The sequence below is a fragment of the Acinetobacter sp. ACIN00229 genome (genome assembly GCF_016106645.1).
Classification (GTDB): domain Bacteria; phylum Pseudomonadota; class Gammaproteobacteria; order Pseudomonadales; family Moraxellaceae; genus Acinetobacter; species Acinetobacter oleivorans.
In genome coordinates this window covers 57,672-173,014 of the sequence record NZ_JADWOM010000003.1, presented here as the reverse complement: position 1 = coordinate 173,014, position 115,343 = coordinate 57,672, and the positions used below count along the sequence as shown (strand labels likewise).

At 39.4% G+C, this 115,343-nt stretch carries 109 protein-coding genes, 1 tRNA gene and 1 riboswitch (2 of these 111 cut by a window edge); of the genes, 60 read left to right on the top strand and 50 right to left on the bottom strand.

Going from position 1 to position 115,343, the window contains the following annotated elements; genetic code table 11:
- A protein-coding gene (locus tag I7H67_RS03695; RefSeq protein ID WP_198307105.1) for a proline--tRNA ligase crosses the window boundary here: on the top strand, nt 1-599 show its final stretch. Its footprint begins 1,117 nt before the window's first position; 599 of the gene's 1,716 nt are visible here — the last part of the coding sequence; its start codon lies beyond the left edge, outside the window; its stop codon occupies nt 597-599.
- 54 nt (nt 600-653) lie between these two features.
- Here the strand turns inward: I7H67_RS03695 and I7H67_RS03690 are convergent, their stop codons facing one another.
- From I7H67_RS03690 to I7H67_RS03680, 3 genes are all read right to left on the bottom strand, one after another.
- Nucleotides 654-995 carry a YegP family protein gene (locus tag I7H67_RS03690; protein ID WP_005309794.1) on the bottom strand — a complete coding sequence of 114 codons (342 nt, stop codon included), beginning with the start codon at nt 993-995 and terminating at the stop codon, nt 654-656.
- 211 nt (nt 996-1,206) lie between these two features.
- The gene (locus tag I7H67_RS03685; RefSeq protein WP_016137144.1) at nt 1,207-1,551 is read right to left on the bottom strand and encodes a zinc ribbon domain-containing protein YjdM; all 345 of its coding nucleotides are present in this window, start codon (nt 1,549-1,551) and stop codon (nt 1,207-1,209) included.
- A 91-nt stretch (nt 1,552-1,642) separates the two neighbouring features.
- Nucleotides 1,643-1,999, bottom strand: coding sequence for a DUF488 domain-containing protein (locus I7H67_RS03680; RefSeq protein WP_198307104.1), 357 nt, complete (start codon nt 1,997-1,999; stop codon nt 1,643-1,645).
- Between the two features lie 173 nt (nt 2,000-2,172).
- Here I7H67_RS03680 and rutD point away from each other — a divergent pair, with 173 nt between their 5' ends.
- From rutD to I7H67_RS03640, 8 genes are all read left to right on the top strand, one after another.
- Entirely contained in the window at nt 2,173-2,979 is an 807-nt protein-coding gene (gene rutD, locus I7H67_RS03675) for a pyrimidine utilization protein D (RefSeq protein ID WP_151826573.1), read from the top strand.
- On the top strand, nt 2,976-3,563 hold the full coding sequence (locus tag I7H67_RS03670) for a malonic semialdehyde reductase (protein ID WP_198307103.1): 588 nt from the start codon (nt 2,976-2,978) through the stop codon (nt 3,561-3,563). Before rutD ends, I7H67_RS03670 begins: the two co-directional genes overlap by 4 nt.
- Nucleotides 3,564-3,922: 359 nt before the next feature.
- A complete protein-coding gene (gene rutA, locus I7H67_RS03665) occupies nt 3,923-5,041 on the top strand; it encodes a pyrimidine utilization protein A (RefSeq protein WP_151826575.1) in 1,119 nt (372 codons plus the stop codon).
- The gene (rutB, locus tag I7H67_RS03660) at nt 5,038-5,790 is read left to right on the top strand and encodes a pyrimidine utilization protein B (RefSeq protein WP_151826576.1); all 753 of its coding nucleotides are present in this window, start codon (nt 5,038-5,040) and stop codon (nt 5,788-5,790) included. The genes rutA and rutB overlap by 4 nt, the downstream gene beginning before the upstream one ends.
- Before the next feature lie 46 nt (nt 5,791-5,836).
- A complete protein-coding gene (rutC, locus tag I7H67_RS03655) occupies nt 5,837-6,220 on the top strand; it encodes a pyrimidine utilization protein C (protein WP_002116077.1) in 384 nt (127 codons plus the stop codon).
- A gap of 66 nt (nt 6,221-6,286) precedes the next feature.
- Nucleotides 6,287-6,877 carry an NADH-dependent FMN reductase RutF gene (gene rutF / locus I7H67_RS03650; protein WP_198307102.1) on the top strand — a complete coding sequence of 197 codons (591 nt, stop codon included), beginning with the start codon at nt 6,287-6,289 and terminating at the stop codon, nt 6,875-6,877.
- Nucleotides 6,878-6,908: 31 nt separating this feature from the next.
- Entirely contained in the window at nt 6,909-8,261 is a 1,353-nt protein-coding gene (rutG, locus tag I7H67_RS03645) for a pyrimidine utilization transport protein G (RefSeq protein ID WP_068612099.1), read from the top strand.
- Nucleotides 8,262-8,276: 15 nt separating this feature from the next.
- Nucleotides 8,277-9,149 carry an NAD(P)-dependent oxidoreductase gene (locus I7H67_RS03640; protein ID WP_151826578.1) on the top strand — a complete coding sequence of 291 codons (873 nt, stop codon included), beginning with the start codon at nt 8,277-8,279 and terminating at the stop codon, nt 9,147-9,149.
- A 48-nt stretch (nt 9,150-9,197) separates the two neighbouring features.
- Here I7H67_RS03640 and I7H67_RS03635 read toward each other — a convergent pair whose 3' ends face one another.
- Nucleotides 9,198-9,650: an SRPBCC family protein gene (locus I7H67_RS03635; RefSeq protein WP_151826579.1), complete on the bottom strand. Its 453-nt coding sequence runs from the start codon at nt 9,648-9,650 to the stop codon at nt 9,198-9,200.
- A gap of 212 nt (nt 9,651-9,862) precedes the next feature.
- Between I7H67_RS03635 and I7H67_RS03630 the strand changes: the two genes are divergently transcribed.
- From I7H67_RS03630 to I7H67_RS03620, 3 genes are all read left to right on the top strand, one after another.
- Nucleotides 9,863-10,585 (top strand): YgfZ/GcvT domain-containing protein, encoded by a 723-nt coding sequence (locus I7H67_RS03630; RefSeq protein WP_198307101.1) that lies wholly within the window; start codon nt 9,863-9,865, stop codon nt 10,583-10,585.
- Nucleotides 10,586-10,731: 146 nt separating this feature from the next.
- Nucleotides 10,732-11,442, top strand: coding sequence for a DsbC family protein (locus tag I7H67_RS03625; protein WP_198307100.1), 711 nt, complete (start codon nt 10,732-10,734; stop codon nt 11,440-11,442).
- A gap of 183 nt (nt 11,443-11,625) precedes the next feature.
- On the top strand, nt 11,626-12,450 hold the full coding sequence (locus tag I7H67_RS03620) for a tetratricopeptide repeat protein (RefSeq protein WP_151822755.1): 825 nt from the start codon (nt 11,626-11,628) through the stop codon (nt 12,448-12,450).
- Between the two features lie 27 nt (nt 12,451-12,477).
- Here the strand turns inward: I7H67_RS03620 and I7H67_RS03615 are convergent, their stop codons facing one another.
- The 4 genes from I7H67_RS03615 to I7H67_RS03600 all read right to left on the bottom strand — a co-directional run bounded on the left by I7H67_RS03615 (nt 12,478) and on the right by I7H67_RS03600 (nt 17,406).
- Nucleotides 12,478-13,401, bottom strand: a complete 924-nt coding sequence (locus I7H67_RS03615; protein ID WP_198307099.1) for an AEC family transporter — start codon at nt 13,399-13,401, stop codon at nt 12,478-12,480.
- 56 nt (nt 13,402-13,457) lie between these two features.
- Nucleotides 13,458-14,567, bottom strand: coding sequence for an NADH:flavin oxidoreductase/NADH oxidase (locus tag I7H67_RS03610; RefSeq protein WP_198307098.1), 1,110 nt, complete (start codon nt 14,565-14,567; stop codon nt 13,458-13,460).
- 9 nt (nt 14,568-14,576) lie between these two features.
- Nucleotides 14,577-16,706 carry a TonB-dependent receptor family protein gene (locus I7H67_RS03605; protein WP_198307097.1) on the bottom strand — a complete coding sequence of 710 codons (2,130 nt, stop codon included), beginning with the start codon at nt 16,704-16,706 and terminating at the stop codon, nt 14,577-14,579.
- Nucleotides 16,707-16,839: 133 nt separating this feature from the next.
- Nucleotides 16,840-17,406: a DNA-3-methyladenine glycosylase gene (locus I7H67_RS03600; protein ID WP_198307096.1), complete on the bottom strand. Its 567-nt coding sequence runs from the start codon at nt 17,404-17,406 to the stop codon at nt 16,840-16,842.
- Nucleotides 17,407-17,481: 75 nt separating this feature from the next.
- On the opposite strand from I7H67_RS03600, the gene mutM reads away from it, so the two are divergent.
- Both mutM and I7H67_RS03590 read left to right on the top strand, forming a co-directional pair.
- On the top strand, nt 17,482-18,306 hold the full coding sequence (gene mutM / locus I7H67_RS03595; protein WP_198307095.1) for a bifunctional DNA-formamidopyrimidine glycosylase/DNA-(apurinic or apyrimidinic site) lyase: 825 nt from the start codon (nt 17,482-17,484) through the stop codon (nt 18,304-18,306).
- Between the two features lie 19 nt (nt 18,307-18,325).
- Nucleotides 18,326-18,616, top strand: a complete 291-nt coding sequence (locus tag I7H67_RS03590; RefSeq protein ID WP_005309756.1) for a peptidylprolyl isomerase — start codon at nt 18,326-18,328, stop codon at nt 18,614-18,616.
- Nucleotides 18,617-18,626: 10 nt separating this feature from the next.
- On the opposite strand, the gene I7H67_RS03585 is transcribed toward I7H67_RS03590, so the two are convergent.
- From I7H67_RS03585 to typA, 3 genes are all read right to left on the bottom strand, one after another.
- Complete coding sequence (locus I7H67_RS03585) at nt 18,627-18,980, bottom strand: gamma-glutamylcyclotransferase family protein (protein ID WP_198307094.1); 354 nt, start codon at nt 18,978-18,980, stop codon at nt 18,627-18,629.
- Between the two features lie 141 nt (nt 18,981-19,121).
- The gene (mscL, locus tag I7H67_RS03580) at nt 19,122-19,553 is read right to left on the bottom strand and encodes a large conductance mechanosensitive channel protein MscL (RefSeq protein WP_013196893.1); all 432 of its coding nucleotides are present in this window, start codon (nt 19,551-19,553) and stop codon (nt 19,122-19,124) included.
- A 256-nt stretch (nt 19,554-19,809) separates the two neighbouring features.
- Entirely contained in the window at nt 19,810-21,645 is a 1,836-nt protein-coding gene (gene typA / locus I7H67_RS03575) for a translational GTPase TypA (protein ID WP_151821357.1), read from the bottom strand.
- Between the two features lie 178 nt (nt 21,646-21,823).
- Here typA and I7H67_RS03570 point away from each other — a divergent pair, with 178 nt between their 5' ends.
- The 5 genes from I7H67_RS03570 to I7H67_RS03550 all read left to right on the top strand — a co-directional run bounded on the left by I7H67_RS03570 (nt 21,824) and on the right by I7H67_RS03550 (nt 27,371).
- Nucleotides 21,824-23,182: a uracil-xanthine permease family protein gene (locus tag I7H67_RS03570; protein ID WP_049838089.1), complete on the top strand. Its 1,359-nt coding sequence runs from the start codon at nt 21,824-21,826 to the stop codon at nt 23,180-23,182.
- A 59-nt stretch (nt 23,183-23,241) separates the two neighbouring features.
- Complete coding sequence (locus I7H67_RS03565) at nt 23,242-24,255, top strand: methyltransferase (protein ID WP_013196891.1); 1,014 nt, start codon at nt 23,242-23,244, stop codon at nt 24,253-24,255.
- A gap of 21 nt (nt 24,256-24,276) precedes the next feature.
- The gene (locus I7H67_RS03560; protein WP_004789223.1) at nt 24,277-25,737 is read left to right on the top strand and encodes an amino acid permease; all 1,461 of its coding nucleotides are present in this window, start codon (nt 24,277-24,279) and stop codon (nt 25,735-25,737) included.
- Nucleotides 25,738-26,003: 266 nt separating this feature from the next.
- On the top strand, nt 26,004-27,209 hold the full coding sequence (locus tag I7H67_RS03555; RefSeq protein ID WP_198307093.1) for an RtcB family protein: 1,206 nt from the start codon (nt 26,004-26,006) through the stop codon (nt 27,207-27,209).
- Nucleotides 27,210-27,212: 3 nt separating this feature from the next.
- Nucleotides 27,213-27,371 carry a hypothetical protein gene (locus tag I7H67_RS03550; protein ID WP_005309734.1) on the top strand — a complete coding sequence of 53 codons (159 nt, stop codon included), beginning with the start codon at nt 27,213-27,215 and terminating at the stop codon, nt 27,369-27,371.
- Between the two features lie 124 nt (nt 27,372-27,495).
- Here I7H67_RS03550 and omp38 read toward each other — a convergent pair whose 3' ends face one another.
- Nucleotides 27,496-28,539: an outer membrane protein Omp38 gene (omp38, locus tag I7H67_RS03545; RefSeq protein WP_009389439.1), complete on the bottom strand. Its 1,044-nt coding sequence runs from the start codon at nt 28,537-28,539 to the stop codon at nt 27,496-27,498.
- 379 nt (nt 28,540-28,918) lie between these two features.
- On the opposite strand from omp38, the gene I7H67_RS03540 reads away from it, so the two are divergent.
- The 3 genes from I7H67_RS03540 (at nt 28,919) to I7H67_RS03530 (ending at nt 31,292) form a co-directional block, all read left to right on the top strand.
- Nucleotides 28,919-29,434: a GspH/FimT family pseudopilin gene (locus I7H67_RS03540; RefSeq protein ID WP_198307092.1), complete on the top strand. Its 516-nt coding sequence runs from the start codon at nt 28,919-28,921 to the stop codon at nt 29,432-29,434.
- Between the two features lie 108 nt (nt 29,435-29,542).
- Nucleotides 29,543-30,718, top strand: coding sequence for a thiolase family protein (locus I7H67_RS03535; RefSeq protein ID WP_198307091.1), 1,176 nt, complete (start codon nt 29,543-29,545; stop codon nt 30,716-30,718).
- A 130-nt stretch (nt 30,719-30,848) separates the two neighbouring features.
- Nucleotides 30,849-31,292, top strand: a complete 444-nt coding sequence (locus tag I7H67_RS03530) for a VOC family protein (RefSeq protein WP_005309721.1) — start codon at nt 30,849-30,851, stop codon at nt 31,290-31,292.
- Between the two features lie 49 nt (nt 31,293-31,341).
- On the opposite strand, the gene I7H67_RS03525 is transcribed toward I7H67_RS03530, so the two are convergent.
- From I7H67_RS03525 to I7H67_RS03505, 5 genes are all read right to left on the bottom strand, one after another.
- Nucleotides 31,342-31,830: a DUF934 domain-containing protein gene (locus I7H67_RS03525; RefSeq protein ID WP_198307090.1), complete on the bottom strand. Its 489-nt coding sequence runs from the start codon at nt 31,828-31,830 to the stop codon at nt 31,342-31,344.
- Nucleotides 31,823-33,466 (bottom strand): nitrite/sulfite reductase, encoded by a 1,644-nt coding sequence (locus I7H67_RS03520; protein WP_004789205.1) that lies wholly within the window; start codon nt 33,464-33,466, stop codon nt 31,823-31,825. Before I7H67_RS03520 ends, I7H67_RS03525 begins: the two co-directional genes overlap by 8 nt.
- 165 nt (nt 33,467-33,631) lie before the next feature.
- The gene (locus tag I7H67_RS03515; protein WP_198307089.1) at nt 33,632-36,037 is read right to left on the bottom strand and encodes a glucose/quinate/shikimate family membrane-bound PQQ-dependent dehydrogenase; all 2,406 of its coding nucleotides are present in this window, start codon (nt 36,035-36,037) and stop codon (nt 33,632-33,634) included.
- 174 nt (nt 36,038-36,211) lie between these two features.
- Nucleotides 36,212-37,444: a carbohydrate porin gene (locus tag I7H67_RS03510; RefSeq protein WP_198307157.1), complete on the bottom strand. Its 1,233-nt coding sequence runs from the start codon at nt 37,442-37,444 to the stop codon at nt 36,212-36,214.
- A gap of 155 nt (nt 37,445-37,599) precedes the next feature.
- Entirely contained in the window at nt 37,600-38,718 is a 1,119-nt protein-coding gene (locus tag I7H67_RS03505) for a CaiB/BaiF CoA transferase family protein (RefSeq protein WP_198307088.1), read from the bottom strand.
- 210 nt (nt 38,719-38,928) lie between these two features.
- Between I7H67_RS03505 and I7H67_RS03500 the strand changes: the two genes are divergently transcribed.
- The 5 genes from I7H67_RS03500 (at nt 38,929) to I7H67_RS03480 (ending at nt 44,765) form a co-directional block, all read left to right on the top strand.
- A complete protein-coding gene (locus I7H67_RS03500) occupies nt 38,929-39,939 on the top strand; it encodes an AraC family transcriptional regulator (protein WP_004789200.1) in 1,011 nt (336 codons plus the stop codon).
- Between the two features lie 171 nt (nt 39,940-40,110).
- Nucleotides 40,111-41,316, top strand: a complete 1,206-nt coding sequence (locus I7H67_RS03495; RefSeq protein WP_198307087.1) for an acetyl-CoA C-acetyltransferase — start codon at nt 40,111-40,113, stop codon at nt 41,314-41,316.
- Between the two features lie 18 nt (nt 41,317-41,334).
- On the top strand, nt 41,335-43,470 hold the full coding sequence (locus I7H67_RS03490) for a 3-hydroxyacyl-CoA dehydrogenase NAD-binding domain-containing protein (RefSeq protein ID WP_198307086.1): 2,136 nt from the start codon (nt 41,335-41,337) through the stop codon (nt 43,468-43,470).
- Nucleotides 43,471-43,634: 164 nt separating this feature from the next.
- Nucleotides 43,635-43,889, top strand: a complete 255-nt coding sequence (locus tag I7H67_RS03485) for a hypothetical protein (protein WP_198307085.1) — start codon at nt 43,635-43,637, stop codon at nt 43,887-43,889.
- A gap of 15 nt (nt 43,890-43,904) precedes the next feature.
- Nucleotides 43,905-44,765, top strand: coding sequence for a patatin family protein (locus I7H67_RS03480; protein WP_198307084.1), 861 nt, complete (start codon nt 43,905-43,907; stop codon nt 44,763-44,765).
- Nucleotides 44,766-44,794: 29 nt separating this feature from the next.
- Here the strand turns inward: I7H67_RS03480 and I7H67_RS03475 are convergent, their stop codons facing one another.
- Together I7H67_RS03475 and I7H67_RS03470 are read right to left on the bottom strand one after the other, a co-directional pair.
- A complete protein-coding gene (locus I7H67_RS03475) occupies nt 44,795-45,214 on the bottom strand; it encodes a GNAT family N-acetyltransferase (protein WP_198307083.1) in 420 nt (139 codons plus the stop codon).
- Between the two features lie 12 nt (nt 45,215-45,226).
- The gene (locus I7H67_RS03470) at nt 45,227-46,438 is read right to left on the bottom strand and encodes a class I SAM-dependent methyltransferase (RefSeq protein ID WP_198307082.1); all 1,212 of its coding nucleotides are present in this window, start codon (nt 46,436-46,438) and stop codon (nt 45,227-45,229) included.
- A 127-nt stretch (nt 46,439-46,565) separates the two neighbouring features.
- Between I7H67_RS03470 and trhA the strand changes: the two genes are divergently transcribed.
- Both trhA and I7H67_RS03460 read left to right on the top strand, forming a co-directional pair.
- Nucleotides 46,566-47,207: a PAQR family membrane homeostasis protein TrhA gene (gene trhA, locus I7H67_RS03465; RefSeq protein WP_198307081.1), complete on the top strand. Its 642-nt coding sequence runs from the start codon at nt 46,566-46,568 to the stop codon at nt 47,205-47,207.
- 134 nt (nt 47,208-47,341) lie between these two features.
- Nucleotides 47,342-48,652, top strand: coding sequence for an MFS transporter (locus I7H67_RS03460; RefSeq protein ID WP_013196873.1), 1,311 nt, complete (start codon nt 47,342-47,344; stop codon nt 48,650-48,652).
- A 66-nt stretch (nt 48,653-48,718) separates the two neighbouring features.
- Here the strand turns inward: I7H67_RS03460 and I7H67_RS03455 are convergent, their stop codons facing one another.
- Together I7H67_RS03455 and secA are read right to left on the bottom strand one after the other, a co-directional pair.
- The gene (locus I7H67_RS03455; RefSeq protein ID WP_151821345.1) at nt 48,719-49,162 is read right to left on the bottom strand and encodes a hypothetical protein; all 444 of its coding nucleotides are present in this window, start codon (nt 49,160-49,162) and stop codon (nt 48,719-48,721) included.
- A gap of 131 nt (nt 49,163-49,293) precedes the next feature.
- The gene (gene secA, locus I7H67_RS03450; RefSeq protein ID WP_192455249.1) at nt 49,294-52,014 is read right to left on the bottom strand and encodes a preprotein translocase subunit SecA; all 2,721 of its coding nucleotides are present in this window, start codon (nt 52,012-52,014) and stop codon (nt 49,294-49,296) included.
- Between the two features lie 405 nt (nt 52,015-52,419).
- Between secA and I7H67_RS03445 the strand changes: the two genes are divergently transcribed.
- The 3 genes from I7H67_RS03445 (at nt 52,420) to I7H67_RS03435 (ending at nt 54,872) form a co-directional block, all read left to right on the top strand.
- Entirely contained in the window at nt 52,420-53,070 is a 651-nt protein-coding gene (locus I7H67_RS03445) for a peroxiredoxin (protein ID WP_013196871.1), read from the top strand.
- A gap of 414 nt (nt 53,071-53,484) precedes the next feature.
- Nucleotides 53,485-54,297 (top strand): MBL fold metallo-hydrolase, encoded by an 813-nt coding sequence (locus tag I7H67_RS03440; RefSeq protein ID WP_174739558.1) that lies wholly within the window; start codon nt 53,485-53,487, stop codon nt 54,295-54,297.
- Nucleotides 54,294-54,872, top strand: coding sequence for a dual specificity protein phosphatase family protein (locus tag I7H67_RS03435; RefSeq protein WP_013196869.1), 579 nt, complete (start codon nt 54,294-54,296; stop codon nt 54,870-54,872). The genes I7H67_RS03440 and I7H67_RS03435 overlap by 4 nt, the downstream gene beginning before the upstream one ends.
- 28 nt (nt 54,873-54,900) lie before the next feature.
- Here the strand turns inward: I7H67_RS03435 and I7H67_RS03430 are convergent, their stop codons facing one another.
- From I7H67_RS03430 to I7H67_RS03410, 5 genes are all read right to left on the bottom strand, one after another.
- On the bottom strand, nt 54,901-55,959 hold the full coding sequence (locus I7H67_RS03430; RefSeq protein ID WP_023274384.1) for an SPOR domain-containing protein: 1,059 nt from the start codon (nt 55,957-55,959) through the stop codon (nt 54,901-54,903).
- Nucleotides 55,950-57,236, bottom strand: coding sequence for a bifunctional tetrahydrofolate synthase/dihydrofolate synthase (gene folC / locus I7H67_RS03425; protein WP_198307080.1), 1,287 nt, complete (start codon nt 57,234-57,236; stop codon nt 55,950-55,952). Before folC ends, I7H67_RS03430 begins: the two co-directional genes overlap by 10 nt.
- Nucleotides 57,233-58,129 carry an acetyl-CoA carboxylase, carboxyltransferase subunit beta gene (accD, locus tag I7H67_RS03420; RefSeq protein ID WP_005309656.1) on the bottom strand — a complete coding sequence of 299 codons (897 nt, stop codon included), beginning with the start codon at nt 58,127-58,129 and terminating at the stop codon, nt 57,233-57,235. Before accD ends, folC begins: the two co-directional genes overlap by 4 nt.
- Nucleotides 58,126-58,929 carry a tryptophan synthase subunit alpha gene (gene trpA / locus I7H67_RS03415; protein ID WP_049838105.1) on the bottom strand — a complete coding sequence of 268 codons (804 nt, stop codon included), beginning with the start codon at nt 58,927-58,929 and terminating at the stop codon, nt 58,126-58,128. The genes accD and trpA overlap by 4 nt, the downstream gene beginning before the upstream one ends.
- Nucleotides 58,930-59,175: 246 nt before the next feature.
- Nucleotides 59,176-60,225 (bottom strand): AraC family transcriptional regulator, encoded by a 1,050-nt coding sequence (locus I7H67_RS03410; RefSeq protein WP_198307079.1) that lies wholly within the window; start codon nt 60,223-60,225, stop codon nt 59,176-59,178.
- A 119-nt stretch (nt 60,226-60,344) separates the two neighbouring features.
- Between I7H67_RS03410 and I7H67_RS03405 the strand changes: the two genes are divergently transcribed.
- Nucleotides 60,345-61,220 carry a metal-dependent hydrolase gene (locus I7H67_RS03405; RefSeq protein ID WP_198307078.1) on the top strand — a complete coding sequence of 292 codons (876 nt, stop codon included), beginning with the start codon at nt 60,345-60,347 and terminating at the stop codon, nt 61,218-61,220.
- A gap of 8 nt (nt 61,221-61,228) precedes the next feature.
- On the opposite strand, the gene I7H67_RS03400 is transcribed toward I7H67_RS03405, so the two are convergent.
- The 4 genes from I7H67_RS03400 to I7H67_RS03385 are packed head-to-tail and all read right to left on the bottom strand — an operon-like array spanning nt 61,229 to nt 64,656.
- Nucleotides 61,229-62,224 (bottom strand): DUF2804 domain-containing protein, encoded by a 996-nt coding sequence (locus I7H67_RS03400; protein WP_198307077.1) that lies wholly within the window; start codon nt 62,222-62,224, stop codon nt 61,229-61,231.
- A 37-nt stretch (nt 62,225-62,261) separates the two neighbouring features.
- A complete protein-coding gene (locus tag I7H67_RS03395; RefSeq protein ID WP_192455242.1) occupies nt 62,262-62,774 on the bottom strand; it encodes a DUF1543 domain-containing protein in 513 nt (170 codons plus the stop codon).
- A gap of 9 nt (nt 62,775-62,783) precedes the next feature.
- Nucleotides 62,784-64,013: a tryptophan synthase subunit beta gene (trpB, locus tag I7H67_RS03390; protein ID WP_002116129.1), complete on the bottom strand. Its 1,230-nt coding sequence runs from the start codon at nt 64,011-64,013 to the stop codon at nt 62,784-62,786.
- The gene (locus I7H67_RS03385) at nt 63,988-64,656 is read right to left on the bottom strand and encodes a phosphoribosylanthranilate isomerase (RefSeq protein WP_013196862.1); all 669 of its coding nucleotides are present in this window, start codon (nt 64,654-64,656) and stop codon (nt 63,988-63,990) included. Before I7H67_RS03385 ends, trpB begins: the two co-directional genes overlap by 26 nt.
- 126 nt (nt 64,657-64,782) lie before the next feature.
- Nucleotides 64,783-64,990: riboswitch (cobalamin riboswitch) on the top strand.
- Between the two features lie 35 nt (nt 64,991-65,025).
- On the opposite strand from I7H67_RS03385, the gene I7H67_RS03380 reads away from it, so the two are divergent.
- From I7H67_RS03380 to I7H67_RS03370, 3 genes are all read left to right on the top strand, one after another.
- Nucleotides 65,026-66,858, top strand: a complete 1,833-nt coding sequence (locus tag I7H67_RS03380) for a TonB-dependent receptor plug domain-containing protein (RefSeq protein WP_023274383.1) — start codon at nt 65,026-65,028, stop codon at nt 66,856-66,858.
- Between the two features lie 94 nt (nt 66,859-66,952).
- Nucleotides 66,953-67,531 (top strand): cob(I)yrinic acid a,c-diamide adenosyltransferase, encoded by a 579-nt coding sequence (locus I7H67_RS03375; protein WP_198307076.1) that lies wholly within the window; start codon nt 66,953-66,955, stop codon nt 67,529-67,531.
- Between the two features lie 74 nt (nt 67,532-67,605).
- Nucleotides 67,606-68,319, top strand: coding sequence for a glycerophosphodiester phosphodiesterase (locus tag I7H67_RS03370; RefSeq protein ID WP_198307075.1), 714 nt, complete (start codon nt 67,606-67,608; stop codon nt 68,317-68,319).
- Nucleotides 68,320-68,346: 27 nt separating this feature from the next.
- Here I7H67_RS03370 and I7H67_RS03365 read toward each other — a convergent pair whose 3' ends face one another.
- Nucleotides 68,347-68,880 carry an META domain-containing protein gene (locus I7H67_RS03365; RefSeq protein WP_198307074.1) on the bottom strand — a complete coding sequence of 178 codons (534 nt, stop codon included), beginning with the start codon at nt 68,878-68,880 and terminating at the stop codon, nt 68,347-68,349.
- 208 nt (nt 68,881-69,088) lie between these two features.
- Here I7H67_RS03365 and I7H67_RS03360 point away from each other — a divergent pair, with 208 nt between their 5' ends.
- The 3 genes from I7H67_RS03360 to I7H67_RS03350 all read left to right on the top strand — a co-directional run bounded on the left by I7H67_RS03360 (nt 69,089) and on the right by I7H67_RS03350 (nt 72,462).
- On the top strand, nt 69,089-70,261 hold the full coding sequence (locus I7H67_RS03360) for an acyl-CoA desaturase (RefSeq protein WP_004789144.1): 1,173 nt from the start codon (nt 69,089-69,091) through the stop codon (nt 70,259-70,261).
- A 99-nt stretch (nt 70,262-70,360) separates the two neighbouring features.
- The gene (locus I7H67_RS03355; RefSeq protein WP_198307073.1) at nt 70,361-71,803 is read left to right on the top strand and encodes a protein adenylyltransferase SelO; all 1,443 of its coding nucleotides are present in this window, start codon (nt 70,361-70,363) and stop codon (nt 71,801-71,803) included.
- 77 nt (nt 71,804-71,880) lie between these two features.
- Nucleotides 71,881-72,462, top strand: coding sequence for a L,D-transpeptidase family protein (locus I7H67_RS03350; RefSeq protein ID WP_198307072.1), 582 nt, complete (start codon nt 71,881-71,883; stop codon nt 72,460-72,462).
- A gap of 70 nt (nt 72,463-72,532) precedes the next feature.
- On the opposite strand, the gene I7H67_RS03345 is transcribed toward I7H67_RS03350, so the two are convergent.
- Both I7H67_RS03345 and baeS read right to left on the bottom strand, forming a co-directional pair.
- Complete coding sequence (locus tag I7H67_RS03345; protein ID WP_003655179.1) at nt 72,533-73,219, bottom strand: response regulator; 687 nt, start codon at nt 73,217-73,219, stop codon at nt 72,533-72,535.
- Nucleotides 73,220-73,240: 21 nt separating this feature from the next.
- A complete protein-coding gene (gene baeS, locus I7H67_RS03340; protein WP_044100323.1) occupies nt 73,241-74,899 on the bottom strand; it encodes a sensor histidine kinase efflux regulator BaeS in 1,659 nt (552 codons plus the stop codon).
- 132 nt (nt 74,900-75,031) lie between these two features.
- Between baeS and I7H67_RS03335 the strand changes: the two genes are divergently transcribed.
- The 4 genes from I7H67_RS03335 to I7H67_RS03320 all read left to right on the top strand — a co-directional run bounded on the left by I7H67_RS03335 (nt 75,032) and on the right by I7H67_RS03320 (nt 80,055).
- The gene (locus tag I7H67_RS03335; RefSeq protein ID WP_005309618.1) at nt 75,032-75,409 is read left to right on the top strand and encodes a hypothetical protein; all 378 of its coding nucleotides are present in this window, start codon (nt 75,032-75,034) and stop codon (nt 75,407-75,409) included.
- 289 nt (nt 75,410-75,698) lie between these two features.
- Nucleotides 75,699-77,501: an acyl-CoA dehydrogenase C-terminal domain-containing protein gene (locus tag I7H67_RS03330; protein WP_004789135.1), complete on the top strand. Its 1,803-nt coding sequence runs from the start codon at nt 75,699-75,701 to the stop codon at nt 77,499-77,501.
- Between the two features lie 167 nt (nt 77,502-77,668).
- Nucleotides 77,669-79,450, top strand: a complete 1,782-nt coding sequence (locus I7H67_RS03325; protein ID WP_151988960.1) for an acyl-CoA dehydrogenase C-terminal domain-containing protein — start codon at nt 77,669-77,671, stop codon at nt 79,448-79,450.
- Nucleotides 79,451-79,572: 122 nt separating this feature from the next.
- Complete coding sequence (locus tag I7H67_RS03320) at nt 79,573-80,055, top strand: phosphate-starvation-inducible protein PsiE (RefSeq protein ID WP_004789131.1); 483 nt, start codon at nt 79,573-79,575, stop codon at nt 80,053-80,055.
- A 49-nt stretch (nt 80,056-80,104) separates the two neighbouring features.
- On the opposite strand, the gene I7H67_RS03315 is transcribed toward I7H67_RS03320, so the two are convergent.
- A complete protein-coding gene (locus I7H67_RS03315; protein WP_198307071.1) occupies nt 80,105-80,491 on the bottom strand; it encodes an RcnB family protein in 387 nt (128 codons plus the stop codon).
- Between the two features lie 164 nt (nt 80,492-80,655).
- On the opposite strand from I7H67_RS03315, the gene I7H67_RS03310 reads away from it, so the two are divergent.
- Complete coding sequence (locus I7H67_RS03310) at nt 80,656-81,102, top strand: hypothetical protein (RefSeq protein ID WP_004789125.1); 447 nt, start codon at nt 80,656-80,658, stop codon at nt 81,100-81,102.
- 266 nt (nt 81,103-81,368) lie between these two features.
- On the opposite strand, the gene I7H67_RS03305 is transcribed toward I7H67_RS03310, so the two are convergent.
- Both I7H67_RS03305 and znuD read right to left on the bottom strand, forming a co-directional pair.
- Nucleotides 81,369-82,832 (bottom strand): phospholipase D family protein, encoded by a 1,464-nt coding sequence (locus I7H67_RS03305; protein WP_198307070.1) that lies wholly within the window; start codon nt 82,830-82,832, stop codon nt 81,369-81,371.
- 75 nt (nt 82,833-82,907) lie between these two features.
- Complete coding sequence (znuD, locus tag I7H67_RS03300; protein WP_198307069.1) at nt 82,908-84,959, bottom strand: zinc piracy TonB-dependent receptor ZnuD; 2,052 nt, start codon at nt 84,957-84,959, stop codon at nt 82,908-82,910.
- Nucleotides 84,960-85,096: 137 nt separating this feature from the next.
- Here znuD and I7H67_RS03295 point away from each other — a divergent pair, with 137 nt between their 5' ends.
- Both I7H67_RS03295 and aspS read left to right on the top strand, forming a co-directional pair.
- The gene (locus I7H67_RS03295) at nt 85,097-85,861 is read left to right on the top strand and encodes a DUF4184 family protein (RefSeq protein WP_192455234.1); all 765 of its coding nucleotides are present in this window, start codon (nt 85,097-85,099) and stop codon (nt 85,859-85,861) included.
- 170 nt (nt 85,862-86,031) lie between these two features.
- Entirely contained in the window at nt 86,032-87,816 is a 1,785-nt protein-coding gene (gene aspS, locus I7H67_RS03290; protein WP_004789117.1) for an aspartate--tRNA ligase, read from the top strand.
- A 65-nt stretch (nt 87,817-87,881) separates the two neighbouring features.
- On the opposite strand, the gene I7H67_RS03285 is transcribed toward aspS, so the two are convergent.
- Nucleotides 87,882-88,910: a stealth conserved region 3 domain-containing protein gene (locus I7H67_RS03285; RefSeq protein ID WP_198307068.1), complete on the bottom strand. Its 1,029-nt coding sequence runs from the start codon at nt 88,908-88,910 to the stop codon at nt 87,882-87,884.
- A 203-nt stretch (nt 88,911-89,113) separates the two neighbouring features.
- Here I7H67_RS03285 and I7H67_RS03280 point away from each other — a divergent pair, with 203 nt between their 5' ends.
- A complete protein-coding gene (locus I7H67_RS03280; RefSeq protein WP_004789113.1) occupies nt 89,114-89,332 on the top strand; it encodes a hypothetical protein in 219 nt (72 codons plus the stop codon).
- Between the two features lie 39 nt (nt 89,333-89,371).
- Here I7H67_RS03280 and I7H67_RS03275 read toward each other — a convergent pair whose 3' ends face one another.
- Both I7H67_RS03275 and I7H67_RS03270 read right to left on the bottom strand, forming a co-directional pair.
- Nucleotides 89,372-90,301 (bottom strand): lipooligosaccharide outer core biosynthesis glycosyltransferase GtrOC6, encoded by a 930-nt coding sequence (locus tag I7H67_RS03275; protein ID WP_151988955.1) that lies wholly within the window; start codon nt 90,299-90,301, stop codon nt 89,372-89,374.
- A 29-nt stretch (nt 90,302-90,330) separates the two neighbouring features.
- Nucleotides 90,331-91,086, bottom strand: coding sequence for a glycosyltransferase family 25 protein (locus I7H67_RS03270; protein ID WP_013196847.1), 756 nt, complete (start codon nt 91,084-91,086; stop codon nt 90,331-90,333).
- A gap of 68 nt (nt 91,087-91,154) precedes the next feature.
- Here I7H67_RS03270 and ghy point away from each other — a divergent pair, with 68 nt between their 5' ends.
- Complete coding sequence (gene ghy, locus I7H67_RS03265; protein ID WP_198307067.1) at nt 91,155-92,045, top strand: glycosyl hydrolase Ghy; 891 nt, start codon at nt 91,155-91,157, stop codon at nt 92,043-92,045.
- Here ghy and I7H67_RS03260 read toward each other — a convergent pair.
- From I7H67_RS03260 to I7H67_RS03220, 9 genes are all read right to left on the bottom strand, one after another.
- Entirely contained in the window at nt 92,042-93,076 is a 1,035-nt protein-coding gene (locus I7H67_RS03260; RefSeq protein WP_198307066.1) for a glycosyltransferase, read from the bottom strand. The two genes, ghy and I7H67_RS03260, sit on opposite strands and share 4 nt — an antisense overlap.
- An 11-nt stretch (nt 93,077-93,087) precedes the next feature.
- Entirely contained in the window at nt 93,088-93,852 is a 765-nt protein-coding gene (locus tag I7H67_RS03255) for a glycosyltransferase family 2 protein (protein ID WP_198307065.1), read from the bottom strand.
- The gene (locus I7H67_RS03250) at nt 93,849-94,604 is read right to left on the bottom strand and encodes a polysaccharide deacetylase family protein (RefSeq protein ID WP_198307064.1); all 756 of its coding nucleotides are present in this window, start codon (nt 94,602-94,604) and stop codon (nt 93,849-93,851) included. Before I7H67_RS03250 ends, I7H67_RS03255 begins: the two co-directional genes overlap by 4 nt.
- Entirely contained in the window at nt 94,601-95,629 is a 1,029-nt protein-coding gene (locus I7H67_RS03245) for a glycosyltransferase (RefSeq protein ID WP_151827756.1), read from the bottom strand. Before I7H67_RS03245 ends, I7H67_RS03250 begins: the two co-directional genes overlap by 4 nt.
- Before the next feature lie 22 nt (nt 95,630-95,651).
- Entirely contained in the window at nt 95,652-96,542 is an 891-nt protein-coding gene (locus tag I7H67_RS03240; protein ID WP_198307063.1) for a mitochondrial fission ELM1 family protein, read from the bottom strand.
- Nucleotides 96,543-96,609: 67 nt separating this feature from the next.
- Nucleotides 96,610-97,536 carry a branched-chain amino acid transaminase gene (locus I7H67_RS03235; protein ID WP_045435575.1) on the bottom strand — a complete coding sequence of 309 codons (927 nt, stop codon included), beginning with the start codon at nt 97,534-97,536 and terminating at the stop codon, nt 96,610-96,612.
- Nucleotides 97,537-97,560: 24 nt separating this feature from the next.
- A complete protein-coding gene (glnE, locus tag I7H67_RS03230) occupies nt 97,561-100,311 on the bottom strand; it encodes a bifunctional [glutamate--ammonia ligase]-adenylyl-L-tyrosine phosphorylase/[glutamate--ammonia-ligase] adenylyltransferase (protein ID WP_198307062.1) in 2,751 nt (916 codons plus the stop codon).
- Nucleotides 100,312-100,378: 67 nt separating this feature from the next.
- Entirely contained in the window at nt 100,379-101,650 is a 1,272-nt protein-coding gene (locus I7H67_RS03225) for a sensor histidine kinase (RefSeq protein ID WP_198307061.1), read from the bottom strand.
- A 515-nt stretch (nt 101,651-102,165) separates the two neighbouring features.
- A tRNA-Leu gene (locus I7H67_RS03220) sits at nt 102,166-102,252 on the bottom strand.
- A gap of 181 nt (nt 102,253-102,433) precedes the next feature.
- Between I7H67_RS03220 and queA the strand changes: the two genes are divergently transcribed.
- The 7 genes from queA (at nt 102,434) to secF (ending at nt 110,022) form a co-directional block, all read left to right on the top strand.
- Entirely contained in the window at nt 102,434-103,471 is a 1,038-nt protein-coding gene (gene queA / locus I7H67_RS03215) for a tRNA preQ1(34) S-adenosylmethionine ribosyltransferase-isomerase QueA (protein ID WP_198307060.1), read from the top strand.
- A gap of 229 nt (nt 103,472-103,700) precedes the next feature.
- Nucleotides 103,701-104,729 carry a hypothetical protein gene (locus tag I7H67_RS03210; RefSeq protein WP_198307059.1) on the top strand — a complete coding sequence of 343 codons (1,029 nt, stop codon included), beginning with the start codon at nt 103,701-103,703 and terminating at the stop codon, nt 104,727-104,729.
- A gap of 82 nt (nt 104,730-104,811) precedes the next feature.
- Nucleotides 104,812-105,384 (top strand): LemA family protein, encoded by a 573-nt coding sequence (locus I7H67_RS03205; RefSeq protein WP_198307058.1) that lies wholly within the window; start codon nt 104,812-104,814, stop codon nt 105,382-105,384.
- 150 nt (nt 105,385-105,534) lie between these two features.
- Complete coding sequence (gene tgt / locus I7H67_RS03200) at nt 105,535-106,668, top strand: tRNA guanosine(34) transglycosylase Tgt (protein WP_004638765.1); 1,134 nt, start codon at nt 105,535-105,537, stop codon at nt 106,666-106,668.
- 97 nt (nt 106,669-106,765) lie between these two features.
- Entirely contained in the window at nt 106,766-107,095 is a 330-nt protein-coding gene (gene yajC / locus I7H67_RS03195; protein ID WP_003655131.1) for a preprotein translocase subunit YajC, read from the top strand.
- A gap of 51 nt (nt 107,096-107,146) precedes the next feature.
- Entirely contained in the window at nt 107,147-109,048 is a 1,902-nt protein-coding gene (gene secD, locus I7H67_RS03190; protein ID WP_013196834.1) for a protein translocase subunit SecD, read from the top strand.
- Nucleotides 109,049-109,056: 8 nt separating this feature from the next.
- Entirely contained in the window at nt 109,057-110,022 is a 966-nt protein-coding gene (gene secF, locus I7H67_RS03185) for a protein translocase subunit SecF (protein WP_013196833.1), read from the top strand.
- A gap of 63 nt (nt 110,023-110,085) precedes the next feature.
- Here secF and coaBC read toward each other — a convergent pair whose 3' ends face one another.
- Nucleotides 110,086-111,339 (bottom strand): bifunctional phosphopantothenoylcysteine decarboxylase/phosphopantothenate--cysteine ligase CoaBC, encoded by a 1,254-nt coding sequence (gene coaBC, locus I7H67_RS03180; protein WP_198307057.1) that lies wholly within the window; start codon nt 111,337-111,339, stop codon nt 110,086-110,088.
- A gap of 99 nt (nt 111,340-111,438) precedes the next feature.
- Between coaBC and radC the strand changes: the two genes are divergently transcribed.
- Entirely contained in the window at nt 111,439-112,158 is a 720-nt protein-coding gene (gene radC, locus I7H67_RS03175) for a RadC family protein (RefSeq protein ID WP_198307056.1), read from the top strand.
- A gap of 61 nt (nt 112,159-112,219) precedes the next feature.
- Nucleotides 112,220-113,131, top strand: a complete 912-nt coding sequence (locus I7H67_RS03170) for a bestrophin family protein (RefSeq protein WP_005064169.1) — start codon at nt 112,220-112,222, stop codon at nt 113,129-113,131.
- 4 nt (nt 113,132-113,135) lie between these two features.
- Here I7H67_RS03170 and I7H67_RS03165 read toward each other — a convergent pair whose 3' ends face one another.
- A complete protein-coding gene (locus I7H67_RS03165) occupies nt 113,136-113,987 on the bottom strand; it encodes a PHP domain-containing protein (protein ID WP_198307055.1) in 852 nt (283 codons plus the stop codon).
- Between the two features lie 44 nt (nt 113,988-114,031).
- Here I7H67_RS03165 and I7H67_RS03160 point away from each other — a divergent pair, with 44 nt between their 5' ends.
- The 3 genes in view from I7H67_RS03160 to I7H67_RS03150 are tightly spaced (at most 34 nt apart) and all read left to right on the top strand, a layout consistent with a single transcriptional unit that may run on beyond the window.
- Nucleotides 114,032-114,646 (top strand): septation protein IspZ, encoded by a 615-nt coding sequence (locus tag I7H67_RS03160; RefSeq protein WP_198307054.1) that lies wholly within the window; start codon nt 114,032-114,034, stop codon nt 114,644-114,646.
- Nucleotides 114,647-114,680: 34 nt separating this feature from the next.
- Nucleotides 114,681-114,983, top strand: coding sequence for a YciI family protein (locus I7H67_RS03155; protein WP_005309522.1), 303 nt, complete (start codon nt 114,681-114,683; stop codon nt 114,981-114,983).
- A gap of 4 nt (nt 114,984-114,987) precedes the next feature.
- On the top strand, nt 114,988-115,343 hold the 5' portion of the coding sequence (locus I7H67_RS03150; protein WP_192455221.1) for a hypothetical protein. It continues 112 nt past the right edge of the window; only the first 356 of its 468 coding nucleotides appear in the window; the start codon lies at nt 114,988-114,990; the stop codon falls past the right edge of the window.

Sequence of the window (115,343 nt, the reverse complement as noted above, 5' to 3'; positions counted from 1 at the left end):
CTGTTGGCGTAAACTGGGAACGTGATGCGCAAATTACAGAAGTTTTTGATTTGCGTAATGTCGTTGAAGGTGACCCATCTCCAGACGGTAAAGGCACGCTACAAATTAAACGTGGTATTGAAGTAGGTCATATTTTCCAACTTGGTACTAAATACTCTGAAGCTTTAGGCTGTAAAGTTCTAGGTGAAGATGGCAAACCATTTACAGTAACCATGGGATGCTACGGTATTGGCGTAACTCGTGTTGTTGCAGCTGCAATTGAACAAAACTACGATGACAAAGGTATTATATGGCCACAAGCTATTGCACCTTTTGAAATTGCAATTGTTCCAATGAATGCGCACAAATCACCACGTACTCTTGAAGCAGCAGAAGCACTTTATGCAGAACTTCAAGCTCAAGGTTTTGATGTGTTGCTTGATGATCGTAACGAACGTCCGGGCGTTAAGTTCTCTGATCTTGAATTGATGGGTATTCCACACCGTATTGTGATTGGTGAAAAAGGTCTTGATGCCGGTACTTTTGAATATAAAGGCCGTCGCGATGCTGAAGCGAGCAATTTAACGAAAGAAGAACTTTTAGCTAAGTTATCGCGTTAATAAATAGACAAATAAAAAAGCAGCTTTAAGAAGCTGCTTTTTTTAACTCAATTTTTATGCCTGAACCGTTAAGTCTTTAATAGTTGTCGATGAACCATTGGTTTTAACAGACTCAATTCCTTTATCACGTGAAGCTTCGCTCGCATAGAATTGACTTGTGCCAATAATTTGATGATTTGCAGCTTTTAAATTGAAATAAGGTTTCCCATTCTTTGCAGTTAAACGCTCATATCGTGCGTCATCACCACTATTTTTTTGAATTGATTCAATACCATTTACCGCAGAAGCTTTAGCCTTATATAGCTCACTATTTAGAATAGGTTCACCATTTCCTGCCTTTAAAATAAAGCGGTATTGTCCATCACTCGCTAGTGAAATTTCGTACCATCCTGCCATAAAAACCTCATTTTTTTGTTGGTGTGGGTATGACTTTCGTTATTATTCTGGACGAAAGTTATTTGTTATTTAAGACAATATAAATGGGCTATCATTCTTTGAATAGCCCATTTTTTATACTTTTTCGTAATAAAATTATAATGATCTTAGAAATTTAAAAAGTAGAGATATAAGTGCATATCTCTACTGAAATGTAATTAAAATTAACAATTTAAGCTTTTTTTACAAATTCAGATTTTAACTTCATCTGACCAATACCATCAATTTTACAATCGATATTGTGGCCATCACTTGCATCTGGAACTAAACGAATCGTTTTTACTTTCGTGCCGACTTTTACGACTGAAGATGAACCTTTAATTTTTAAGTCTTTAATGACAGTTACGCTGTCTCCATCAGCTAATACATTTCCATTAGCATCTTTAATAATTTCTTGTTCTTCAGTAAGTGATGCATCCCCTTCTTTCCACTCATTTGAGCATTCAGGACAAATTAATAAGTCGCCATCTTGGTAAGTATATTCTGATTGGCATTTTGGGCAGTTTGGCAACGACATGAAAAAAATCTCAAAAAGTATATTATGCGAGATATGACTCATTTTTTAAAGTTTTAAATAAAAGACTTTTACCAAAAAAAAATTTATACATTCATTTTGAGTTTTTACTTAATAAATATTCTTTCAAAATAATTGCATGGTTATTTTCAACATCTTTTGCTGAATATAAAAGCGTAACTGTATGTTTTACTGCGATGCGTTGTAGCTCTTCAACTGCGGAGTTGGTTTCAAGCTCTTTTAAATAACGCTGCTTAAATTCTTCCCAATGATCTGGCGTTGCTGCATGGAACCACTTGCGCAGTTCAGTTGAAGGTGCCACTTCTTTTAACCACAAATCTAAATGAGCATTTTCCTTACTAATCCCCCTACTCCATAGGCGGTCAACCAAAATTCGCTTTCCATCACTAGGCTCAGCATTTTCATAAATTCTTTTAATTTGGATATCCATTTCTGACACCTACTCAGCTTAATCTAAATATTATTGGCTTAATCATCACATTGATTTTCCTACTTCTACAATCTAAATCTTTTGCACAAAATATTGTCTCAATTTGCCATTTTTGATTAATTCAGGCATATAAATTGCTTTTGAATTTTCATTATTTTATCAAATGGTAAAAAATGAAATATTATATTTATCCATGTTCATCTCAAAAAAACGCCCCTTATTTGATTTTGTCATCTGGGTTAGGTGGTCATGCTAGTTTTTGGAGTCCACAGCTTGAATCGTTGAGTACGCATTTCAACATCGTGACTTATGACCAAGAAGGCTGTCACCAAGACAGTGCTTTATTACCTGCACACTACCATATGTGTGATATGGCAAATCAAGTATTACACTTATTAGAACATCTTCAAATTCATGAATTCCATATGATCGGGCATGCTTTGGGTGGCATCATCGGAATGGAACTCGCAAAGCAACTACAATCCAGCTCAATTACCATGCTCAGCCTGACACTGATTAATGCGTGGGATGAGCTAGATGCCCATACACAAAAATGTTTTGATGCCCGTATAGCATTATTAGCGTCAGCAGGTGCTGAAGCCTATGTACGTGCACAGGCATTATTTTTGTATCCTCCAGCATGGATTTCTCAGAATCATAGCGACATTAAAAATACCGAAGATATTCAACTCCAAAACTTTCCACCTAAGACAAATGTATTTGCACGACTCAAAGCATTGATGCGCTTTCAATTACAAGCAGAGCACTTACAAGCATTGCAAGACACCGCAATTCATATCGTTGCCAATCAAGATGATTTTTTAGTTCCAGTACATAAATCACAGGATCTTTTTACCAAACTCGCTCATGGTCAACTCTGCATTTTACCCTCTGGTGCCCATGCTTCCACAGTGACCGAATCTCAACGACTAAATCAAACTTTCATTCAATTTTTCCATAACATTAAGGCCTTATCATGAATGCAAAAACATTAAATATTTTAGATCAACTCTTTTTAGAAGCTAGAACCCACAGCACGTGGTTAGATAAAGCGGTCAGCACTGAGCAAATTCAACAAATTTATGATCTGGTCAAAATGGCGCCGACTTCTGCCAACTGTAGTCCTGCTCGTTTTGTCTTTTTAACAACACCTGAAGCTAAACAAAAACTCAAGCCAGCATTGTCGTCTGGCAATGTAGAAAACACGATGACAGCTCCTGTCACTGTTTTGGTTGCAACCGATGCAAGATTTTATGACAAACTGCCAGAACTATTTCCTTATGCCGATGCAAAATCATGGTTTACATCAAGTGAAGCCGTAGCACATGAAACTGCTTTTCGTAATAGTTCATTACAAGCTGCATATTTAATTATGGCATGTCGTAGTTTAGGTTTAGATACGGGTCCAATGTCTGGTTTTGATGCGAAACAAGTTGATGAGCTATTTTTTGCAGGCACAAATCATCATATTAATATCATCATTAACATCGGCTATGGCGACCCTCAAAAAGTTTATACTCGCCTTCCCCGTTTAAATTTTGAAGAGGCTTGTCGGGTAGAATGAGTTAAGTACATAACCCCCTCTTCAATCTTAAAAGAGAAATACCTTAGTTCTACACGGCGACTTCAATGTCGCCTTTTTTTATTCTGCTGTTTTAAAACATTGGATGTCATACACACTCCAAAAGCAAAATTGATCAAATGATGCACAATAAAGCAAGTTAGTTCCTCCTTGGTGCATAATCGCATTATTTTTTACCATTTGATAAAAATTATACCAAACAATAAATTCAATGTATTGATAAATATACAAACATTAAAGTTGGCACGAGCTATGCATTATTAAAAATACAACCAAACACTGAAAATTATATCGTTTATAGCTTTCAGTTCGACTTCCTAAACTCACGATGGGGAATCAAGATGAAGATCGGCGTTTTTTGTCCAATTGGAAATAATGGCTGGCTGCTTTCAGAAAATGCACCGCAATATAAACCTACCTTTGAATTAAACAAACAAATTGTACAGCGTGCTGAACACTACGGTTTTGACTTTGCCCTTTCCATGATTAAGTTACGTGGTTTTGGCGGAAAAACTGAGTTTTGGGACTATAACCTTGAAACATTTACCCTCATGGCAGGTCTCGCCGCTGTCACCAGCAAAATCCAAATTTATGCAACCGCTGCAACACTAGTCATGCCTCCTGCAATTGTGGCACGTATGGCATCGACCATAGACTCGATTTCCAACGGTCGCTTTGGACTAAATGTCGTGACTGGATGGCAAATGCCTGAATACTCCCAAATGGGTATGTGGCCCGGAGATGAATATTTTGCTAAACGCTATGACTACTTATCTGAATATGTCGAAGTTTTACGTGAACTTTGGGCAACCGGGAAGTCAGACCTAAAAGGCGAGTTTTTCCAGATGAATGATTGTCAGGTCAAACCACAGCCTCAAGCTGATATGAAAATTATCTGTGCAGGACAGTCTGATGCTGGTTTAGCTTTTTCCGCAAAATATGCCGATTACAACTTTGTTTTTGGAAAAGGTTTAAACACACCGACAGCCTATGCCGAAATTAATGATCGCTTAAGAGCTCAAACTGACAAAACTGGACGCAATGTACAGACCTATGTGTTGTTTATGGTAATTGCAGCCGAAACAGATGCTGCTGCAATGCAGAAATGGCAACACTATAACGATGGTGCGGACATGGAAGCTATTCGTTGGCTACAAGACCAAGGTGCAAAAGATAAAGTGTCTGGCACTGACACCAATATTCGTCACATGGCCTCTAGTGTTTCTCCAGTCAATATCAATATGGGCACCATTGTTGGCTCTTTTAAAAATGTCGCAAAAATGCTTGATGAGATTTCCGAGATTGAAGGTACAGAAGGAATTTTGTTGACCTTTGATGACTTTGTACAAGGTGTAGAAGATTTTGGTCAACGCATTCAACCGCTCATGAAATGTCGTGAAAGTGTCATTACCGAACTGGCAGAGCAAGCCGAACCAACTGTTTTGGAGAAAAGCGCATGAATGAAATGTCTAATATTGTGTGTGCAGAATTCACGTCACAGATCGGTACAGGCAAAGTATTAAAAGCCGAACCTGAACATATTCAACTAGCAGCAGAACAAACTGCGCTTGTTGTCATTGATATGCAAAATGCCTACACCTCTTTAGGTGGGTATTTAGATTTAGCAGGTTTTGATGTTTCAAAGACTAAACCTGTAGTCGAAAATATTAAAAAGGCGATCGATGCTGCACATAGTGCAGGAATTCAGGTCATCTATTTTCAAAATGGTTGGGATAAAAACTACGTCGAAGCTGGTGGTTTAGGTTCACCAAATTTTCATAAATCCAATGCTTTAAAAACCATGCGTAAACAGCCTGAGTTACAAGGCCAACTTTTATCTAAAGGTGGTTGGGACTTTGCTTTAATTGATGAGTTACAACCACTTCCACAAGACATCATTATTGAAAAGCCACGTTATAGCGGTTTCTTTAACACCGCGCTCGACAGCATTTTACGTGCTCGTGGTATTCGTAATTTGGTCTTTGTAGGTATTGCCACCAATGTCTGTGTCGAGTCGACCTTACGTGATGGTTTCTTTTTGGAATATTTCGGTGTTGCACTTAAAGATGCTTGCTATCAAGCCGGACCTCAAGAGGCTCACGACGCAGCGCTATATAACATTAAAACTTTTTTTGGCTGGGTATCTGACACCAATAGTTTCATTGAAACCTTTAGTTCGGCATCAACATTGCTACAGCAATCTGCCTAATTCATACATTTAATTTTTACTAAAATTTTTTGATTTGGAGCATTTTATGTCTAAACAAGTTGTTATCCCTGAAGGAACATCGGCACCACTTGCACCCTATGTTCCTGCAACCAAAGCGGACAATATTGTGTATGTCTCAGGCACATTGGCTTTTGATGAAAATAATAATGTGGTTTGTATTGGTGATGCTGCAGGACAGACTCGCCATATTTTAGAAACAATCAAAAAAGTGATTGAAACTGCGGGTGGCACCATGGATGACGTAACGTTCAATTCCATTTTCATTAAAGATTGGGCGGACTATACCGCAGTGAATACGGTATATGCCGAATACTTTCCGGGTGACAAACCTGCTCGCTTTTGTATCCAGTGCGGCTTGGTGAAACCCGATGCCTTAATTGAAATTGCATCGATTGCCCATGTGGGATAAGCGATGTCACTGACAAAAACCTTCAGCATCATAACTGATGTGATGTTTTAGCCTCGATTCATTGTAATGATCATGTATTGGGGCTGGAGAGCAATCATGCAAAAAAGAGAAGAGAAACAGGTTTTAACTCCATCTGCTATTCAGCTGGCTCAAACATGCTCAACACACTTAGAAGTAGATCAGCATACTTTTAGACAAGGCATGGCCAATCTTGGGGCAGCAGTGAATGTCATCACGACGGATGGACCTGCAGGACAAGCTGGTTTTACAGCATCCGCTGTATGCAGTGTAACTGATACACCACCGACACTATTGGTTTGCCTCAACCGCTCAGCATCTGTGTTTAATACTTTTAAACAGAATGAGGTGCTTTGCGTCAATACTTTAGCTGCTCATCAAAGTACGCTATCTATAATATTTGGCGGGAAAACGCCAATGCCAGAACGCTTTGCTCATGGGGAATGGAGCAAGCTAATCACTGGTTCTCCGATTTTGAATGAGGCCTTGGTGTCATTTGATTGTGAAATTGTACAAAGCATGAGTATCGGTAGTCATGATGTCTTGTTTTGTTCGGTCAAAGCAATGAAACACCAAAGTGGGCTTAATGCACTTATGTACTTCAACCGCAATTATTGCGAATTACAAACAGCATGCTAATGCAGATAAAAAATGAAAAAGAGGATCTGTTATGCGAACACAAGAATCTTGGTTTCCTAAATTTAAGCCGCACACAGGTAATTTAGAAACTCCCGTACAAATTGATGAATATCTTCCTCCCGGTAAAAGTATTGTTTTGGGGTTACAACATGCTTTTGCGATGTTCGGAGCAACTGTTTTAGCCCCGTTACTCATGGGCTTTGATCCGAACCTCACCATTTTTATTACTGGTATTGGCACCATCTTGTTCTTTTTAATTACAGGTGGGCGTATGCCCAGCTATCTCGGATCAAGCTTCGCCTTTATTGGCGCAGTCGCAGCAGCCACAGGGTATGCAGGGGTTGGATCAAATCCAAATTTAGCTGTGGCGCTGGGCGGTACAATCATTTGCGGTTTGATTTATGCATGCATCGGTTTAATTGTCATGAAAACTGGAACTGCATGGATTGAAAAACTCATGCCACCCGTGGTCACTGGTGCAATTGTCATGATTATTGGTTTAAACCTTGCACCTGTAACAATCAAAAGCGTTTCGACAAATAGCTTTGACACGTGGATGGCAGTCATTACCATTTTATGCATTAGTGCCGTTGCTGTTTTTACAAGAGGTATGATTCGTCGCCTTCTATTACTCATCGGGCTCATCAGTGCTTATTTTATTTATTTTCTACTCACCAATATCTTAGGATTAGGCAAACCCATCGATTTTAATGCAATCAGTCAAGCTGCATGGTTTGGCCTACCCACTTTTCACTCACCTGTTTTTAATGCCAAAGCTATTTTATTGATTGCACCTGTTGCGCTTATTTTAGTCGCTGAAAACTTGGGACATTTTAAAGCGGTTTCTGCCATGACAGAACGTAATTTATCTCCATATATGGGTCGTGCTTTTTTTGCAGATGGCATTTGTACAAGTTTATCAGCTTCTGTTGGTGGTACAGGCATGACGACTTATGCTGAAAATATTGGGGTAATGGCTGTAACTAAAGTCTATTCAACAACTATTTTTGTGGTTGCGGGACTATTTGCAATTCTACTCGGTCTATCCCCTAAATTTGGAGCAATTATTAGTACCATTCCTGTTGCTTTATTAGGCGGTGCGTCCATTGTTGTCTTTGGCTTAATTACCGTTGCTGGAGCAAAAATTTGGATTGATAACAAAGTTGATTTCACTAAAAATAGTACTTTAATTATTGCAGCAGTCAGTCTCATTATGGGTGCTGGCAATTTAAGTCTACATATTGGGCCATTTGACTTAGGAGGTATTGGAACTGCAACACTTGCAGCAATTGTTCTTAACCTATTACTCAACAGAACGGAAAAATCCGAAAATCAATCTATTGAAAAATCAGTAGAACCGCTTAATTCTGTCCCACATCTCTAATTCTGGAGAAACTCCTTGATTCAAAGTGTTTCATTTATCGGTTTAGGTGCAATGGGATGGCACATGGCTTCCCATTTAACCCAAGTATGTAACCAAGTCTATGTTTGGAATCGTACTTTTGCTAAAGCAAAGCAACATGAGCAAACCTTTGGTACGCAGGCTGTAGACCTGACACAAGCTCTACAAGCAGATATTATCTTTTCATGCCTACCTAATAGCCAAGATGTAGAAAATTTAATTGCGGATTCTCAACTAAAACAAGGGTGTATTTGGGTAGATTGCACTAGCGGTGTGCCAGAGACTGCAAGAAAACTCAGCCAACAGCTCAAATTAAATGGAGTTGATTATTTGGATGCTCCAGTTTCAGGTCAAACGATTGGAGCTGAACGAGGAACTCTCACGGTAATGGTCGGAGGTGACGAGTCTGCTTTTAAAAGAGCAAAACCAATCATTCAAGCATTTGCTAATTTAGTTGAATATGTCGGCGAAAGTGGAGCTGCCTTTGCAGTAAAAGCCATCAATAACACATTAATGGCAACACATCTTTGGGCGTTGGCAGAGGGATTAAGTATCCTTAAATCTCAAGGCGTAAATTTACACTCCGCAATAAACTGTATTAACCACTCTAGTGGCAAAAGTAATGTTTCAGAACACATCATGATGCAACGTATTTTAAACCGCAAATTTGAAAAAACTTTTGCATTAGATTTATTACAAAAGGATATTGGAATTGCACTAAATCTCGTTACTCAAAATAATTTGGAACTCCCAGCTTTTAGTCTCATTCAGCAACAGTTTAATCAGGTTTCCAAACCCGATGCACAACAAGTCGATTTTTCAGCCATAGTTAAACTATTGGAACAACAAAACCAATTAGAGCTATGTTAAGAGTAGGTCATACGACCTACTCTTTTTTATAAGAAAAGCAGAGTAACTTTATTGGTCTGGAATTTCAGCTTCAATCAATAAAGTCAGTAAAGATAAAGATTCTTGCCATCCCAAATAGCAAGCTTCCTCTGGAATAACTTCCGGTATGCCTTCTTGTGTAATATGCACTTCTGTACCTACCAATACGCTTTTTAAGGTAATAGTGACTTGCATAGTTCCTGGTAAATTTGGATCGTCGAATTGATCGTTGTAACGAATTAATTCATTTGGAACTAATTCAACATATGTTCCACCAAAAGCATGTGTTGAACCTGTCGAAAAATTGGTAAAACTCATTTTATATGAGCCACCAACATTTGCATCAAAACTATGAACCTTGGCAGTAAAGCCGTGCGGCGGCAACCACTTGACTAAAGCATCTGGATCTAAAAATGCACGGTAAACTCGCTCGGCTGGAGCCTTAAATACGCGATGAAATTTTACTGTTCCTGTTGCCATCATATTCTCCTTATTTTAATTTCTTTTAAATTATCGAAATTATGCTTATTAGCTTAAACCTTCCGATTTATCCGAACGTATATTTTTGGTGTTTTTTCAAACAAAATACTTTTTTCAGGCGAAATCAAATTACGAAAACTAGGGCTGATTTTTTAGTAAAAATGGAGCAAAATAGTCAGCAATCATAAAGAAACATATTGAATTTGAGATTAATCATGAGTCTGCTCGCTTTCTCCTCATATGCTTTAAACGGTGTAGATGCACAGAAGTTTTTACAAGGCCAAGTTACTGTAGATACTGAACGTTTAGCTGAAAATGAAACTCGCTATACAGCCATTTGTGATCTTAAAGGTCGTATTCATTTTGGCTTGTGGCTAAAGAAGATTAATCCTGAAAGTTTTGAAATTGTAGTTGCTCAAGATCAAGCTGAAGAGTTTGCCAAACATGTTAAAAAATTTGGTGCTTTTTCGAAAATGACCTTAAATGAACAAGGCGCTGTGTTCCCAAAAGTTGTGAATCATCAAACTGAGTTCAATACGACTGAAACTGATATTTCTGAATGGCAAAAACAAGCCATTATGACGGGTCAAGCGTGGATTACACAGGCAACTGAACATGAATTCCAGCCACAAGAATTGCGTTTACATCAACGTGAAGGTGTCAATTACGATAAAGGTTGTTACTTAGGTCAGGAAATTGTGGCGCGTCTTTGGTTTAAAGCAAAACCAAAACACTGGTTACATCTGGTTCAGGGTATAGGTGAAGCACCTGCTTCAGCAACTCAACTAAATAACGATATTGAAGTCGTTAATAGTATTTCAAATGATGAAGGCTATCTTGCTTTAGTTGTTGCTAAACCTGCTGCTCTACAAGAGTTGGGACTTCAAGTTCTTGAATTACCTGAAGCTTTAAGTGGCGATGTTGCAAGACCACAATAATAGTTTTTATTAACTCGAACTGCCCACTTTTAAGTTAGTGGGCTTTTTTATAGATACAAAACACTAATGATTTCATTAGATTAGAACTTCAATTTTTTAAGTTTTATATGCCATCATTAGCCCTGTTGAAATTAAAGAGAAAAAAGATGAAAACTAAACTTGCTACACTCATGTTGAGTCTGGCTATTTTCGGTTCTGCTCATGCTGATGTTAAAGCACTTGAACAAAATCTTAAGACGAATTATCCAGATTTGCCTGTAAAAGGTGTTTATCAATCTCCTGTTCAAGGCATCTATGAAGTGTACACAAGCGGCCGCATTGTCTATACAAACCAAGATGCCAAGTACTTTTTTGTCGGTAACCTAGTCGACATCAAACAACAAAAAAACATGACTGAAGAACGTATTGCCGAACTTGGCAAAATTGACGTTAAAAGTTTGCCATTAAATCAGGCCATTAAATATATAAAAGGTAAAGGCGAACGTACGATTTATGTCTTTAGTGACCCAGATTGCCCATATTGTCAGCGCTTAGAGCAAAATATGGTTGGTGTTGATAACGTAACGGTATATGTGTTCCTTTATCCTCTTACTAGTTTGCATCCAAATGCTGAAAAAGTTTCAAATCAAATCTGGTGCTCAAAAAATCCAGCAGAAGCTTGGACAAACTACATGCTTAACCGCAAATTGCCGACTAATAGCAAAAGTTGCTCAAGCCCAATTCAGAAAAATATCGCTTTAGGTCAAAAATTAAATATTGATGGAACACCTACCCTGTTCTTGCAAGATGGCCAAAGACTCTCTGGTGTTCCAAGTGATGCCAAACAAATTGAAGCATTACTTCAGTCAGCAAAATAATAATATTACCCACTCCATTGTATGAATGTGAGTGGGTCTTTTTTCTCCACAATTTGCCCAAAGTGCAGCGCTTTATATACAAATCGGCTGTTTACTTTCAGCAATCAATATTTATGATGAGAAATGAAACTATTTAATGCATCAATGGAATGATGTAGCTACGAAGTAAAAGGTTAAAAAGAAATGAAGAAATTACTAATCGCAAGCCTAATCACCCTTTCAAGTGCATCAATTTTTGCAGCTGATAACACGGCGACCGCTGCTAAAACCGATGTTTTCAAACAAGCTGAACAACTCTACGCAGCAAAAAATTACTCTGCCGCATTTCAAGAAATGCAACGCCTAGCTCAAACAGGAAATGCCCAAGCCATCTATAACTTAGGCTATATGACTCAAATGGGCCAAGGTACAGCAAAAGATTCTTCTAAAGCCCTCAAATATTATGAAGATGCTTCAAATAAAGGTTACGCCCAAGCGAGTTACACGCTGGCACAAATTTATGAGACTGGTGAATTAGGGGTTGCCAAAGACAGCAACAAATTCAGTCAATATATTCAAAAAGCATCGGCTCAAGGTTCTGATGATGCAACTGTGAAAATCGCGACGATTTTATTTGCTCAGAAAAAACCGCAGTCACATCAAATTGCCCTTCAAAAGTTAGCACCTTTAATTAGAAAGGGTAACTATCCAGCGACTCAGGTGAAAGCACTTTATGATATTAGTCAAGGTGTGGAAAATAAAAATCCGTTAATGAAACGCCAAGGTATCGAAGCTTTACAATCGATTGCTCAAAAAGGTTACGCTCCTGCGTCTATGGCTTTAGCGACCATGATGGCGAATGGTAATATCATTCCACAAAATTTACCTGAGGCCAAAAAGATCTTTACTGAACTTGCCAATCAAAATGTTCCTAACGCTAAAGAGTCTTTGGTTTCGGTTGATAAGATTATTGCAGAAAAAAGTAAACAGGCTGCAAATGCTCCCGCACAGCCAGCACCAAAGAAATAGTCACTAGCCCCTTACGGGGCTTTTCTTTTACCACCACAAAGCAATAAGCCCGCTAACGCCAATAAAACCAACAACTGTACTAATCATAAGCGGTGTTAATGCTTTTTCATTTAATCCATAAGCCTGTCCAAAAATTCCGAAAGCAATCGGCATTGGTAAGGCAGCAATTAATGTTCCTGCGTAGAGCATCTCACGACTTACATCTGGAGTTATTAAAAAGAGAGAAAAAATAACAGATGGCATGAGGATAACTTTAAATATCGCCAACAAAATACTTTCTGTATTTACTGCTGTGATTCCAATACCCACTAAACTCCCGCCAATTGCAAACAAGGCCAAAGATGAAGCTGTACGACCAAGTAACTCTAAAGACTGATCAAGCGTCGCAGGAAGATTAACATCGAAAAGAATACATCCCATTCCAACCAAAATCGCGATAATGACAGGATTCTTGAGTAAGTTTAAAAAAGTCTGTTTTAAAAGCGGTAAAAGATTTTGTTGTTGATGTAAACCAGCTTCGGCCAGAATGAGCATCAGTGCCACAATCAATAAATTTTCAATGATGAGTGTTAAAGAAATATAAATCGCAGCATGATTACCTATCAACATGGTTAAAATAGCTGTTCCCATAAATCCAGTATTGGACATAGATGCGCCCATCGAAATAACGGCGCTATGAGTTAAACTATTTTTAAAATATTTTCGATAGAGAATAAAAGCCAAGAAAAATAAAATTAAAGACCCACCGCCATAAGCAAGAAAATAAGCAGGGTGCCAAATGTCTTGTAAGTTTTTATTTGCCAATGAGTGAATTAAAAAAGCTGGTAAAGAAATTTTAATTACAAATGCGCTAAGAGCCCTGATCTGTTCAGGCGTTACTAATTTGATGAGGACACAAACATAGCCCATCAATAGCAATATCAAGATAGGTAAAATAACCTGAAAAACCACTGACCGTCCTCACTTAGCGAAAGAAAAATGGGCAAAGATAACTTTGCCCAAAACAATTAAAAAGAGTTAAAAAGCTGCTTTAATCCATGAGGTTGGCAACGTAAATACTGAGGTGCAATTTTAACTTCTGCACCTAAAGCCGCTGCTGCATGCCAAGGCCATCTTGGGTCGTACAACATTGCACGAGCAAGACCAATAGCATCAGCTTGCTGGTTTTCCAAAATTTGTTCTGCATGTTCTGGCTCAGTAATTAAGCCTACAGCAATGACTGGAATAGACACATGCTTTTTGACTTGTTCAGCAAATGGAACTTGGTAACCTGCCCCAATCGTAATAGACTGATGCTCGTGCAAACCACCACTAGACACATGCACATAGGCTGCGCCCAATTGCTCTAAAGCTTTTGATAAACCCACTGTAGATTCAACATCCCAGTGCTTGATGCTCTCTAACCAATCAGTCGCAGACAATCTAACACCTACAGGATAACCTTCAGGTACAGCCAATTTAATTGCCTGAAGAACCTCAAGGGTCATACGCATACGGTTTTCTAAAGAACCACCATATTCATCAGTACGCTGATTGGCAATTGGCGATAAGAATTGATGTAATAAATAACCATGCGCAGCATGAACTTCAATCAGCTCAAACCCAGCTTCTACAGCACGTTTTGCAGCCGCTGCAAAGTCTTGTTGAACCTGTTTAATCTCAGCAATAGTCAAAGCATGGGGTGCTGCATCATGAACAGAAAAAGTACTTTCACTTGGTGCAACCGTTTGCCAACCATGAGGCTGATCTTTTGCAATTTGACCTTTGCCTAACCATGGTTTTTCAGTAGACGCTTTACGTCCCGCATGTGCTAACTGAATTCCAAATGGCATCGGTGAAAGTGTATGAACCTTAGCTAACAACGCTTTGATTTGGTCACGTTGCTGATCATTCCAGAGCCCAAGGTCAGCATAGCTAATCCGACCTTCAGGTTGTACAGCAGTCGCCTCTACAATACAAAGCCCAGCGCCAGACAATGCATAATTCGCCCATTGCTGTTCATGCCAATAGGTAATTTCACCGTCATCTGTTGCCGAATATTGGCACATTGGAGCAATTACAATTCTATTGACCAGTTGTAGTGAACCAAAGTTAACCGTTTCAAATAATTTTGCCATTTTTAATTCCTAGAATTGCTTAATTACACGTAAACCTGCACTCCAGTTACGTCCATCCGCTGGTTCAAAATAACGTCCATTACCATCATTTACGATCACTGAACCTGCATAGTTTTTATCAAATAGGTTATCAACACGGGCAAAGCTATTCACTTTCCAGTCGCCCATTACCCATGCATAACCCACATTAGCTGAGGTTACACTGTAGCTTGGTGCCGCGTCACTGTTGGTATCATTCACGTATACTTTATCCATATACTGTACATCTACACCGCCATATAGACCGTGCGATGGCTGCCAAGCTAAAGAGGCATAAGCTTGGTTTTTAGCAATTCCAGGAATGGCATTACCCGATGGAATTTGAGCAATACTTCCTAAAGCTGGAATATCAGCATCAAAAGTTGCATCTAAATATGTATAGCTAGCAGTCGCTGTTAAATCTCGCCACAACTTTTTATTCCATGCAAACTCTACCCCTTCACGTAAGGTTTTATCGGCATTACGGAATGTTGATCGACCATTTGAGTTGCCGGCAGAAACGATATCATCTTTGGTTTTAGTTTGAAAAACTGCCAAAGTAAAATCACCTAATTGGTTTTGTGATTTTAAGCCTGTTTCATAGGTATCACTTGTGGATGCGGTTAAATCAAAATTAAAACCACTTTCTCCATCTGGACGATATGCCATTTCAGTAAAAGTTGGCGTTTCAAATCCTTTGGCATAACTCACATAGGCCATGAGTTCAGGTAAAATTTGCCAGCTTAAAGCAACTGAAGGCAAAACTTTACTGTAATCAGTCTTACCACTATCGTCGCCATTACTTAAATAGTTATCTTTAGATTTGTAGTGGACATTGCTATAGCGTACGCCCGTATCTAAACGCCACATTGGTAAGAACTGCCATGACGCTTGTAAATAAGGATCGATATTCCACAAGGTATTGTCTTCATCACGACGCAAATTACCTTTGACGCCATAAGAAGGTTGACCATTTACCAAATTAAAGTTTTCAAAACCTTTACGATCTTCATCCATTGCATCGAGTGCAACACCAACACTTAGAGTAGTATTTGGAAGTAACTCTTTGCCCGTCCAACGGAAATCAGCACCATAATAATCACGCTCAAAATCAATTACCCCGCCTGCATGATTGATGCTGGCATCTTGTGTTGATTTAGGTATAGATTGATATTGAGTGACTTGGCGATTACCTAAATATGCCATAGCATAGAGTTCATTTTTATCATTAATAGGCTTAGACCATGTCACCCCTGTTTGGGTCTGTTCAATATCTTTACGGACATTAAATTGCTTTAAAAATGGAACTTGTTGCTTTGGATTAGCATTCCACTGGTCATGCGTTAAACCCTGCGGGTCGTCTGCATGAATTTTGACATAGTTGGTTATCCAGTTGATTTTGCTACCATCATTAAGATCCCAACTGAGTTTTGCATTATTTAATACTTTTTCTGCACCAGTATGTTCTCGGTAACCATCAGTATCGAAGTATGATGAACTAATAACATAACTTGGTTCATTCGCACCCTTTGCCCCACCTTGTAGCACGAGTCCCGCTCGGCTTTTATCGTGGCTGCCTCCCGAATAACTCAGCTCAATTGAATCTTTTCCTTGTCCTTCTTTAGTAGACGTTAAAATTGTCCCGCCAGATGAGTTTCCATATAGCGATGAAAAAGGTCCCGTTAGAACTTCAACATGATCCAGACTACTTAAATCGATATTAGATGTTTGACCCTGTCCATCTGGCATTGTGGCAGGAATACCGTCCACATACAGGCGAATGCCTCGAACCCCAAAAGTTGAACGTGCACCAAAACCACGCATAGATAACTGTAAATCTTGTGCATAATTTTCACGATTACGAAGCTGTAAACTCGGTATACCCTTCACAACTTCGGTTAAATTTACTTGTGAAGAAGTATCGACTTGAGGTGCATCTATTCGAAAAACCGAAGCTGGCGTCTGCAAATAGGTTGTATCGGTACGGGTTGCCTCAACATGTAACGTTGGCAATACAGTCACGTCTTGGGTTAAGTCTTCTGCCCAAACAAGTGGGCTAGAAATGCAGCCCATACTCATCAAAATACAGTAATGAAGTCGATCTAAGCGTAATAAGGACATGCTTATTTCCTTTATTTATATTGTAGTTATCATAACAAAAAGCGGTGTCTTGTCTGGATATTGAATTCGATCTGCATTGTTATAAATCTAGAACACTCTTCATCGATATCTAAAATTGATTTCCAGATTAGAATTATCGACTCAAAGATGGATGGTCTTTCCAGCAATAACGTTCAGGCCAATCTTTTGCTTCTTCGGCATAATCAATTCCAATCCGTGGCGTCAACACTACTTCTGGCTGTATCGAAGCTGCCTCAATCCACAGTCCCGTTTCTTCACCTAAAGTCTGGCCTTTTAAAGTTCGATCAATACCCAAATAGCGTGTCAATTTTCCGGGTCCAGCTAGAAGCTTATATTCTTTTTTGGTTGAAGCACCATTTAAAAATGCAGAACGAATCATGACCCCTTCAGGAATGCCTTCTGTCTGAGTAATCAGATTGAGCATTTCATACATGCCATAAATTAAGTAGACATAAATCGTACCGCCAGAGCGATACATTACATCTGTTCGTGCTGTGCGCTTGTCATTGTAGCTGTGACAAGCTTTATCACGAACACCCAAATAAGCTTCTGTTTCACTAATTGTGCAACGGATGACTTGACCATCAGGTTGTCGTTTACATAATACGCAGCCAATTAGGTCATAAGCCACTTCGGAGGTTTCACGTTGAAACCAGCTTAATGGTAAAATATCTGACATAGTAATCTCTGAAATATTACATACCACACGTTATACTTGATTAATCCAGTATATCTGTTAATTCTGCGAGTTGGCATGCCTGAGTTACCCGAAGTCGAAACAACCAAAACCAGTTTATTTCCTCTATTGAATCAAAAAGTTCTAAGTGTTGAAGTACGTAATCCGAGCTTACGTTGGCCTATCCCAGATGATGTTCAAAAACTCGTTGGGCAACGTCTCATTGGGTTAAATCGACGTTCAAAATATATTTTGGCAGAGTTTGAACAAGATCAAATGCTCTGGCATTTAGGCATGTCGGGTAGCTTTCGCCTGTCCCAACCAAATGATGAGCTGAGAAAACATGATCATTTAATTATTCAATTTGAAGATCAGCAGTTACGTTACCATGACCCACGTCGTTTCGGTTGCATCCTTTGGCTTAATACGGAAACTCAAGGCAAACTCATTGACACTTTAGGACCTGAGCCTTTAAGTTCTGACTTTCATGCAGAATATTTAGCTTCCAAACTTAAAAATAAAGCTGTCGGCATAAAAATTGCACTTATGGATAATCATGTAGTGGTTGGTGTAGGCAATATTTATGCAACTGAAAGCTTATTTAATGTTGGCATTCACCCAGCACAACCTGCTGGTGATTTAAGCATGCAACAGATTGAAAAATTGGTTGTTGAAATTAAACGAATTCTAAAGACAGCAATTGATTTAGGTGGTTCGACTTTACGCGACTACAGCAATGCCATGGGTGAAAATGGTTATTTCCAGCAAACATTACTTGCTTATGGTCGTGCTGGAGAAATGTGTGTTAACTGTGAAACCACATTAGAAAACTTAAAACTTGGTCAGCGTGCCAGCGTATTTTGTCCCCAGTGCCAACCCCTTAAAAAGCTGAGAAAGCCTTAATTTTTTGGAGAAAGACAACATGCAAACAGCAATTGTCCGTCATATTTTAGTCAAAGATAAAGACTTAGCTGAGCAGCTAAAAAAGAAGCTACAAAATGGTGCCGACTTCGCAAAAATTGCCAAGCAATACTCCACCTGTAATTCGGCAAAACGTGGCGGTGAACTTGGCGAAGTCAAAAAAGGACAACTTGTGCCAGTCATTGACAAAGTTGTTTTTACAGCTGCTGAACGTGTTTTACAAGGCCCAATCAAAAGCCAGTTTGGCTATCATCTTTTAGAAGTTAAATTCCGAATGGGCAGCTTACGTTGATTGCATTAATTTAATTATTTTTTTCAGAAGCTTGAGCCTGTGCATTCAGTTGATATGTCCAGGCTTTAACACACTCACCCGACTCTAATTTCACATCTGCGATGACACGCTGGTATTGAAAACCCTCAAAGTCATCAAGCATTTGCCAATTTTCAGCAAGTTTTTCCGTACTAAACAAATAGCCCTCTACCCAATCTGCTTGCGAATCTAACTCAAGCGCTTTTAAGCCTTTGTCAGGTCCCCAATCTAAAATATGAATCACACCGCGTACACTAGCTTTTGTCCAGCTTCCACCAATCTGCTCTAAAATATGAGCATTTGCTTTATTCGGACATAAAGTGCCATACACAAAAAGCTGATTCATTTATTTATATCCTTTTTACAATCTAGATAGTTGAGCCTATCGGTAGCCTGCCTATTTTATCAATATCTTTAGCCCAGTATAAAATACTAAGTAATAAAAAACGGTACTCTCGGTACCGTTTCCTATTAATTCAGAATATTGTTAAGCTTGCTTTTTCAACTCATCGCGAATTTCACGCAATAACTGAATATCTTCAGGAGTTGCAGCTGGAGCTTCTGGCTCTTCTTTATTACGACGAAGTTTATTTAATAATTTCACCATTAAGAACACTACCCAAGCCAAAATTAGGAAGTTAATTAAAATGGTGAGGAAATTACCATAAGTTAAAACATTGATACCTGCTTTTTGCAAAGCATCTAAAGATTGCAGATTGGTAGGGTTGGATCCTAGAACAATAAATTTCTGCGAAAAATCAACACCACCACCAGTAATCACACTGATAATTGGCATGATAATATCTTTTACTAAAGAGTCCACGATTTTGCCAAAAGCACCACCAATAATCACACCAATGGCTAAATCCATCATATTGCCTTTAATGGCAAATTCTTTAAATTCTTGAATAATACTCATCTAAACATCTCCAGATGTCGGGGGCCGAAACAGGTCATATTTTTCTTTTTCATTGGCCTCGTATCAAATTAGATAGTACTCGCCATGATATTGATAATTTAATATTTTTATCAAAAAAAAGAAAACTATCTCACACTTTAACAACATATTCTCTTATAAGAAAAATATGATTTTAAGCTTAGTTTAATTTTAAATATAACGATTAAAAAAACCGCTAAATTAATTTAGCGGTTTTTTCTTTTTCAGTTAAGAAAAATTATTTATCACGGTTACGTTTACGTTCGTTTTCAGTCAAGTAACGCTTACGGATACGGATTGATTTAGGTGTTACTTCAACTAATTCATCATCTTCAATGAATTCAAGCGCTTGCTCAAGCGTATATTCAATTGCAGGTACTAAAGTTAAAGCATCATCTGTACCAGATGCACGAACGTTAGTTAATTGTTTCGCTTTAGTTGGGTTTACAACCATATCGTCTGAACGAGAGTTAATACCCACGATCATACCTTCGTAAACTTCTAACTGTGGTTTAGCGAACAAACGACCACGGTCTTGTAAGCTGAACAATGCATAGCCCAAGCAAGTACCTTGAACCATAGAGATCAATACACCGTTTTGACGTTTCGCAACAGTACCTTGTTTAACAGGGCCATAATGCGAGAAGCTTGAAGTCATGATTCCTGTACCAGAAGTCATGGTCAAAAATTCAGAACGGAAACCGATCAAACCACGTGAAGGTACAGTTGCTTCAATACGGATACGGCCTTTACCGTCAACTTCCATATTGGTCATCTCGCCTTTACGGTGACCCATTTGTTCCATTACAGCACCTTGATGCTGTTCTTCAACGTCAAAAGTTACGTTTTCGTAAGGCTCTTGTCTTTCACCATCAATTTCTTTGATGATTACTTGTGGACGTGATACGCCCATTTCAAAACCTTCACGACGCATGTTTTCAATTAAAACTGAAAGGTGAAGTTCACCACGGCCAGATACTTTGAAACGGTCTGGACTGTCAGTATCTTCAACACGTAAAGCTACGTTATGAATTAATTCGCGATCAAGACGTTCACGGATATTACGTGAAGTTACGAATTTACCTTCTTTACCAGCAAACGGAGAGTTGTTTACTTGGAATGTCATAGATACTGTAGGTTCATCTACAGATAATGCTGGTAATGCTTCAACATTTTTCGGATCACAAACTGTGTCAGAAATGTTAAGTGCATCGATACCAGTAATACATACGATATCACCAGCAGAAGCTGATTCAACATCAATACGCTCTAAACCATGGTAACCCATGATTTTCAAGATACGACCGTTACGTGTATTGCCTTCTTTGTCAATTACAGTAACAGGAGTATTTAATTTTACTGAACCACGTTGAATACGACCAACACCGATAACGCCTACGAAGCTGTTATAGTCAAGTGATGAAATCTGCATTTGGAACGGACCATCAACATCAACTGCTGGTGGTTCAACGATATCAACAATCGTTTCAAACAACGGAGTCATGTCTTCTGCAAGTTCTTCTGGAGCAGGACCCGCTACACCACGTAAACCAGATGCATAAACGATTGGGAAGTCTAACTGTTCATCAGTTGCACCAAGGTTATCAAATAGATCAAATACTTGATCGATTACCCAGTCTGGACGCGCGCTTGGCTTGTCAACTTTGTTGATAATAACAATTGGTTTTAAACCACGAGCAAAAGCTTTTTGTGTCACAAAACGAGTTTGTGGCATTGGGCCTTCTTGTGAGTCAACTAAAAGCAATACGCAGTCAACCATCGACATAACACGTTCTACTTCACCACCGAAGTCGGCGTGTCCCGGGGTGTCAACGATGTTGATACGGTAAGTTGTATCAGTACGTTTATCCAACCAAGTAATAGAAGTGTTCTTTGCAAGAATGGTAATACCACGTTCACTTTCAAGCGCGTTCGAGTCCATGACACGCTCAATCTCGCCTGCTCGGTCACCGAGAGCACCTGATTGCTGAAGTAGTTTATCGACAAGTGTGGTTTTCCCGTGGTCGACGTGCGCAATAATTGCGATATTACGGAGATTTTTGATATCTGACATGAAAATTAGAAACGCCTGAAATTTGAGGGCAAATTATACAGAAAAACACTACTCTTGAGTAGTGACAGTTTATTGACATTGACAAAAAAAATTTCTAATAGCCTGTATTTCGTTTTGTAAAGATAGTTATCTCGATTAGAATAGCGCCAATTTGCAAAATTGCGGCAGACCTACACCCATGTCCAATCAACACTCTCAAGACCATTTAGACCTTGTTTATGGTTTAAATGATCGACCAAAACCTTTGATCGCTTTTTTAGCAGCTTTCCAGCATTTGCTTGCGATTATTGTACCAATTGTTACACCTGGTCTTTTAATTTGCTTAGCTTTAGGCGTTTCACGCACTGAAACTAACATGATTTTATCAATGTCTTTGGTGATTTCGGGTATTGCTACATTTCTACAATGTAAAAAAGTTGGTCCGTTTGGTGCAGGTCTTCTGATTGTTCAAGGCACAAGTTTTAACTTTATTGGCCCTATTATTGGTATTGGTAGTGCAATGGTGGCTGCTGGAACACCTGTAAACCAAGTCATGGCTGCAATTTTCGGTGTAGTCATTGCTGGCTCCTTTATTGAAATGGGTGTTTCGCAAATTCTTCCATGGGTAAAAAGACTAATTACCCCTTTGGTGACTGGTATTGTTGTTTTATTAATTGGCTTAACGCTTATTAAAGAAGGCTTGATTAGTATGGGTGGTGGCTACCAAGCCATGCAAGACCATACTTTTGCAAGTGCAGACAACCTTATTATGTCATGTACCGTACTTGCGATTATTATCGTTCTGAATCGTATTCGAGTGGTTTGGATTAAAAGCTCAGCTATTTTAATCGCGCTAGTGATTGGCTACATTCTTGCTGGATTTATGGGACATCTAGATTTCTCTAGTATTAAAGATGCACCCCTCGTACAAATTCCAACACCAATGCACTTTGGTTTGAGCTTCTCATGGGGCTTATTCATACCAATGGCATTCATTTATTTGGTGACCTCTTTAGAAGCCATTGGTGATGTGACAGCAACCAGTAAACTTTCTAACCAACCCGTTAATGGTCCTGAATGGATGAAACGCATTAAAGGTGGTGTATTAGTAAATGGTGCAAACTCTTTACTCGCTGGATTATTTAATACTTTCCCAAGTTCTGTTTTCGCTCAAAATAATGGTGTAATTCAACTCACTGGAGTGGCTAGCCGCTATGTAGGTATCTGGATTGCTGGATTACTTATTTTATTAGGTCTATTTCCTGCGGTAGCTGGTGTTATACAAGCAGTTCCTCAAGCAGTTTTAGGCGGCGCTGTTATGGTGATGTTCGGTGCCGTAGCTGCATCAGGCATTAATATTCTTTCATCTATTCACCTTGATCGCCGAGCATTATTAATTATTGCCATCTCACTTGCATTAGGTTTGGGTGTTGCTCAAGTTCCCCAAATTTTAGAGCATCTTCCAGAATTATTTAAAAATATTTTTAGCTCTGGCGTGGCAACAGGTGGTATAGCAGCATTAATTTTAAATGTTGTGCTTCCTGAAACGCATAAATAACTTTTAATTTTGATTACTGCCCAGCTCCCACTGGGCATTCTTCTTCATGAGAGATGTACATGGATCCTAGAAGTGAAGTGGTATTAAGACAGCAAGACTATTTGAAAGGTAGTATCTTGTTAATTAATGCACCGAATGATGCCTTAGTCAGTCAATTACCAGCTGGGACTGATGCGTCAGTCTGGACATGGAACCATGCCGACTATCAAGGATTTATAAATAGTGGAACAAAAGCTCACTTCTCAGTTGAGTTTCCCTCACAAGAATTCGACCAAGCAATTATTTTTGTTCCAAAATCTAAAGAACTCTTAAATTACATATTACATGTAGTGATGAGCCATCTTAAAACCAATCAATCTGTTTTTTTAGTCGGTGAAAAAAAAGGTGGCGTAGAAAGAGCCGCCAAACAATTACAAAGCTTTGGCAAAGTACTAAAACTTGATAGTGCACGTCACTGTCAGCTATGGCACTTAAAGATTGAGAAAACAGAACAAATTAAACCTCTAGAAAAATGGCTTAAAACCTATACTGTTCAGGTTAATGAACAAGAGCTTACGATTTGTGCCCTCCCCGGTGTTTTTAGCCAGAATCATCTAGATGTCGGAACTGCTGTTTTACTCCCTTATCTTAATCAGGTGAAATCAGGTAGAATTGCCGACTTCGGGTGTGGTGCTGGAATTATCAGTTGCTATTTGGCAAAAATAAATTCAAGTAATATTATTCATGCCCTAGATATTGATGCTTTCGCTTTACGGTCAACGGAAATGACTTTTAGTCGAAATGGAATAGGTTCAGACCAGTTGAGATTGCAGCCTGTCATAGGTATTGCAGACGCTCCAACAGAACTCGATGCCATTGTCAGTAATCCTCCTTTCCATCAAGGTATTCATACCAACTATGATGCAAGTGAAGGACTCTGCCAAAACGCTAAAAAACATTTAAAGGCATCAGGTGAGCTATGGATTGTAGCAAACCGTTTTTTAAACTATCCGATCTTAATTGAGAAGCACTTTGGTCAGTGCCAGATTAAAACTGATCTTCAAGGCTTTAAGGTGTTATATGCCTGTGCATAACAAACTATGTAAGGAATCTCCATGAGCGAAACACATGCTCCTGAAAAACTCCAGCGTAAGCTTGGAGCTCGTCATCTGAATATGATCGCCATTGGTGGTTCCATTGGTACAGGCCTCTTCCTTGCTTCTGGATCGACCATTGCAAATGCTGGCCCGGGTGGAGCACTACTCGCCTATTCTCTTATTGGTATTATGATTTACTTCTTAATGACCAGTCTAGGTGAGCTTGCAACCCACAATCCAACTTCTGGAGCTTTTTTTACATATGGTAGTCGTTATGTCGAAGAAGGCTTTGGCTTCGCTTTAGGTTGGAACTACTGGTATAACTGGGCAATTACAGTTGCATTCGAACTTGTTGCGGTTCAGTTTATTATGAAGTTCTGGTTCCCTGATATTCCAGGGTTTTACTGGAGTGCCCTGTTCCTCATCGTAATTTTTGCAATCAATGCCATGACAGTAAAAGGATTCGGCGAAAGCGAATTCTGGTTCTCAATGGTAAAAGTGATCGCAATCGTTGCCTTTATTATCATTGGCTTAGCCATGATCATTAAAATTATGCTAACTCCAGGTGTCGCAGCTTTTGGAAACTGGACCTATAAAGAAGCACCTTTTGTTGGTGGTTTACAGGCCATGATCGGTGTAGCAATGATTGCCGGATTCTCCTTCCAAGGGACTGAAATGGTGGGGGTTGCTGCTGGTGAATCTAAAGATCCAAAGAAAACGATTCCACTTGCAATCAAACAGATTTTCTGGCGAATCTTATTATTTTATATCTTATGTATCTTCATTATCGGTACGCTAATTGCCTATGATGACCCAAATTTATTACAAGCTGCTACCACTGAAAATGTTGCACTTTCTCCGTTTACATTGCTCTATGAAAGAGTTGGCTTTGCTTTTGCAGCTGGTTTAATGAATGCTGTCATTCTTACTGCTATTTTGTCAGCAGGTAACTCAGGCATGTATTCATCAACTCGTATGTTATTTAAAATGGCTCAGGAAGGTCGTGCACCAAAGTGGTTTGCAAAACTTGATGGTCGTGGCGTTCCAATGAATGCACTATATGCCACCACATTTATTGCCGCTTTTTGTTTCTTGACAACGTTTATTGGTGAAAAACAAGTCTTTAACTGGCTACTGAATATGTCAGGGATGTGTGGTTTCATTGTCTGGCTGGGCATTGCTATTTCACACTATCGTTTCCGTAAAGGTTATATTGCTCAAGGATATAAATTAGAAGATTTAGCATATCGCGCCAAATTTTTCCCATTTGCTCCTTGGTTTGCATTTATTCTCTGTTCAATCATCATCTTAGGACAGAACTATCAAGCCATTTTAGGTGGAAAAATTGACTGGTTAGGCCTACTTTCAACTTATATTAGTTTGCCATTATTCTTAATTATTTGGTTAGGCTATAAGTGGAAAAATAAAACTAAACTGATCGCTTATGATCAAATGAATGTGAAGCCAGAGCAAGACTAACAATCAGTAATTAAAAGTAAATCAGAGATCAAAAGCTTGATCTTTGATTAAAAAAGCGTAAAATGCCGTTCAGATTTTCAACGGCGCTTTTAAATAAGGAGGACATCATGCCAACACTACAAGGTAAAACAGATTAAATAATTTGGCACGATGTCAGCTCACGGACAAGTGTACAAATTCACTTCACTTGTCCGAATGCTCAAATTTAAGACCTAGCATTCGCTAGGTTTTTTTATGCCTGCTCGGACAAAAATAAGAGAAAAATTATGGGCATACAAAAAATATTAAATGAGGAAGCACTTTACGGTGTTCCCGTTAAAATTTTCACTCAAGATATAGATAGTGAAAGTATCGAACAACTCAAGAAAATAGCACAGCTGCAATTTATATATTCACATATTGCTGTTATGCCAGATGTTCACGTAGGAAAAGGTGCGACTGTAGGCAGTGTTATTCCAACTAAACATGCCATTATCCCAGCTGCTGTAGGTGTAGATATTGGCTGTGGAATGAATGCAATTCGCTTAAGTCTAAAGGCCTCGCAATTGCCTGATAACTTAAGTCGTTTACGCGATGCAATCGAACGTAAAGTACCAGTCGGATTTGCTTTGCATAAACAAGTTAAAGCAAAAGCTTCTAGCATTATTCCACTTGAAAAACGCTTAGAGCCTATTATCAAAAAGCATCCTGGACTTGTTCGAATGCTTCGACAATTTGATGCAACATGGCAAAAGCAACTTGGTACTTTAGGTGGTGGCAACCACTTTATCGAGCTATGTATTGATGAAAATCAAGACGTATGGGTAATGCTACATTCAGGTAGCCGAGGACTGGGTAACGTTATTGGCACTTATTTTATTGAATTAGCCAAGAAAGAAGCACAACATCGTTTTGGTCACGTACCAGATAAAGACTTAAGTTATTTTACCGAAGGCTCAAACAGTTTTGATGATTATGTAGAAGCTGTAGAGTGGGCCCAAGAATATGCTTTTGAAAATCGCAAGGAAATGATGCGTTTAATTTTAGAAGCGATTCGCCCACTTCTACCCTCGTTTCAAATGACCAAAGAGGCTATTAATTGTCATCATAACTATGTAAACCGTGAAACACATTTCGGTGAAAGTTTATTGATTACCCGAAAAGGTGCAATTCGAGCAGGCTTAGATGAATTAGGCATTATTCCAGGTTCAATGGGAGCACGCTCTTATATCGTCAGAGGTAAAGCAAACCCCGAGTCATTTTGTTCTTGTTCTCATGGAGCCGGTCGCAAGATGAGTCGAAGCAAGGCAAAAACTCTTTTTAACCAGCAAGATCTTATTGAACAAACCCAAGGTATTGAATGCCGCAAAGACAGTGGTGTTGTCGATGAAATCCCAAGTGCTTATAAAGATATTGATGAAGTCATGGCAAATCAGGCTGACCTCATTGAAGTTGTTCACACACTTAAACAAGTTTTATGTATTAAAGGTTAAAACATGAAAATTAAAGAAATGCCAAAAATCAAAGTCCGTAATCAAGTAGCTCTTTCCCCTTTACTGCACAAAGGTGGAATGCATGAAACGGAGAAACCTCGTGCTCAACATCGTAGAGATAGACAAGATGCTAAACAGCAATTAAGAAAAGGTGATTGGTAAATAATTTAGACCAAGATCGAAAGTAATTATTATTAAGGAGATATAGAAATGACTAAATATTTTAAAAATCGCAATAAAAAAAGCGACTCTAACGAGTCGCTTTTTTACTGTTCAAGAACCCAAATTATTGAGCTGCTGCAGGAGCTGCCGCTTCTTGACCAGGTTGAACAACTACAGTACGGCTACCAGTGATTGTCGCGAATACACGACGGTTCATAGCACGACCTTCTTTAGTTTTGTTGTCAGCAATCGGTTGATCCCAAGCGAAACCTTGAGTAGACAAACGAGATGCATCAACGTTGTATTCGTTTACAAGAGCTGATTTAACAGAGTTAGCACGAGCTAAAGATAAACGTTCGTTTAACTTACGTGGACCAGTGTTATCTGTGTGACCTTCGATACGTGCAGTAGCGTTAGGGTATTCAGTTAACTTCTCAGCAACTTTAGCGATTTCTGGCTTGTATTGGTCTTTGATGTTTGATTTGTTAGTATCAAAGAACACACGAAGTTCCATGTTAAGGTCTTCAGTTAACTCTTGTGGTTGTGGAGCAACTGGAGTTGGTTCAACTGGAGCAACTTCTACTACTGGAGCAGCAGGCTTCAAGTGACCACCAAGAACTACGTTTAAACCAGCAAGAGCTGTATAACGCCAGTATTTCTCATCAAAATCATAAGTACCACGAGCTTCAGTACGAAGTGATAATGCATCATTCAAACGATAGAAAGCACCTACACCAGCATTACCGATTGTATCTTTCTTGTCTTCATAGATACCATCAAACTCAGTTTTAGTTTGACCAGCACCTAATAATACGTACGGCTTAAATTTGCTGTCGTAGTTCTTAGTAATCAAATCTGAAGTTGCGTAGAAGTTACCAGCAACAGTTTTTTGTTTATATTCAGCACCAGCTACGCCAGTACCATCAAGATCACCTTTAACTTGGTTATATTCAGCTTCGAAACCTAACCAAGGAGTTAATTCAACACCTAGTGCAGCACCAACGAATAAATCATCTTGTAATTCAGCATGACTAGTTAATTTATCGTTGTTGTGGTCACTATCCTGCCAAGTATAACCTACCAATAAAGGGGTAACAGTTACGCCAGCATTAGCAGCAGCTAAAGGTGCAGCGACAAGCATAGCAAGTGCAATACGACTCAATTTCATGGATATCCTCCAGAGATAACAATTGTTGTTCAAGCTCAGCCTAAATTTATTGGCCCCTGAGATATTTTCACCCCAGTATTATTTTTAAGCTATTCACATTTGAATCATACAAACACTTGATAGACTTTCCAAGTGCTTGATAATTTTAATCAAGTAAATTATTGACAAAATTACTTACAATTTCCGTTGTAATTCGGTAATTTTTTACTCAACTAGCAAATATGAACAACTTCTTTCTTTCGCTTAGGGTGATTTTACCAGTATTCTAGCGTCCTGATAACCTTTATTTAATTTTGTGTTTCCTCATTATAAAAAGTCATATAAACCATTGATAGAACGCATAAAATCAAAATATTTCTTTATATATTAAGGAATTTTAATGTTTAAATCTCCCGGTTTCACATTGATGGAACTCATTATAACGCTCGCAATTCTTATGATTATGTTCACCCTAGCCCTTCCTTTATACCACCAATTTATGGCTTCAATGGAATTAAAAAACACGCCTCAACTACTCACAATTCATATACAAAAAGCTAAATACGACGCAATTCTACGACATAAGAGTGTCGTACTTTGCCCAAGTGTTGATTTGTCTATATGTAATAGTAATTGGGATACAAGGCTTATAAGCTTTGTAGACACAAATCATAATCTACAAAGAGAAAGCGACGAAGAAATATTAACCAATATTGAACTTAATCATCATTATGGCTCTTTGAAATTTCAAAAATTCGGCAAAAAATTAAATAGTATCGTATTTCAGGGAGATACTGGACTTCCACGTGAGTCTAACGGCAGTTTTACTTATTGTTCTTATAATCAGCTTAAAAACTTTAAATTAGTCCTCAGCAAAATGGGACACACCCGATTACAAGACCTTAAAAATTGTTAGAACTCTACAGTCTAACGCAGAAGATATCTCTACCTGATTTTTGCAATATACTGCCTAGGTTTTAAACATTTCTTATTTTGAGATTAAGAACAATCGGAGATTACAACAATGACTGACATCGTAATTGTTAATGGTGCTCGTACTGCCATGGGTGGTTTTCAAGGATCACTATCAGGACTTACAGCGCCTGAATTAGGTGCTGTAACGATTAGAGAAGCAATCGCACGAGCAGGTTTACAACCTACTGATGTCGAAGAAGTCATTATGGGTTGTGTTCTTCCTGCTGGCTTAAAACAAGGTCCTGCTCGTCAAGCAATGCGCAAAGCTGGCTTACCTGATTCTACAGGTGCTGTGACGATTAATAAGCTTTGTGGCTCTGGTATGAAAGCCGTGATGCAAGCAACCGACATGATTAAAGCAGGCAGTGCTGAAATTGTTGTTGCCGGCGGCATGGAGTCTATGACAAATGCACCTTATGTTTTACCAAAAGCACGTGCTGGCTATCGTATGGGCCATGGTGAAATTAAAGATCATATGTTTCTTGATGGACTTGAAGATGCTGAAACTGGTCGTCTAATGGGTTCTTTTGCTCAAGATATGGCAAATACTCGTGGCTATACACGCGAGCAAATGGATGACTTTGCGATTCGCTCTTTAAAACGAGCTCAAACAGCAATTACCGAAGGTTATTTCAAAGATGAAATCGTTTCGGTTACCGTGCCTAGTCGCAAAGGCGATGTCGTTGTTGATCAAGATGAACAACCTTTAAATGCAAAGATCGACAAAATTCCTTCACTTAAACCAGCTTTTGCAAAAGACGGTACAATTACCGCAGCAAACGCAAGCTCTATTTCAGATGGTGCATCTGCATTAGTATTAACCTCAAGTGAGGTTGCTACTCAACGTGGTCTACAGCCACTGGCAAAAATTATTGCAACAGCTTCAAACTCTCAACATCCTTCAGAATTTACAATCGCTCCTGTTGGCGCTATTGAAAAAGTTCTTAAAAAAGCGGGTTGGAATGCGCAAGATGTTGACCTGTGGGAAATTAACGAAGCTTTTGCCATGGTTACCATGTGCCCAATTGATGACTTCAAACTTGATGCTGAAAAAGTCAATATTAATGGTGGTGCTTGTGCATTAGGTCATCCAGTAGGTTCTACAGGTTCTCGTATTATTCTCACACTGATTCATGCACTGAAACGTACTGGTGGTAAAAAAGGTATTGCAGCACTTTGTATTGGCGGTGGTGAAGCAACAGCCGTTGCGATTGAACTTATTTAATTAAAATTAGCTATTTTAAAATCCCACTTCGGTGGGATTTTTTTATGAAAAAACTACAAAAAAAGACCCACAAAATCACTTTTAAGTTTTAACTTATTCTTTTAAACGAAAACAACAATGGACAATAACAATGCAACTCAATCACTACCTCAATTTCCAAGGTCAGGCAGAGCAAGCCTTTAATTTTTATAAATCAGTTTTTGGTGGCGAGTTCGCCATGTTGAGTCGCTATGGTGATATGCCACCGTCAGAAGGTGTGACATTATCTGAAGCGAACAAAAATCTGATTCTTCACGTTTCTCTACCTATCAATGAATACACTGTACTTATGGCATCAGATACAAATGATCAATTCTGTGCGCCTAACAGTGTTTTTACCCAAGGCAATAATCACTACATCGCAATTAATCTTGAAAAGGACGAGCAAGAAAAAGCTAAACAACTTTTTGATGCGTTGTCTGTTAACGGTCAAATTGAAATGCCTCTAGAAAAAACGTTCTGGGGTGCATTATACGGAGCGTTTACCGATCAATTTGGTATAAAGTGGATGGTTAACTGCCAACTTGATACATAATTTTCAATATAAAAAATCCCGCAAATTGCGGGATTTTTTATTTCAGGATTTATTGAGCACCTGTTTGATAACTCGCTTCTGGCACACCAGTTGAAGCTTGATACGGATTGGTAAAGTCTTGCAAACCTGCCACAGCTTCTTGCACGTCTTTGCCTTCTTTTACGACAAAGCTATCAAAACCAGAACGCTTTAAGTAGTTTAAAACATCCTTAAACACATCACCTGTTGCACGTAACTCACCTTGGAAACCTTGGCGACGTAACAATGCTGCAAATGAGTAACCTCGGCCATCACCAAAACCCGCAAACTCAATGAAAATTGCATCAAGTTCATTTAATGGGAAAGTATGATTTTCAGGCGAATCATTTACCGTCACATACAAAGCTTTTTTGCCTTGAATGTTAGCTAATTGGTCAAGTTGAGCCGTTGTTACGACAACGTCACCTTGAGGAACTACACCATCTTCAGCAATGATTTGATAAGTATTATCTGCAATCGTGCCATCTTTATAAAGCACTGGTAGAGCTGTATTAAGCATATGCACGCTCCTTAAATGGTTGAATTCCTACACGGCGATATGTGTCAACAAAACGCTCACCTTCCGTACGCAAATCAAGATAAGTATTTAATACTTCTTCAATTACATCAGGCACAGCATCTGCTGCAAATGATGGCCCTAAGATGTCACCGATTGATGCATCATGGTCAGAATTACCACCTAATGTAATTTGATAGAATTCAGCGCCTTTCTTATCTACACCTAAAATCCCGATGTTACCTACGTGGTGATGACCACAGGCATTCATACAACCAGAAATATTTAGATCTAAATGACCAAGATCATAAACTTTATCTAAGTCATCGAAACGACGTGTAATCGCTTCAGCAATTGGAATTGATTTCGCATTTGCAAGTGAACAGAAATCACCGCCCGGGCAACTAATAATATCGGTAATAAAACCAATATGTGCACGTGCCATATTTTGTTGCTCAAGCGCTTGCCATACATCGAACAAATCTTTTTGAGGCACATCTGCCAAAGCAATGTTTTGTTCATGAGTTGTGCGAAGTTCACCGAAAGTATATTTATCAGCAAGATCTGCAATAAAGTTCATTTCTTCAGTGGTCATATCGCCCGGTGCGATACCTGCACGTTTTAGAGAAATCGTAACAATACGATAGCCCTTCACTTTATGCGCATGCGTGTTGATGTTGAACCACTGTTTGAATTTTGGATGCTCAGCAAATAAAGCGGTAAAGTCTTCATCTGCCAAATCTTGATAATCAAAAGGAGTGAATTCTTCATCCAGTTTTTTCAAGATTTCTGGCTGAATTTTCAATGCTTCACGTGTATGTTCAAACTCAGCTTCAACTTTCTGTGCAAACACTTCAGGAGTTAATGCTTTAACTAGAATTTTGATACGCGCTTTATATTTGTTATCACGACGACCATGTAAGTTATAAACACGTAAAACCGCTTCTAAATAAGCAATTAAATCTTCACGCGGTAAAAACTCACGAATAACGCTGCCAATGATTGGGGTACGGCCTAAACCACCACCAGCCATAATTTTATAGCCGATTTCACCCGCTTCATTACGCACGATATAAACACCAATATCGTGGAATGCAGTTGCCGCACGGTCTTTTTCTTCAAGTGCAGAAACAGCAATTTTGAACTTACGTGGCAAGAATGCAAATTCTGGGTGGAATGTACTCCACTGACGAATCAATTCACATGTTGGACGTGGGTCTGCAATTTCACCAGCAACCACACCTGCGTATTGGTCAGTTGTTGTGTTACGAATACAGTTACCACTCGTTTGAATAGCATGCATTTGTACAGTTGCAAGTTCAGCCAAAATATCTGGCACATCTTCAAGTGCAGGCCAGTTCAACTGGATGTTTTGACGTGTAGATACGTGTGCATAACCACGGTCATAAGCAGTTGAAACTTCAGCAACTTTACGTAATTGCTTAGAATTCATTAAGCCATACGGCACAGCAATACGCAGCATAGGCGCATAGCGTTGCACATATAAACCATTTTGCAAACGTAACGGACGATATTCATCTTCAGAAAGTTTGCCAGCTAAATAGCGTTCAGTCTGATCACGGAACTGAGCAACTCGTTCATTAACCAGCTGCTGGTCGAAATCGGTATATAAATACATGGCGTATGGCTAGTAGATTCATTATTAAGGCGGATAGCATAGCGAGCTTTCATTCATCAATAAAATGCTTTTTTTGCATATTTAATAACGGTTTTATTGATAAGCTTTAATATAAATCGACATAAAAAAGCCCGGATAAATCCAGGCCCTTTCTATAAAAGCTTTTTATTTGTTATCTGGTAAGGCATAGGCCACTAAATAGTCGCCCATTTTTGTACCAAATGAACCATGACCACCCGCCATGATCACAACATATTGCTTACCATTGATTTCATAAGTCATTGGTGTTGCTTGTCCACCCGCTGGTAAACGCGCTTCCCAAAGTTTCTTACCATTAGTAACGTTAAACGCACGTAAGTAGTTATCTTGAGTTGCACCAACAAACATGACATTACCGGCAGTAGAAATTGAACCACCTAAACCAGGTACACCAATTTTCACAGCTGGTAACTGGAACAAGTTCGGTAAGCTGTCACGAATTGTACCAATACGTTTTTTCCATACCACTTCATGAGTTTTTAAATCAACGCCAGCTACATAGCCCCAAGCTGGTTGTTTACAAGGTAAACCAAGCGGAGATAAGAATGCGCTAATTTCAACACCATAAGGTACGCCGTACATCGGTTGTACACCCTGCTCAGTTCCCGCACCTTTTGCAGTTTGTGCACGGTTTGGATCGGCAGGAATTAAACGACTGACGAATGGCAAACCAATCGGGTTCATTACAGCAACCTGACGGTCAGGGTTAACTGACATACCGCCCCATTCAAACACACCTAAGTTACCAGGGAAAACTAAAGTACCGTTTTCAGATGGTGGAGTATAAATACCATCGTAATTTAGACGTTTGAAAGATACACGACACATGAGCTGATCAAGCATAGTGGCACCCCACATATCTTTATCAGTCAATTTATCTTGTGGAGCTAAGTTCAAGTCAGAGAATGGCTGAGTTTTTGAATAATGCTCGCCTTTAGTTTGTGGTCCACGTTTAACTGTTTGTGGAACTGGTTTCTCAGTTACAGGAACAATTGGTTGACCATTACGACGATCAAGAACAAAGGCGTTACCTGTTTTAGTCAATACATAGATTGCAGGAACCGTTTGGCCAGCTTTGTTTTTGATATCAGCTAAAGATGGTTGTGATGGTACATCCATATCCCATAAATCATGATGGGTTGTCTGGAAGTTCCACACTAATTTACCAGTTGAAGCATTAATCGCTAACATCGAGTTCGCATAACGCTCTTTCAACTCAGTACGGTCGCCCCCCCAGATATCTGGAGTACCTACACCTGTTGGAACATAAACGATATCAAGTTTGGCATCGTATGCTAAAGGAGCCCATGCATTTGGTGAGTTATGAACGAAATTCGTACCTTCGCCCGGCATTGCATTTGGATCTGCTGCGCCAGTATCAAATACCCAAAGGAGTTTACCAGTGTTAACGTCGTATCCACGAATTACACCAGATGGTTCTTTATTTGAGTAGTTATCTGTTACCGAACCAGCAATAACAACTGTTGAACCAGTCACGATACCAGGAGATGTTGGGTTGTAACCACCTGGGTAAGCATATGGCATAAACTCTTGCAAGTTCACTTCACCATTTTTACCAAAGTCAGTACATGCTTTACCAGTGTCAGCATTCACCGCAACTAAACGGCCGTCATTCACAGGAACAAAGACTTTACGCGGACATTGTGTAGAGTCAGATTTCTTGCTTTGAAGACTCGTTGCAAACTCAGTTGTGTTGTTTGCATCGTAGTACATCACACCACGACAAGTTAAATGCTGGAACGATTTATCCGTTTTAAGCTTCGGATCAAAACGCCATTTTTCTTTACCTGTCGCAGGATCAATTGAAATTAATTGCTGGTGAGCTGTACAGATAAACATGTTATTACCGATTTTAATCGGTGTAACCTGATTGGTCGTTTCGCCAGAGTCGTTATCTGTCTTAAGATCACCAGTACGTAAAGTCCAAGCAACTTTCAAATCTTTTACGTTTTGATCATTAATCTGCTTTAACGGAGAATAACGTACACCTGCCTGAGTACGACCATACGCTGGCCAGTCACTCTCTGCTACACCTGGAACTGCTTGAGCAGTTTCTGGTTGAGGTGTCTTGATTTCACCATTAATTTCTTGCGGATCGTTGAAAATCGAATAGACCATCAACAAGATTGCAATTGCTAGAGTTGAAGATAAGGCAACTTTACTTGATCCAAGGTTGCTGATTCCACGAGTTACGGCTGGAACCAATAACCATAAACCAAGAATACCTAAAATATCTAAACGAGGTGCAAGCGCCCAGAAGTCTGTTCCAACTTCCCAGACACCCCAAATAATGGTACCCAGCATTAAAGCAACGTACACCCACAATGCTGTAGAGGCGCGCTTATAGAGTTGCCATGCAACAATCAGGAGTAATACACCAGTAATAATATAGTAAATTGAACCGCCTAATGTAGCGAGCCAAATACCTCCAATTAACAGGAATAACGCTAATAACCCAATAATAATTACGGTAAAAGTCGTTAAACCTGATCTTGAAGTAGGTTGAGTCATAAACCACCTCTTATCAATCATCATTTTTATCGGAAAGATAGGACAAGCTTTTAATCAAAAATCGGCCTATCAATGCATCTAAAACAAAACTCAGGCATAAAGAAAAAACGGAAGGTCAGGATCATTCAATCAATGATTTGGCCCTCGACAATCCGTTTTTCAGAATAATTACGCTTAGAATGCAGTTGAGAATTTAATACCGCCTACCCAAGTGTTATCACCATTTTTTAATGCACCAACATGACGAACATATTGCACATTTGGACGGATAGTCAGCCAGTTTGTCGCATGAATACCGTAGTAAAGCTCGGTATTGTATTCAGTATCGTATTCTTTATTTTGGACATCGTTCCAATCATCGTTGATATGGATACGCGCAACACCTAATGCCAATTCATCTTGAGGACGTTGATTGAGCAAACCTTTATAGACTAAGCCTACATTTTGCATATTATCAATTTTGTTAGTGTCAGAGTCGTGGAACGTCAGGTTCACAAATCCAGTCAAACCACGGTCTGTTTGATCAGTAGGCTGGAATAATTTTTGTTTTGCAGTTACCCATACACCTTGTTTATGAGAGTTTTTGGTTTCATCTGCAATTTCTTTGGCATCAGCAGTGCTGTAGTAATACCCTAAACGGTATTCACCAGCCATACTTTGAGCGCCTAATTTAGGTGACCAAACTACTTCGGCAGGAATAATTGCCCCATGTGAACCATCAGTACTTAGGTTAAAACCTTTGCCTCGGTCCAAATTTTCCGGGTTATATTCATATACACCCACTTGGGTATATAAGTCTGGTTGCAAGTTATATTTAACACGCATTGCCCATTGGCTGACTGGCCAGTTATACCACTGTTCACCAACCCAGTTACCCACTTGCGAACCACAAAGCGCCAAGTTCTGGAAATCACAGTCAAAACTATTAAAGTCCTCACCTTCACCAAAACGACCGACTTTCACGTCTAACTTCTGATCAAGGAATTTTTTCTTAATCCACAAGTCTGTTAAACGCCAAGTTTGCTCACGCCCCCACACTTCTTGCACCGAGCTTAAATGCCCCGCTAAAGCTGGTGAATGTTCAGAAAGTGATTGCCCATCACGATAAGTTAATGTGATTTGAGCTTCAGTATCTTGCCACCCTAAAATTTTGTTTAAATCAAAATGAGTTCCTAAAGCAAGTTGCCCCGTATAAGCACTACCATGCGTTGATGTATTTTTTGAATCTAAAATACCGGCGTATTCGCCGGTATATCCGAAAGAAAAATCATAACCTTGTGCTTGTAACGCGGTGCGTTGACCGTTCCAATCACCCAACATCCACGGACTATTTGGGTCGAATGCAGCAGCAGCTTGTGCGTGCTGAATGAAAAGAGTAATTGATAAAACGGATAAACAGGAAGCCATCAAGGATTTATGTGTTTTCATGTTTACATACCTTTTATGTCTTTGTTTATAAAGGGTACGCTAATTTTGTGTAAAGAAATTATTCAAAATGTTAATCAATTGATTAATCTAATAATAATCTTAATACACAGTGTCTAAGAAATGGCCTCACCTCTTTACCATTGTCCTTCACCAAGTTTTTGACCTATAAAGGAATATCTCATTTTTGATCTTGAAAACTTAATTGGGCAAGCCAACTGTGGTTCTGTATCTGCTGTATTATTCTGCAAAGGAACATCCACAATCCATCCACGTTGTTGTGCTAAGGGCGAATTTAATGACTCAGTGAGACTTAAAACAGGTTCTACACACACATCAATGTTTGCAAAAATTTCATGCCACTCTTTAAATGTTTTGCTTTTAATTTTTTCTTGAATTGCTTGTTTAACTTCTTTCCGATCTTCGGGATCTAATGAAGCGCCCTTTTGTAATAGTAGTGGCAGATCAAGCGCTATGGATAAACCTGACATAAATTGTGGTTCAAGACTACCAATTGAAAGATAACGACCATCTTGGGTCATATAATAGTCATAGAAAATCCCACCATTGAGCATTCCATGCTCTGGAGACTGTTCGACTTGTGCAGCGAGTGTGGCTGATGCAGCCATACTATTTAAGCTAGCAACACAATCGGTCATGGAAATATCAATATATTGACCCATACCACTACGCCCACGTTCAACCACCGCCGCTAAAATAGCAATAACTGCATGAAGTGAACCACCTGCAATATCTGCAACTTGAATACCGAGTGGCGGTGGACCACTGTCTTGTCGACCGCTATACCCAGCAATACCAGCTAAAGCTAAATAGTTAATGTCATGCCCTGCTCTATCTTTATAACTTCCTGTTTGTCCATAACCTGTAATTGAGCAGTAAATTAAGCGCGGATTAATTTCGGCAAGTGTTGAGTAATCTAATCCTAGACGGTGCATGACATCAGGTCGAAACTGCTCTATGACAATATCAAACTCGGAAATTTTGGCTTTAATTAATTCAATACTTGCCGGATCTTTTAAATCGAGAACAACCGACTGTTTATTTCGGTTTAAATAACTATGTGCCGTTGCTTGCCCATTTGCATAGGGTGGCATGATCCGAATTAAATCTGGACGCGATGGAGATTCGATATGGATGACTTCTGCTCCCATATCGGCTAAATACATTGTGGCAAAAGGTCCGGGTAAGAGTGTCGAGAAATCGAGAACTTTAAGTCCATTTAATGCTGTCGTCATCGTTTTTTTAACCACTATTATTCATATTTTCTTTTATATTAGTTAAGCAAATATTCTAAAACAATGTCATGTTCAGCCATTTACCTTGATCATTTCGGCAATTTAACATGTAAAAAGTGCTTTTACTCTGTTGTAAATCGCCAATTTATTTTTTTAGACGGTCATTTAGGTCAATTTAAAGTGAACATCAAAGAGACTGAAGGATTCAATATGAGTCGCGATACGATTAGCATCCACTTCGTGAATGCGGCTTTGACAGGCGTAAAGCGCCTTGGCATGGATGTTGAAATGCTCCTTTCACATGTGGGCATTGAAGCGGAATTATTACGTCAACCTAAAGCTCGAATCTCACCAGAACAATACACTCGTTTTATAAAAATGTTGTGGATGGTCACACAGGATGAACACGTTGGATTTGACGTACAACCACGTCGTCTGGGCACTTTTGCCATTATGTGTCAGTTGATTATTCACGCAAAAACATTGGGTCAAGCTCTTGAACTGTCATCTCAATTTTACAAATTATTTGGCGATGAATGGTCTGTCAGCCTAGAACGTGACAAACATGAAGCACGCCTAGTTCCGCTCATTCCAAAAACTTTAGATCCAGATCATTTCATTACCGAAAGTATGCTTATGATTTGGCACGGTCTAGCATCATGGCTCATTGAACGCCGTTTGCCATTAGAGCGTGTTCATTTTAGCTACCCACGTCCTGCACATGCAGATGAATATGATGCATTATTTTTTGCACCAGTCATGCAGTTTGATGCACCGCGTACTGAAATAACTTTTGCGGCTGATTATCTTGATTTGCCAATCCGTCAAGATGAAAAAACGCTAGAAGAATTCTTAAAAGCAGCACCTGCTCAGCTTTTAGTAAAATTCAAAAATACCAACTCGCTAACTTCTCGTATTCGTGAAGTACTCAAAAGCCAGATTGGTGAAGAAATGCCAACGCTTAATGACGTTGCATCAATGTTGTATTTATCTCCGCAAACCTTACGTCGTCGCTTGGCTGCAGAAGGTAAAAGCTATCAAGGCGTAAAAGATGCCTTACGTCGAGATGCTGCAATTCACTTATTACTCAACCCTGAATTAACACTTGAAGACGTTGCTCAACAAGTTGGTTTTAGTGAAACGAGTACGTTCCACCGCGCATTTAAAAAGTGGACGGGTGTAACCCCTGGCCTATATCGCCAGCTACACGGTTATCACTAACTCTTAAATCTATTTAAGTTTCACATTTAGCCCAAGTTCAACTTGGGCTTTTTTGTATTTCTATTGGCAAAAATCATCACCTGACTGGTGCGCTTATCGTCATTGCACTCGCTACTAAAACCAGTACACTCAAAACACAAATAAATTTTAAGCAATAAAAAAGGAACTGTTATGAGCGAGGCTTATATTATTGATGCCATTCGCACACCACGCGGAAAAGGAAAAAAAGACGGCTCTCTTTATGAAGTAAAACCAATTACCTTACTCACCACTTTATTAAATGAATTACAGCAGCGCCATCAACTCGATACATCGAAAGTTGACGACATTGTTTTGGGCTGCGTAACTCCTATTGGTGATCAAGGCGGCGACATTGCCAAAACTGCAGCCATTGCAGCGGGTTGGAATGATGATGTTGCTGGAGTTCAAATCAATCGTTTTTGTGCTTCAGGCTTAGAAGCAGTCAACATGGCAGCCATGAAAGTTCGTTCTGGTTGGGAGGATTTAGTCGTTGCAGGTGGCGTTGAATCAATGTCACGCATTCCAATGGGTTCCGATGGCGGACCGTGGGCGCTAGACCCAGAAACAAATCTTAAGTCATCATTTGTTCCACAAGGCATCGGCGCCGACCTCATTGCAACCTTAGATGGTTATAGCCGTGAAGATGTTGATAATTTCGCTGTAAACTCACAACAAAAAGCGGCAGCGGCTCAATCAAATGGTTATTTCAATCACTCAGTCGTACCAGTAAAAGATCATGCAGGTGTGGTGATTTTAGATAAAGATGAGTTTATTAAAGGTAACACCACACTCGAAGGCCTAACGAAGCTCAACCCAAGTTTTGAAATGATGGGGCAAATGGGTTTTGATGCAGTTGCTTTACAAAAATATCCAGAAGCACAAAAAATAAATCATGTTCATCACGCAGGTAACTCATCAGGCATTGTCGATGGAGCAGCTGTAGTTTTATTGGCTTCTGAAAAAGCGGTAAAAGAACAAAATTTAAAACCACGCGCTAAAGTTTTGGCGACTGCATTAGTCGGTACTGACCCAACCATCATGCTGACAGGCCCTGCTCCTGCTGCACGCAAAGCTTTAGAAAAAGCTGGTCTTATGATTGATGATATTGACCTGTTTGAAGTCAATGAAGCCTTTGCAGCAGTTGTAATGCGTTTTATTAATGAGCTCAACGTCCCTGCTGAAAAAGTCAACGTAAATGGCGGTGCGATTGCTTTAGGCCATCCACTAGGAGCAACAGGTGCCATGATTTTAGGCACACTACTTGATGAGCTTGAACGACAAGATAAAAAGCGCGGTTTAGCGACGCTCTGTGTTGGCGGTGGGATGGGTATTGCCACCATTATTGAACGCGTATAAAAATTAGGGATATAAAAGATGAGTGCAATTCAATACGAAAAAAATGCCGACAATATTGTCATTTTAACGCTTGATTCAACAGGTCAATCTGCGAACACCATGAATGCTGAGTTTCGTGACTCGCTCGATGAGGCAACTCAGAAACTTAAAGCAGAAACAGAACTTTCAGGTGTTATTTTCCGCTCAGCTAAGAAAACTTTCTTTGCAGGCGGTGACCTAGATGAGCTAATTCAAGTTCAACCTGAACATGCGACTGACTTTTTCAATATGGTTGAAAAGCTAAAAGGTCATTTACGCACAATTGAAACGTTAGGCATTCCAGTCGTTGCAGCATTAAATGGCACTGCACTTGGCGGTGGTTGGGAAATCGCATTAAGTTGCCATCATCGTATCGCAATCAATGACGCGAAAAGTAAATTTGGCCTACCAGAAGTCACTTTAGGTTTGTTACCAGGTGGCGGCGGTATTGTGCGTATGGTACGTCTGCTTGGACTTCAAAATGCATTCCCTTTCCTAATGGAAGGAAAACAGTTCAGTGTTGATAAAGCAAAATCTTTAGGCTTAATCCACGATACTGCTGAAAATGAACAAGAGCTTTTAGATAAAGCAATTGCTTGGATCAAAGCAAATCCAAAATCTCAGCAGCCTTTTGATGTGAAGGGTTATAAAATTCCGGGTGGTAACCCAAAAACTCCAGCAGTTGCACAAGTTCTTGCAATTGCACCAGCCATGTTAAGAGATAAAACCAAAGGTTGTTACCCTGCCCCTGAAGCGATTATGGCTGCCGCAGTTGAAGGTGCTCAAGTCGATGTCGATACTGCACTGCGTATTGAGTCCCGCTACTTTACTCAGCTTACAACAGGTCAAATTTCTAAAAATATGATCGGCACTTTCTGGCATGGTCTAAATGCAATTAAGTCTGGTGCGAGCCGCCCTGCCGACGTTGCAAAATGGCAAGCCACTAAAGTTGGTGTGTTGGGTGCTGGTATGATGGGTGCTGGTATTGCTTATTCAACTGCAATTAAAGGCATTCCTGTTGTACTTAAAGATGTATCTGTTGAAAATGCGGAGAAAGGCAAAGCTTACTCACAAAAACTCTTAGATAAACGTGTTTCACAAGGCCGCATGACCGCAGAAAAACGTGATCAGGTTTTATCGCTCATTACGGCTACTGCTTCAGCTCAAGATCTTCAAGGCTGTGACTTAATTATTGAAGCGGTATTTGAAAATCAAGAACTCAAAGCCAAAGTCACTCAAGAAGCTGAACAATATTTAGCACCTAATGGCGTAATGGCATCAAACACTTCAACCCTGCCAATTACAGGTTTAGCTCAAGCAAGTAAGGATGATAAAGCTTTTATCGGTCTGCATTTCTTTAGCCCTGTCGACAAAATGCAGTTGGTTGAGATTATTAAAGGTAAAAACACCTCCGCAGAGACACTTGCCAAAGCTTACGACTTTGTACAACAAATTGGAAAAACACCGATTGTTGTTAATGATAGCCGTGGTTTCTTTACCAGTCGTGTGTTTGGTACTTTCATTCAAGAAGGTATGTGCTTGCTTGCCGAAGGTGTCCACCCAGCGCGTATTGAAATGGCAGCACTGAAAGCTGGTATGCCAGTTGGCCCCCTCGCTATTCAAGATGAAGTATCTTTAACATTAACCGAACATGTTGCTAGTGAAGCACGTAAAGCTCTACAAGCCGAAGGAAAAGATTTACCTAAAACTTCTGTAGATGAAGTGGTTCACACCATGATTCATGAGTTAAACCGTAAAGGTAAAGCTGCTGGAGCTGGTTTTTATGAATATCCTGAAAATGGTAAAAAGCATCTATGGGAAGGCTTAAACCGCTGGAAAAAAGAACATGATATTTCTGAACAAGATATGATTGATCGCATTCTGTTTGTACAGGCGCTAGATACCTTACGTTGTTATGAAGAAGGTGTGTTGGAGTCTGTGATTGATGCCAATGTCGGTTCCATCTTTGGGATTGGTTATGCGCCTTGGACTGGTGGAGCAATTCAATTCCTAAATCAATACGGCACTGATAAAGCACAAAAACGAGCTGAAGAGTTAGCTGCTAAATATGGTGAACGCTTCACACCGCCTGCACTGCTAAAAACCAAAGCTGAGCAGAAACAAAATATTCAATAACTTAGACTTATTGAATATTTAAAAACTGCATAAACCTTGCCCATATAAATATATTTTATTTATATGGGTTTTTCTTTATGACCTTTAAGATTTCAGCCTCACACCTAAATATGCTATAAATAGACTTCATTTTTGTGCTTCTACAGCACATTCGAGAAATCCTTATGTCCGATAAAAATTCTTCCGAGTCAGCAGTTCTAGGCTGGAAATTTGTTCTGATCGTTGGTGTTTTAAGTGCGATTTTCCTTGGCTTTTTCTATTTAGCAATGAGCAATGAACCTGACTACATGCCAGGAGCACAGCGCAAAGCACAACAAGAGCAAATGCAGCAAAAAGCTGAACACTCTACGGGGCAACACGCTCAACATGACGATATGCCTGAAATGGACATGCAAGAACATAAGCACTCAACTCAGTAATCAGATATTTTTCAAATGACAGATTTTTCCCGCAACGCATTGGTTGTAGAGGGTGGAGGCATGCGTGGTGCCTTTACCAGTGGTGTACTTGACTCATTTCTACAACAACAGTTCAATCCTTTTGACTTATATGTTGGTGTATCTTCCGGTTCGACCAATGTGGCTAACTACTTGGCAGGCCAACAAGGCCGCACTCTAACGTTTTATGTTGATCACTCACTTCGTCCTGAATTCATCGATTACAAACGCTTTTTTAAAGGTGGTGATTTACTTGATTTAAAATGGATGTGGGAAATTGGTGAGCAAGAGCACCCACTTGATCAACAAAGTCTTTTCGCTAAAAATCCAGATTTTTATATGGTGTTGACGCATGCTAAAACAGGTCATGCTGAGTATCTTCGTGCTGGTAAAGATAATCTGTTAAATGCACTGCGTGCTTCTAGCTCAATTCCGGTTTTAACGCGTCATCCCGTCGATATTATGGGTGAACCATACTTTGATGGCGGCGTTGCAGATGCCTTACCCGTTCGCTGGACAGCACAGCAAAGTGGCGTTAAAAAGCTGTTAGTTTTACGCACTCGCCCTAAAAATTACTTTAAGGGCAGTAGCCGAGGCGACCAATTCCTCGCAAAATATGCGTTTAAACATTACTATGGTTTTGCAAGCAGTTTACGGAACCGTTGTGCCCGTTATAACGCTTCGGTCGATTTTGTTCGGGGTGAAAATCCAGAACAGCAAATTTTAGAAGTTTGCCCACCACCTCTTAAAAATATGGCTGGCCGTTTAACTACTAACCCGAAAAAGCTTCGTTATAGCTATGAAGTCGGTTTAGAAACAGGACTACAGGCAATTGAAAGCTGGAATGCAATGAAATAAATCCAACTTGAGATTTCTAAAAAGAAGTCTCAAGTTAATTCTAAAATCATATCAATATGTGGAATACCACAATCTTGGTAAACCTCACCTTGCACCTGAAAACCTAAAGCTTCGTAAAAAGCTGTCACATAAGTTTGCGCAGAAAGCTTTAAATAAGGCAGTTTATGTTGGTGCGCATAGTCAATAATATGCTGCATTAAAATTTTACCAATACCCTGTTTTCGATAAGGCACTAAAACAGCAACACGCCCTACGCTATGCTGTGGTAACAGACGTGCTGTAGCGATAGGCTGCTCTTTGTCATAAACAATAAAATGCAAAACTGTGGCATCCAAGTCGTCCCACTCATCTTCAGGCGCAATTCCCTGTTCTTGAATAAAAACTTGTTCACGGATGTATTTCGCATCTTTCTCGAGCTGTTCCCAACCACCCTCTTTAATTTTATACATCCGCTCACCGCCCTAGCACTTGCAGCCAATATTTTCGATCGGCAATTGATCTTGTAATAGCAACTCTAACGTTTGTTTTTTAATACCGTACATTTCTTTCAATGCTTGAATTTGAGCCATAATCTTGGCATCAGGTTCAGAAACGTTTTTGCGTTTCGTCGCCAAAATCATTTTGTTTTTGCTGGTATGTTCAAGCGATACAAACTCAAAAACTTTAGTTTCATAGCCATACGCTTTTAAAAGTAACGCACGTAACGTATCGGTTAGCATTTCGGCTTGTTGCCCCGCATGAATACCAAACTGTAGCATTGGTTGTAATACTTCAGGACTATGTAATTGTGGGCGTAACTCTTTGTGACAACACGGCGCGCACATAATCATCGAAGCGTTTAAACGAATTCCAGTATGAATGGCAAAGTCAGTTGCAATATCACACGCGTGTAAGGCAATCATAACGTCCAGTTTTTCTGGCTGATAACTACGGACGTCACCTTCAAAAAAGTCTAAGTGGTTAAAATGCACTTTGTCTGCAACATTCTGGCAAAACTCAACCAGATTCGGGCGCAATTCAACACCAGTGATTAATGGTGTTTTTTTCTGCTCTTGCAAATAATCATATAATGCAAAAGTTAAATAACCTTTGCCCGAACCAAAATCTACAATGCGTAACTCTTGTTGAGATGCATCAATTTGCTCACAAGCACTCGCAAAGATTTCAATAAATTTATTAATCTGTTTCCATTTACGCGCCATGCTTGGAATGATTTGGCCTTTTTCATCAGTAATACCAAGCTCTTTTAAAAATGCATTCCCCTGGTGTACATAGCGTTGCTTTTCACGATCATGTGCCTGAATCGTTTGTGTCGCATTTACTGCCTGCTTTTTACCTATATTTAAGAGGGCTTTTTTCTTATTTTTCTTGAGCTGTATTTCTTGATTAGTTGAAAATAAATTCGCTTGTTTACATTGAATGATTAACTGCTCAATCTGTTGCAAACCTTCTTCAAATGAATAATTTTTAGTCACATCTTGGGTAGTATGGTGATATAAAGCTGAAAGCTGTTTTTGGCCATGTAGCTCTACAACGCGGAAAGTGATTTTTTCCAGTTGCGCCAACTCTCCTTTATATTGGCTCAAGATCAATCGCTCAAAAGCTTGTTGGTCAAGCATTTGCTTGATTTTATGAAAGAATTGCTGTTCTTGCTCAAAGGAGAAAACCGACACGGATATACCTAAAAATGAAGACTCATATAAAATAGAAGTTTAAAGGGTCTAGGATTAAAAATAAAATAACTTTACGACTGTTTTGTATTTCTATACATTCGTATTTTTAATCAAAAAAATTAAACTTATGAGTAAATCTGTGTTGGAAACTTACGATCCAAAAGAAGAACTATTTAATGCCTACAGCCATGGGGCTGGTATCATTATGGCAGTTATAGCTTCTATCTTTTTAATTATAAAGGGATCTTATCTTTCAACTGCTCAGTGGGTAGGTTTGTGGGTATATTCATTTAGTCTCATTTTGGTTTTCACCAGTTCGACTCTTTATCACTTTGCGCAAACCCAAAACTTACGTTACTGGTATAAGAAACTTGACCATACAGCTATTTATTATTTAATTGCTGGAACGTATACACCCTTCTTAAGCATCGCAATTCCTACTACAAAAGCTCACTATCTGTTGATTACACTCTGGAGCATTGCTGCGATTGGTACACTTTTCAAGTTAGTTTTTATTCATCGTTTTCAAAAAATTTCTTTGCTAGCTTATATTTTAATGGGATGGCTTGCTGTGTTTGTAATAGATGATATGCGCACATATTTAAGTAAAGACGCATTGATTTTCTTGATCATTGGCGGGTTAGCTTATACGGTTGGAGCATTGTTTTACGCGTTAAAAAAGGTAAGATATACCCATGCGATCTGGCACATTTTTGTGCTTTTAGGTGCAGGAGCACATTTTCTTGCTATCTATTGGTACATAGTTTAGTTCATTTTTCACTCTTATTCAGTGATCCTGAAAGAGTCATGGATGATGTTCTTTCACGCTATTCTTTTAGAAAAAATACGTCTTTAAAAGGAATAGTAAATTAAAAATAAATTTTAACTGATATAAGGTTTTATATGGATTCAACCTCTGCGACTGCTGCTCCGGCAGTAGCCACTAATTCAAAAACACGGGTTTTATTTGCAAGCTTAGTCGGTACAACCATTGAGTTCTTCGACTTTTATATCTATGCAACTGCTGCCGTTATTATTTTTCCTCACTTGTTTTTCCCTGCTAGTAGTGGCAGTGCCGCAGTCTTACAATCTTTAGCGACCTTCGCAATTGCCTTTATTGCCCGCCCCATCGGTGCAGCAATATTTGGACATTTAGGAGACCGTATTGGTCGGAAAGCCACATTGGTTGCAGCTTTACTCACCATGGGTATCTCAACCGTATGTATTGGTTTACTTCCTACCTATGCACACATCGGAATCTTCGCACCCTTACTATTGGCTGTATGCCGTTTAGGACAAGGCTTGGGTTTAGGTGGTGAATGGAGCGGTGCAGTATTACTCGCGACTGAAAATGCCCCAGAAGGTAAAAGAGCATGGTATGGCATGTTCCCACAGCTTGGTGCTCCAATTGGTTTTATTTTGGCAACCGGTTCATTTTTATTATTGAGTGCCACCATTCCTGAGCAGGCATTCATGCAATGGGGCTGGCGTATTCCATTTATTGCAAGTGCTGTATTAGTAATTGTGGGTTTATATATCCGTTTAAAACTACATGAAACTCCAGCATTCCAAAAAGTTTTAGATAAGCAAAAAGAAGTTAATATTCCATTTAAAGAAGTTATCACTAAACATACGGGTAAGCTTATTCTTGGTACGATTGCAGCAATCTGTACATTTGTAGTGTTCTATCTTACAACCGTATTTGCCTTAAACTGGGGAACCACAAAGCTTGGCTATGCACGTGGTGAGTTCTTAGAACTTCAACTCTTTGCAACCCTTTGCTTTGCTGCATTCATTCCTTTATCAGCTATTTTTGCAGAAAAATTTGGTCGTAAAACAACCTCTATTGGCGTCTGTATTGCTGCTGCGATTTTCGGCTTGTTTTTCTCTAGCATGTTAGAGTCTGGAAATACCTTAATCGTCTTCCTTTTCTTATGTACTGGCTTGGCGATTATGGGCTTGACCTACGGTCCGATTGGTACAGTTCTTTCTGAACTTTTCCCAACTTCAGTTCGTTACACAGGTTCAGCATTAACGTTTAACTTAGCAGGCATTTTTGGTGCATCATTTGCGCCACTTATTGCAACTAAGCTTGCCGAAACTTATGGTTTATATGCAGTTGGTTATTATCTTACTGCGGCATCGCTTTTATCACTCATCGCTTTCTTACTTATTCGTGAAACGAAAAATGATGATGTGAATAATCAGATTTAAAGTTTTAAAGACACCCCCATAAAAAAGCCAGTTCAATTTGAACTGGCTTTTTTATACGTATATGAATTAATTCATTGATGCTGGATTCGAAGGTGCAATGCTATTTGATACAGCAGGAGCTGTTACATTACTTGCTGCAACGGCTGCTGGACCAGCAACGGCAGCTTCACCAATGAGTGCAACTTTTGCTTTTTCTTGGCTCTTCACAGATAAAGCAGGGTTACTTGCCACAATACGATTAATGTTTGCTGAGTTTGCCGGAGCAATCGCAGTCGTTTGTAAAATAATTGGGCGATTACCTGTGTTACCCAACGTATAGCGAATGCCTGTACGCGGGCTAATCACTGTAGTATTTTCTTGCTTCACTACAGCTTGAGCCGAAGTTGGGCCTTTTGCTGCAAGTACTTTATCAACCGTTGTCGTTTGAGGGGCTGAAGCTGCTTCTGCTGCGAAAACAAAACTAGGCACAGCAAGAACAGTTAAAAATAAAGGTTGTAATACTTTTTTCATTGTCTTTCCAACATACACTCTGGATGAGAAGTAAATAGCATTTAATGCTTAAAACTGCAAACATTATTCACAGGCTTACTACAAACATAAAAAAAGCAGAACATTTGTTCTGCTTTTTTCGTTAAGGCAGATTAGATCTTACCGTGACATTGCTTATATTTTAGTCCAGACCCACATGGGCATGGTGCATTACGGCTTTCTGGAACAGGGAAAGCTTGCTGATCATTAGACTCGTTCAAGCTTTCTTGAGAAAGTGTAACTTCACCAGTTAAACCATCTACATCATCATGTTCAAAAGAAAGCTTCATTGATTCAGCTTGCTGCTGCTGTTGAGCTTCCATTTCTGCAAGTTCTTCTGGTGTTGGGATATGTACACGAGACAAATCAGTCACAACATCAGTTTTAATAATACCCAGCATATTTACAAACAGGTTGAAAGCTTCTTTCTTGTATTCCTGTTCAGGATTTTTTTGCGCATAGCCACGTAAGTGAATACCTTGACGCAAATAATCCATTGCAGCCAAGTGATCTTTCCAATGACGATCAAGAGAGTTTAAAACGAAGTGACGTTCAAGCATTGCTGCTGATTCATCACCCATTTGAGCGCGGCGCTGGCGATAACGTTCAATTACTTCATCGCTAATACGCTCAACTAAGCCTTCTTCATCTAGACGGCGATCTTGATCTAACCATTCTTGAATTGGTAACTCAATGCCCAAATCAATACGTAGAGCGTTTTCTAAGCCTTCAACATCCCACTGGTCATGAATTGACTCTGGTGGAATAAAGTTAGCAATCACGCCTTTCATCACTTCGTGATGCATTTCTTCAACGTATTCTTTTAAAGTATTTTCAGCTAACACTTCATCACGTTGTGAATAAATGATCTTACGTTGTTCATTATTCACATCATCGTATTTCAATAAGTTTTTACGAATATCAAAGTTACGCGCTTCAACTTTACGCTGAGCGTTCTCGATTGAACGACTCACCATTTTGTGTTCAATCGCTTCATTTTCTTGGAGACCCATCGCACGCATCATTCCGACTACGCGATCACCTGCGAAAATACGCATAAGGTCGTCTTCAAGAGACAAATAGAAACGAGAAACACCAGGGTCACCCTGACGGCCCGCACGACCACGTAACTGGTTATCAATACGGCGTGATTCATGGCGCTCAGAACCAATGATGTGCAAACCACCTGATTTCAATACATCTTCGTGGTCTTGTTCCCATTGTGCTTTCAGACGTGCTTCATCTTCAGCAGTAGGGTTTTCAAGTTTGGCAAGTTTTGCTTTCCAGTTACCACCCAAGATAATATCCGTACCACGACCGGCCATGTTGGTTGCAATCGTTACTGCATTTGGGCTACCCGCTTGAGCAATAATGTCTGCTTCACGCTCATGCTGCTTTGCATTCAACACTTCATGGTGAATGCCAGCTTGCATTAACTTAGAAGATAAAATTTCACTAGCTTCAATGGTCGCTGTACCAATCAGAATTGGTGCAACACCTTGCTCACGAATATTCGTAATTTCCTGAATAATCGCATCGTATTTACCGTTACGGTTTAAATAAATTAAATCGTTTTGGTCATTACGTACCATTGGGCGGTGAGTTGGAATAATCACAACATCAAGGCCATAAATTTCTTTCATTTCCGCAGCTTCAGTATCAGCAGTACCTGTCATACCTGAAAGTTTTTTATATAGGCGGAAATAGTTCTGGAATGTTGTGGTCGCTAGTGTTTGGTTTTCAGGCTGAATTTCCAAACCTTCTTTCGCTTCAACTGCTTGATGCAAACCTTCTGACCAACGACGACCTGGCATTGTACGGCCAGTGTGTTCATCAACAATCACGACTTCGCCATCGTGAATAATATAGTGAACATCACGTTGGAATAAGAAATGTGCACGAATGGCAGCAGACACATGATGAACAAGGCTCAGATTCGTTGCTGAATATAGGCTTTCACCTTCAGCCAACAATCCCATTTGGATAAGTTCTTGTTCAACAGTTTCATAACCAATTTCGGTCATTTCAACTGAACGCTGCTTTTCATCAATCCAGAAATGCCCACCATCTGCAACTTTTTCTTCTTTTTGCGGATGTAATTTAGGAGGAATCGTATTGATTGCAGAATACAGATGCGAAGAGTCTTCACTTTGACCAGAAATAATTAATGGTGTACGTGCTTCATCAATCAAGATTGAGTCAACTTCATCGATAATCGCATAGTGCAAACCACGTTGTTTCTTTTCTGCTAAAGAAAACACCATGTTGTCACGTAAGTAGTCAAAACCGAATTCGTTATTGGTACCATAGGTAATATCAGCAAGATAAGCTTCCGCTTTTTCAGACGGACCTTGCATTGAAAAGATTGTACCAATAGATAAGCCCAAAAACTCAAATAATGGACGGTTCAACTCAGCATCACGCTGTGCCAAATAATCGTTCACAGTAATGACATGAACACCTTCGCCACTTAATGCGTTTAAATAACACGCCAAAGTACCCATAAGGGTTTTACCTTCACCGGTACGCATTTCGGCAATTTTACCTTCATGTAAGGTAATACCACCAATAAGCTGAACGTCATAGTGACGCATGCCCATTACACGCTTGGCTGCTTCACGACAAACTGCAAATGCTTCTGGAAGTAATTTATCTAAACTTTCGCCATTATTATAACGTTGTTTGAATTCTGGAGTTTTTGCAGATAAGTCTGCATCGCTTAAAGCTGATATCGTCGGCTCGAGCGCATTGATTTGCTCAACAATTTTGCGCATTCGTTTGAGTTCGCGCTCATTTTTTGTACCGAAGATACCTCCGATCAGACTTGCCAACATGGATAAACTCTCTAAATCTTGCTTGGTCAAATGAATAAACTTTTTCTCAGTCGTTTATTATGGTGCCAGAAATTTGAAGTACAAGGGGTTTGCACAAAACCCCTAAAAAAAATCTGATAGTTAGATGAATGGTATTTCATTCATCTAGTCCCCCTTAATGTATCTGGCACCTAAAAAGCACCATTAACGCTCATCTATTAAGCATAACTTCCGAGAAATCTAATTTAGCAAATTTACCTTAAAGTTACATTGATTAAGCACTTAAAATAATGAGTTTTAGTCATATATATTTACACTTATATAAAAATTTCATAATAAAATATAAAAACAATAATTTTAATCATAAAGTAAATGCTGCATATTCATTCAATCGAATAACAAATTATGAGCAATTGAGGAACGATCATGACATTACGATTAGGAGACACTGCCCCTGATTTTCAACAAGAATCGAGTGAAGGCATAATTAATTTTTATGATTTTTTAGGGGATAGTTGGGGAATCTTATTTTCACATCCAGCCGACTATACGCCAGTATGTACAACAGAATTAGGTTACACAGCAAAATTAAAAGATGAATTTACGAAGCGTAATGTTAAAGCGATTGCTTTGTCAGTAGACGATGTAGAGTCTCATAAGGGCTGGATCAACGATATTAATGAAACACAAAACACAACGGTAAATTTTCCAATCATTGCGGATAAAGATCGTAAAGTATCTGAGCTTTATGGTTTCATCCATCCTAACGCCAGTGAAACACTCACAGTGCGTTCTTTAGTTATTATTGATCCGAACAAAAAAGTTCGCTTAATTATTACCTACCCTGCTTCAACAGGTCGCAATTTTAATGAAGTCTTACGTGTGGTTGACTCATTACAATTAACAGATAAGCATAAAGTCGCTACACCAGCGAACTGGCAACAAGGCGAAGATGTGGTTATTGTGCCATCACTTAAAGATGAAGAAGAAATTAAACAACGCTTCCCTAAAGGCTATACAGCGGTTAAGCCTTATTTACGCTTAACACCACAGCCTGAAAGCAATAAAACCGACTAAAGGTTTTTATTGCTTGCAAGACAAGCGAAGTGCGTAGGCAAACATTCTAAAGTTTCCTAATAAAGCTGACAGTTATGTGCTGATTTTAAAAGCCTTTAAAAAAGGCTTTAATCGAAGCGCAAGACAAGCGAAGTGCGCTTAGGCAGGCATCTGAAAGACTCCCTACAAGACAAGCGAAGCGCGTAGCGCAAGCATCTGAAAGGTTCCTTGCAAGACAAGCAAAGTGCGTAGGCAGGCATCAAAAGATTTCAAATAAGCCAACCGCGTAGTAAATCTTAAGCAAAATAAGTAAATTTTTCACCCTTAAAAAGCCATCCAACGTGATGGCTTTTTTATTTATGTATTGAATACACATGGTTTTTACTGCTCAGATCAGTTATAACTCGAAGCGATTCGGTATAAAAAATAAAAATCATGATCTATAAAATTCATCATTTAAAGTGTGGCAGCATGTGCCCAGTTTGTGCCCCACTCTTTGGACAAAAAGGCTTTCGCGCTGAAGTCGTCTGCCATTGCCTTCTGGTTGAAACTGATCGAGGCTTAGTGCTTATTGATACAGGCTTTGGCTTGCAAGATTATTTACATATGAAACAACGCCTAGGCTCATTAGTTAAACGTTTAGGTAAAATTGAGCCTAACCTTGAGTTTAGTGCTATTCAGCAAATTCAAAAGCTCGGATTTAATCCAAAGGATGTACAGCACATCTTTGTCACTCATCTTGATTTTGATCATGCAGGTGGAATTTCAGATTTCCCACATGCCACTGTGCATGTTTTAGCTGCAGAATATAACGCAGCCCAACTTCCAAATTTTAAGGGCAAACTTCGTTATAGAACCAATCAATATAAAGATCATCGCTACTGGAACTTTGTTGAATACCAGCAAGGTGAAGCATGGTTCAACCTCGAAAAAGTAAAAGGCTTTCCTCTGTTCCAAGATGAAATTTTAATGGTGCCTCTATTAGGGCATTCAGCTGGTCATTGTGGTATTGCCATAAAGCAACAAAATCAATGGCTATTATTTTGTGGGGATGCTTACTACTCACACCTAGAGTTAAACCCTAAAAATAAATTAAGATCACTCGGTGTGCTGGAAAAAACATTTGCAGAAGATAATGAGCAACGCCTTGTTAATCTCAAACGCTTACAGCATTTAGCTCAACATGAGCCAACGATTGAAATAATTTGTGCTCATGATCCTTATGAGCTTAATCGGTATCAAACATGAAAAAATTATCGCTCATTACACTTCTCATCTGTATAAATTTACAAGGATGTATGCAGCATGAAAGTATTGCTCATGAGCAACGACCAAAAGACTGGGGCACTTTAGTCTCTCAGAGCCATAACTTTTATCAAATTAGTAATGATGTTTTTCGCAGTGAACAACCTAGTGCTGCAATGATTTCAGAATTAAAGAATCATCAAATTGGAACAATTATTAATTTAAGAGCCAAAGACGCAGATACTTTAGTTTTTAAAAATGAAAATTTTAATCTTGTGCATATTCCTATCAACACATGGGCAATTAACCGCCAAGATCTATTAGAGGTTATGCAGCAAATCAAAATTGCTAAACAGAGTAATCAACGTGTTTTATTGCACTGCTACCATGGTTCAGACCGTACAGGCGCCAGCGTTGCGATGTATCGCATTATTTTTGAAAATTGGGCAATTGATGATGCGGTTAAAGAAATGAAGGAAGGTGGTTATGGCTACCATATTATCTGGAAAAATATTGACCGTTTATTCACCCCTGAAAATGTAAAATGGATTCAACAGCAACTGTCGAATCCATCTTAACTACATCTTAAGTAAACCTTAGATCAGATTAACGCTGATCTAATGGCACCCAATCAATGACCCAAGCCGATTTCATATTTAAACTTGAATCAGAAGTAATTTTCTTACGGGCCGCATCTGCTGTATCACGGTCTTTCGCAGGACCTACCATAATACGGATTCCCTTGCTTGTTTGGCTCGTAGTTACCTTGTAGCCTTTAGCTCGTAATTTAGAAACAACTGCATCTGCATTTGCTTGGTTAGCAGCCAATGCAACTTGCACCATCCACTTTTTATCACCATTTTCCAGCAATTCACGCGCTTTTTCAGCCTCAGCTTTTTTATCAGCTTCTGCTTTACGTTTAGCCTCTGATGTTTTCTTATCAGCTTCTGCTTTGTGTTTTGCTTCAGCTGCTTTTTTATCAGCTTCTGCCTGACGTTTTGCTTCAGCTGCTTTTTTATCAGCTTCCGCTTGACGTTTTGCTTCAGCTGCTTTTTTATCGGCTTCTGCTTGGCGCTTTGCTTCAGTTGCTTTCTTATCAGCTTCTGCCTGACGTTTTGCTTCAGCTGCTTTCTTATCAGCTTCCGCTTGGCGTTTTGCTTCAGCTGCTTTTTTGTCTGCATCTATTTTTGAAGTATCAGTTGTTTTATTTGCCACATTAGTTTGCTGGTTTTTAGCTTTCGCCTCACCCACTAACTCTGGTGGAATATTATCTGAACTTTCTTGAGCAGCTGTACGACGTGCATTAATCGCAGCGTACTCTGCTGCGGCTTTACGAGCAGCATCAGCTTCAGCTTGCTGTTGCATTGCTAAAAACTCAGCTGCACGTGCTTCTTGCTCAGCAACTGCTTTTTCACGCGAACGGCGCTGTTCTTCTAACAAACGTTTTTCTGTTTCAACATCAACCGCTAGAGGTTGTAGTTGTACCATTTGTCCTTCGGTTGCTTGCTTTGGCTTAGTTTGAGTTTTTGGCGATGTGGATGCGGGTGGCTGAACTTCAACCTGTTTTATTTCCTCATTCCCTTTTAGAAGTAATGCTGCCAATAAAACACCACCTCCCAGTAAAACAACACCACCCATCCAGCGTTGTTTGTTATTCATTGACATTCTTCCAAATACTCCCAAATCGCTTCTAAAGTATGAAACGAACCACAGGCCAAAATCAGCTGATTGTTATTTGTTTGCTCAAGCGCTGATTTAAAAGCCTCTTTGATATTGCCATATTGTTGTACTGTCTGGCCTTGCAAGGCATCATTGAGTTGCTGAATCGGTGCAGCACGCGGCACATTCAACTCAGCAATTTTCCAATGTAAAACAGTAGGTTTCAATAAATCGACTACTGATTTTATATCTTTATCTGCCAGCATTGAAAATACTGCGACAACTTCTGTGTACTGTTTATTGTATTCTAAGAAATTTCGCAATTGCTTTAACAAAAATTCAACACCATGTGGATTGTGTCCGGCATCAAAAATTACCGTTTTCCCCTCCACTTGACGCTGCTCAAAACGTCCTGCTAAACGTGCAGATTGAATACCTTTTTCTAATGCTGACTGAGAAATTTCAAGTCCGCTATTTAAAATAGCGGCAACCGCTCCCGCAATATTTTCAATGGCTAAATGACCTAAAGGAAGCTTTAAAGTAGTTCCTTCTGAGGCAAAGTACCAGTTTTGTCCATCATCGGCGAGTTTATAAAAATAATCACGATTAACGGTATATAAGTCTGCTTGCGTACTTTCTGCTTTATCTTGGATTGCTTGAGGTAGAATTTGTTCACCAGCAAAGACAACCGGAATGTTTGGACGAATAATGCCTGCTTTTTCAAAAGCAATTTTTTCGATAGTATCGCCCAACCAGTCAGTATGATCTAGGCCAATATTAGTAATAACTGCAACGTCGGGATCAATTACATTGACGACATCTAAGCGCCCACCCAAACCAACTTCGAGCACCCATACATCACATTGCAGTTGTTTAAAAATGACAAAAGCAGCCAAAGTGGTTGCTTCAAAAAAAGATAAGCTTAAATCACAATCGCGACGAGCCTGATCGACTTGAACAAAAGCATCAATCAGACTTTGATCATCGACTTCAACTCCACCTAATTTGACTCGCTCATTAAAGCGATAGATATGCGGTGACTGATATAACCCAACTTTATAACCCTGTGCGTTTAATATCGCGGCCAGTGTGGTTGTAGTTGAGCCTTTACCATTCGTTCCGGCTACTGTAAAAACTTTAGCAGTAGGCTGAGTCACACCCAGCTTTTCTGCAACAGGAATTACACGTTCCAGACCAAGATCTATCCCTGTAACGTGAACATGGCTCCAATAATTGAGCCATGTATCTAAAGAGTCTATTGAAAGTGGAGCTTGTTGGTTCAAGGTAAGTTCATCAATTTCGATACAAGTCGAGATACAGTATCACGTAAAGCATGACGATGAACAATCTGATCGATTACCCCATGATCAAGCAAATATTCAGCACGTTGGAACGGTTCTTCTAGAGTTTCACGTACAGTTTGCTCAATTACACGTTTACCAGCAAAGCCAATCATCGCTTTAGGTTCAGCAATATGAATATCACCCAACATTGCTAAAGAAGCTGTTACACCGCCATATACAGGATGTGTTAACACCACGATATAAGGTAAACCTGCATCTTTTAACTTTTGGATCGCCGCTGAAGTACGTGCCATTTGCATAAGAGACAGCATACCTTCTTGCATACGTGCACCACCAGAAGCTGCGAAACAGATCAATGGTTGACGTTTTTCAATAGCAAGTTCAGCAGCCTGAACAAAACGGTCGCCTACAACTGTACCCATAGAGCCGCCCATAAAGTCGAACTCAAAAGCACATGCAATCATATCTACGCCATTTAAATTACCTTGCATGGCAATTAAGGCTTCCGTTTCACCAGTTTTGGTTTGCGCTTCACGCATACGATCTGGATATGGCTTAGTGTCGACAAACTTTAACGGATCTTTCGCGCTAAATTCTTGCCCTAATTCTGCTACTACATTATCGAAGAACCAGTTCAAACGATCACGAGCTTTCATACGTAAGTGTTCATCACACTGCGGACAAACATACGCATTGAAAGAGATTGCTGTACGTGTCACTAGAGCATGACATTCAGGGCATTCAATCGTTGGCTCAGTAAATGTTGCTTTGAGAATTTGTTGCTCATTTGCGACTTCAATACCTGGAACCGGACGTTTTGTCCATGGTGTCGAAGGGCTAAGAACTTTCCCTGATTTCACTTCTTGATTCATACTAACTCATCGAGCGCTGCTCGAAGCTCCTTGACTTTATTCACCGTCTGTTCAACAGCGTCATCCGCTGCCAACGTTGCAAAATTTTTAACGAAAGCACTACCCACAATCACAGCATCAGCAACGCTACCCATTGCTTTTGCTGAAGCAGCATCACTAATACCAAAACCAACACCTACTGGAATATCAGTGGCATTTTTGATTTTTTGAATACGTGCAGCAGCTTCTGCCGTATCTAGTGTTGCGGCTCCCGTTACACCCTTAAGTGAAACATAGTAGATAAATCCACTTGCCTGATTTGCCACATGTTGAATGCGTTGGTCTGTAGAAGTTGGTGCGAGCAAGAAGATTTGATCCATGTCATGTTGCTTCAACACAGCACCAAACTCTTTTGACTCTTCTGGCGGTAAATCCACCAGTAATAAGCCATCTACACCACACTCTTTCGCATGAGAAACAAACTTCTCGTAACCAATCACTTCAACCGGATTTAGATAACCCATTAAAACAACAGGTGTATCCTGATCCTGTTCACGGAACTCCTTTACCATATTAAGAGCATCTAATGTGTTAGTCCCTGCTGCAAGCGCACGTTCAGCTGCAAGCGCAATTACTGGACCATCGGCCATTGGATCTGAAAATGGTAAACCAAGCTCAATGACATCTACTCCTGCCGCAACCATTTTATGCAGTAACGGAACTGTTACTTGCGGTTGTGGATCACCCGCCATGACATAAGATACAAGCGCTTTACGTTGTTGGGACTTAAGCTTTTCAAAACGGGTGGCAAGACGTGACATAGGGTTGTGCTTTCCTTGAATTATTTAAAATTGAGGAGTTGTTTGTAGAAATACAAGAACATCGCATTTTAACGCTATTTTTTGTCCATTGAACAGGTCTAACGTTATGGCGATATTCGATTGTATGATTCATACAACCCATGGCGTACATTTATCAATATTTTGAAACTTTTCTCAATGATCAAAGCTTCCTATTTTCGAGCCATTATTAGATCGTCATCTGAATAGAAAATCGCCACAGAAAGGCTATTTTATTGCATTTTTATTTGTTAGCTGTAATTGTCTTTTTCTTGCTAATAGGGTTTGTCCTGTCAAATTTTTATGGGCACGTGCAAGTGCTGACTGGTCCGAATATCCCAATTGTTCAGCAATTAAAGTGAGACTGGCATTTTGGTTAAGTAATATCTCACAGCGTCTCATACGCTCTGCATCTAAAATTAATTTAAATGAAGTGTTTAATGACTGTAGTTGGCGCTGCAAGCTTCGTACTGAAATATTCAACTCGATGGCAATATCTTCTATTTTAGGGGCCTGCTGCCTTTGCTTAAAATATTCATGGACGATCCAATGTATTTGCTGAGCTAAATCTGTATGTATTTTACGCTGAGCTAACGCCTCTTCTGCCTGTTTCACTAAAAGTTGCATTAAGGTTGGGTCTGCATGCTGAGGACGAATACTTAGTCCCTCACTTGCAAAAGTTAATGCATAGTAAGGTTTTTCAAATGATAATTTGCATTGAAAGAAACGCTGATAGTGCACTAACGGACCACGTGCACGGTGCACGAACTCAACTTGTTGCAAGAGAAAATCATGTAGTGGAGCGATCTGTTTAGCAAGCTGTACCATTGCTGCCAAGGTCAATTCACAAAGTATGATATTGCTGTCATCAACCAATGGCCAATACAAACGAATTTTAGAAGCATCTTGCTCAATTTGCATAGGTACCACTTGCTCACCGTCAATCACAAGACGATGAAACTTCATAATATATTCAAGAACCTCTGCAAAACTGCCACTTCGGGATGCCATATAGCCCAACACTCCAAAATTGGCAGGTGTAATGCAAGTGGCCATTTCCAAAGCTAAATTGGAAACTTGTAGCTGAGATTCGGTTAGCTCTAAAAGCTCAAGAAAAAAATTTAAAGATGATTGAGCATCAATAGACGAAGCTAAAATATTTTGAACTTGTCGGGCCTGAACATCCGTCAGATTTAATGCCTGCCAGTCGATTTCCCTTTCTTTTAGGTAAGTATTCCAAAGGTAAAAATACCCATTTGAAATCGTAAAATCCTGCATGGCGCATCCTTTTTTACTGCCATCTTGTCGCAAACTGTATAAAAATTGGCAATAACTGTCAAAACAAAGCCGACCAGCCGCGACATACTAGTAAACAAGTTAGATGCGAGAAATAAAATATGAACGCACATGTTTATTATCAAGTCGAGCCAGTGGTTCGTAAAGATCTAGATTTTCACTTAAACGAAGCGCCTCGCTTTTGGTTTAATAATGATCCTTTTTTGACTCGTATGTTTGATGCACTCAGCTTAACCTTTCCTGATGGGGAGCGTTATTTCATTGAATGCGTTCGTATGTTCCGTGACAAAATTGAAGATCCAGAACTACAAAAACGAGTTGTGGACTTTATTAAACAAGAAGCTCAACACGGTATTGCTCATGACAAAATGAATCAGCTCATGAAAGAACAAGGTATGCCTGTTGACCAATTCACAGCTACACTAAAAAGAATTTTTCGTTTTGAACTCACCAAACGCTCACCGCAATACAATATTGCAATGACAGCAGCAGCTGAACATTTAACTGCATTAATGGCAGAAACGTTTTATAGCAATAGAAAAACTTTGGAAAATGCTCACCCCTATGTCCGAGCGCTGTTTGCTTGGCATGCCATTGAAGAGATGGAGCATCGTGATGTTGCTTTTGATGTCATGAAACAAGTAGGTGAAGTTCCTGAGTCGACTCGTCGTTTTGTATTGGTTCTTACAACAGTACTCATGTTTGGTTTTACGCTCTATCGCACCAACATCATGTTGAAATGTGACGGCTTCAGTTCTAGAGAACGACTCTTGATGAGTCTTAAAGGCTTACCTTGGTTCTTTGGTAAAAATGGCACATTAACTGCCATGAAAAGCCAATATTTAGATTGGTTTAAAAAAGATTTCCATCCAAATCAGCATCCAGTCATTCGTCAATATCCCGTCTGGATTGAAACACTTGAAAAGACCAATGATCCTATTGCAGCTGGTGAAGCATTTTGGCAAGCAGGTTTATAACCTGCTTGTTACCATTTTGCATAATGTTGTTCTAGTAAACCGTATTGCTCATTGCAATTGATTATATCGGTTGCCTCATGCTCAATAGTGCCGCTAATTTTAGCTTGCCACTGATTGAACTGGCTTCCAATCATTCTTAAATTAATATTTTCGTATCGGCACCAACCAATATGGACCTGTAGATTAAGCTTTTGATCTAAAGAGCTAATTTGCCAAAGCTCATCATTTACTTTTTCAAATAAAACATCAGTCAGTGGAAATAAAACTCCGTTAATCCATAAGCAGTTTTCATTACCAAAGCTTTCATTCACACCTGAAGCCAAATTTAAACCGATACGCCGCCCTTGCTCATCCCAGAAATTACATGAAAGCCAGAACCAAGCTGTTTCAGGTCGCAAAAAACCACATGTATCATCTAGAGATGCAAATGTCTTTTCATCAAATTGTACAACTTGGTTTTGTTTATTAATGAACATGCCTTCTACACCCAGCGTGGTCTGCTTTTGAGTATAGGTCCACCCATTAATTCCTGTCGGTGTACATAAACTTAAGATATCGGTCCCAGCACAAAAAATACGAGCGCTGAGTTGAATCTCACCATATTTAGTCACTCGAATGTACCGCACACCATTGGCATGCTGAATATCAAACTGATAAGGCGATTTAGAAAAATAGCTTTGATTAAACAATGGCTGTTCATCAAGATAGGTTTTATGCCCCAAAGGCTGAATTGCATTCCACTCAATGACTTGCTGAGTTTCATGATCATAAATATAGAAAAAACCGTGCCCGACCCAACCGATATCAGCAATTGCCAGACCAATACTATAGTGTTTATGTTGAATGCCGCAGAATTTAAATTTTTTATATTTTAATTGCTTACGCCAGCCCTTTAAGACCTTACCATAAGGGGTTTTATAAATATAATGTTGTACGTGAATGGTTGACGGTACAGATTCAAAACGCCCGTAGCGAGGCTGTCCATTTTCTTGAATTAAATCCATTTACCCACTTCCATATGAATATTAGATTTCAAATGACCTATACCACGGTCAAATACGTATTTTCCCAAATTGTTGCAGCAAAATCGCCTTTTATTAAATGAATATAGCGACCTGCTACACAATCTATCGCTAGGCAGTCATCAATATCAATGACTCGATCTGTGTGTGCTTTTTGCCACTGTTGATCTATAAACTGTTTACCTAATTGTTTTGCAACAACAGCATTTGGTGCAACTACAAACTCATAACGGTGAAGTTCACCGAATTCACGAGCATTATATCCACCCAGATTAATTAAATATAATTTTAAATCATCTGGTTTGGGTGCTGCATCTGTAAAATGAATTTGATACTTTTGCCCTTGAGAGTTAACACCAGAGAGCTTGGCCCAAGCATCAATATGTAATCCTTGAGCCTCACCAAACCAAGCCTGTTTAAGTTGAGGATAAACTTCTTCCAAAGTATCTCCTACAGCCATGACTACATCATGAACTTCTGTATTAGCACGTGCATGACGCCCGCCTAACATCACCATAAACAAACTTGGCATTGTATCCTCTTACATCTCGACCATTTCTACGCCATCAATGCGTGCAACTGTCATTAAATCTTTATCACCACGACCTGAAACAGTTGCAATAATAATCTGATCTTTAGACATCGTTGGTGCAAGCTTCGAAACGTATGCCATTGCGTGCGAGCTTTCAAGTGCAGGAATAATCCCTTCGATTTTGGTTAAATCACGGAAACCTTGCAAAGCTTCTGTATCATTAATCGGCACGTACTCTACACGCTTCATATCTTTCAAGAAGCTATGTTCAGGACCGACACCTGGATAGTCAAGACCCGCTGAGATACTATGTGTCTCAATAATCTGGCCTTGTTCATCACTCATCAAGTAAGTACGGTTACCATGTAATACGCCAACATGGCCTGCATTTAATGGCGCAGAGTGTTTACCAGTTTCAATACCAAAACCAGCCGCTTCAACACCATACATTTTCACATTGGCATCGTTTAAGAATGGATAGAACAAGCCCATTGCATTTGAACCACCACCCACACATGCAACTAATGCATCTGGTAAGCGACCTGCTTGCTCCAAGATCTGTTTGCGTGCTTCACGCCCAATAATCGACTGGAAGTCACGAACGAGTTGAGGATATGGATGTGGGCCTGCAACTGTACCAATTACATAGTACGTCGTATCAACGTTGGTTACCCAGTCACGCATCGCTTCGTTCATGGCATCTTTCAGCGTTTTAGAACCACTTTGTACAGGTACAACAGTCGCGCCCAATAAACGCATACGATAAACGTTCATGGCTTGACGCTTAACGTCTTCAGCACCCATATAAACAACACATTCAAGACCTAAACGTGCTGCAATTGTTGCTGTTGCCACACCATGTTGCCCAGCACCAGTCTCGGCAATAATACGTTTTTTACCAGAAAGCTTTGCCAATAACGCCTGACCAATCGTGTTATTTACCTTATGTGAGCCTGTATGGTTCAAGTCTTCACGTTTAAGATAAATTTGCGCACCACCTAACTCTTTTGACCATCGCTCAGCATAATAAAGTGGACTAGGACGACCTACATAGTAGGCGAGATCGCGGTCGAATTCTGCCAGAAACTGTTCATCATTTTTCATGCGGGAATAGAGATTTTCTAAATCTTCTAATGCCGCCATTAAAGTTTCTGACACAAAACGTCCGCCATGGATACCAAAATGCCCTGCAGCATCTGGGTACTGTGTATAGTCAATCACATTGTTTTGCTGATCCACGTTGGACTCCTTGCATAAATCGTTCAATGAGTTGTTGGTCTTTTATACCTTTTGCGGATTCTACGCCTCCGCTCACATCTACTGCAAAAGCACCGGTAGTATGAATAGCGTCTATGACATTGTCAGGGGTTAAACCACCTGCCAAGATTAAAGGAATATCAAGTTTTGGGAATTTGGACCAGTCAAACTGATGTCCTGTACCCCCTTTAAGCTCAGGATGCCACGCATCGAGCAATACAGCACTGGCACCAGCCGCCTGATATTTTTGAATTTCAGCAATTACATCTAAATCAGGTTTAACCTGAATCGCTTTATACCAGCGACGTTTACAATGGCGAGCTATTTCCTGACATTGTTCTGGAGTTTCATCGCCATGTAGTTGTAATACATCTAGGGGAACACAATCAAGTACATCCTGAATTTCAGTGGCACTTGCATTCACAAACAAACCAACCATTTGTACATAAGGTGGAATTACTTTTGTAAATTCTTGAACCTCTGCAACTGTCACATGTCTTGGACTTGGCGGAAAAAAAACAAAACCTATCGCATCTGCTCCTGCAGCAACAACTGCCTGAACATCTTGAATGCGAGTAATTCCACAGATTTTTGCGCGTGTACGTTTTTGGTTTGATGGGCTCATGATCTGCCTAAACTACAACCATTTCTTAAAATAAGCGCCATTGTAATGCAATTTTTGCCCCTTGCGTAAAAGTTCTCTGGGAATTGCTCCAAATGACATTGTATGAAATAAATCGCCACTTTATACTGCGTAAAATTGGAAGCAAGTGTAAGCAATTAATGCTTTAGGGAAGCTGGTGAAAGTCCGGCACTGCCCCCGCAACGGTAACAATGTAAAGCATATTTTTTAAGTCGATATCGACTTACACCACTGCATTAATGTGGGAAGGTGAATATGTCCATAACATAAATATGGCGCTGAAGTCCGGAGACCTACTTGTTTCATCTATCTACCCGATCATTCACGTGGGGTGAATGTATGGAGCATGTTATGTCTAAGTCTTTTCAACCTACTCGTCTGGTAGGGGCTATCGCTATTGCGATGGGGTTTTCACCTGTTATTTTTGCTGAAGATACCACGAACACAACTCAGCTTGATCCAATTGTAATCACTGCCTCAAAAAGTGCTGAAAAAGCCAGTGAAGTTCCGGCGCGTATCAACATTATTGAACCAAAAGTTCTCGAACAATCCCCTATCGCTTCTTTACCACAATTATTACAAACCGATGCTTCCATCAATATGGTGCAAAGTGGCGGTATGGGACAACTTGCAGAGATTTATTTACGAGGTACAGAATCTGATCATACTCTCGTGCTACGAGATGGAATTCGACTAAATAATGCATCCTCAGGAACAGCAAGTCTTGCATTTATTGACACAACAGATATTAAACAAATTGAAGTATTGAAAGGGCCTGCCTCTGTTCTCTATGGTACTGATGCAATTGGCGGAGTAATTCAGCTCGTTTCAAAAACACCTGAAAAGAATAGAGCTTTTATCACGGGTGAAATTGGTGAGAATAAAACTTATAAATCAGTTATTGGCGCTGATTTATATGAAGATGGTTTTTATGCCCAAATTCGTGGACAACGCCTAGAGTCTGACGCAACCAAAGTAACTAATCAAAAAACCAACTCATCGGATACGGCATCATTTGATCAGAAAGGTTTTAGTACAAAGTTTGGTGTTGAGCAGAAAGATTACGGTATTTCTGTTGACTATAGCCATAATGAAGGTTCAAGCCTTTATGATGCTTATACATTTAATGGTGCCTTGCTTAAACAAGACTTCGAAAATGAGATTATCAATTTACGTAGCCGTTTAAATGTAACAGATAACTTAGAATTAAATACTCGCTTATCACAATTCAAAGATGAAGTTAATCAAAAAGACTCTACTGATTTTGTTCATAGTAAAACTCAGGAAGTAGAGCTATATAGTAAATGGAAGTTTTTACCGCAGCAAACACTCTTAATTGGTGCCACCCACCGTACGTTGGATGGAGATATTCTGTCTTATGGAGCACCATACAATGAGAACGTAGACTCGACAGGGTATTATCTTCAACATCAATTCAATGGTGATAGATTAAACACTCAAGTCGGTGTTCGTGTAGAAGATAATGAAAAATATGGCTCACATACTGTTGGTCAAATTGCTGCACGTTACCAACTTTTAGATAAAACAAGTATCTATACCAATATTGGTACTGCTTTTAAATCACCAACGCTTAATGAACTTTTCAACTCATGGAACGGCAATCCAGATTTAAAACCAGAAGAAAGTACATCTTATGAAATTGGTATAGATCAAACTCTACCAGCAGGTTTTAAAACAGGTTTATCTGCTTACTATACTGAAGTTGAAGATCTTATCGGCTCAGTGAACTTTGGTAAATTAACTAATATTAATAAAGCAACTTACCAAGGTGGTGAATTTTATGTTGGTTGGCAGAAAGATGATCTTTTTGCAAAAGCAACTTATAGCTATGTCAAACCTGAAAACGAAGAGACTCATCAGGATTTAAATCGTCGCCCTCGTCAAGGATTAACCTTAACAACAGGTCTGCAAAATGAAGTTTATGGCATTAGTGCTTCGCTCGTTGCAAAATCAAAGTCGAAAGACTGGGATAGTAATTACAGGAATCCAGGTTACGCAACTGTAGATATTAATGCTTACTGGAATATGAATCCGCATATTAAATTGTTTACTAATATTCAAAATATTGGAGATGTTGATTACAAAACAGCTTATCAAGACCAAGGATACTATTACGTAAATGGTGGCCGTCTTGCATCAGCTGGTGTCACCCTAAGCTACTAAGCAAAACTTTATTATAAAAATATTTTCTTAACTCCAGTTTCGGGGTAATGTTCTGACCAACATTATCCCCTTTTTTATGTTCAGGATATCCATCATGGGACACCGTTTAAGCAAAATCTATACACGCACAGGCGACTCAGGCACAACAGGTTTAGGCGATGGCTCTCGTGTTGCTAAAGATGATTTACGAATTGCAGCACTTGGTGATGTCGATGAACTGAATGCCATTATTGGGGTACTTCGTGCTCAAATCACAGCTAGTCAAGTGACCAACAAAGCGGATTGGGATAAAAGTCTCAGCCTTGTTCAGCATTGGCTTTTTGATTTAGGTGGAGAGGTTTGTATTCCAAACTACAATTTACTTAAGCCTGTTTGTATTGAGTTTCTTGAAAAAGAAATTGACCGTATGAATGAAGACTTACCAATGCTTAAAGAGTTTATTCTGCCATCAGGCTCTTTAACTTGCAGTTATGCCCATCAAGCCCGTGCTGTTTGTCGCCGCGCAGAACGATCTCTACTGTCGGTACAAACACGTGATCAAAATATTCAAACTACGGCGCTCCAGCTTTTAAACCGCTTGTCTGACTGGTTGTTTGTTGCATCTCGTGCTTTACAACGTGCCGAGGGCGGCCAAGAAGTACTTTGGCAAAAAAATATTAATGAGATTATTTAAAAATAGATTAGATTAAACATGGTCTCTGCTCTTTTTAAAGAGACCATAGTCAAAATATTTCATAGAAGAAAATTATGCGCATTATTGGTCATCGTGGTGCACGCAAAGAAGCTCCTGAAAATACACTAGGTGGGTTTCAGCACATAAAAAATTTAGGTATTCGTGGTGTCGAATTTGATATTCGTCAGCTTCAAGACGAAGAGTTGGTCGTGATCCATGATGATAATTTTTTACGTACAGCTGGAGTCGATCAAATTGTTGAGCAATCTACTTTGGCTCAAGCACTCTCATTTGATCATCGTCAAAATTGGCCTGACTGGCCAAATTCAGAGCCAACACCAACATTCACAGGCGTTTTAAATTTACTTGATACCTTCGATCATATTGAAGTGGAAGTGAAAGCTGTAAAAGACATGGTTTTAGCAGAAAAAATTGTTCAAAAACTTGAGACCGAATTACAAGGTTTTGAAAAAGTTGTCACCATCACAAGTTTTGATCTTCAAATTTTAACTGCCTTACGCGATATAAACTCTCAATTCAAACGGGGATTGTTAGTCGAGCTTCCAGTTGGAGCAACAGCAATTGAAATCGCTCATCAATATGGTTGCTGTCATATTGGCTGGCACGATCAACTCGCAACAGATGAAATGATTCAGCTTTCACAGCAGGCCAACTTAAATATTAGTGTCTGGACAGTGAATGATGTAGAAAGAGCAAAAAGGCTTAGGGATTTAGATGTACAAGGGCTAATTACAGATATTCCAACCACGATGTTACAAGCTCTATAAATATAAAAAAGGTGGTAAAACCACCTTTTATTTCTTTTGTGCCTGAATAAGGCGTTGTCCACTCTGATCAAGCAGATATAGCGTATTACCTACGAGTTGGAAGCGTTGAATACGTTGCAAAGCATCCACTAGCTCTGCCTCTTGGGCCAAAGCACCATCACAGCTTAAATGTCCTGCATTTACCTGCATGTCAAGTTTTTGCTGGCTAAAATTAAATGTATAACGACCAAAAACTGCGTTACATCCAGTATGGCCTGATACCGTTTTGATAGCAGAATTTAAAGAGAGCGTCGGCCACTGTGTAAAGAATTTTGCCTTATGACCACTGATCTGAGTAATCTGCCAATCAATATCTTGAATGCCATCAGGACTCACTCTCTTTTTTACAACAGGCGATTGAACATGATGAACTGTTTTTTTTGTTTGAACTTTTTTTGTATTTTGATCGGGTGCACTTTGACATGCGGCTAATACAAGACTGATTGTGACCAAGATACACTTCAATGATAATTTCCTTGCAATATCAATGCTGTTCTTTTTTTTCAATCGTTGTACGTTCATTAAACAACTTCTCCTACTTGAAAAACTCTGTGACATAGTTTAATTCTGTTACCGTTCTTTCAATACATCTGTACAATAATGCTAGTGATTCTCACTAAGCACGTGCTAATATGAAGGATAGAATAGCAATATATCTTGATGATCGGTTTTGCTATGTCGTTTTGTCTTTGTACCTTGTCTGACAAGGATTCTAGGAGCGCTGCCGGATATGACTTCCGCCCCACTCAAAGCCCCAATTAACTGGACCGCTAGCATTACCTTAATTGGTTTACCAATTCTTGCCGCAATCATAATCCCGATTTACGCGTATTATTATGATTTTAGTGTAAGCGCATGGGTAAGCTTATTTTTTCTTTTAGCTCTAAGTAGTATGGGGATTACTGCTGGTTATCACCGCCTGTGGGCTCACCGAGCTTACGAAGCGTCGTTACCGCTTAAAATTCTTTTAATGATCGGTGGAACTTTTGCCGTACAAAATAGTATTTTGTTCTGGGCATCTGGTCACCGTACTCACCACAGACATGTTGATCATGTCGATGAAGATCCCTATTCAATTGAGCGTGGTTTTTGGTATGCCCATATGGGTTGGATGATCCGCGATCATTCTCCATCTGAGCCTGACTTTAAAAATGCACCTGACTTGCTCAATGATAAATTGGTTATGTTCCAGCATAAATACTATGGTTTACTCGTAGTTGCGGTTCATGTTGGAATTTTAGGTTTAATTGGTTGGGCAACTGGCGATTTATGGGGTGTAGTCCTCATAGGTGGTCTCTTACGCTTAATCATTAGCCATCAAGTGACTTTCTTTATTAACTCACTTTGTCATATGTTCGGTAAACGTCCTTATACAGACGAAAACTCGGCACGTGATAATTTCTGGTTAGCTATCGCCACTTGGGGCGAGGGTTACCACAACTATCACCATATCTTCCAATACGATTATCGTAACGGTGTGAAATGGTGGCAATATGACCCAACAAAATGGTTGATTTGGTCTTGTTCTAAACTTGGTTTAGCTAAAAATTTACGTCGTATTCCAAGCTTTAATATTAAAAAAGCAGAACTAGCGATGAAGTTTAAATATGCTGAGCAAGATCTTGCTATCTATGGTCATGATGTAAATGCTGACATTAGTCAAATGAAACAACGTATTGCACAAGAATACGAAGCATTTACCCATACTTTAAATGATTGGGCAAAACTTAAAGAACAAGAGTTACAAGCGAAAAAAGCAGCAATGGCTGAAAAAATTCATAGAATGGATCACAAGCTTAAAGTTGATTTTCAATTGCTTGAACACCGTTTAAGTCACCACCGTGAATGCTTAGAAACACTTATGCGTAGTGTTAAAAAGAATACCAACGTGGTATCAGACTAAAATAAATTCTGATCAAAAATAGCTCTTTCGGGAGCTATTTTTATGCCTGCTTTTTAACTATGGTATAGTGAAATCCGCTCTCTCTATTTTGCCAAGCCCATGCAATTTAATCCGCTCTACCCTTCACTTCCTTCTAAATTATTCCATGTTCAGCAACCATCGCCTTTGCGTGGTGCAAAAGCAGGCCATTTCAATGCTGCTTTGGCAGATGAACTGCAATGGTCAGAAGACGAAAAAGATGCTTGGGTTGAAATCTGTAGCGGACAGCGTACTTTCTCTGAATTCCCTTCTCTGGCGATGGTCTATGCTGGCCACCAATTTGGACAATGGGCAGGACAACTCGGTGATGGTCGTGGCTTACTGATTGCACAAATACTCAATACAAAAGGTCAAACCATCGACCTACATCTCAAAGGTGCAGGTCCGACACCCTACTCAAGAATGGGAGATGGACGTGCAGTGCTGCGTTCCGTTGTCCGCGAATATTTAGCTGGGCATGCTTTAAATGCTTTAGGCGTCGCTTCTAGTCACGCAGTAGGGTTTACGACCTCTACTCAAGGGGTACAGCGTGAAAAACTAGAGTTAGGCGCAATGCTACTCAGAACATCTGAATGTCATATCCGTTTAGGACATTTCGAATGGATTAATCAATACGCTCCAGAGTTACTGTCAGAATTCACTCAAAAATGTATTGAATGGCATTATCCTGAGTGTCTAGAAACTGAAAATCCTATTTTATCTTTTGCAAAGAAAGTAATTGAGCGTACTGCAATCATGATTGCGAAATGGCAATTGGTTGGGTTTGCTCATGGCGTGATGAATACCGATAACTTAAATATTACTGGTTCAACACTTGATTTTGGTCCATATGGTTTTATGGAACGCTTCCGTCCGAACTGGATCAATAACCACTCAGATTACCAAGGTCGTTATACTTATCAAAATCAGCCAAGCATAGGCCATTGGAATTTATGGACTTGGTTAAATAACTTGATTCCACTTGCAGAACCTGAACAAAAGGATCAGTTCAAAGAAGAGTTAGCGCGTTGCTTAGAACAATTTGAACCGACTTTTATTGAACATTACACAACTGATTTATGTCAAAAAATGGGACTTCCCCATTTTCATAAAGACAGCCTTGATTGTAGTTTTAGTTTTTTAAAAATCTTACAAACCGAACAACTCGATTACACTCAGAGCTTTATCCGACTTCAAAATAAAGAATATAAAACTCTACGAGATGATTGCCTTGATATTCGACAGTTTGATGAGTTTCTTAGCCAATATCAAAGCATTCGTGAACATCAAGATACTTCTGAACTTGATGCAAACATGCAAAAAGCAAATCCGATTTATATTTTACGTAATCACATGGCTCAGCGTGCTATTGAAGCAGCGGAAAGAGATGATTTTAGCGAAGTAGACCGTTTGTTTAAGCTTCTTGATCAGCCATATACAAGACAACCAGAACTTGAACAACCACAAGATTTAGGCCCGTTACCAAGTGACGTACCAGACGTAGCTGTCAGCTGTTCTTCTTAATACTTTAAAAACTAAAACTCTCTTAAACCACTTTAGTAGTGGCTTAAGAGAGTTTTTTAAGCATCAAAGAATAATATATGAAAATTAGACCTATCATTATTTGTACACTTCTTATAGTTCCACTCGGAATCACTTTTTATAAATATGAAAAATATTTACCAACTTTTACGCCAAGCCATCAAGCGCTTTCAAATAAAGAAATTTTAGAGCTAATCAAGACAAAGCCCATCACCTCAATTGAAGTATTTAAAAGTCAACGCATACTTCTGCTCAAGAGTAATCAGGACGTGATTCGTCGTTATCCCATTCGTCTTGGCTTTAATCCAAAAGGACATAAACACTTTGAAAATGATGGAAAAACACCTGAGGGGGTCTATTCTATAGATTGGCGCAATTCACAAAGTGCTTTCTATAAATCATTGCATATTTCCTATCCCGATACGAAAGATATTGCTTATGCCAAGCAACATAATCAACCAACAGGTGGAGATATCATGATTCATGGATCAGTTCCAAAATCCTTTTTGTCTATGCCTTTTAGCTCGACTTATATGCCACATAAGGATTGGACATTAGGATGTATTGCGGTTAGAAATGCAGATATAGATGAGATTTGGCAATTCGTACCAAATCATACGAAGATTATTATTTATCCATAAATCTTTAAAACTATCCACATTTTCTGTGGATAACATTGTGGTTATCCACAGAATAACTTTCGCGAGTGTTTTACTCTTCAGGATATTCGAAGCGGTAACCTACACCATAAACAGCTTGAATCCATTCATGACGGTTACCAGTTTCAGCCGCTTCACTAATTTTTCGGCGCAAGTTTTTGATATGGCTGTCAATTACACGGTCGGCAACGTCAAAACTATCTGGATTAATATGATCCAATAATTGTGCACGTGAATACACTTGCCCTACATGCTCTAAAAATAGCTCAAGTAAGCGAAATTCGGTTGGCGTTAAACTCAATGATTTTTGTTGATACCAAATTCTTTGCTGAGCTTTATCAATTCGGAATGAATCATTTTGTTCAGGTTCTGCTTTACGCTCTAAACGGCGCAGAACAGCTTGTACGCGAGCAACTAACTCTTTTGGGCTAAACGGTTTACATACGTAATCATCAGCGCCCATGTTGAGACCTAATACACGGTCAATTTCCTCTGTACGGGCAGTGACCATAATAATCGGCAAATCAGACTGTTCACGAACTTTACGGCAAATGGTCAAACCATCCATTCGTGGAACCATTAAGTCCAAAACCATTAAATTAGGTTTACGTTGCTGGAAACTCGCATAGGCATCTTGACCATCATGAAACATACTTACTTCAAAACCAGCAGCTTCAAGATAATCACGCACCAAATGCGCTAATTCGACTTCATCTTCAACCAACATCACATGTTTCATGAGATATTTTTCCTTTTATATTTAACTCTGCTTTTTAAAAGTAAGTACACAACGTAAACCACCTAATGGTGAATGTTCAAAACTGAGTGTACCACCAAGCGCCTGCGCAATCTTACAAGACAAAGCTAAGCCCAGCCCTGTTCCACCTGTACTACGCGTACGCGAATCATCTACGCGATAGAAACGTTCACCTAAACGGGATAACTGCTCATCACTTAAACCATAAGGACTATCATCGACATATAACGTCCACTCTTGAGGAGTCTGACTTGTATGAATATGAATTTTGCCACCTGTTTCCGTGTAACGAATACTATTACTAATTAAATTAACAATAATCTGTTTAAAACGGTCACGGTCTAATAATAGCGGAGAACTTGTTCCTTCAACTTGAATTTCGAGACCAGCCTGCTCAAGTTTTGGTTTAAAGTTTTCAACTTCTTGTAGTACCACTTCCCATGGATTTACAGAACTCAAATAACACTTAAGCTGCTGAGCATCTGCCTGGGCCAAGTCTGCAAGGTCTTGGGTCAATTTTTTCAGACTTGAAACCTGACGCATCATTGCATCTAAATGTTCAGGGGTTGCTTTTCGAATCCCGTCTTGCATCGCTTCAATTTGTGCTTGTAATACAGCCAGCGGCGTTTTTAACTCATGAGAAGTATCTGCCACCCATTGACGTCGCGACTCTTCATGCTGATGTAAAATCTCTGCCAAATGGTTCAATTGAGTAGATAAATCACCTAACTCATCATTTCGCTTAATGACCACTTGGTGTTGATAATTTCCTTTGGTTAATTCATTGGTTGCATTTAATAAACGCTGAATTGGTTTTTTAAAATAAGTCGCCATCAATAGCGCTGCAACTAAACTTGATAGTAAGGTCAAAGCATAAATTAAGAGTAAATAACGCTTTTGATTACTAAAGAAATTAATACTCAAAGCATCTTCTTTATCTAAAACAGGTTTTAAACCTAAATATCCCACGACTTGATTGTTTAAGATAATCGGACGAAATGACATTTGGTCTGAAGAAGGCGGCTCACCTACAACAAACTGGTGCCGTGCATCATATAAAGATAAACGTGAGCTCAAACCTAAACGGTCGGGCAAAGCAATAAAACGCTTTTTACCATTTTGAGTTTCAATATCTTTTAAGCTCCCTTTCTTAGACTTATTTTTATCATCACTTGGGCGAAATTGGTTTGCGCTTAAGGGGAATCTTAATCCTTCAAAGGGTTGATATTGAGAAGGTAAATTTTGCTCAAGCGTTCTTAACTCTTCATCGCTAAAAATAGTATTTTTATTTGTCGGTGCAACTTGCGGCGAAATATTAATAAGGGCATGTTCATCGAAAGAATGCTGTTGTATGGCAATGTCATATTGACGACGAAGCCACCACTGCGAGAGACGATCGTAGTCATCAGGAGCCGCGGTTCCTTCGATTTGTAAAATCTGTGCCTGAATCGCATTACCCCAATCATGGTACACCGTATAGACATCGCCTAGATTGGTAATGAGTCGGTCAAGCTTCTGCATTTCAACGTCAGCCACGTATTTGGCAAAGTTCTTTTGCATTGTCCAGTGCAAAACGCTCAAGCTTGCAGTCGCAATAAGCAATGTGGTGAGCAAGACTGTCAAAAACAACCGTAATGCAATGGGAACACGTAGAACGTTCAAAAGCACTCTCTCATTTTTACGCTATATTTGGCATTGTAACCAACAACGAAAAGAAAAACTCTCCATTGTTTCTACATCTTTATTATCTAATCTTTAAGGCATCGGTAAACACAACATTAAAAGGCTTTAAATATGAAAATGACGGCAAAAATTGCATTATTCAGTGCGGCAATTGTAACAATGGGAAGTTTAGCGGCGTGTCAATCAACGACTCAACCGCCTAAACCTGAGCGTGGCATGATGCAAGATGGCCCACGTGAAGGCCACCACCGTATGAAACATCGTGAGTTCACACCAGAACAAAAAGCAGCATGGGAACAGCACCGTGCAGAACGTCAAGCTCGCTTTGAACAAATCCAAAAAGCATGTGATGGAAAGGCCAACGGACAAGCAGTAAATGTTCAAGTTGGAGATAAGACACTTGAAGGTACTTGTAACCTTCGTTTTGAACCAAAGCGCCCTCAACCACCAGTTAACGCCCCTGCTCCTGCATCAGCTCAAGCAAAATAATTCTAAAAATCATAAAACAAAAGGCGCCTATAGGCGCCTTTTGTTTATACATAACTGTTTACGATTTTGACTATTTGTATCATATAAACATAACCAAAAGTGTTTACACTCAAAGCACTTAGCTAGTTTAAGCATTTTTTTCTTGACTTTGCAGTCACAAAGTAAAGGTCCTGAGGTGCTTGTGCAGTTATGCAAGTTGTTGCACGATGTAATAGTCCAAGGTGCCTCATGGCACATTCTCATAGATTAAGATTATAACTCTGGTTTCACCAGTATTGAGGAACCCGATATGCCACAATACAAAGCGCCCTTACGTGATATGCAATTCGTTTTGCATGAATTATTAAATGCTGAAGAACACTATGCAAAATTACCTGATTTCCAAGGTAACGTAAGCCGTGAATTGGTTGATCAATATTTAGAAGCTGCGGCAGACTTTTGTGAAAATGAACTTTCTCCTTTAAACCAAGTTGGCGACCGTGAAGGTTGTACTTGGAATGATGGCGTAGTTACCACTCCAACAGGCTTTAAAGAAGCTTATCAAAAATATATTGAACTTGGCTTTCCGTCTTTATCAGCAGAAGAACAATACGGTGGTCAGGCTTTACCTAACTCTTTAGGTATTGCAATTTCTGAAATGGTTGGTACAGCAAACTGGTCTTGGGGTATGTACCCTGGCTTGTCTCACGGAGCTGTACGTACATTAGAACATCATGGTTCTGATGAACAAAAAAATACTTATTTACCAAACCTTGTTTCAGGTGTTTGGACAGGTACGATGTGCTTAACTGAATCTCATGCAGGTTCTGACTTAGGTATTATCCGTTCTAAAGCAGAACCAAATGCTGACGGTAGCTATGCAATTTCTGGCGAGAAAATCTTTATCTCTGCTGGTGAACATGACATGGCTGAGAACATCATCCATATCGTTCTTGCTCGTTTACCAGGTGCGCCAAAAGGTACCAAAGGTATCTCATTATTCATCGTTCCTAAATTCCATGTAAATGCAGACGGTACTGTGGGCGAGCGTAATGCGGTTCGTTGTGGTTCTATCGAGCACAAAATGGGTATTCATGGTAACGCGACTTGTGTCATTAACTTTGACCAAGCTAAAGGTTACTTAATCGGACCTGAAAACCGTGGTTTGAACTGTATGTTCACCTTCATGAACACAGCACGTATTGGTACTGCGGTTCAAGGTTTAGCAGCATCTGAATCATCTTTCCAAGGTGCGTTAACTTACGCAAAAGAACGTTTAGCAATGCGTTCGCTTTCTGGTCCTAAAGCTCCAGAAAAAGATGCAGACCCAATTATCGTTCACCCTGCTGTTCGTAACATGCTTTTAACTCAAAAAGCATTTGCTGAAGGCGGTCGTGCACTTGTTTACTTACTTGCTCAATATGCTGACATCGTTGAAAAAGGCGAAACAGAAGAAGAGCGTAAGTTTGCTGACAACATCTTGTCTTTATTGACTCCAATTGCAAAAGCATTCTTAACTGAAACAGGTTCTGAGTCTGCTAAGCACGGTGTTCAAGTCTTCGGTGGTCATGGCTTTATTTCTGAGCATGGCATGGAACAAATCGTACGTGATACACGTATTTCATGTTTGTATGAAGGTACAACCGAAATTCAAGCACTTGATTTGTTAGGCCGTAAAGTATTGCAAACTCAAGGCGCAATGCTAAAAGACTTTACCAAAATTGTTCACAAATTTGTTGAAGCAAATAAAGACAACGCTGCCATGAAAGAATTTGTTGAGCCGCTTGCAGCTCTTAACAAAGAATGGGGCGATCTCACTATGCAAATTGGTATGCGCGCAATGCAAAACCCAGATGAAGTAGGTGCTGCTGCTGTAGATTACCTCTACTTCTCAGGTTATATCACTTTAGCGTATCTATGGGCTCGTATGGCACTTGTTGCACAAGAGAAATTAGCAGAAGGTACGACCGATGTTGATTTCTACAATGCAAAAGTTACAACTGCTCGCTTCTACTTCAAGAAAATCTTGCCACGCGTACGTTCTCATGTAGACGTGATTGCAGGTGGTCTAGATCCATTGATGTCATTAGACGCTGAACATTTTGCTTTCTAACCATAGTTAATTGCGATATGCAATGTTAAAAAACAAAAAAGGACTGCTCAGTTTTGACGGTCCTTTTTTTATAAAATCAATGATAAATTTACACTTTAAATTCCATATCCATTTCGTTTTACAGGATATCTAGCACAGGCCAATGTGCACAAAAAAGGTGAACGATTATGCCAATTTACAATGCTCCTTTAGCTGATATGAAATTCATCTTAAATGATGTATTTAAAGCAGAACAATTTTGGCAATCTAATGAGAAACTCGCTCATGTAGATGCTGCAACAGCTGAAGCAATTTTAGAAGAAATGGCTAAATTTGCTCAGAACGTGACTCATCCATTAAACCGTACTGGTGATGAAGAAGGCGCTCGCTATGAAAACGGCGAGGTGTTCACACCAGCTGGTTTTAAAGATGCATTCCGTCAATATGCAGAAGGTGGTTGGATTGGCTTAGGTGCCGATGAAGAATGGGGCGGTCAAGGCATGCCAAAAATGCTCACCGTTCTTTCTGATGAAATGTTATTTGCAACTAACCCATCATTTATGCTCTACCCGCTTCTTTCTGTAGGTGCAGGCATGGCTTTAAACAGCTATGCATCTCAAGAACAAAAAGAAACTTACTTACCTAAGATTTATTCAGGTGAATGGTCGGGCACGATGTGCTTAACTGAACCACATGCAGGTACTGACTTAGGTATTATTAAAACTAAAGCAGAACCTAATGAAGATGGTACTTATAACATCACAGGTACTAAAATCTTTATCACTGGCGGTGACAACGATTTAGCAGAAAACATTATTCATTTAGTACTTGCTAAAACGCCAGATGCTCCTGCGGGTTCACGCGGTATTTCTTTGTTCATCGTGCCAAAGTATTTGGTGAACGAAGATGGTTCATTAGGTGAACGTAACCTCGTTGGCCCAGGTTCTATCGAACACAAAATGGGGATTAAAGCGTCTGCAACTTGTGTGATGAATTTTGATGCAGCAAAAGGTTACCTTGTTGGTAAAGAAAACGAAGGTCTTGCTGCCATGTTCGTTATGATGAACTATGAACGTTTATCTATGGGTATCCAAGGTTTAGGCGCATCTGAATTTGCTTATCAAAATGCAGCGCAATATGCGACTGACCGCTTACAAGGTCGCAGTGCAACTGGTGTTCAATCACCAAATAAACCTGCTGACAGCATTTTAGTCCATGGCGATGTTCGTCGTATGTTGTTAAACGTACGTGCAAACAATGAAGCATCACGTGCTTTTGCAGTCTATGTTGGCCAACAGCTCGATATCACTAAATTCTCAACTGATGCTGAAGCTGTGAAAAAAGCCAATAATCGCGTTGCGCTTTTAACACCAATTGCTAAAGCTTACCTCACAGATACAGCATTCCAAGCAACTTTAGATGCTCAGATGGTGTTCGGTGGTCATGGTTATATTCGTGAATGGGGCATGGAACAATGTATCCGTGATCTTCGTATTGCTCAAATCTACGAAGGAACGAACGGTGTTCAGTCTCAAGATTTAATTGGTCGTAAAACCATTAAATGTGGCGGTGCATTCATTGCTGAATACATCACTGAAATTCGTGACTTTGCAAATGACCTAGACACCGATTTGAACTTCATTAAAGATGCAACTTTAGATGCTGCAACTGAAATCGAAGCAATCACTCAGTTTATTATTGAACAAGCTGCTGAAAACGTAGACTTCCCGAATGCTGCTGCTGTTGATTATCTACATGCAGTTGGCTTACTCAGCTTCGCTTATATGTTTGCAAAAATTGCAGCGGCAGCAAAAGATAAGTCTGGTGACTTCTATCAAAACAAACTTGCTTTAGCTCAATACTTTGCTGATCGTATCTTGCCGGATATTGATGCACGTATTGCTAAAATTAAAGCGGGTTCTGACTTAATTATGGGCTTCAGTGAAGACTACTTTACGAACCAAGCTTAATTAAATTCTTTATGAAAAAGCGTCTGAATATTCAGGCGCTTTTTTATTTTGTATTTACTATTTCCATTGGCATGAAATTTGTTTAATTTCTAAACATTAAGAAACAAACAAAAGATCTTACTATGCCTGATCCTAAAAAGTACGAGCGAATACTTGACCGTTTTGGTCATTACGCCGTAGAAGCCTTCCACTATTTAGCCCTGTTTATTATTGGATGTATGGTGGCTTGGTCCGCAGCCAATACTGTTTTTGAAATTTTGACTGTCAAAAAGTATGCTTCAATTGATGATATTTTATTATTATTTATATACTTAGAACTTGGAGCAATGGTTGGAATTTACTTTAAAACCAATCATATGCCTGTACGCTTTCTTATTTATGTGGCGATTACAGCCTTAACCCGCCTACTCATTTCCGATATCCAACATGACCATAAAGCGGATATGGACCAAGTCATTATTACAGGCTCAATTCTTATTTTAGCTCTTTCTATCTTGGTTGTTCGTTTTGCATCTTGGAACTATCCATCAGTGATGAAAGAGAAACATGCAAAAACACCAACACCTTTAAAGCCCCCTCAGCCTCAAGATGATGAATTAGCATAAAAAAAATGGCCTCAATATTGAGGCCATTTATATATTCTATATTTCAAAATTAACGGACACGATAAATTTGGTGTTTTGAGTCTACGAGTAAATATTGGTTAGGTGTTTTAACCCAACGGTATCCACGTGGTGGCTCATACAAACGATGCGATCTCCAGTCTGAAACATAATAGCGACTATTGCGGTATTCTGCTGGAACACGATCACCACGTTTAAATGCTACATATCGACCATAGTGCTTACTGCGATCGGCATTTGACCACTGTGGAGCAGCACGATGATCATTTCGATAGTCATGACGGCGGTCATCACGGTGCTCATATCGATCATAGTTTTTACCATGATTATTATCCCAACGATGACTTGTATCAGCCATCGCAGTAGCTGACATACCCAACATTAATGTTGAAAGTACAAGAACGATTGGCTTTTTCATGACCTATTTCCTTTTATCTTGATCTGAAGCTAGATTAAAAGAGAGTCAAGGAGAAACCATGAATAAAACAGCTTTGATTGATATTGTTTGTAATGACTATAAAGAAAATATGAAGAATCTGTATCTGTGCTACCATTACCATTTTTCAAACTAGGTCAATTGCTGTGTCTGAAATCAGTTTTGAACGTCTTCATCAATTTTTTTGCAAAGTCCCAACCGTACAAGAAGCCCGCATCATGGCTCATGGAGCAGACGGCGAACATGCTTGGTGGTTTAAGTTCAGTATTGATGTAGAACATCCGCTAGCATGGCAAACAGTTCAAGAATTAGGACATGTTTTAAACTATTTATCGACGAATGAACGTCTACCGACTTTATTCTTCCCCGTTTCACCACCGCCATACATGAACGGTGAAGCGAAAGACTTTTTATCGTGGATTATTCAGTGTAACCATCCTGAATTTAACCCAGATGTGGTCTGTGACTGGCTTGAGGCACGTTTACCAAATCCTGTAGATGATGAGTCGCAGTGGAAAATTAAGACTGATTTGAGTGAATTAGAAAAGTTAGATGATAAGACTTTGGATCAGTTGATTCCTCCAGCGCCTTAAATCGGACTTATGGCACAGCCTTTACTTACAGTGATGTTCTAATGTCTTTTGTATAGGCTAATGCCTCACTTTTGAGAGGTCAAAAGTGACAAAAACCTTTGTTTCACTGATGTTGCTTCCGTGCAACACAGTGAAACGGCGACATCCATGTCGCCAATCACGTTGCCAATTTTGTACAAAATCATGGCAACGAATAAGTTCCAAGTTTAGAATCAATTAGGACTCCGTCGTGAAGATAGAGCCTCAAGCTTTATATAAAGCTAGGCTTAGAAAGTCGACAAACCTGACCATTCCATAAAACGATAAATCCAATACTTCACTTTAGACTCATCTGCATACTTCGCGTAATCCACGCTCATTTGTCTACCTTGTAGATTTGACCAAGAGGTATTGAAGTAATCTTGCGCATCTTTAAAGACTTGATCTTGAACTTTACCCACAACCAACATATCCGTTTCAAGGTTGTAATTTTTTAAATTACGGGCTGTAAAATTAGCAGATCCTACAATTAATTCAGCTTGTTGGGCGTTATATTTCAAAATCATTTTGCTATGGTTCTGCTCACCATGTGTGTCACACCAACGGATTGGAATGCCCACAGCATGTAACTCTGAAGCAACTTGCCGGTTAGGAATACCATTCTTTTGTCGACCAAATGCATCTTTATTTGGATCAAGTAAAACTCGAACAATAACCCCTCTATCTTGAGCACTTTTTAGAGCCTGAATAATCTTGCGTTCAGATAAATAGAACATACTTAAATCAAGATGCTCTTTCGGCTTAGCTGAGTTAATCAATTTCAATACAGATTGATAAATCGCCCCTTCAGTTAACACCTGAACTTGAGGTTTGGTTACGTCTTTTTCAAAGTCACCTAAAATGAGCGATGGAGAACTACTACCTGACATTCGCGCAACCGCGGCTTCAGATTGTAAAACATCTGCCGCTGTCGCTCCTGTTACAACTAATGCAACATTTGAGTGTCTAGAACTACCATCATGTGGATTTGCTGAAGTCACCAGTGACTTCCAACCAGTATCGGTATCGACGACTACAGTTTTACGGTGATTCGCCTTAAAGTTAAATAAGTTCAAATAACTGCGCAGTGTAATTTTTTCATCACCGAATGGATTCGGCAACCAGCCTTTCTCAGGGTTATTTCCAACATTCTGACAGCAGATATACCATAAGCCTGACCAGAACGGATTAGAAGCACGTAAAGGAGCTAAATTGGTTTCAATCACATCAACCCCTGCTTGACGTAACTGACGATAGTGTTCAGGGCTTAAACCACCATATACTGAGTTAATCGGGTCAGTAATTAATACAATCTGGATTTGGCGATTTTGTCTTTTTTTACTGACTAATGCATCGGTTAACTCTTGCATTAATGGCCTTTGTTTCAGTTTTGAGTCACCCACTTCTGAATTAAACAAGAACATATCAACCACAACTGTGGTTTTTGCCTCATCAATCATTTTCAAGATTTCATCAAAGATATGCTGATCAACCTGTTGTTGCCCTTTTGCATCAAGGTAGGTTTTATCTGCTAAAAATTTGACATCGGCATGTCTAAGCTTGCCACTAAAGTTAATCCCTTGCGGCAATGGTTTTACTGTGTGATAAATTGCCGATGCAATATATGCAATAGCAACAACGCAAAGTAATATCGCCATATAACGACGCCCTGACCAATTTATTTTTTGATGAATTCGTTGAAAAATACGCATAAAAAAGACCTAACTTGATGCTTTCAAATTAGGTCTTTTGGATTGATTTTTCAAGTTTAGTTTCGTGTTAAAGCCTTAAAAACTAAAATCAACACCTACCGTAAAATTGCGTCCAACTTGTGGAATATTTGATAAGAAAGATGCATGTTGATAAACCGTGTCATCTAACAAGTTATTCGCTTTCATATAAACACGATAATCTGTTTTTGCACCATATTGCCCAGAATATGCCACCCCAAGATTGAGCATGTTATAGCCTTCAGTTTCGGTCTCGTAAGCTGCGATCTTGTCTTGGTTAAAGACATGATAATACTCAGCAGAACCACTAAAACCATCACCAAAATCTGCATCGACTTTAGTACCTAAACGTCCTGCTGGAATACGCGGGGCATTACCTTCTGCATCAATTTTACCGCGCACATAGTCACCAAAAGCACTGATCTTGTACATTGGTGTAATTTGATAACCAATTTCACCCTCTGCACCATAGAAGCGTGCTTTATCTTGAGTATATTGAACTAAACGGAAGTCTTTATAACGGTCAAGGGTTTGCGCATAGATGTAGTCATCAAACCAGTTATGGTAAACATGAAGATGGTAATCAAGTTTGTTATTATCAAAATGCAAACCTAACTCAACATTATTCGATTTTTCCTTACTGAGTTGATCATTTCCTAACTCATAAGTATTTGTCGCAAAGTGCCCACCATTTGCATATAACTCTTGAGCTAAAGGTAAACGTTCCTGATGTGAAGCGACAAAAGAAAGTTTGTAGTTCGGTGCAAATTCCCAGTTTGCAGCACCTGCATAGGAAAATGCCGAGCCATCAAAATCTTGTTTAGACTTATCGTCTACATCAACTTCTTGCTGATCTGCACGTGCAGAAAGCTCAAAGTGTACGTCTTTCCATTGCTTATGTTCTAAAGCAAATACGCTCCACTTTTTGGTAGTGGTCGGTGCCATAAATGCTTCTTCGCCAGTTAAATTCAGTTTTTGCTGGCCTAACTGTGCACCGATCACCCCTTCCCAACTTGCAATTGGGTTATGTACTAACTCAACACGCCCATCATAGCCTTTGTTTTGGAATCGGGTTGCAATTGCTCCCTCTTCAATTTCATCATGCTGATAGTCAGTATAGCTCGCTTGTGCACGTAACTTTTGGAAACCCGCAAACGGATCATTTAACTCAGTTTTAAAATCATAGCGCTCCGATTTTAAGTCAATCCACGGGCCGCCATGTTCGTGATCATGAGCTTCTTCATCACTATGACCTGCATGATCATGATCTCCACAATGCAAGCTCAGATCATCTACATGGCAGGTTTCATATTCATGACTATGCCCCGGTAAGCCATATTGATCGCGACGGTTACTATAAGAAATACCCGTATAACCACGGTCATAAATCCAAGATAACCCGACGTTAACTGAATCACCCTGAGCAAAAGTGTTGTCTACACGGCGCTCTTTTTCACCTTCATGAATGTAATTTGGCGCAATGTAGTTATTTGCATCACGTGTTAACCCCTCAACACGTAAAGCAACTTGGCTACCCAAGCCAACAGTTACTCCAGCGCTCGCCAGTTTTTCATCACTTCCAGTGTTATAACGTAAGCCAACTTGTCCTTCATAACCGTTTTCAGGCATTTGCGTAGGGATCTTGTTATCAATTACGTTGACTAAACCGCCAACTGTTCCAGCACCAAATAGTAAAGTTGAAGGGCCTCGAATCACTTCCACTTGCTTCGCAAGCACTGGATCTACAGTTACTGCATGGTCAGGAGACAACGTCGAAACATCAATATTTTCTGATGAATTTTGGAGTACTTTAACGCGTGGTCCATCTTGTCCACGAATCACTGGACGACTCGAACCAGCCCCAAACTGATTAGCATAAATTCCTACTTCACTACTCAACGCATCCCCAATGGTGGCAGCCCCTTGCGATAAATGCTTTTGATCAACAACAGTATCTGCAACAGCAAAATCTTGTGAAGTTTGCTCAAGTGGATGAGCCTTAATTCGAATAGTTTCTAACTTTTCAACATTTTCACTTTCTGCTGCAAACGAAGGAACGGATATGACAGCTAAAATGGATATGGTCAAAATATTTTTATAAAACTGCATTGGATGTGTCCCGGATCACGATATGTTTTATTTTTGTTATATTATAACATTTCGTTTGTTTTGCAATAAAAAACATTTCTGATTCGACGATTCGTTAGACTGGTCAACTAAATGATGTGAGTAATTTTTGATTTCTAATGCCTTTTACCATCTCTCATGCCGTTATAGCTCCTCCCTTATCTAAGCTTAGCCAAAACACTTTACCGGTTGCTGCGTTAGCCATTGGGAGTATGACACCCGATCTTTACCGCTTATTTACAGTTCAGTCCAGCATGCTGACGCACCAATGGAAAGGTCTGATTTATCCCAACCTTGCATTAGGCCTCGTCTTTTGTGCAGTTTGGTATTTTCTTTATCGTCCAGTGGTGTACCGTTTTTTTGGTGTGCAACATGATCTTGGCCTCAGCTCTTTAAAACGTATTTTTATATTTTTTATTGGCGTTATATTTGCACTCATTGTTGGTATTGCAACTCATCTCATTTGGGATGGCCTTACCCATTCTGACTTTAGAACTTTTATATTTAAAGAATTTTTATCACAAACCGTTCATTTATTTGGTCATCCCTACCCTTTGCATCGTCTTTTACAACTTGGCTCCTCTGCTCTTGCCTTACCTTTTCTTGGTTGGATGTGTATTCACTATTACCAGCGCTACAAACAACACTGGAAAGTAAGTAAAAAAATTAAAATTTACGCGTGGTCTCTGCTTATTCTATCTACAGTCTTAGGTTTATTTTCATTTTGGGATTATGCACGTTACATACCCCATGAAGTTTGGCACGCCGATACCTATTATTTTACAGGCCGTTCTATCAACGAGTTTATGCAAGGTTGGTTAAGTACCTTTAGCTTAGGATGCTTATTATTCTTGTTTTTAGATCGGCAACAAAGAATGGGATGAATCAGAAAATTTGCTGCCAAATTGCTCATTTTCAGGTTAATTTCCGCGGTTTTTTGATCTAGTTCTTGTGGCAAACCATGCAACAGGGCATAATCGAAAACTTATTTTTTTGACGGTGCGCGGTTTACGCATCCGTCTTTTCAGCCAATATAGTTTGGATATTTTTCATCATGATGCGAACTCATTACTGTGGCTCTTTAACTGAAGCCCAAATCGACCAAACCGTTACACTATGCGGTTGGGTACATCGTCGCCGTGACCATGGCGGTGTTATTTTCCTTGATATGCGTGACCGTGATGGTCTCGTTCAAGTGGTTATTGACCCAGATACTCCAGAAGCATTTGCAACTGCAGATAAAGCACGTTCTGAATATGTATTAAAAATTACAGGTCGTGTTCGTCGCCGTTATGAAGGTACTGAAAATGCCAACATGGTGAGTGGTCAAATTGAAGTTTTAGGTAAAGACATCGAAGTTCTTGCCGCTTCAGAAACACCTCCATTCCCTTTAAATGATGAAAATACCAATATTTCTGAAGAAATTCGTTTGAAATATCGTTTCTTAGATATTCGTCGTCCTGAAATGTTGGATCGTTTACGCTTCCGTTCTAAATTGACCAATCTTATTCGTAACTATTTCGAAGATAATGGTTTCTTAGACGTTGAAACACCTATTTTGACACGTGCAACTCCTGAAGGTGCGCGTGACTACTTAGTACCAAGTCGTGTACAAAATGGTAGTTTCTATGCACTTCCACAATCACCACAATTATTCAAACAATTGTTGATGGTGGGTGGTATTGATCGTTACTACCAAATCGCGAAATGTTTCCGCGACGAAGATTTACGTGCTGACCGTCAACCAGAATTTACTCAAATCGACGTTGAAACATCGTTCATGAGTGACGATGACATTATGGACTTAATGGAAGTCCTTACTGTGAAAATGTTCGATGAACTTCTTGGCGTTAAATTCGATAAATTTCAACGTATGACTTACGCAGATGCAATGCGTGACTATGCATCAGACAAACCTGATATGCGTATTCCGTTGAAACTCGTTGACGTTGCAGACTTAATGCAAGAAGTAGAGTTCAAAGTATTTGCTGGTCCTGCAAAAGATCCTAAAGGCCGTATTGTTGCTTTACGTGTTCCAGGTGCAGCATCATTGCCACGTAGTGCAATCGATGAATACACTAAATTCGTTGGCATCTATGGTGCAAAAGGTTTGGCTTACATCAAAGTTAATGAACTCGCTAAAGGAATTGAAGGCCTTCAATCTCCAATCGTGAAATTCATTGAACCGATCGTACTTGAATTGTTAGCACGTGTTGGTGCGCAAGATGGCGATATCGTATTCTTTGGTGCTGATAAAGCTAAAGTTGTAAATGATGCAATGGGCGCGCTTCGCGTGAAGATTGGCCATGATTTGAATCTTGCAACTTGTGAGTGGGCTCCACTTTGGGTTGTTGATTTCCCAATGTTTGAAGAAACTGACGATGGCAAATGGACTTCTGTTCACCATCCATTCACTCTACCAAAATCAAGTGTAGAAGAAGTGAAGAGCAATCCAGGTGAAGCACTTTCTGTTGCTTACGACATGGTATTGAACGGTACTGAAGTTGGTGGTGGTTCGCTACGTATTTATACATTAGAAATGCAAAAAGCAATTTTCGAAGCGCTTGGTATTTCTGATGAAGAAGCAGAAGAGAAGTTCAGCTTCTTATTAAATGCTCTTCGTTACGGTGCTCCTCCTCACGGTGGTTTGGCATTTGGTCTTGACCGTTTAGTGATGTTAATGACTGGCGCGACTTCTATTCGTGACGTTATTGCATTCCCTAAAACGAAGACTGCTGAATGTCCACTTACTCAAGCACCAGCTCCTGTTGAAGCAAATCAGCTTCGTGACTTGGGCATCCGCTTACGTGAGAAGCCAAAAGCTGAAGAATCTAAATAATTTTTAGATTCTCAAATTAAAAAACCCTGCTTATGCAGGGTTTTTTAATCATTAATTTTCAAATTTTAATGGGATATTTCTTTTTCAAAACTTGAGAGTGTTTTAAATTTTTGATCAAAAATTTGAATGATTTCTGTTTTAAGCTTTTCAAAATCGACCACGTGTTCATCGTCATTTAGACAAATTTGTGGAAGTTGTTCATTCTTAATAACCTCATTAATCTCAGGAAGATTTTGTAGCCTTAAGTTAAAGTTTTGTCCACGCTCAAATATATTGACAGGATAAAAACGGGATGAGCACAACTGCCACAATCGAAACAGATACTGATTAACGTCTAAAGGCTGTCTAAATCGATGACTTGATACTTCATTTAAATAAGCTTCTTCAGTTTTCCAAACTTCTTCAAATACTGATTTCAAAAAAGGTTGAGGCAAATGAGTACTATAAAAACTTGAAAATTTTCGATTATATAAACTTAAAAAATTACCCAAATTACTACTCATAGAATAGCGATAGTTAAAAAGTGCATAGGGATTTTTATGGAGTAATTTTCGCTTATCAAAGTACTTATTAATAATCGCAACATCAGTCAGGGCAACGGCACCTAGAAAGTTCTCTTCACCTACAACCATAAGTGGCTGTAAACGCACACCATCACAAGGTAAACCATTTCTAAAAAAGAACTCAGGCTCTAAAGGCCTATTGATAAAAGTATCATCATTAAAATAGACAAAATGCTCTGCTAGTCCCTCAATTTTATGAATATTGATTTCAATAGCATGCGAGTTAAATGTCGGTAAACAGTTTGATTCCATGATTTGATCATGTGTGACCAAATTTAACTTAGGATGATTTTTGACTAAAAATTCAGGGAAATGACCACAAGTCACCAGATGGATCTTTCTAACCCACGGGCAAAATTTCTCAACAGATCGGAACCAGTAATGAAGATTATTCCAGTCGCGATAGCGGCATTGATCAACAAGTTCAACCGCCTTTGTTTTAGTTTCTTTAGATTTATAATATATGTATTGTTGCTGCCATTTCGTATCGGTTGAGTCCACCCAAATCATTACAAAATCAACAGGCTGCATTAAACATATATCCAAATAAGTACAGAAATTTACTAGAAAATCTCAGATAAAAAATGGAATTCAAGGTTTATTAATGTTAATAAAAATTCACAATTTATTCATAATTTTAATTTTTCTACACAATTGAGGCAATTTAGACTCTATTGAGATGAGAGTGGGCAAATGGCATAATATCACCACTTTTTCTCCCTTGGTGATTCATTATGGCAATGCGCCCTGATGTACGTCGACATGCTTTAATCGTAATTGTATTCTCTCTTGCGCAGTGGTTTTTCATGCGCTATATCCTTGCAAATGAATTATTTAACATCACTACAAATCAACGTATTCTTTATTTCTGCGTAAGTAGCTTAGCAGGTGCATTGCTTATTTTTGTTGCGCTGATTTATATGGTTTTAAAAGGAAATGCGGATAAAAATTAATATCCGCCTCCCCTCATAAAATTTAGATAATCCTAAAATTTATTTCCCAATATAGTTATCGCATAACTGTATCAATTCCGGATGTCTGTCATGCTGATGGACAATAGGAATGATCTTTTGGTTACGATTAATAATAAGACCTTGATCATTAATCGTAATTTGATCTATTGGATATAATCCAAGAGTTACAATAATAGACTCAAATGGCTGACAGCGAGTTACATCAGCTAAATCATTGGTAATTAATAATTTATTGTGCATTGCCTGATCATAAATTCTTTCAGACATTTTTTGATATGGCTGTTTGCAGAACTCTTCAATCATTTTATTAATATAGACTTTAATCGAGTTCATATCTCCAATTGTGACGCCTGAGCACGAAACCTGCTCATCTTTTGCACTATTATAAAAACTATCTCCATACGCATCGATAATCCATTTTTGATTATATTGTTCAGTGCCTATCGTATAATCTGGATTTTCCATACCAACAAAGAGTCCTTTGCCGAGATCTTTAAAAGGATTACCCTGAAAAAAAACGTCTCGTACATCGCTGAGCAGCACATGTGAAGCATCAGGATGACTTTCTACAACTTCTTTATATTCAAAAAAGCGACTCACATGCGGATAGCCTGTGATTTTAAGTGCTTTTATTTTTGAATCAGGAACTGCTTCATTTACAGTTAATCCAATAATTTTCTTAAGAATATTTTTTATAAACTTAAACTTGTAAATACCTGAGTATTTTGACTTCGATTTAAATTTCCCAATCGTTGAAACTTTAAATTCAATTTTAAAATTTTTGATATCTGAAAATGCATTAACAAACTCAGGCATTTGCTCTTTATAGATAATTAAAGTCAAAATGCCATCAAAGTCTGTCTTTTCCAAAGAATATACAAAAGAAGAAATGAGGTCAGCGCTGTATCCAGTTGCTGACCCAATAATAATATTTTTTTGCTTAGTCATAAAATTAGTAAGAAAATCTAAAAAAACGACTAAATTATATATTTATTAAGTATATATTTCTTTAGTTTAACTCTTAGGTAACGTAACAAATCACTGTCATCTTGTGAAATAGGAGTAATTAAGCTTCTTTCCTTTTCTAAATAACTTAACGCATCATTATTTTCGATGATTGGGTGATCGAATAAAAAACTGACATAGAAACTAAAATCGCCTCGTCCAACAAGGTCTTGCCAGTGATCATAAATTTTTATCGGCTGATGGTAATCAACCAACATTTGTGCCATTTTACGGTCTACAACATAGGCATACGCATAGGCTAGTTTTTCGAGATAGTCGTAATCAACTTTTAGAATTTTTTGGTTATACAACTCTTCCGGTAAAAACTTTCCACGAACGCGATTGCATATTTTCATTTGAATACCGCCCAAGCTTAGAAAAAAGCACGGACCTAGGTTCAAAGAACTAATATGTTTTTCTAAGTCTTGGAAATCAATTTCAAAACGCTCGATCACATCATCTTCAAAAATAATTGCATATTCTTCATCGGAGCTTAAAAAATCTTTTAGTGCAGCAATATGAGACATGGCACAACCGAGCTCGCCAGGCGTCATCGGTTTTTTCTTGCCTGCCACCCCTTGTTGAAAATATTCACTGACGCTTAAATTTTTACCGATTACCCCAAACTGCTTAAATTCATCGCGATACTTGTAAAATGTTGCTTGAGAGTACAACTTTTTTAAACGTTCACTATTAGCAGATTCAATACTGATTAAATATTTTTTCATTTCATTCAAATGTTAAAATGAGTCAGGGATAGTCTATCTAATTATAGTTATATCGAGTGTAAAATTTAATGCTAAATCGCCTGATTCAAAAAAAATGGTATAAATACCAACAAGCAAAAAAAGCAAAATCTTTTGACTCTCATTGGTATATGCGTTTTGGCTGGTTAGAACAACCGTTTACTACACTTGAGCAACTAGATTCTCTATTTGAGATCCACTCCCCTAAAAAGTTTACATTTGCAGACAGCTTTTATGCTTATGAAAATGGCCGTCATTTCATTTTTTTTGAAGAAGTTGATGACGAACACCCTGTAGGCTTTCTTTCTGTTTTAGAAGTCTTCAAAGATGGCACCTACACACCACCAGAGACAATCTTAAAGCTCGACTATCACCTTTCTTATCCTTGTGTATTTAAGTTAGAAGACACTTGGTACATGATCCCAGAAACTTCTGCCAACAAGACGATTGAACTTTGGAAATGTACTGAATTTCCACTGAAATGGGAAAAGCATTCTAATCTGATCGAGAATATCGAAGCAGTCGACAGCACCCCCTTCTATCATGAAGGCTTATGGTATCTTTTTACTTCAACACGTCGTGATTGTAAGAAATTTGGTGATCGTTTAGATCTATTCTTTACCGAAGATATTTTAAATCCGAACTGGCAAGAGCACCCAATGAACCCAGTGTGCCGAGGCAGTCAGCAGTTCCGTATGGCAGGTAAACCTTTTATTTATAAAGGACAACGGGTTCGACCAAGCCAAGATTCTTTAAAACGTTATGGTGGTAATATCGAATTAAAAGCGATTACTCAGCTTAGCCCGACAGCTTATGAAGAAAAATTACTAGAAGTAGTTTTACCTGACTGGAATCAAGCAGATGACGGTTGTCATACCATTAATGTCGAAGATAACTTCGTGGTACTTGATGCCATCCGCCTTACACCGAAGAATAATTAAGTTTTCAGCAGGCCTTTATAAATATTAAGCGTCTGCTCAGCCATGGCTGGTACAGTCAGTTCAGCCTTGGCTTTTGCATATAAAGGGCTAAAGTCGTGTTGAGCCTCAGGTTGAAGCGCACATTTAATCGCTTTTGCTAAACCTTGTGCATCTCCAATTTCTGCCAGATATTGCTCCGGCAACCACTCAATCACACCGTTCACTTTGGTTGAAGCCATTGCTTTATCGGCCTGTAAAGCTTCGACCATGACGAGTGGAAAACCTTCACGATCTGATGACAAAACCACGATATCTGCTAATTGCACCAGATCTCGAGCATCGGTTCTAAACCCAAGAAAAGCGACCCGATCTTGCATGTTTAATTCACTGACTTGTTTTTCTAAACTTGCTCGAAGTGAACCATCACCAATAATCCATAAATTGGCATCAATCTGTTGCATCGACTCAATCAATAAACTGATATTTTTTACTGGCTCTAGACGTCCAATACACATAACAACTTTTTTGCTTGCATCTAGCTCAGCAAAATCTTTTTGAATCGATTGAAGTAACTTTTCTTTATTTTCAACTGTAAGTACAGATTGAGGATAGACCCCGTTGTAAACCACATGTGCTTTAGACTCAGAAATGCCTTGCGTGAGTGCTTGGCTCACCGCAATAACAGCATCACCTGCTAAATAAGCAGACTTATTCTTTTTAGTACCATGTACTGTTGTCACAAATTTTGGGCCAGATAAAAATGGCTTAATTCGGGCAATCAGTTCCGCCGCCTTTCCTGCTTGTGCATGAACAATAGTAGGTTGAATTTGCTGGATAAGATTTTTAAGTTGCCAGAGTAAAAAAATATTCCAACGACTACGTGCAAAATCAACCGCATGAAAATGTACTTGTTGGCTAAACTTGTCTTGATAGCAAGGATGTGCAATCACATGTACTTCATGATTTAAAGCAAGCTCATTAACAAGGTTAAAAGTGTGCTGCTCTAAACCACCAACACCACCACTCGTTGCCAATACCTGAACAATTTTCATAGTTTGCCTACTTATTTTTTATCTTTATTCATAGTCTGTTCAAATAGTTTGGCTTCTTTTAGAAAAGCATAAAACGCGTTAATCATACTATTTACGAAACCACGCCAACCATTCAAGAAACTACGGCGAATAAAATAAGATTTCATGAAAGTCACTGGCATTACCAAAACCAATTTTGCAACGCTTGGAGACTTTCCTTTTTGGTATTTCTCTAATGCTTTGAGGTTGGAATATTGGTTATTTTTTTCGACTTTAACGAAAATGCTCGACTCACCATAATGATAGATATCATGTTGAGCACGTTGAGATTCACCTTCCACAATCACATTTTCATGGACTTTATTGGCAAGGTCATAATGCCCTTGAGACTTACGGAAAAAACGCACCTTCGCATGTTTTTTAGTATGTTTGCTGTTGGGAACACCTAGAAACACGTCATTAATCGGTATGATTAAAGCATCAAGTTTATTCTGCTGAATGGTCTCAACAATTTCTTGTTTTAACTCATTAGATAAGACTTCATCACCATCTAAATTGAGTACCCAATCATTTCGGCATTTTGCTAAAGCTAAACTTTTTTGCCCAGCATAACCTTGCCAGTCTTGATGAGAGATTTGCGTATTTTCAAAGCGCTCTGCAATTTCATAAGTATTATCAGTGCTGCCAGAGTCTAAAATAATGACTTCATCAAATTCACTAACACTTTGCAAAGTTCGCTCTAACCAAGCACCACAATTTAAAGTGACAATATAGACACTACATGGAATTTTATTCATAACTTATAACGTCCTTTAGCAAGGGCGATACGCATCTGTAAAGCATTCATGGCACCATGCGTGCTGACACGTGGAATATTAAATTGATTAACTGCTTCATAGGCTTCGATTTTTTTACGAGTCGATACTGCGTTTTTAAAGCCAATCTCTTGAGCCATTTTTTGGTGCTTTTCATTAAATCGACCAAATGGATAGGCAAAGCTTGGGCACTTCCCAACTAATGCCTCAACGTCACGTTTAGACTGAAGCATTTCATCGTAAGCGGTTTGATCGTCAAGCTTAAGTAAGTTCACATGGTGTTGCGTGTGTGCACCAAATTCAATGAAACCAGAATTCGCCATTTCATGAATTTGATCATGAGTTAGCTTTTCGATGCCTTCAATTTGCGTTGCCAAATAAATGGTTGCTTTTGCATTATATTTTTTAAGTAATGGATAGGCATAAAGATAATTATCCATAAAGCCATCATCAAAACTTAAAGCAACGACATTTTTTTGATTCTGGTATTGTTCAAGCTCAGAGACAAAACAAAAAATAGCTCCTTTACGCGTCAACAACGTTAAGAGTTGTTCAAACTTTTCAGGAGGCATGTTCATACCAGAGGCTGCATCTTTAGGTGTAACCTGATGCAACATCACAATGCGTGGTAGTTTGTTCGAACGAAACGGAAGCCAGAAAGTATAATTACCCAGCACATACAACAGTGCAGCAAGTACTAATAGGCCTACCGCAACGTACAAAAACCACATCATGCATAAACCTCATGTGACCATTCATAATCTTCTGAAAGGGGCTGCTTAAATGTCACTTCAACCATAAATTGGGTGATGCGTTTAGCATTGAAAGACCTACGCGTTTTCTCCCAACCCTCTTTCGCTATTTTTTCAGCCTGATCTGGGTTTTGATCAAAGAATTGGATCTTCTTGGCCAAATCAAACTGATCATCAAAGTAAACCACTTCCTGTTCGGTATAGAGCTTCTCAAAGCCCGGAATTCTTGGGCTAAAAGTCAATAAACCATTACCAGTCAGTTGTACAATACGGTCAGAACTATACAAAGTTACATCATTACGGCGTGAGTAATTAAGTCCCATTTTTGTTTCAGATAGAACTTTATAATACGCTTTACCGTAAACACCAGGTTGCTCAAAACATCCATAATATTGATAGTTTACATGGCCTTGTTGCAACGCATCTGCTAAGTCCTTTAAGAACTTCTCACGCTCAGGTTCTTTATAAACCACGCCACAAAAAATAAAAGTCTTATCCGTATTCACATTTGAAAATTGCTGTAGTGTTTCTACATTACGGTGACCCACATTTGGCAGATAAGCTACGCTTAAATGCGGCTGTTTTAATTTTTGTAGATATTCGCCACCGGTTGTACAGAAAATAGCATCTAAATATGGCGAGAACGCTTTAACAAAGTCGAGTTTGCTTTCAAGATAAAGTGGGTCAACATACCAAAATGCAATTTTAGTATTTGGATAAGCTTCTTTAATCTGTCTGAGAACATCTGGACTCATTAAGTCACTATGTCCAATAAGTACCAGATCAGGTTCAATATTATTAACGACCTTTAGTACTTCTTTATTGGCCCAATTGGCACCCAGTTTTTTTGTTTTAAAAATGGTTCCCATTCGAGCCATGTCACGAAAACTAAAGTCATAAACGAAATGGCCATTTTCAATTAATCCGGCAGAAATTTTACGGTCTGTGCAGTAAAAATGGGCGCCTTGTTTATTAAAGCCAAAATTCGCAATATGCAATATTTTCATTTATTTACTCAAAATAAAAAATTTAATTTTTCACTAAAAGATATGTTGCCACACGGTCTGCTTCTTTAAAAGCATAAGGTTGTGGTAACTGTACAACACAAGTCTGCTGTGAAATTAATTTTGATTCTAACATTTGATCAACTGAGTGGGTAATCCGGTCATCTTTCAACCGGTCCATTGCCATTACACCGACTCGACAACCCGCGGTAAGCGCCTCAAAAATCATAGATACACTGTCTTCTGTTACCCAAACAGCTTCTGCTTTTTGCATTTCTTCAAAAATCCAGCCTTGAGGTGTTTGATCAACTGGAAATATTTGTAAATCCCCAGCAAAGCTTTGCTGTCTTAAAGTATCGATAAATTCTGCTGGCGTGCGACGTGAAGTTGTTAAAATAATTTCAGCGTTTGGATTATTCTCAACAATTTTTTGAACACTGCTTAATACTTTGTTTTGGTTCCATTGATGTCGTTTAGATGAACCACCTAAAGCAATTAAAATTCGGTCTTTTTGATGGCGGTTTTCATTACGAATTGGATTTAATGCGCCACGTGTAACAATCACATGGCTATCGGCATGGATACCGTCATGTTCTGGAATAACAGCATAATCAAAGCAAACCACAGGTAAGTTAGGCTTCATCAAAATAATAGTTTTGGCTTTTCTAAAAATTTTGCCGAGTAACCAGACACGAAAATGTGTGTGACTTCCCACTCCAAATATAAAATCGGGTACTTTTTTTAATAACGATTTTTTTGAAGAGAAAAGCGCCTGAACTAAGGAAATAATTGGCAACTCAGAAATAAGGATCTCTTCAAAAGTTGTTTCTGGCTGTTGTCTTTGCATTGCCTGAAACAAGCCTAATGCTTGTGAACGGTGCCCTGCCTTACCATCAGAGACATAGACAATGTGCATAAAAGCTCCCGAAGCCAAAAATAAAAAGGCGAAACTTATGTTCGCCTTTTTATGTTAACGGATTAACTTATTTTACGTAAGTTAACCAGTGTTCATATTTCGGATTTCTACCTTGAACTGCATCAAAGTAAGTCTTTTGAATTTCAGTAGTAATTGGGCCACGGCCACCTGTACCGATTGGACGGTCATCGTATTCACGAATTGGTGTTACTTCCGCAGCAGTACCTGTGAAGAATGCTTCGTCTGCAATGTAGAATTCATCACGTGTAATACGACGCTCAACAACTTGATAACCAAGATCTCTAGCAATCGTCATTACTGTTTGACGTGTAATACCATCAAGCGCACCACCAGCGATATCTGGAGTGTGTAAAACGCCATCTTTAATTAAGAATACGTTTTCACCAGAACCTTGGCACACATAACCTTGTGGGTCCATTAACATTGCTTCGTCGTAACCAGAATGTGCAACTTCTTGGTGAGCAAGAATTGACAAGGTGTAGTTACCAGATGCTTTTGCTTTACACATCGTCACGTTTGGATGATGGTGAGTAAATGATGAAGTTTTAACGCGAATACCATTCGCCATTGCTTCATCACCAAGGTATGCGCCCCACGCCCATGCTGCAACTGCGGCATGAATCGTGTTATTTGTTGCTGCAATACCAAGTTTTTCTGAACCGATCCAAATAAGCGGACGTAAATAGCAAGAAGCTAATTTATTTTCACGAACAACATCGATTTGTGCTTGTTCAAGCGTGGCTTGATCATACGGCACTTTCATTTGATAAATTTTTGCTGAATTTAACAAACGTTTTGTGTGGTCTTGAAGACGGAAAATGGCAGTACCTTTAGGCGTTTCATAAGCACGAACACCCTCAAATACGCCCATACTGTAGTGTAATGTATGGGTTAAAACGTGAATCTTTGCATCACGCCAATCAATTAATTTTCCATCTTGCCAAATAAAACCATCACGATCAGCCAAATTCATGGAACACTCCAAATTGTTATAAAATCATTCACTATCCAACTCAACCGAGGCGGTTGGGTCTATTAATCTTTGCCATAAATTGCAAACGACCGCACGGGTACTACGCCAGTCCGCTGCGCTGACTTGCATGGATTGATTTGCAAGGGCTAAGCGGTGGCTTTCGGCACGTTCACTAAGATAGGCTCGAATTAATGCTGTGGCATCTTCACTGGATAAGCAGTCTGCTTTAGCAGCATCTTCTAATATTCTTACATTATCAGAATAATGGGCGAGATCGGGTTTCGTCCCGCTCCATGCAAGTACAGCATACTGTGCCATAAATTCGATATCGACGATACCACCTGCGTCCTGTTTTAAATGAAAAATACCATGTTTTTTTTGTTCAGAAGACGAACCTAGGTGGTCTTTCATTTTCTGACGCATTTTCAACACTTCCTCACGAACATAAGCCTCATCTCTAGATTGAGTCAATATCTCACGTCGAAATATTTCAAATTTCTGGCAAAGTACCTCATCACCTGCAATAGAGCGGGCACGTACTAATGCCTGATGCTCCCAAAGCCATGCACTTTTCAACTGATAGTGTTCGTAGGCCTTAAGACTTGTCACTAATAAACCGGCCTCACCTGAAGGTCTTAAGCGTGTATCAATTTCATAGACACGGCCATCAAGGGTTTGAGTGGTCATGAGTGACATAAACTTTTGAGCGACACGCATAGCAAACTCAAAGCCACTAATTGACTTCGTTCCATCCGTATCTGCTTGCTCATCTAGATAATGAATAAAGACAAGGTCCAAGTCAGAACCATAGCCCAGCTCAATCCCACCCACTTTGCCATAACCAATAACAGCAAAGGCTTTGTAGTCGAGTGAGCAACGTTTCCCATCGACATCACATGGGTAACCATGACGCTTTGCTACAGTCTGATAAGCTAAATGAAGTGTTGCATTAACACTAACTTCAGCAATATCGGTTAATGCATCAGACACTTTCATTAGCGGGCTTTCAGCTAACACATCACTTGCCGCAACAGTGAGTACATTGCTCTTTTTAAACAATCGAAGTGCTCGCATTTGGTCTTCAACTTGATCAATTTCAATGCGAAGCAATTGCTGACGTAATGAGTCTTCTAAGTCCTTACGCCTTGGCAACTCAAAGCCCATCGATAAAAACTCATCAAGCAGTACTGGATATTGCGTTAGCTCTTCACAAATCCAAGGACTCACGGTCGCCATTTTAACTAAGCGTTGCAATGCACCTTTACTTTCAATCAACATCACTAAGTACACGGTTCGGCGCATGACTGATTCAATCAGCGGCATTAAGCGCAAAAGTGCAGTTTGAGGTTGTTCTGACTGTAAAATCACTTCAATTAAATGAGGCCAGAATGTCTTTAATCGCTGAACAGCATTTGAAGGTAATTTTTTGAGTGCGTGACCATGCCAGAATTCATGAATCAAATTTTTCGCATTGTCATCCAACACTTCATCTAACTGCTGCTCTAACTGTCCAAAGTTCTCAGTTGCGGCATTTGAACTAGTATCTTCAATAAGCTGCTTAAATTGAACTTTAACTTTTTGACGTTTCTCGTTAAGAACATCAATAAATTCATCCCAACTCACAAAACCCAAGGTGTCGATAATACGCTGTCTTAGGTCTACTTCTTCTGGTAGTAGCTGAGTTTGTTGGTCATTGAGGGCTTGAATTGCGTGTTCAACACGGCGTAAAAACAGGTAAGCGTCCTCAAGTTCTAAAACAGCTTGTCTTTCTAATAAGCCAGCCTCACCAATGTGCTCAAGGCTGACTAAACATTGACGGTCTTGCAGCTCACGTTTAGAGCCGCCGTAAATAAGCTGGAAGACCTGAACGATAAACTCAATTTCGCGAATACCGCCTGCCCCGAGTTTAATATCATCCTCGATATGACGACGTAACACTTCACGCTCAATCATCGCTTTCATATCACGCATAGCGGCAAAAGCCGTGTAATCAACATAACGGCGGAACACAAAAGGGCGTGTCATCTCTAACAAGTCTTGCCCTTCTTTACCGCCCGTCACAACACGCGCTTTAATCCACGCATAGCGTTCCCACTCACGACCATGCTGACTTAAATATTTTTCTAAAGCTGCATGACTAATCGCTAGTGCCGAGCCATCTCCCCAAGGACGCAAGCGCATATCAACTCGAAATACAAAACCATCTGCGGTAATGTGCTCAAGCAAATAAATGAGTTTTTGTCCCCACAAAATACAGAACTGCTGTACATCAATGCATTTGCGGCCATTAGTTTCGCCTTGTTCATCAAAAGCAAAAATCAGGTCAATATCACTCGACAGATTAAGCTCTTGAGCACCAAGTTTACCCATGGCAACGACAATCAAATCTTGAACTTTGCCAGAGTAGCTCATCGGTTCACCGTGTTTCGCCACAAGCGCTACACGTGCAAAATCCTTTGCCGCACAAATACTGGCATCGGCAAAATCAGAAAGTTCGCGTGTCAGTGTGACAACATCGGTAAGCTGATTGGCATCTTGCCAAATCCAACGGAACATTAAACGACTTCGTAAAATGCGTAGCCCACGCATCCAAGATGTTTCGTCACCAATTCCATCTAATGTAATTTGTACAAATTGATAAATCTGTTCGGTCGAGAGCGGTGCAGTAAATTGATCTAGTTGGTAATCTTGTTCTAAAACAGCTTGATGCAAGCCTAAAACTTGTTCTGCGTACTGACTCGCACGCAATGTTTTTTGTAACTGCTCCGCATTCATATAAAAAGCTCTTTTCCTCGTACTCTGTTTTTAGTTATAGCAGTTCGAGTAGTGGTAGGAAAAGGGATTAGACTAATTTTGCTTCCGCTGAAGAGTAATGCTCTGCATGAGCCTCATGACTTTCTTGAGCCGAAGGTAATAAAACTGTAAATGTCGTTCCTACGCCTTCTTTGGAACTGACATCAATTTTACCCTGATTAATTTCGACAAAACGCTTACAAAGACTTAAACCTAAACCCGCACCTTTTTCACCGGCGGTTCCTTTAAAGCTGGCTGTAATACGTGGATGGAACAAATTTGTCATTTGTTTTTCGGTCATGCCTAAACCAGTGTCTCGAACTGTTATTTCTATATTTTTATCAGCTTGTTTGGCTTCAATAAAAACTTTGCCAGAGCCATCAATATCTGTAAATTTCAGCGCGTTTGACACCAAGTTTTGAATTACAGAGGTCATCATATTGATATCGGCATAGATATTTAAATCATCTGGAACATCATTAACCAGTTCAATATTTTTCTTCAAAGCTAATGTGTGCAGTACATCGCAAACAATATTGCTAACCTGTCTAAGCTTAAAGTTAATTGGATGATAAACAAAACGTCCGCCCTCAGCCATCGCCCATGTCAGTAAGCTTTCAAGCAGGTTATAGGTCGATTGTGAGGTGTCATATAAATAATCAGCAATGTTTTGAATGCTCGACTCATCTAAAGTTTCACGCTCTTTGGCGAGTACTTCTGAAAAACCTAGCAGACCATGAAATGGTGCTCGGAGATCATGTGAAATGATTGAAAAGAATTTTGTTTTACTTGAATTAATCGCAACCTGTTGCTCGTAGAGTTCGTTTAACTCTTCATAATTAAACTTCAACTCGACCTGTTGCATAAAAGTAGAACAGTAATCGAGCAATAACTGGATATCTTCATCTTCAAATGTTGCTGCATCGTCATCAAAAAAAACGGCAAAGCCCATCGAGGTTTTATCAGGGTGTAGAAGATGCACGGCCAATGCCCTGCTGCACTCGATGTTTAGTTCTTTTAAATAGTTGGTTAAGTTTTGATAAGAAGGATGTGAGTGATTAATGATCTGTTGTTTAGCAAAGCACTGTTTTAAATGTTTTGAAGGTTTAAACGAAATGGCGGTCATACCATCTGGGCAACGATGCCAAAAGTAAGGTTCTTGATTAAAAGTCAATAAGGCTTTTTTACACTTCAAAAGACGAAGACTAAACCGGAAAAATTGCTCGATATAGTTCTGCTCGGCATTTAATCCAAGCAAAAGCGATATTCTACAAGCACTTAACTGCTCAATCTGGTTTAGTTCTAAATGTTGGAATGTCATTGCCCGCCTCACAGATTTTGTCGTTTTTGGTCGGAACCGCTCTTAAAAAATGTACTTATAATCATTATGATCTACTACAAACTTTAACACAGTACATTAAAAGAGCAACTTTCTTTTCAAAATAGAAATGTGAAGTTTCAATTAAAGGTTTTCAGATACATAAAGTGGGTATGGTTGAGGAAAATACAACAAATATTTGAAGGTAAAGAGTTGTAACATGTTAGAAATGCGAGTTTAGAATAGTAGTAAAACAGAGTAAAAAAATAATATTTGAATAAGAGCTTAGATTCTTGCTCAGTTTCGCTTTTATCAAACGTGTTTGGTATTTAAACAAGAACTTCTTGAGCTAAAAAAATGAAAGATTTTTATAAGCTCTAAATTTATAACTAGAAATTCTAGTCCGATTCTTGGGATCAAATAATAACTTCTTAAGCTCTATCCACTTTTTTATAACCAACAAAAAACCCCTAAGCCGTTAGCTTAGGGGTTTTCGTAGAATCTTACGATTCTGAATATGGTCCCGAGGGTCGGACTCGAACCGACACGTCATCTCTGACAGCGGATTTTGAGTCCGCCGCGTCTACCAATTTCACCACCTCGGGAGAGGAAGTATGTTTGTGTTGCGTATATTAGCGCGTTTGTAAAACTTGTCAAACCCTAAGTGAATATTATCGTTCACTTTTAGATCACTTAAACATTTTTCATGATTTAAGCCAGAAGCACAGCCATAAAAAAGCGAAAAAGTTTATACTAGGCCCAATTTTTGCGGTTTTTTTTCTAAATATGCAACTGTCTGACTTTTCCTTTGAATTACCTGATGAACTTATTGCCCGTTACCCTCTCGAATCACGTAGTGCTTCACGATTGTTGCACCTAGACTCAAAGGGTCAATATCACGATCACATGTTCACAGACATTATCGATCTGTTCGAAGACGGGGATCTGTTAGTACTCAATGACACCAAAGTCATGAAAGCACGACTTAAAGGAAAACGTTCTACAGGCGGTGCTATCGAGATTTTGGTTGAGCGTATGCTGAACCACACCACTGCGTATTGCCATATCAAATCTAGCAACTCACCTAAAGCAGGTGCTGAGCTTTATGTCGGTGCCGATAACATTCCTGTGATTGTTCGTGGCCGTCACGAAAATTTATTTGTGGTTGAGTTTTCACAGGCAATTTTGCCTGTACTTGAACAATATGGTCAGTTACCTATTCCACCTTACTTTAACCGTGAAGCAGAAGAAATTGACACTGAACGCTATCAAACGGTTTTCCATAACCCAGAGAAAATTGCCAGTGTTGCAGCACCTACTGCAAGCTTACATTTTGATGAAACACTTTTAGAAAAATTAGAACAAAAAAATGTTCAAAAAACTTTTGTGACTTTACACGTCGGTGCAGGCACATTTATGCCTGTTCGTACTGATGACATTACCAACCATATCATGCACAGTGAATGGTGTGATGTACCTCAAGAAACCATTGATTTAATTTTGGCAACTAAAGCACGCGGCAATAAAGTGATTGCCGTTGGTACAACCGCGACACGTGCTTTAGAAAGTGCAGCTCAAGCTCATGGTGGTAAAATCGCGGCTTGGACTGGTGACACGCAAATCTTTATCTATCCGGGCTATGAGTTCTGCATCGTAGATCGTTTAATTACTAACTTCCATTTGCCAGAGTCTACTCTGCTCATGTTGGTATCAGCGCTATCAAATCGAGATAACATTTTGGCTGCCTATGAACATGCAGTTAAAAGCCGCTATCGTTTCTTTAGTTATGGCGATGCAATGTTGGTTGATAAATTAGACATTTAAATACTAAGGCTGGGTTAAACCATATCGGTTAATGAAAAGGTTTAACCCAGCTTAAATTTTTATAATAAAAATAATGAATTTAGCTGTGTGAATTGCAGAAATTTAGCGATGAAATCAAACATTAATTTTTAAAGAAAAACTCCAAATTTAGAAATATTTGGTATTTATCTCTTTCAATTTAAAAGATAATCTAGAAATAGCTCTTTATGATAATGAACTCATTACTTCCATGCCAATCGATACTGTACAAGAAGCTCTTCATATAAGGCGTAAAAAAAATACACAGGTTTTTCGCAATATTGCTCGACTTTGGGATGCTGGACAAAAATCTCATTCTGCCCAAGAGCTTTTAGATGCATTACATCCATGGCGTGAAGATCACAACCTTCGTTTTTTTAATGTGCTCCCCTATTTACTCGCCATTTGCAGTATCACAATATTAAGTTTTGGTTATTTTCTTCATCCACATATTCAATATATTTGGAGTTTTTTAGGTGCCTTTTTAACAGGGTTTCTGGCGTATTTACTCTATCAATCTCAAGAACCTTTAACGCAAGTTATTCATTATCTAGAACAACGTATGGTGATTTTGCGTTACGATTTACAGTTTCAGCAGTTACCAGCTTATCTTCCCATTCATGCTCAGCCAGTTTTAGTTCTGAGTAAACTAAAACAGTATTTCCCTCTGTTTAACCGAGGGACTGAGTCTAACGAAATTACTCAGTTTGCTTCGACGACATGGAACGATGGAGTAACCGATCATCAAGTCTTGCTGTTTCAATATCATTACATTAATGAAATCCCTATTATTCAAGACCAAAATAGCGATAAAAAAATTATAAAAGAAATTCATAAAGATTTATGGGGCGCTTTTATATTTCAAATACCAGCTTTGGGTATTGCCGTTAGCAATCAACGTTCTCGTTTTTTTACTCCCTACAGCAGTAAATGGCAAAGTAGCGATATTTTAATTAACCAAGAACTTAATATTTTTGGGCTTAATCAACACCAGTTAGCCAAAGAAGTCAGTCCGAGCTTAACTTTAAAATTAAATGATTTTTTTCAGCACTTTAAAGGTGATTTAATTTATCATCACGAAGAACAAATTTTGTGTTATCTGGGTGAGCAAAATCTTTTTCAGACCACAAGTAAGCAAAGTGAAATTCATGATGTTTCAGCATTGCGTGGGCACTTGCGTACCATGACCATGCCGCAATATGAAAACTTTCAGCAATTAATGTTGAACTTAATTAAATAAATCTCTCGTATGACTTGATTGTCGTCTCATTAAAAATGAGAAGTCAAAAGTACACTGAGGGAATAACAATAAGGAACTGACCATGACTGGTTTATTTATTTTCCTGGGGATTTTTGTTGTACTGATCGTCTGGGGCGTTCACATCCGTAATACCATCGTACGTTATTTTAATGCGACCAAACGCGCTTGGTCTGAGGTTGCCAATTTCGAACGTCAAAAGGTAAAGACGTTAGAAGCGCTTGAGACAACACTGAATCAATATACTCATTTTGAAAAATCGACATTAGAAAAAGTCACTGAATTACGTCAGCAAATTCTTAATTTAAATGTGAATAACACTGATATTTCTCAGCTCCAACAAATCGAGAAAATGAGCAAAGAACTGATTCGTAGGTTAAATGTCGTTGTTGAAAACTACCCTGAGCTTAAAGCCGATTCACTCTATAGCAAGATGATGGATGACATTCAGGAACAAAACGAAAATGTGGGTGCTGCGATTAGCATCTTTAACCGTAATGTCGAGCTGTTCAACAACCAGATTGAAGTATTCCCTAACAATCTCATCAATACATTAACTTTATCCAAGAAAGCGATTCGCCCTTTTAAGGATAATCTTGTTAATGAAAATTTTGACTATAAACCTAATTTTCAATAGGAAAAAAACAGCCCCGAACCTGTCGGAAATTTTATCTATTTTATAACCAGCTACATTTAGTAGTAGAACTACATCGCAGAATCAAGGAAAATAGCTCTCTTTTTAGCAGCGAACTGTTTCTTCGCCTCTGCTCGTGTTCAGGATTTTTAGATGAAGTTTGAAAAATTAGGTCAGTCGGGGCGCGCCCGTCGTGGTCGTTTAACTTTAGAGCATGGTGTTGTTGAAACACCTGTTTTTATGCCAGTGGGGACTTACGGCACAGTCAAAGGTATGCTACCGCGTGATATCGAAGACATTCAGGCACAAATTATTTTAGGAAATACCTTCCATTTATATTTGCGTCCGGGTCTTGAAGTGATTAAAGAACACGGCGGTTTGCATAACTTTATTAAATGGGATAAGCCAATTTTGACTGACTCTGGTGGTTTCCAGGTTTTTAGTCTTGGCGCAATGCGCAAAATCAAAGAGGAAGGTGTTACTTTCCGCTCGCCGATTGATGGTTCGAAAGTGTTTTTATCGCCTGAAATTTCTATGGAAATTCAGCAGGTATTGAACTCTGACATCGTCATGATTTTTGATGAATGTACACCTTATCCTGCAACGCATGAAGAAGCACAAAAATCATTGCAGCTTTCTTTACGCTGGGCAAAACGTTGTAAAACTCATCATCATGATGAGCTTAAAAATAAGAATGCGTTATTTGGCATTATTCAAGGCGGTATGTATGAAGACTTACGTGATGAGTCTTTAAATGGTCTTCTTGAAATTGGCTTTGACGGTTATGCGATTGGCGGCTTATCTGTAGGTGAACCTAAAGATGAGATGATCAAAGTTTTAGATTATCTACCAAGCAAAATGCCACAGGATAAACCGCGTTACTTGATGGGCGTTGGTAAACCAGAAGATATCGTTGAAGCGGTGCGCCGCGGTGTCGATATGTTCGACTGTGTAATGCCAACCCGTAATGCGCGAAATGGTCATTATTTTGTCACTGATGGTCTGGTACGTATTCGTAATAGTAAATATCGCCATGACCAAAGTCCGCTCGATCCACATTGCGATTGCTACACTTGTAAGAACTTTACCCGTGCTTATCTATTCCATCTTGAAAAATGTGGAGAGATGTTAGCGTCTATGCTCGGTACCATTCATAACTTACGTTATTACCAACGTTTAACTGAAGGTATGCGTGATGCATTAGAGAATGGCACATTTGATGAATTTGTTCAGGACTTCTATGCCCGTCGTGGTTTAGAAGTTCCACCATGTCCGGTTGATGAATAAGCCCGATTTGCGCTCAACCTCAAGACAAGGTAAATTGCAAAACGAATTAGGATTATGTCAGGTATCTGACTCATATTTTTAACTTTAGGAAATCAAAATGAGCTTTTTAATTTCTGCTGCACATGCAGCACCGGCAGCTGGCCCAACTACAGGTATTTTGCCAAACATCTTGATGATTGTTGTATTCGTTGCAATCTTTTATTTCTTAATTTGGCGTCCTCAAGCAAAGCGTGCTAAAGAGCACCGTTCTTTAATCGAAAGCTTAGGTGTAGGTAGTGAAGTTGTGTTCGCTGGTGGTTTAATGGGCAAAGTGACCAAAATTGAAGGTGACTATGCAGTTGTTGAACTTAGCCGTGGTGTAGAAGTAAAAATTCAGCGTGCCAGCGTAATTTCAGTATTACCTGAAGGCACTCTAAATAACCTTTAATCATAAAACAGTCGTGCTTTAGCACGACTTTTTCATTTAAGAAGAAAGCGAATGCGTTACCCTGCATGGAAATATTTACTGATTCTGGTTGTTCTGGTAGTCAGTACATTATACGCACTGCCTAGTCTATATCCGGATGAGCCCGCCGTTCAAATTTCCGGTGCCAAAGCTGGTACCCAAATTGATCAAAGTGTGGTGCAAAAAGCAGAGCAAATTTTAAAAACAGCAAATATTGCAAGTCACGATAATACTTTTACAAATAATGCTGCCCTTTTGCGTGTCAGCTCTTCTGAAGCGCAGTTGAAAGCAAAAGAAGTATTACGCCGTGACTTAGGTGATCAATATGTTGTTGCCCTAAACCTTGCACCGACCACACCGGAATGGTTGCAAAAAATTGGGGCAAAACCAATGAAACTTGGTTTGGACTTACGTGGTGGTGTCCACTTCTTGCTTGAAGTAGATATGGACAAAGCCGTTGCCCAACGTATGGAAACTTCTGCCACTGATTTGCGTCGTCAGTTCCGTGAAAACAAGATCAAATTTAATAATCTTGCATTAACAAACAATGTAATCACTGTTCAATTTGCTGACAATGCTGACCGTGACGCAGCAATGGATTTTTTACGTCGTAATGGGAATGAATATACCCAACAGGCGTTAGCAAGCTCTACAGGTTCTACTTTAAAGCTTACTTATACCGATGTACGTCGCCAAGAAATCCAGTCATATGCGGTAAACCAAAACCTAACAACATTACGTAATCGTATTAACGAACTTGGTGTTGCAGAAGCATTGGTACAAAGTCAGGGTAGCAACCGTATTGTTGTTGAATTACCGGGTGTGCAAGATACAGCTGAAGCTAAACGTGTTTTAGGCCGTACTGCAAACCTCGAATTCCGTTTAGTTTCTGACTCAAATGATCAATATATTGACCCATATACAGGTAAATATAATGGTCAACCTTTACCTCCGGGCACAGAAGTTTTTGCTTATGAGTCTTTAGATAGCGGTCGTCAACTTCTGTTGCAACGTAACCGTATCTTAACTGGTGAGCGTGTTCAAAATGCAAGCTCTGGCTTTAGCCAAGACTCTGGTGGTGCCGAGGTAAATATTACCCTCGACAGTGCTGGCGGTAAGCTTATGTCCGATGCAACTCGTAATGCTGTTGGTAAACGCATGGCGGTATTGTTCATCGAAAATAAGCAAAAAATTACTTATGTCACAGATCCAAAAACTGGTGCGCAAACAGAAGTTCGTACTCCATACACTGAATCTGTAGTCATTAATGCTGCAACTGTTCAGGCTGTTTTAGGTTCAACTTTCCGTATTACCGGTTTAAGTTCTCCTCAAGAAGCATCAGAGCTTGCATTAATGTTGCGTGCAGGTGCTTTGGCTGCGCCAATGTATTTTGTTGAAGAACGTGTGGTTGGTCCGAGTCTTGGTCAAGAAAATATTGATAAAGGCGTATTATCAACTCAAATCGGCTTCTTGCTTGTTGCAATCTGGATGGTGGTTTTCTTCCGTCTATTCGGTTTAATCGCTAACTTTGCACTTGTTGTTAACTTGGCAATGATTTTAACGGTTATGTCATGGATTGGAGCTTCCCTCACCTTACCAGGTATTGCCGGTATCGTTATTACCATTGGTATGGCGGTCGATGCGAACGTATTGATATGTGAGCGTATTCGAGAAGAAATGCTCTGGGGAGCATCGCCCAAACAAGCCATTGTGGCCGGTTATGATCGAGCTTATAACACCATTTTTGACTCGAACTTAACCACGTTCCTTGTTGCTTTCATTTTGTTTGCAATTGGTACAGGTCCGATCAAAGGTTTCGCCGTAACATTAATGATTGGTATTGTATGTTCGATGTTTACTGCAATTACAGTGACTCGCGCAATTGTACAAATCATTTATGGCAAACGCCGTAACTTGAAAAAGTTGAGCATTTAAGGAGATCGATGATGACTAAAGTGACTCAACAAGATTCAAAACAATATGGACGTCCGGATGATGCAAAAATCATCCCGTTCATGAAGATTGCCAAACCTGCGGCAATCTTCTCGATCCTGATTACATTGGCGAGTATTTTCTTTATTGTAACTAAAGGTCTTAACCTCGGTTTGGACTTTACAGGTGGTGTTTCAGCTGAGCTTAACTATGCTCAACCAGCAAACCAGTCTGACGTTATTCAGGCACTCGACAAAGCTGGCTTTAAAGATGCTGTAGTACAGACACTTGGTAGTAATAAAGACTTACTTGTGCGTATGCCAGTACAAGAAGTTAAGGTTGAAGACCTTAATAACGCGATTACTAAGGCTGTACAGCTGCCAAACAATGCCGCAGAAGTTCATAAAGTTGACTCTGTAGGTGGTCAAGTTGGTAACGAGCTATATGTTCGCTCTGCTGGTGCGGTTGCCCTTGCACTTATTTTAATGTTGATCTACGTGACGATCCGTTTCGAGTTTAAACTCGCGATGGGTGCCGTAATGTCTTTATTCCACGACATCATCATTATTATTGGTGCTTTTGCATTATTCCAATGGCCGTTTGACCTTACAGTTTTAGCTGCGGTACTTGCTGTTATTGGCTTCTCGCTTAACGATAACATTGTAGTGTCAGACCGTATCCGTGAAAATTTCCGTAAAATTCGCGGTGCGACTCCTCGTGAAATCGTCGATATTGCTTTAACCGAAACTTTACGTCGTACTATTCATACATCAATGACCTTATTGCTTGTCGTTCTAGCAATGATGTTCTTAGGTGGTGATGGTCTACACTGGTTCGCTGTTGCAATGTTTGTTGGTGTCTTTGTAGGTACTTACTCTTCAATTTATATCGGTACAGCATTTGCCTTATGGCGTGGTCTTAACCGTCAGGACTTCATCGTTCAGGTTAAACCTGAATTTGAAGATGACATTCCTTAAGTTGGATAAAGTAAGACATATAAAAAAACCGCGATTCATTCGCGGTTTTTTATTTAGAACATATTATTTACGGCGTAATGCATCCGAAATTGCTTCAACCAACTGTTGAGAAATTTCTTGTTTAGATGCTTTTTCTAACTCACGCTTTTTCATGTGATAGTTTTCAGCAAAGAAAACTGTCATCGCATTTTCATCAGAAGCAAAACCAATATCTGCACGTGACACATCGTTACATGCAATCATATCGAGCTTTTTAGCAACCAGCTTTCCTGCCGCATATTCTTCAACATTCTGTGTTTCAGCTGCAAAGCCCACCATAAATGGACGTTTTTCCTGACCAGCAATAGTTGCAACAATATCCGGATTTTTTACAAGGGAAACATTCAACTCATCCCCTGCCTTCTTAATTTTATGCTCGGCAACTTCGGCTACACGATAGTCAGCGACTGCGGCAGTTGCAATGAAGATATCACAGCCTGTTTCTAACGAGTCCATACTGATATCTAACATCTGTCTTGCAGAGGCAACATTTACTCTTTTTACACCATTCGGTGTATCTAAACTTACAGGTCCAGCAATCAGAGTCACTTGTGCACCAGCAGCGTAACAAGCAGCCGCTAAAGCAAAGCCCATTTTACCAGTACTGTGGTTCGAGATATAACGAACAGGGTCAATTGCTTCACGCGTTGGCCCAGCAGTAATCACAACTCGCTTACCCGCCAATAACCCAAATTTTTCAGCAATTGCACGTTGAGCCTGATGGAAGTAGCCAGCCACTTGCTTGGCAATTTCTTCTGGCTCAGGCATACGGCCTAAACCAACATCACCACACGCCTGCTCACCCGCATCTGGCATGATCACATGCACACCATCTTCGACCAAGGTTTGTAAATTTCGTTGTGTAGCCTTGGCTGCCCACATTTGCTGGTTCATGGCAGGCGCAACCCATACAGGAGATTTTGTTGCCAAAAATACTGTACTGAGCAAGTCATCTGCTAAACCATGCACAAATTTTGCCAAAGTATCGCAACTTGCAGGCGCAACCAGTAATAAATCAGCCCAACGTGCTAATTCAATATGTCCCATTCCAGCTTCAGCCGCAGGGTCTAAAAGTTCAGTATGGACAGGGTTACCAGAAAGAGCCTGAAAAGTTAGTGGAGTAATAAATGCCTGAGCACCATGTGTCATGACCACGCGCACATCAAAGCCATAATCTTTGAGGCGGCGGACTAAGATGGCACTTTTATAGGCAGCAATTCCGCCAGTCACAGCTAAAACGATGTTTTTATGAGGAATAACACTTAGATCAAAGCTCACGAACAGGATACCTTACTGTTGCAGTGGCGCTCACAATAGCATTAAATACGCGCAGACCCAAGATTGATTGGGCAAACAAAATAAAATTTTAAGCGAATTATGCTGGGGAATATGAATACTTCTATTAAAAATTGGCCCGAACAAGAGCGGCCAAGGGAACGGTTATTACAACAAGGCCCTCAAAGTCTCTCTGATGCAGAGCTATTGGCGATTTTTCTTCGCTCAGGTTCAAAGCAGCATTCAGCAGTCGAATTGTCACGTTTACTCATTCAACATTTTGGTAGCCTAAATGCAGTATTTGATACATCGTTAAGCGAGTTAACTCAATTTAACGGAATTGGAGCAACGAAATATTCTCAATTACTGGCAGTCAAAGAACTCGGACGACGTTATCTCAATAATCACTTTCAGAAGAATAATCTTAGTCTTCACTCTTCTGATTTAGTTTTGGATTATTTACGCTATGAATTAAAAGGTGAAAAACAAGAAGTCTTTGCCGTGCTGTGTCTAGACCCAGAATTAAGAAAGCTCCATTTTAAAAAGCTATTTTTTGGTTCAATGCAACATTGTGCAGTCTCGGTCAATCAAACCTTACGCTACGCCTTACAACAGCATGCTTGCCAGCTCGTTATTGCACACAATCATCCATTTGGTTCAGCGCAGCCTTCTGCCGAAGATATTGCCTTAACTCAACAACTGGAACATGCCTGTCAGCTTGTCGAAATACGCCTCTTGGATCATTTTATTATCTCACCAGAAGGAAGCTTTTCATTTGCTGAACAACAACTGCTCAACCCAACAATAATATCAGTTCAATGATATTGACAAAGGGGCACTAAGCCTAGAAGATCAAAGCAAAAATAGTGACGTTAAAAACAAAATGATTGTTCGTGAGCAGCCTAGTATTTTCAAAGTATTATTCTCTTGGCGAGGGACAATTTTACCCAAAATTTTACCCTCTCTAGGGGTCGTTATGCTGATTTCGGCAATCATTGGGGGCGTAGAATATATCAATCTTTATCGCTTTCCAGAAATTCCTTTGGTTGGCTTTACTCTTATTGGCGTCGTACTTTCTATTTTCTTAGGATTTAAAAATACTGCATGTTATGACCGTTGGTGGGAAGCCCGAAAATTATGGGGCGTTTTAATTGCAACTTCACGCCATTTTGACCGTGACTGCCGAATTTTGACTCAAGCCCGCCGTGAACGTGTGATTCAGCATGTGATTGTTTTTGCTAACGTGTTACGAGATCGTTTACGCCGTCAGACGGCGAACCCAACTGAGCTCATACAAACCAGCGGTATGAGCCAGCAAGCACTCACCCAGCTCTATCAGCAAAATAATGCCCCTCAGTACACACTTAGCCTCATTCACTGGGAATTATTGCAAGCGCTTAAAGAAGGTGAAATCTCAGACATCATCTATGCACAGATGAATAAAAATGTTGCAGATTTAAGCGTTGTGCAAACTGGGTGTGATCGAATCGCCAATACGCCCATTCCATTTGCCTATTCAGTTTTGCTCAATCGCACTGTCTATTTTTTCTGTTTTATGTTGCCGTTCAGTCTTGGTTCATTGCTTGGATTAGCAACACCTTTATTGGTGGGAATTTTGGCATATACATTCTTAGGACTTGATGCACTCAGCTCGGAAATTGAAGAGCCTTTCGGTACTCAAAGTAATGATTTACCTTTAGATGCCATGGTACGTAGTATCGAAATTGAACTTTTAGGGACTTTGGGGAAACCTACCCCACCACCAATTCAAGCTCAAGATAATAACTTGTTGTAATGGCTTAGAGAAAACGTTCCCAAACACCTTGCTGATTAGCCGTTGGCTTAGGTGTATTTCCCAGTTTAATCCATGGCATATTTTCACCATGAAAATCACTGCCAATCGATACAGCTAATTGATATTGCTCAATCATCCGATCAATCATCTGGCGAGTAGATAAAGTTTCCATCGGTGGAGGTAACTCAATTGCATCTCCACCTGAAGTTGCGAACAATTCAATTAAATATCGAACGTTAGTTGCAGATAAATCATAACGAGTCGGATGTGCTAAAACTGCCAACCCTTTACTTTCGTGAATCATGTCAATTGTTTCTTTTAACCCTAATCCTTCAAACTTTACAAAAGCACGTCTTCCCTCTTTTAAGAAACGATCAAATGCTTGTTGAGGACGGGTTACAACTTTTTTCTCGACCAGTGTTTTAGCAATGTGTGTTCTGGTGATGCGGTCTGCCTGATCTTCTACTTTGGCAAGAACATCTTCATAAATCTGAAAACCAATACATTTTTCTAATAAATCACAAATGACTTTAGCTCTTTGCGCTCGTACTCTTTTTTGTTGTTCTAATGCTTCTAAAATTGGTGCTTCATCTTGCATGTTTAAAGCAACAATATGTACACCATAACTCTTTTTGGTTGTTGGGCGTGACCACTGACTCGAAATTTCCGTACCAGAAATGATTTTTAAATCATGACCTTGCGCAGCAATTCTAGCTCGCTGCAATCCGTCCATTGTATCGTGATCAGTTAAAGCCAAAGTATGCAAATTCACATCAATAGCAGCTTGCACCAGTAATTCCGGAGACAAAGTTCCATCAGAAATATTGCTATGTGTATGTAAATCTATGCCTTGCATCTTTTATACTATGCCATTCACCAAACCTGATCAGATACTCTAACATGAAAGCACTTCTGGACTTTGTTCCATTAATTATTTTCTTCTATTTATATAAAACAGTTGATCCAGCTAACGCACAGCATCCTTTACTTAAACTGATCGGGTCTGCTGGCGGTGCAGATAATAATAATATTCTTGTAGCAACTACTGGTCTAATTATTTCAATGCTCGTGGTATATGGTGCCCTATTTATTTTCCAAAAATTCCGTCTAGATAAACAACAATGGTTTGTATTGTTTATGACTGTGATTTTTGGTGGCATCACGCTCATGCTAAGTGATGATTTCTATATTCGTCTGAAAGCTGCAATTTTAAATTTGGTTTTTGCAGGCGCATTCTTGGTTTCACCTTGGTTTGGTAAAGACCGTAAGCCACTCATACGACGTTTATTTGATCCTATTTTAGAGTTAAGTGAAAAAGGTTGGAAAAATCTAAACTTCGCCTGGGCAGCCATGTTTGTCGTGATGTCTTGTTTACATGTGTTCTTCGCATTTTTATTTCACGGCGGAAAATATTGGGGCGAATTTACTGCATTTGGTGACATGATTGTGATGTTTTCATTTATCATTATTCAGTTCATTATTTTACGTAAGCATTTTAAGTCACCAGACGCTTAAAGTGGTTCCTGATTGATTATAGAGATACGATTACATGCCTTTTTTTGTTCTAAGCTGTACCGATAACGAAGGAACTTTAGAGAAACGCTTAGCAGTACGCCCTCAGCATATCGAACGTCTACAAAAACTCGATGATGAAGGCCGCCTTGTTACAGCGGGTGCTATGCCAAAAGATCCTAATGATCCACAAGCAGGCTTCTATGGTAGCACCATGATTGTTGAATTCGACAGTCGCGAAGCATTAGATGAATGGTTAAAAGAAGAACCATTTCTCAAAGAAGGCATTTATGCCCATATTGATGTAAAACCGTTCAATAAAGCATTTCCAAAAGGGTAATCGCATGCCGCCTGCAATCAAAAGCTTTCTTGGCTTGTGTTTGATATGTTCAACTGCTGGAGCAGTTGAACCTGCTGCAACACCAGCAACACCTCCTCCAAGCGCGCCTTCAACTCAGGCAGCTAAACCCGCTCCTACAGCACCAACAGGTGTAAAAACATCGACTACAGCTCAACCACTTACAGCTGAACAACTCGTAAAGAATAAACAACAGCAAGATGCGAAAATCAAAGCTTTAGTTCAAGATCAAGCATCTCGCTTAAAACAGTTAGAACATGCCAATCTTGAAGCACTTGCTCAGAACCAAGAGCTACAGTTAAAAAACGACAGCCTCTCTGTTCAGGTTCAAGTTTTACAAAG

Bases quoted from the DNA above. Each gene is read 5' to 3' on its own strand.
- I7H67_RS03690 (WP_005309794.1), bottom strand. From the start codon at position 995: ATGGCAGGATGGTACGAAATTTCACTAGCGAGTGATGGACAATACCGC.
- I7H67_RS03685 (WP_016137144.1), bottom strand. From the start codon at position 1,551: ATGTCGTTGCCAAACTGCCCAAAATGCCAATCAGAATATACTTACCAA.
- I7H67_RS03680 (WP_198307104.1), bottom strand. From the start codon at position 1,999: ATGGATATCCAAATTAAAAGAATTTATGAAAATGCTGAGCCTAGTGAT.
- rutD (WP_151826573.1), top strand. From the start codon at position 2,173: ATGAAATATTATATTTATCCATGTTCATCTCAAAAAAACGCCCCTTAT.
- I7H67_RS03670 (WP_198307103.1), top strand. From the start codon at position 2,976: ATGAATGCAAAAACATTAAATATTTTAGATCAACTCTTTTTAGAAGCT.
- rutA (WP_151826575.1), top strand. From the start codon at position 3,923: ATGAAGATCGGCGTTTTTTGTCCAATTGGAAATAATGGCTGGCTGCTT.
- rutB (WP_151826576.1), top strand. From the start codon at position 5,038: ATGAATGAAATGTCTAATATTGTGTGTGCAGAATTCACGTCACAGATC.
- rutC (WP_002116077.1), top strand. From the start codon at position 5,837: ATGTCTAAACAAGTTGTTATCCCTGAAGGAACATCGGCACCACTTGCA.
- rutF (WP_198307102.1), top strand. From the start codon at position 6,287: ATGATCATGTATTGGGGCTGGAGAGCAATCATGCAAAAAAGAGAAGAG.
- rutG (WP_068612099.1), top strand. From the start codon at position 6,909: ATGCGAACACAAGAATCTTGGTTTCCTAAATTTAAGCCGCACACAGGT.
- I7H67_RS03635 (WP_151826579.1), bottom strand. From the start codon at position 9,650: ATGATGGCAACAGGAACAGTAAAATTTCATCGCGTATTTAAGGCTCCA.
- I7H67_RS03630 (WP_198307101.1), top strand. From the start codon at position 9,863: ATGAGTCTGCTCGCTTTCTCCTCATATGCTTTAAACGGTGTAGATGCA.
- I7H67_RS03625 (WP_198307100.1), top strand. From the start codon at position 10,732: ATGAAAACTAAACTTGCTACACTCATGTTGAGTCTGGCTATTTTCGGT.
- I7H67_RS03620 (WP_151822755.1), top strand. From the start codon at position 11,626: ATGAAGAAATTACTAATCGCAAGCCTAATCACCCTTTCAAGTGCATCA.
- I7H67_RS03610 (WP_198307098.1), bottom strand. From the start codon at position 14,567: ATGGCAAAATTATTTGAAACGGTTAACTTTGGTTCACTACAACTGGTC.
- I7H67_RS03605 (WP_198307097.1), bottom strand. From the start codon at position 16,706: ATGTCCTTATTACGCTTAGATCGACTTCATTACTGTATTTTGATGAGT.
- I7H67_RS03600 (WP_198307096.1), bottom strand. From the start codon at position 17,406: ATGTCAGATATTTTACCATTAAGCTGGTTTCAACGTGAAACCTCCGAA.
- mutM (WP_198307095.1), top strand. From the start codon at position 17,482: ATGCCTGAGTTACCCGAAGTCGAAACAACCAAAACCAGTTTATTTCCT.
- I7H67_RS03590 (WP_005309756.1), top strand. From the start codon at position 18,326: ATGCAAACAGCAATTGTCCGTCATATTTTAGTCAAAGATAAAGACTTA.
- I7H67_RS03585 (WP_198307094.1), bottom strand. From the start codon at position 18,980: ATGAATCAGCTTTTTGTGTATGGCACTTTATGTCCGAATAAAGCAAAT.
- mscL (WP_013196893.1), bottom strand. From the start codon at position 19,553: ATGAGTATTATTCAAGAATTTAAAGAATTTGCCATTAAAGGCAATATG.
- typA (WP_151821357.1), bottom strand. From the start codon at position 21,645: ATGTCAGATATCAAAAATCTCCGTAATATCGCAATTATTGCGCACGTC.
- I7H67_RS03570 (WP_049838089.1), top strand. From the start codon at position 21,824: ATGTCCAATCAACACTCTCAAGACCATTTAGACCTTGTTTATGGTTTA.
- I7H67_RS03565 (WP_013196891.1), top strand. From the start codon at position 23,242: ATGGATCCTAGAAGTGAAGTGGTATTAAGACAGCAAGACTATTTGAAA.
- I7H67_RS03560 (WP_004789223.1), top strand. From the start codon at position 24,277: ATGAGCGAAACACATGCTCCTGAAAAACTCCAGCGTAAGCTTGGAGCT.
- I7H67_RS03555 (WP_198307093.1), top strand. From the start codon at position 26,004: ATGGGCATACAAAAAATATTAAATGAGGAAGCACTTTACGGTGTTCCC.
- I7H67_RS03550 (WP_005309734.1), top strand. From the start codon at position 27,213: ATGAAAATTAAAGAAATGCCAAAAATCAAAGTCCGTAATCAAGTAGCT.
- omp38 (WP_009389439.1), bottom strand. From the start codon at position 28,539: ATGAAATTGAGTCGTATTGCACTTGCTATGCTTGTCGCTGCACCTTTA.
- I7H67_RS03540 (WP_198307092.1), top strand. From the start codon at position 28,919: ATGTTTAAATCTCCCGGTTTCACATTGATGGAACTCATTATAACGCTC.
- I7H67_RS03535 (WP_198307091.1), top strand. From the start codon at position 29,543: ATGACTGACATCGTAATTGTTAATGGTGCTCGTACTGCCATGGGTGGT.
- I7H67_RS03530 (WP_005309721.1), top strand. From the start codon at position 30,849: ATGCAACTCAATCACTACCTCAATTTCCAAGGTCAGGCAGAGCAAGCC.
- I7H67_RS03525 (WP_198307090.1), bottom strand. From the start codon at position 31,830: ATGCTTAATACAGCTCTACCAGTGCTTTATAAAGATGGCACGATTGCA.
- I7H67_RS03520 (WP_004789205.1), bottom strand. From the start codon at position 33,466: ATGTATTTATATACCGATTTCGACCAGCAGCTGGTTAATGAACGAGTT.
- I7H67_RS03515 (WP_198307089.1), bottom strand. From the start codon at position 36,037: ATGACTCAACCTACTTCAAGATCAGGTTTAACGACTTTTACCGTAATT.
- I7H67_RS03510 (WP_198307157.1), bottom strand. From the start codon at position 37,444: ATGGCTTCCTGTTTATCCGTTTTATCAATTACTCTTTTCATTCAGCAC.
- I7H67_RS03505 (WP_198307088.1), bottom strand. From the start codon at position 38,718: ATGACGACAGCATTAAATGGACTTAAAGTTCTCGATTTCTCGACACTC.
- I7H67_RS03500 (WP_004789200.1), top strand. From the start codon at position 38,929: ATGAGTCGCGATACGATTAGCATCCACTTCGTGAATGCGGCTTTGACA.
- I7H67_RS03495 (WP_198307087.1), top strand. From the start codon at position 40,111: ATGAGCGAGGCTTATATTATTGATGCCATTCGCACACCACGCGGAAAA.
- I7H67_RS03490 (WP_198307086.1), top strand. From the start codon at position 41,335: ATGAGTGCAATTCAATACGAAAAAAATGCCGACAATATTGTCATTTTA.
- I7H67_RS03485 (WP_198307085.1), top strand. From the start codon at position 43,635: ATGTCCGATAAAAATTCTTCCGAGTCAGCAGTTCTAGGCTGGAAATTT.
- I7H67_RS03480 (WP_198307084.1), top strand. From the start codon at position 43,905: ATGACAGATTTTTCCCGCAACGCATTGGTTGTAGAGGGTGGAGGCATG.
- I7H67_RS03475 (WP_198307083.1), bottom strand. From the start codon at position 45,214: ATGTATAAAATTAAAGAGGGTGGTTGGGAACAGCTCGAGAAAGATGCG.
- trhA (WP_198307081.1), top strand. From the start codon at position 46,566: ATGAGTAAATCTGTGTTGGAAACTTACGATCCAAAAGAAGAACTATTT.
- I7H67_RS03460 (WP_013196873.1), top strand. From the start codon at position 47,342: ATGGATTCAACCTCTGCGACTGCTGCTCCGGCAGTAGCCACTAATTCA.
- I7H67_RS03455 (WP_151821345.1), bottom strand. From the start codon at position 49,162: ATGAAAAAAGTATTACAACCTTTATTTTTAACTGTTCTTGCTGTGCCT.
- secA (WP_192455249.1), bottom strand. From the start codon at position 52,014: ATGTTGGCAAGTCTGATCGGAGGTATCTTCGGTACAAAAAATGAGCGC.
- I7H67_RS03445 (WP_013196871.1), top strand. From the start codon at position 52,420: ATGACATTACGATTAGGAGACACTGCCCCTGATTTTCAACAAGAATCG.
- I7H67_RS03440 (WP_174739558.1), top strand. From the start codon at position 53,485: ATGATCTATAAAATTCATCATTTAAAGTGTGGCAGCATGTGCCCAGTT.
- I7H67_RS03435 (WP_013196869.1), top strand. From the start codon at position 54,294: ATGAAAAAATTATCGCTCATTACACTTCTCATCTGTATAAATTTACAA.
- I7H67_RS03430 (WP_023274384.1), bottom strand. From the start codon at position 55,959: ATGTCAATGAATAACAAACAACGCTGGATGGGTGGTGTTGTTTTACTG.
- accD (WP_005309656.1), bottom strand. From the start codon at position 58,129: ATGAATCAAGAAGTGAAATCAGGGAAAGTTCTTAGCCCTTCGACACCA.
- trpA (WP_049838105.1), bottom strand. From the start codon at position 58,929: ATGTCACGTCTTGCCACCCGTTTTGAAAAGCTTAAGTCCCAACAACGT.
- I7H67_RS03410 (WP_198307079.1), bottom strand. From the start codon at position 60,225: ATGCAGGATTTTACGATTTCAAATGGGTATTTTTACCTTTGGAATACT.
- I7H67_RS03405 (WP_198307078.1), top strand. From the start codon at position 60,345: ATGAACGCACATGTTTATTATCAAGTCGAGCCAGTGGTTCGTAAAGAT.
- I7H67_RS03400 (WP_198307077.1), bottom strand. From the start codon at position 62,224: ATGGATTTAATTCAAGAAAATGGACAGCCTCGCTACGGGCGTTTTGAA.
- I7H67_RS03395 (WP_192455242.1), bottom strand. From the start codon at position 62,774: ATGCCAAGTTTGTTTATGGTGATGTTAGGCGGGCGTCATGCACGTGCT.
- I7H67_RS03385 (WP_013196862.1), bottom strand. From the start codon at position 64,656: ATGAGCCCATCAAACCAAAAACGTACACGCGCAAAAATCTGTGGAATT.
- I7H67_RS03380 (WP_023274383.1), top strand. From the start codon at position 65,026: ATGTCTAAGTCTTTTCAACCTACTCGTCTGGTAGGGGCTATCGCTATT.
- I7H67_RS03375 (WP_198307076.1), top strand. From the start codon at position 66,953: ATGGGACACCGTTTAAGCAAAATCTATACACGCACAGGCGACTCAGGC.
- I7H67_RS03370 (WP_198307075.1), top strand. From the start codon at position 67,606: ATGCGCATTATTGGTCATCGTGGTGCACGCAAAGAAGCTCCTGAAAAT.
- I7H67_RS03365 (WP_198307074.1), bottom strand. From the start codon at position 68,880: ATGAACGTACAACGATTGAAAAAAAAGAACAGCATTGATATTGCAAGG.
- I7H67_RS03360 (WP_004789144.1), top strand. From the start codon at position 69,089: ATGACTTCCGCCCCACTCAAAGCCCCAATTAACTGGACCGCTAGCATT.
- I7H67_RS03355 (WP_198307073.1), top strand. From the start codon at position 70,361: ATGCAATTTAATCCGCTCTACCCTTCACTTCCTTCTAAATTATTCCAT.
- I7H67_RS03350 (WP_198307072.1), top strand. From the start codon at position 71,881: ATGAAAATTAGACCTATCATTATTTGTACACTTCTTATAGTTCCACTC.
- I7H67_RS03345 (WP_003655179.1), bottom strand. From the start codon at position 73,219: ATGAAACATGTGATGTTGGTTGAAGATGAAGTCGAATTAGCGCATTTG.
- I7H67_RS03335 (WP_005309618.1), top strand. From the start codon at position 75,032: ATGAAAATGACGGCAAAAATTGCATTATTCAGTGCGGCAATTGTAACA.
- I7H67_RS03330 (WP_004789135.1), top strand. From the start codon at position 75,699: ATGCCACAATACAAAGCGCCCTTACGTGATATGCAATTCGTTTTGCAT.
- I7H67_RS03325 (WP_151988960.1), top strand. From the start codon at position 77,669: ATGCCAATTTACAATGCTCCTTTAGCTGATATGAAATTCATCTTAAAT.
- I7H67_RS03320 (WP_004789131.1), top strand. From the start codon at position 79,573: ATGCCTGATCCTAAAAAGTACGAGCGAATACTTGACCGTTTTGGTCAT.
- I7H67_RS03315 (WP_198307071.1), bottom strand. From the start codon at position 80,491: ATGAAAAAGCCAATCGTTCTTGTACTTTCAACATTAATGTTGGGTATG.
- I7H67_RS03305 (WP_198307070.1), bottom strand. From the start codon at position 82,832: ATGCGTATTTTTCAACGAATTCATCAAAAAATAAATTGGTCAGGGCGT.
- znuD (WP_198307069.1), bottom strand. From the start codon at position 84,959: ATGCAGTTTTATAAAAATATTTTGACCATATCCATTTTAGCTGTCATA.
- I7H67_RS03295 (WP_192455234.1), top strand. From the start codon at position 85,097: ATGCCTTTTACCATCTCTCATGCCGTTATAGCTCCTCCCTTATCTAAG.
- aspS (WP_004789117.1), top strand. From the start codon at position 86,032: ATGATGCGAACTCATTACTGTGGCTCTTTAACTGAAGCCCAAATCGAC.
- I7H67_RS03285 (WP_198307068.1), bottom strand. From the start codon at position 88,910: ATGCAGCCTGTTGATTTTGTAATGATTTGGGTGGACTCAACCGATACG.
- I7H67_RS03280 (WP_004789113.1), top strand. From the start codon at position 89,114: ATGGCAATGCGCCCTGATGTACGTCGACATGCTTTAATCGTAATTGTA.
- I7H67_RS03275 (WP_151988955.1), bottom strand. From the start codon at position 90,301: ATGACTAAGCAAAAAAATATTATTATTGGGTCAGCAACTGGATACAGC.
- I7H67_RS03270 (WP_013196847.1), bottom strand. From the start codon at position 91,086: ATGAAAAAATATTTAATCAGTATTGAATCTGCTAATAGTGAACGTTTA.
- ghy (WP_198307067.1), top strand. From the start codon at position 91,155: ATGCTAAATCGCCTGATTCAAAAAAAATGGTATAAATACCAACAAGCA.
- I7H67_RS03260 (WP_198307066.1), bottom strand. From the start codon at position 93,076: ATGAAAATTGTTCAGGTATTGGCAACGAGTGGTGGTGTTGGTGGTTTA.
- I7H67_RS03255 (WP_198307065.1), bottom strand. From the start codon at position 93,852: ATGAATAAAATTCCATGTAGTGTCTATATTGTCACTTTAAATTGTGGT.
- I7H67_RS03250 (WP_198307064.1), bottom strand. From the start codon at position 94,604: ATGATGTGGTTTTTGTACGTTGCGGTAGGCCTATTAGTACTTGCTGCA.
- I7H67_RS03245 (WP_151827756.1), bottom strand. From the start codon at position 95,629: ATGAAAATATTGCATATTGCGAATTTTGGCTTTAATAAACAAGGCGCC.
- I7H67_RS03240 (WP_198307063.1), bottom strand. From the start codon at position 96,542: ATGCACATTGTCTATGTCTCTGATGGTAAGGCAGGGCACCGTTCACAA.
- I7H67_RS03235 (WP_045435575.1), bottom strand. From the start codon at position 97,536: ATGAATTTGGCTGATCGTGATGGTTTTATTTGGCAAGATGGAAAATTA.
- glnE (WP_198307062.1), bottom strand. From the start codon at position 100,311: ATGAATGCGGAGCAGTTACAAAAAACATTGCGTGCGAGTCAGTACGCA.
- I7H67_RS03225 (WP_198307061.1), bottom strand. From the start codon at position 101,650: ATGACATTCCAACATTTAGAACTAAACCAGATTGAGCAGTTAAGTGCT.
- queA (WP_198307060.1), top strand. From the start codon at position 102,434: ATGCAACTGTCTGACTTTTCCTTTGAATTACCTGATGAACTTATTGCC.
- I7H67_RS03210 (WP_198307059.1), top strand. From the start codon at position 103,701: ATGCCAATCGATACTGTACAAGAAGCTCTTCATATAAGGCGTAAAAAA.
- I7H67_RS03205 (WP_198307058.1), top strand. From the start codon at position 104,812: ATGACTGGTTTATTTATTTTCCTGGGGATTTTTGTTGTACTGATCGTC.
- tgt (WP_004638765.1), top strand. From the start codon at position 105,535: ATGAAGTTTGAAAAATTAGGTCAGTCGGGGCGCGCCCGTCGTGGTCGT.
- yajC (WP_003655131.1), top strand. From the start codon at position 106,766: ATGAGCTTTTTAATTTCTGCTGCACATGCAGCACCGGCAGCTGGCCCA.
- secD (WP_013196834.1), top strand. From the start codon at position 107,147: ATGCGTTACCCTGCATGGAAATATTTACTGATTCTGGTTGTTCTGGTA.
- secF (WP_013196833.1), top strand. From the start codon at position 109,057: ATGATGACTAAAGTGACTCAACAAGATTCAAAACAATATGGACGTCCG.
- radC (WP_198307056.1), top strand. From the start codon at position 111,439: ATGCTGGGGAATATGAATACTTCTATTAAAAATTGGCCCGAACAAGAG.
- I7H67_RS03170 (WP_005064169.1), top strand. From the start codon at position 112,220: ATGATTGTTCGTGAGCAGCCTAGTATTTTCAAAGTATTATTCTCTTGG.
- I7H67_RS03165 (WP_198307055.1), bottom strand. From the start codon at position 113,987: ATGCAAGGCATAGATTTACATACACATAGCAATATTTCTGATGGAACT.
- I7H67_RS03160 (WP_198307054.1), top strand. From the start codon at position 114,032: ATGAAAGCACTTCTGGACTTTGTTCCATTAATTATTTTCTTCTATTTA.
- I7H67_RS03155 (WP_005309522.1), top strand. From the start codon at position 114,681: ATGCCTTTTTTTGTTCTAAGCTGTACCGATAACGAAGGAACTTTAGAG.